Annotated in this window: 103 protein-coding genes and 1 riboswitch (1 of these 104 cut by a window edge); of the genes, 59 read left to right on the top strand and 44 right to left on the bottom strand. The window is 60.7% G+C overall.

The window, feature by feature from the left end:
- The first annotated feature begins 173 nt into the window (after nt 1–173).
- From MWU53_RS00005 to oppF, 5 genes are all read left to right on the top strand, one after another.
- Nucleotides 174–743: an ABC transporter substrate-binding protein gene (locus MWU53_RS00005; protein WP_348647014.1), complete on the top strand. Its 570-nt coding sequence runs from the start codon at nt 174–176 to the stop codon at nt 741–743.
- A gap of 185 nt (nt 744–928) precedes the next feature.
- Entirely contained in the window at nt 929–1,852 is a 924-nt protein-coding gene (gene oppB, locus MWU53_RS00010; protein ID WP_247088987.1) for an oligopeptide ABC transporter permease OppB, read from the top strand.
- A gap of 10 nt (nt 1,853–1,862) precedes the next feature.
- A complete protein-coding gene (locus MWU53_RS00015; RefSeq protein WP_247088989.1) occupies nt 1,863–2,804 on the top strand; it encodes an ABC transporter permease subunit in 942 nt (313 codons plus the stop codon).
- Between the two features lie 14 nt (nt 2,805–2,818).
- Nucleotides 2,819–3,793 (top strand): oligopeptide/dipeptide ABC transporter ATP-binding protein, encoded by a 975-nt coding sequence (locus MWU53_RS00020; RefSeq protein WP_247088991.1) that lies wholly within the window; start codon nt 2,819–2,821, stop codon nt 3,791–3,793.
- Entirely contained in the window at nt 3,790–4,776 is a 987-nt protein-coding gene (gene oppF, locus MWU53_RS00025) for a murein tripeptide/oligopeptide ABC transporter ATP binding protein OppF (protein ID WP_247089000.1), read from the top strand. The genes MWU53_RS00020 and oppF overlap by 4 nt, the downstream gene beginning before the upstream one ends.
- Before the next feature lie 28 nt (nt 4,777–4,804).
- Here oppF and MWU53_RS00030 read toward each other — a convergent pair whose 3' ends face one another.
- Nucleotides 4,805–4,996, bottom strand: a complete 192-nt coding sequence (locus tag MWU53_RS00030) for a heavy-metal-associated domain-containing protein (protein WP_247089002.1) — start codon at nt 4,994–4,996, stop codon at nt 4,805–4,807.
- Between the two features lie 133 nt (nt 4,997–5,129).
- Here MWU53_RS00030 and MWU53_RS00035 point away from each other — a divergent pair, with 133 nt between their 5' ends.
- From MWU53_RS00035 to MWU53_RS00050, 4 genes are all read left to right on the top strand, one after another.
- Nucleotides 5,130–7,592, top strand: a complete 2,463-nt coding sequence (locus tag MWU53_RS00035; protein ID WP_247089005.1) for a heavy metal translocating P-type ATPase — start codon at nt 5,130–5,132, stop codon at nt 7,590–7,592.
- Nucleotides 7,589–7,990 (top strand): Cu(I)-responsive transcriptional regulator, encoded by a 402-nt coding sequence (gene cueR / locus MWU53_RS00040; protein ID WP_247089007.1) that lies wholly within the window; start codon nt 7,589–7,591, stop codon nt 7,988–7,990. The genes MWU53_RS00035 and cueR overlap by 4 nt, the downstream gene beginning before the upstream one ends.
- A 90-nt stretch (nt 7,991–8,080) precedes the next feature.
- Nucleotides 8,081–10,762 carry a bifunctional acetate--CoA ligase family protein/GNAT family N-acetyltransferase gene (locus tag MWU53_RS00045; protein WP_247089010.1) on the top strand — a complete coding sequence of 894 codons (2,682 nt, stop codon included), beginning with the start codon at nt 8,081–8,083 and terminating at the stop codon, nt 10,760–10,762.
- Between the two features lie 24 nt (nt 10,763–10,786).
- The gene (locus tag MWU53_RS00050) at nt 10,787–11,710 is read left to right on the top strand and encodes a histone deacetylase family protein (protein WP_247089012.1); all 924 of its coding nucleotides are present in this window, start codon (nt 10,787–10,789) and stop codon (nt 11,708–11,710) included.
- A gap of 81 nt (nt 11,711–11,791) precedes the next feature.
- Here MWU53_RS00050 and MWU53_RS00055 read toward each other — a convergent pair whose 3' ends face one another.
- From MWU53_RS00055 to xdhA, 11 genes are all read right to left on the bottom strand, one after another.
- Complete coding sequence (locus tag MWU53_RS00055) at nt 11,792–12,865, bottom strand: FAD-binding oxidoreductase (RefSeq protein WP_247089014.1); 1,074 nt, start codon at nt 12,863–12,865, stop codon at nt 11,792–11,794.
- Nucleotides 12,858–13,793: an aldo/keto reductase gene (locus MWU53_RS00060; RefSeq protein WP_247089016.1), complete on the bottom strand. Its 936-nt coding sequence runs from the start codon at nt 13,791–13,793 to the stop codon at nt 12,858–12,860. Before MWU53_RS00060 ends, MWU53_RS00055 begins: the two co-directional genes overlap by 8 nt.
- A gap of 100 nt (nt 13,794–13,893) precedes the next feature.
- Entirely contained in the window at nt 13,894–14,412 is a 519-nt protein-coding gene (locus tag MWU53_RS00065) for an EF-hand domain-containing protein (protein WP_247089018.1), read from the bottom strand.
- A gap of 125 nt (nt 14,413–14,537) precedes the next feature.
- Entirely contained in the window at nt 14,538–15,623 is a 1,086-nt protein-coding gene (locus MWU53_RS00070) for a BMP family ABC transporter substrate-binding protein (protein ID WP_247089021.1), read from the bottom strand.
- Nucleotide 15,624: 1 nt separating this feature from the next.
- The gene (locus MWU53_RS00075) at nt 15,625–16,404 is read right to left on the bottom strand and encodes an ion transporter (protein WP_247089023.1); all 780 of its coding nucleotides are present in this window, start codon (nt 16,402–16,404) and stop codon (nt 15,625–15,627) included.
- Nucleotides 16,405–16,419: 15 nt separating this feature from the next.
- Nucleotides 16,420–17,343, bottom strand: coding sequence for an ABC transporter permease (locus MWU53_RS00080; protein WP_247089025.1), 924 nt, complete (start codon nt 17,341–17,343; stop codon nt 16,420–16,422).
- Nucleotides 17,343–18,443, bottom strand: coding sequence for an ABC transporter permease (locus MWU53_RS00085; RefSeq protein ID WP_247089027.1), 1,101 nt, complete (start codon nt 18,441–18,443; stop codon nt 17,343–17,345). Before MWU53_RS00085 ends, MWU53_RS00080 begins: the two co-directional genes overlap by 1 nt.
- Nucleotides 18,440–19,960, bottom strand: a complete 1,521-nt coding sequence (locus tag MWU53_RS00090) for an ABC transporter ATP-binding protein (protein WP_247089031.1) — start codon at nt 19,958–19,960, stop codon at nt 18,440–18,442. The genes MWU53_RS00085 and MWU53_RS00090 overlap by 4 nt, the downstream gene beginning before the upstream one ends.
- An 8-nt stretch (nt 19,961–19,968) precedes the next feature.
- Nucleotides 19,969–20,925, bottom strand: coding sequence for a xanthine dehydrogenase accessory protein XdhC (xdhC, locus tag MWU53_RS00095; protein ID WP_247089033.1), 957 nt, complete (start codon nt 20,923–20,925; stop codon nt 19,969–19,971).
- Complete coding sequence (gene xdhB / locus MWU53_RS00100) at nt 20,915–23,191, bottom strand: xanthine dehydrogenase molybdopterin binding subunit (protein WP_247089035.1); 2,277 nt, start codon at nt 23,189–23,191, stop codon at nt 20,915–20,917. Before xdhB ends, xdhC begins: the two co-directional genes overlap by 11 nt.
- On the bottom strand, nt 23,188–24,549 hold the full coding sequence (gene xdhA, locus MWU53_RS00105) for a xanthine dehydrogenase small subunit (RefSeq protein WP_247089037.1): 1,362 nt from the start codon (nt 24,547–24,549) through the stop codon (nt 23,188–23,190). Before xdhA ends, xdhB begins: the two co-directional genes overlap by 4 nt.
- Nucleotides 24,550–24,746: 197 nt before the next feature.
- On the opposite strand from xdhA, the gene dnaE reads away from it, so the two are divergent.
- Nucleotides 24,747–28,262, top strand: a complete 3,516-nt coding sequence (dnaE, locus tag MWU53_RS00110; protein ID WP_247089039.1) for a DNA polymerase III subunit alpha — start codon at nt 24,747–24,749, stop codon at nt 28,260–28,262.
- A 96-nt stretch (nt 28,263–28,358) separates the two neighbouring features.
- Here dnaE and MWU53_RS00115 read toward each other — a convergent pair whose 3' ends face one another.
- Nucleotides 28,359–28,553, bottom strand: coding sequence for a SlyX family protein (locus MWU53_RS00115; RefSeq protein ID WP_247090482.1), 195 nt, complete (start codon nt 28,551–28,553; stop codon nt 28,359–28,361).
- Between the two features lie 158 nt (nt 28,554–28,711).
- Between MWU53_RS00115 and hisS the strand changes: the two genes are divergently transcribed.
- Genes hisS through hisG form a run of 3 tightly spaced genes read left to right on the top strand, consistent with a single transcriptional unit; the run spans nt 28,712 to nt 31,984 of the window.
- Nucleotides 28,712–30,199 carry a histidine--tRNA ligase gene (gene hisS, locus MWU53_RS00120; protein ID WP_247089041.1) on the top strand — a complete coding sequence of 496 codons (1,488 nt, stop codon included), beginning with the start codon at nt 28,712–28,714 and terminating at the stop codon, nt 30,197–30,199.
- A complete protein-coding gene (locus MWU53_RS00125) occupies nt 30,192–31,289 on the top strand; it encodes an ATP phosphoribosyltransferase regulatory subunit (protein ID WP_247089043.1) in 1,098 nt (365 codons plus the stop codon). Before hisS ends, MWU53_RS00125 begins: the two co-directional genes overlap by 8 nt.
- Entirely contained in the window at nt 31,286–31,984 is a 699-nt protein-coding gene (hisG, locus tag MWU53_RS00130) for an ATP phosphoribosyltransferase (protein ID WP_247089046.1), read from the top strand. The genes MWU53_RS00125 and hisG overlap by 4 nt, the downstream gene beginning before the upstream one ends.
- On the opposite strand, the gene MWU53_RS00135 is transcribed toward hisG, so the two are convergent.
- From MWU53_RS00135 to trpS, 3 genes are all read right to left on the bottom strand, one after another.
- Complete coding sequence (locus MWU53_RS00135) at nt 31,981–32,634, bottom strand: TIGR02453 family protein (RefSeq protein WP_247089049.1); 654 nt, start codon at nt 32,632–32,634, stop codon at nt 31,981–31,983. The two genes, hisG and MWU53_RS00135, sit on opposite strands and share 4 nt — an antisense overlap.
- A complete protein-coding gene (locus MWU53_RS00140) occupies nt 32,631–33,275 on the bottom strand; it encodes a CDGSH iron-sulfur domain-containing protein (protein ID WP_247089051.1) in 645 nt (214 codons plus the stop codon). The genes MWU53_RS00135 and MWU53_RS00140 overlap by 4 nt, the downstream gene beginning before the upstream one ends.
- 141 nt (nt 33,276–33,416) lie before the next feature.
- Nucleotides 33,417–34,442, bottom strand: coding sequence for a tryptophan--tRNA ligase (trpS, locus tag MWU53_RS00145; RefSeq protein ID WP_247089053.1), 1,026 nt, complete (start codon nt 34,440–34,442; stop codon nt 33,417–33,419).
- A 98-nt stretch (nt 34,443–34,540) separates the two neighbouring features.
- On the opposite strand from trpS, the gene MWU53_RS00150 reads away from it, so the two are divergent.
- Nucleotides 34,541–35,227, top strand: coding sequence for a rhomboid family intramembrane serine protease (locus MWU53_RS00150; RefSeq protein ID WP_247089055.1), 687 nt, complete (start codon nt 34,541–34,543; stop codon nt 35,225–35,227).
- A gap of 62 nt (nt 35,228–35,289) precedes the next feature.
- Here the strand turns inward: MWU53_RS00150 and murJ are convergent, their stop codons facing one another.
- Genes murJ through MWU53_RS00165 form a run of 3 tightly spaced genes read right to left on the bottom strand, consistent with a single transcriptional unit; the run spans nt 35,290 to nt 40,770 of the window.
- Nucleotides 35,290–36,828, bottom strand: coding sequence for a murein biosynthesis integral membrane protein MurJ (murJ, locus tag MWU53_RS00155; RefSeq protein ID WP_247089058.1), 1,539 nt, complete (start codon nt 36,826–36,828; stop codon nt 35,290–35,292).
- Nucleotides 36,828–39,572, bottom strand: coding sequence for a [protein-PII] uridylyltransferase (locus MWU53_RS00160; RefSeq protein WP_247090484.1), 2,745 nt, complete (start codon nt 39,570–39,572; stop codon nt 36,828–36,830). Before MWU53_RS00160 ends, murJ begins: the two co-directional genes overlap by 1 nt.
- A 25-nt stretch (nt 39,573–39,597) precedes the next feature.
- A complete protein-coding gene (locus MWU53_RS00165; protein WP_247089059.1) occupies nt 39,598–40,770 on the bottom strand; it encodes a penicillin-binding protein activator in 1,173 nt (390 codons plus the stop codon).
- Between the two features lie 88 nt (nt 40,771–40,858).
- Between MWU53_RS00165 and rsmI the strand changes: the two genes are divergently transcribed.
- From rsmI to MWU53_RS00185, 4 genes are all read left to right on the top strand, one after another.
- A complete protein-coding gene (gene rsmI / locus MWU53_RS00170; RefSeq protein ID WP_348647015.1) occupies nt 40,859–41,707 on the top strand; it encodes a 16S rRNA (cytidine(1402)-2'-O)-methyltransferase in 849 nt (282 codons plus the stop codon).
- Nucleotides 41,704–42,057 (top strand): YraN family protein, encoded by a 354-nt coding sequence (locus MWU53_RS00175; protein ID WP_247089064.1) that lies wholly within the window; start codon nt 41,704–41,706, stop codon nt 42,055–42,057. Before rsmI ends, MWU53_RS00175 begins: the two co-directional genes overlap by 4 nt.
- A gap of 76 nt (nt 42,058–42,133) precedes the next feature.
- The gene (gshB, locus tag MWU53_RS00180; RefSeq protein ID WP_247089066.1) at nt 42,134–43,075 is read left to right on the top strand and encodes a glutathione synthase; all 942 of its coding nucleotides are present in this window, start codon (nt 42,134–42,136) and stop codon (nt 43,073–43,075) included.
- On the top strand, nt 43,072–43,986 hold the full coding sequence (locus MWU53_RS00185; RefSeq protein ID WP_247089068.1) for an alpha/beta hydrolase: 915 nt from the start codon (nt 43,072–43,074) through the stop codon (nt 43,984–43,986). Before gshB ends, MWU53_RS00185 begins: the two co-directional genes overlap by 4 nt.
- On the opposite strand, the gene MWU53_RS00190 is transcribed toward MWU53_RS00185, so the two are convergent.
- The 4 genes from MWU53_RS00190 to cobU form a co-directional block, all read right to left on the bottom strand.
- Nucleotides 43,974–45,485 (bottom strand): YifB family Mg chelatase-like AAA ATPase, encoded by a 1,512-nt coding sequence (locus MWU53_RS00190; protein WP_247089070.1) that lies wholly within the window; start codon nt 45,483–45,485, stop codon nt 43,974–43,976. The genes MWU53_RS00185 and MWU53_RS00190 overlap by 13 nt on opposite strands.
- A 63-nt stretch (nt 45,486–45,548) precedes the next feature.
- On the bottom strand, nt 45,549–46,442 hold the full coding sequence (locus MWU53_RS00195) for a glutathione S-transferase (RefSeq protein WP_247089072.1): 894 nt from the start codon (nt 46,440–46,442) through the stop codon (nt 45,549–45,551).
- Between the two features lie 57 nt (nt 46,443–46,499).
- A complete protein-coding gene (locus tag MWU53_RS00200) occupies nt 46,500–47,084 on the bottom strand; it encodes a histidine phosphatase family protein (protein WP_247089074.1) in 585 nt (194 codons plus the stop codon).
- Entirely contained in the window at nt 47,081–47,623 is a 543-nt protein-coding gene (cobU, locus tag MWU53_RS00205; RefSeq protein ID WP_247089076.1) for a bifunctional adenosylcobinamide kinase/adenosylcobinamide-phosphate guanylyltransferase, read from the bottom strand. Before cobU ends, MWU53_RS00200 begins: the two co-directional genes overlap by 4 nt.
- A gap of 82 nt (nt 47,624–47,705) precedes the next feature.
- Between cobU and MWU53_RS00210 the strand changes: the two genes are divergently transcribed.
- The 5 genes from MWU53_RS00210 to MWU53_RS00230 all read left to right on the top strand — a co-directional run bounded on the left by MWU53_RS00210 (nt 47,706) and on the right by MWU53_RS00230 (nt 52,514).
- Nucleotides 47,706–48,491: a ChaN family lipoprotein gene (locus tag MWU53_RS00210; protein ID WP_247089078.1), complete on the top strand. Its 786-nt coding sequence runs from the start codon at nt 47,706–47,708 to the stop codon at nt 48,489–48,491.
- Nucleotides 48,492–48,557: 66 nt separating this feature from the next.
- Nucleotides 48,558–49,757, top strand: coding sequence for a bifunctional phosphopantothenoylcysteine decarboxylase/phosphopantothenate--cysteine ligase CoaBC (gene coaBC / locus MWU53_RS00215; protein WP_247089080.1), 1,200 nt, complete (start codon nt 48,558–48,560; stop codon nt 49,755–49,757).
- 49 nt (nt 49,758–49,806) lie between these two features.
- The gene (gene dut, locus MWU53_RS00220) at nt 49,807–50,271 is read left to right on the top strand and encodes a dUTP diphosphatase (protein WP_247089088.1); all 465 of its coding nucleotides are present in this window, start codon (nt 49,807–49,809) and stop codon (nt 50,269–50,271) included.
- 1 nt (nt 50,272) lies between these two features.
- Entirely contained in the window at nt 50,273–51,304 is a 1,032-nt protein-coding gene (gene moeB, locus MWU53_RS00225; protein ID WP_247089090.1) for a molybdopterin-synthase adenylyltransferase MoeB, read from the top strand.
- 286 nt (nt 51,305–51,590) lie between these two features.
- Nucleotides 51,591–52,514, top strand: a complete 924-nt coding sequence (locus tag MWU53_RS00230; protein WP_247089092.1) for a hypothetical protein — start codon at nt 51,591–51,593, stop codon at nt 52,512–52,514.
- Nucleotides 52,515–52,716: 202 nt separating this feature from the next.
- On the opposite strand, the gene MWU53_RS00235 is transcribed toward MWU53_RS00230, so the two are convergent.
- Nucleotides 52,717–52,965, bottom strand: coding sequence for a ParB N-terminal domain-containing protein (locus MWU53_RS00235; protein ID WP_247089094.1), 249 nt, complete (start codon nt 52,963–52,965; stop codon nt 52,717–52,719).
- A 165-nt stretch (nt 52,966–53,130) separates the two neighbouring features.
- Between MWU53_RS00235 and MWU53_RS00240 the strand changes: the two genes are divergently transcribed.
- Nucleotides 53,131–55,149, top strand: coding sequence for a M3 family metallopeptidase (locus MWU53_RS00240; protein WP_247089096.1), 2,019 nt, complete (start codon nt 53,131–53,133; stop codon nt 55,147–55,149).
- On the opposite strand, the gene MWU53_RS00245 is transcribed toward MWU53_RS00240, so the two are convergent.
- Both MWU53_RS00245 and MWU53_RS00250 read right to left on the bottom strand, forming a co-directional pair.
- On the bottom strand, nt 55,146–56,057 hold the full coding sequence (locus MWU53_RS00245) for a cation diffusion facilitator family transporter (protein WP_247089099.1): 912 nt from the start codon (nt 56,055–56,057) through the stop codon (nt 55,146–55,148). The genes MWU53_RS00240 and MWU53_RS00245 overlap by 4 nt on opposite strands.
- A gap of 45 nt (nt 56,058–56,102) precedes the next feature.
- Nucleotides 56,103–56,573, bottom strand: coding sequence for an SH3 domain-containing protein (locus MWU53_RS00250; RefSeq protein ID WP_247090486.1), 471 nt, complete (start codon nt 56,571–56,573; stop codon nt 56,103–56,105).
- 185 nt (nt 56,574–56,758) lie between these two features.
- On the opposite strand from MWU53_RS00250, the gene MWU53_RS00255 reads away from it, so the two are divergent.
- The 5 genes from MWU53_RS00255 (at nt 56,759) to MWU53_RS00275 (ending at nt 62,046) form a co-directional block, all read left to right on the top strand.
- The gene (locus MWU53_RS00255; protein ID WP_247089104.1) at nt 56,759–57,745 is read left to right on the top strand and encodes a D-glycerate dehydrogenase; all 987 of its coding nucleotides are present in this window, start codon (nt 56,759–56,761) and stop codon (nt 57,743–57,745) included.
- Nucleotides 57,746–57,751: 6 nt separating this feature from the next.
- On the top strand, nt 57,752–58,285 hold the full coding sequence (locus MWU53_RS00260; protein WP_247089115.1) for a hypothetical protein: 534 nt from the start codon (nt 57,752–57,754) through the stop codon (nt 58,283–58,285).
- Nucleotide 58,286: 1 nt separating this feature from the next.
- Nucleotides 58,287–58,943, top strand: coding sequence for a hypothetical protein (locus MWU53_RS00265; protein WP_247089117.1), 657 nt, complete (start codon nt 58,287–58,289; stop codon nt 58,941–58,943).
- 109 nt (nt 58,944–59,052) lie between these two features.
- Nucleotides 59,053–61,557: an FAD-dependent oxidoreductase gene (locus MWU53_RS00270; protein WP_247089119.1), complete on the top strand. Its 2,505-nt coding sequence runs from the start codon at nt 59,053–59,055 to the stop codon at nt 61,555–61,557.
- A gap of 123 nt (nt 61,558–61,680) precedes the next feature.
- Nucleotides 61,681–62,046: a GFA family protein gene (locus MWU53_RS00275; RefSeq protein WP_247089121.1), complete on the top strand. Its 366-nt coding sequence runs from the start codon at nt 61,681–61,683 to the stop codon at nt 62,044–62,046.
- Nucleotides 62,047–62,049: 3 nt separating this feature from the next.
- Here MWU53_RS00275 and MWU53_RS00280 read toward each other — a convergent pair whose 3' ends face one another.
- The gene (locus tag MWU53_RS00280; RefSeq protein ID WP_247089123.1) at nt 62,050–62,646 is read right to left on the bottom strand and encodes a DUF937 domain-containing protein; all 597 of its coding nucleotides are present in this window, start codon (nt 62,644–62,646) and stop codon (nt 62,050–62,052) included.
- Between the two features lie 409 nt (nt 62,647–63,055).
- Here MWU53_RS00280 and MWU53_RS00285 point away from each other — a divergent pair, with 409 nt between their 5' ends.
- Genes MWU53_RS00285 through MWU53_RS00300 form a run of 4 tightly spaced genes read left to right on the top strand, consistent with a single transcriptional unit; the run spans nt 63,056 to nt 66,811 of the window.
- Nucleotides 63,056–63,460: an SxtJ family membrane protein gene (locus tag MWU53_RS00285; RefSeq protein ID WP_247089125.1), complete on the top strand. Its 405-nt coding sequence runs from the start codon at nt 63,056–63,058 to the stop codon at nt 63,458–63,460.
- A 29-nt stretch (nt 63,461–63,489) separates the two neighbouring features.
- Nucleotides 63,490–63,639, top strand: a complete 150-nt coding sequence (locus MWU53_RS00290) for a DUF5989 family protein (RefSeq protein ID WP_240686454.1) — start codon at nt 63,490–63,492, stop codon at nt 63,637–63,639.
- Between the two features lie 6 nt (nt 63,640–63,645).
- Nucleotides 63,646–65,481, top strand: coding sequence for a carbamoyltransferase (locus MWU53_RS00295; RefSeq protein ID WP_247089127.1), 1,836 nt, complete (start codon nt 63,646–63,648; stop codon nt 65,479–65,481).
- A 34-nt stretch (nt 65,482–65,515) separates the two neighbouring features.
- A complete protein-coding gene (locus tag MWU53_RS00300) occupies nt 65,516–66,811 on the top strand; it encodes a GDSL-type esterase/lipase family protein (RefSeq protein WP_247089129.1) in 1,296 nt (431 codons plus the stop codon).
- A 4-nt stretch (nt 66,812–66,815) separates the two neighbouring features.
- Here the strand turns inward: MWU53_RS00300 and trxC are convergent, their stop codons facing one another.
- Nucleotides 66,816–67,256, bottom strand: a complete 441-nt coding sequence (gene trxC, locus MWU53_RS00305) for a thioredoxin TrxC (protein ID WP_247089131.1) — start codon at nt 67,254–67,256, stop codon at nt 66,816–66,818.
- Nucleotides 67,257–67,316: 60 nt separating this feature from the next.
- On the bottom strand, nt 67,317–67,742 hold the full coding sequence (locus MWU53_RS00310) for an Lrp/AsnC family transcriptional regulator (protein ID WP_247089133.1): 426 nt from the start codon (nt 67,740–67,742) through the stop codon (nt 67,317–67,319).
- A 128-nt stretch (nt 67,743–67,870) separates the two neighbouring features.
- Between MWU53_RS00310 and MWU53_RS00315 the strand changes: the two genes are divergently transcribed.
- Genes MWU53_RS00315 through MWU53_RS00325 form a run of 3 tightly spaced genes read left to right on the top strand, consistent with a single transcriptional unit; the run spans nt 67,871 to nt 70,811 of the window.
- A complete protein-coding gene (locus tag MWU53_RS00315; protein WP_247089135.1) occupies nt 67,871–68,827 on the top strand; it encodes an arginine deiminase-related protein in 957 nt (318 codons plus the stop codon).
- On the top strand, nt 68,824–69,753 hold the full coding sequence (gene rocF, locus MWU53_RS00320; RefSeq protein ID WP_247089137.1) for an arginase: 930 nt from the start codon (nt 68,824–68,826) through the stop codon (nt 69,751–69,753). The genes MWU53_RS00315 and rocF overlap by 4 nt, the downstream gene beginning before the upstream one ends.
- A gap of 8 nt (nt 69,754–69,761) precedes the next feature.
- Nucleotides 69,762–70,811: an ornithine cyclodeaminase gene (locus tag MWU53_RS00325; protein WP_247089139.1), complete on the top strand. Its 1,050-nt coding sequence runs from the start codon at nt 69,762–69,764 to the stop codon at nt 70,809–70,811.
- Nucleotides 70,812–70,869: 58 nt separating this feature from the next.
- On the opposite strand, the gene gcvH is transcribed toward MWU53_RS00325, so the two are convergent.
- Nucleotides 70,870–71,229 carry a glycine cleavage system protein GcvH gene (gene gcvH / locus MWU53_RS00330; protein ID WP_247089141.1) on the bottom strand — a complete coding sequence of 120 codons (360 nt, stop codon included), beginning with the start codon at nt 71,227–71,229 and terminating at the stop codon, nt 70,870–70,872.
- Nucleotides 71,230–71,325: 96 nt separating this feature from the next.
- Between gcvH and MWU53_RS00335 the strand changes: the two genes are divergently transcribed.
- Nucleotides 71,326–71,946, top strand: coding sequence for a gamma-glutamylcyclotransferase family protein (locus MWU53_RS00335; protein ID WP_247089143.1), 621 nt, complete (start codon nt 71,326–71,328; stop codon nt 71,944–71,946).
- Here the strand turns inward: MWU53_RS00335 and MWU53_RS00340 are convergent.
- Together MWU53_RS00340 and gltX are read right to left on the bottom strand one after the other, a co-directional pair.
- Entirely contained in the window at nt 71,875–73,275 is a 1,401-nt protein-coding gene (locus MWU53_RS00340; RefSeq protein WP_247089145.1) for an MATE family efflux transporter, read from the bottom strand. The two genes, MWU53_RS00335 and MWU53_RS00340, sit on opposite strands and share 72 nt — an antisense overlap.
- 155 nt (nt 73,276–73,430) lie before the next feature.
- Nucleotides 73,431–74,756, bottom strand: coding sequence for a glutamate--tRNA ligase (gene gltX, locus MWU53_RS00345; RefSeq protein ID WP_247089147.1), 1,326 nt, complete (start codon nt 74,754–74,756; stop codon nt 73,431–73,433).
- A 60-nt stretch (nt 74,757–74,816) separates the two neighbouring features.
- Here gltX and MWU53_RS00350 point away from each other — a divergent pair, with 60 nt between their 5' ends.
- Entirely contained in the window at nt 74,817–75,212 is a 396-nt protein-coding gene (locus MWU53_RS00350) for a metallopeptidase family protein (protein ID WP_247089149.1), read from the top strand.
- A 5-nt stretch (nt 75,213–75,217) separates the two neighbouring features.
- On the opposite strand, the gene MWU53_RS00355 is transcribed toward MWU53_RS00350, so the two are convergent.
- On the bottom strand, nt 75,218–75,646 hold the full coding sequence (locus tag MWU53_RS00355; protein ID WP_247089151.1) for a DUF1801 domain-containing protein: 429 nt from the start codon (nt 75,644–75,646) through the stop codon (nt 75,218–75,220).
- A 94-nt stretch (nt 75,647–75,740) separates the two neighbouring features.
- On the opposite strand from MWU53_RS00355, the gene MWU53_RS00360 reads away from it, so the two are divergent.
- A complete protein-coding gene (locus MWU53_RS00360; protein ID WP_247089153.1) occupies nt 75,741–76,673 on the top strand; it encodes an MBL fold metallo-hydrolase in 933 nt (310 codons plus the stop codon).
- A gap of 19 nt (nt 76,674–76,692) precedes the next feature.
- Here the strand turns inward: MWU53_RS00360 and MWU53_RS00365 are convergent, their stop codons facing one another.
- Entirely contained in the window at nt 76,693–78,354 is a 1,662-nt protein-coding gene (locus MWU53_RS00365; RefSeq protein ID WP_247089155.1) for an NAD+ synthase, read from the bottom strand.
- 183 nt (nt 78,355–78,537) lie between these two features.
- Here MWU53_RS00365 and MWU53_RS00370 point away from each other — a divergent pair, with 183 nt between their 5' ends.
- The 8 genes from MWU53_RS00370 (at nt 78,538) to MWU53_RS00405 (ending at nt 88,676) form a co-directional block, all read left to right on the top strand.
- Entirely contained in the window at nt 78,538–80,052 is a 1,515-nt protein-coding gene (locus MWU53_RS00370; RefSeq protein ID WP_247089157.1) for a 2-isopropylmalate synthase, read from the top strand.
- A gap of 260 nt (nt 80,053–80,312) precedes the next feature.
- Nucleotides 80,313–81,851, top strand: coding sequence for a 2-isopropylmalate synthase (locus MWU53_RS00375; RefSeq protein ID WP_247089159.1), 1,539 nt, complete (start codon nt 80,313–80,315; stop codon nt 81,849–81,851).
- 247 nt (nt 81,852–82,098) lie between these two features.
- Nucleotides 82,099–83,136 carry a rod shape-determining protein gene (locus MWU53_RS00380; protein ID WP_247090488.1) on the top strand — a complete coding sequence of 346 codons (1,038 nt, stop codon included), beginning with the start codon at nt 82,099–82,101 and terminating at the stop codon, nt 83,134–83,136.
- A gap of 51 nt (nt 83,137–83,187) precedes the next feature.
- A complete protein-coding gene (gene mreC / locus MWU53_RS00385; protein WP_247089168.1) occupies nt 83,188–84,114 on the top strand; it encodes a rod shape-determining protein MreC in 927 nt (308 codons plus the stop codon).
- Entirely contained in the window at nt 84,111–84,650 is a 540-nt protein-coding gene (locus MWU53_RS00390) for a rod shape-determining protein MreD (protein WP_247089170.1), read from the top strand. Before mreC ends, MWU53_RS00390 begins: the two co-directional genes overlap by 4 nt.
- Nucleotides 84,647–86,602, top strand: a complete 1,956-nt coding sequence (gene mrdA, locus MWU53_RS00395) for a penicillin-binding protein 2 (protein WP_247089172.1) — start codon at nt 84,647–84,649, stop codon at nt 86,600–86,602. Before MWU53_RS00390 ends, mrdA begins: the two co-directional genes overlap by 4 nt.
- A complete protein-coding gene (gene rodA, locus MWU53_RS00400; RefSeq protein ID WP_247089174.1) occupies nt 86,599–87,744 on the top strand; it encodes a rod shape-determining protein RodA in 1,146 nt (381 codons plus the stop codon). Before mrdA ends, rodA begins: the two co-directional genes overlap by 4 nt.
- Nucleotides 87,744–88,676, top strand: coding sequence for a glyoxylate/hydroxypyruvate reductase A (locus MWU53_RS00405; RefSeq protein ID WP_247089176.1), 933 nt, complete (start codon nt 87,744–87,746; stop codon nt 88,674–88,676). The genes rodA and MWU53_RS00405 overlap by 1 nt, the downstream gene beginning before the upstream one ends.
- Nucleotides 88,677–88,749: 73 nt before the next feature.
- On the opposite strand, the gene dtd is transcribed toward MWU53_RS00405, so the two are convergent.
- The 8 genes from dtd to MWU53_RS00445 all read right to left on the bottom strand — a co-directional run bounded on the left by dtd (nt 88,750) and on the right by MWU53_RS00445 (nt 96,629).
- Nucleotides 88,750–89,187: a D-aminoacyl-tRNA deacylase gene (dtd, locus tag MWU53_RS00410; RefSeq protein ID WP_247089186.1), complete on the bottom strand. Its 438-nt coding sequence runs from the start codon at nt 89,185–89,187 to the stop codon at nt 88,750–88,752.
- Complete coding sequence (locus MWU53_RS00415; protein WP_247089188.1) at nt 89,184–89,864, bottom strand: nitroreductase; 681 nt, start codon at nt 89,862–89,864, stop codon at nt 89,184–89,186. Before MWU53_RS00415 ends, dtd begins: the two co-directional genes overlap by 4 nt.
- A 9-nt stretch (nt 89,865–89,873) precedes the next feature.
- Nucleotides 89,874–90,989, bottom strand: coding sequence for a TFIIB-type zinc finger domain-containing protein (locus MWU53_RS00420; RefSeq protein ID WP_247089190.1), 1,116 nt, complete (start codon nt 90,987–90,989; stop codon nt 89,874–89,876).
- 69 nt (nt 90,990–91,058) lie between these two features.
- Complete coding sequence (locus MWU53_RS00425) at nt 91,059–92,174, bottom strand: SPFH domain-containing protein (RefSeq protein ID WP_247089192.1); 1,116 nt, start codon at nt 92,172–92,174, stop codon at nt 91,059–91,061.
- Between the two features lie 28 nt (nt 92,175–92,202).
- Nucleotides 92,203–93,123, bottom strand: coding sequence for a DUF2927 domain-containing protein (locus tag MWU53_RS00430; protein ID WP_247089194.1), 921 nt, complete (start codon nt 93,121–93,123; stop codon nt 92,203–92,205).
- Nucleotides 93,124–93,196: 73 nt separating this feature from the next.
- The gene (locus tag MWU53_RS00435; protein WP_247089196.1) at nt 93,197–94,390 is read right to left on the bottom strand and encodes a toxic anion resistance protein; all 1,194 of its coding nucleotides are present in this window, start codon (nt 94,388–94,390) and stop codon (nt 93,197–93,199) included.
- 17 nt (nt 94,391–94,407) lie between these two features.
- Entirely contained in the window at nt 94,408–95,292 is an 885-nt protein-coding gene (locus MWU53_RS00440) for a 5-bromo-4-chloroindolyl phosphate hydrolysis family protein (RefSeq protein ID WP_247089198.1), read from the bottom strand.
- A gap of 278 nt (nt 95,293–95,570) precedes the next feature.
- Nucleotides 95,571–96,629: an alkane 1-monooxygenase gene (locus MWU53_RS00445; protein ID WP_247089200.1), complete on the bottom strand. Its 1,059-nt coding sequence runs from the start codon at nt 96,627–96,629 to the stop codon at nt 95,571–95,573.
- Between the two features lie 143 nt (nt 96,630–96,772).
- On the opposite strand from MWU53_RS00445, the gene MWU53_RS00450 reads away from it, so the two are divergent.
- The 5 genes from MWU53_RS00450 (at nt 96,773) to MWU53_RS00470 (ending at nt 102,045) form a co-directional block, all read left to right on the top strand.
- Nucleotides 96,773–98,458: an NAD(P)H-dependent oxidoreductase subunit E gene (locus MWU53_RS00450; protein WP_247089202.1), complete on the top strand. Its 1,686-nt coding sequence runs from the start codon at nt 96,773–96,775 to the stop codon at nt 98,456–98,458.
- Nucleotides 98,459–98,568: 110 nt separating this feature from the next.
- Nucleotides 98,569–99,207, top strand: coding sequence for a lysoplasmalogenase (locus MWU53_RS00455; protein ID WP_247089204.1), 639 nt, complete (start codon nt 98,569–98,571; stop codon nt 99,205–99,207).
- A gap of 80 nt (nt 99,208–99,287) precedes the next feature.
- A complete protein-coding gene (ftsY, locus tag MWU53_RS00460; protein WP_247089206.1) occupies nt 99,288–100,523 on the top strand; it encodes a signal recognition particle-docking protein FtsY in 1,236 nt (411 codons plus the stop codon).
- Between the two features lie 6 nt (nt 100,524–100,529).
- Nucleotides 100,530–101,432, top strand: a complete 903-nt coding sequence (locus MWU53_RS00465) for an EamA family transporter (protein WP_247089208.1) — start codon at nt 100,530–100,532, stop codon at nt 101,430–101,432.
- A 10-nt stretch (nt 101,433–101,442) separates the two neighbouring features.
- Nucleotides 101,443–102,045: an inner membrane-spanning protein YciB gene (locus MWU53_RS00470; RefSeq protein ID WP_247089210.1), complete on the top strand. Its 603-nt coding sequence runs from the start codon at nt 101,443–101,445 to the stop codon at nt 102,043–102,045.
- A 97-nt stretch (nt 102,046–102,142) separates the two neighbouring features.
- On the opposite strand, the gene MWU53_RS00475 is transcribed toward MWU53_RS00470, so the two are convergent.
- Nucleotides 102,143–102,844: a glutathione S-transferase N-terminal domain-containing protein gene (locus MWU53_RS00475; RefSeq protein ID WP_247089212.1), complete on the bottom strand. Its 702-nt coding sequence runs from the start codon at nt 102,842–102,844 to the stop codon at nt 102,143–102,145.
- A gap of 122 nt (nt 102,845–102,966) precedes the next feature.
- Nucleotides 102,967–103,045: riboswitch (SAM riboswitch) on the top strand.
- Between the two features lie 65 nt (nt 103,046–103,110).
- Here MWU53_RS00475 and MWU53_RS00480 point away from each other — a divergent pair.
- The 3 genes from MWU53_RS00480 to MWU53_RS00490 all read left to right on the top strand — a co-directional run bounded on the left by MWU53_RS00480 (nt 103,111) and on the right by MWU53_RS00490 (nt 107,014).
- Nucleotides 103,111–104,289 carry an aminotransferase class I/II-fold pyridoxal phosphate-dependent enzyme gene (locus tag MWU53_RS00480; protein WP_247089214.1) on the top strand — a complete coding sequence of 393 codons (1,179 nt, stop codon included), beginning with the start codon at nt 103,111–103,113 and terminating at the stop codon, nt 104,287–104,289.
- A gap of 85 nt (nt 104,290–104,374) precedes the next feature.
- Nucleotides 104,375–105,481 carry a GTP cyclohydrolase FolE2 gene (gene folE2, locus MWU53_RS00485; protein WP_247089216.1) on the top strand — a complete coding sequence of 369 codons (1,107 nt, stop codon included), beginning with the start codon at nt 104,375–104,377 and terminating at the stop codon, nt 105,479–105,481.
- Between the two features lie 84 nt (nt 105,482–105,565).
- Complete coding sequence (locus MWU53_RS00490; RefSeq protein ID WP_247089218.1) at nt 105,566–107,014, top strand: TrkH family potassium uptake protein; 1,449 nt, start codon at nt 105,566–105,568, stop codon at nt 107,012–107,014.
- Between the two features lie 73 nt (nt 107,015–107,087).
- On the opposite strand, the gene MWU53_RS00495 is transcribed toward MWU53_RS00490, so the two are convergent.
- Complete coding sequence (locus MWU53_RS00495; RefSeq protein ID WP_247089220.1) at nt 107,088–108,920, bottom strand: trypsin-like peptidase domain-containing protein; 1,833 nt, start codon at nt 108,918–108,920, stop codon at nt 107,088–107,090.
- Between the two features lie 214 nt (nt 108,921–109,134).
- Here MWU53_RS00495 and MWU53_RS00500 point away from each other — a divergent pair, with 214 nt between their 5' ends.
- The 4 genes from MWU53_RS00500 to ppdK all read left to right on the top strand — a co-directional run.
- Nucleotides 109,135–110,079 carry a glycine--tRNA ligase subunit alpha gene (locus tag MWU53_RS00500; protein ID WP_247089222.1) on the top strand — a complete coding sequence of 315 codons (945 nt, stop codon included), beginning with the start codon at nt 109,135–109,137 and terminating at the stop codon, nt 110,077–110,079.
- Between the two features lie 26 nt (nt 110,080–110,105).
- Nucleotides 110,106–110,543 carry a DUF6446 family protein gene (locus MWU53_RS00505; protein ID WP_247089224.1) on the top strand — a complete coding sequence of 146 codons (438 nt, stop codon included), beginning with the start codon at nt 110,106–110,108 and terminating at the stop codon, nt 110,541–110,543.
- A gap of 5 nt (nt 110,544–110,548) precedes the next feature.
- Complete coding sequence (gene glyS, locus MWU53_RS00510) at nt 110,549–112,768, top strand: glycine--tRNA ligase subunit beta (RefSeq protein WP_247089226.1); 2,220 nt, start codon at nt 110,549–110,551, stop codon at nt 112,766–112,768.
- A gap of 159 nt (nt 112,769–112,927) precedes the next feature.
- Nucleotides 112,928–114,394, top strand: the 5' portion of a protein-coding gene (gene ppdK / locus MWU53_RS00515; protein WP_247090490.1) for a pyruvate, phosphate dikinase. It continues 1,074 nt past the right edge of the window; 1,467 of the gene's 2,541 nt are visible here — the first part of the coding sequence; it begins with the start codon at nt 112,928–112,930; the stop codon falls past the right edge of the window.

A 114,394-nucleotide genomic window follows, 5' to 3' on the forward strand; every position in this document is an offset into this window, starting at 1 on the left:
CGCGCGGCATCCCTTGGCCGCAAAGCACCTCAACCTGCCGTAACTTCGTGACAATCTCTTCAGGCTTGTGTCGTTTGATTCCCATATCTGATCCTCCGTTTCCTAACTATAGGGGCGGACCACTTCAGTGGGGGAGGATCACCTTCACCCCGGGCGCAACCGCCGGCTTCGAAGTGCCTGCTGTTGACTATGCGGGTTGGAGCCAAGACGAGCGCAACGCCAAAGCTGTCGAGCTGATGGCAGAGGCTGGCTATGGCAAAGATAGCCCGCTGGATATCACGCTGATCTACAACACCTCGGAAGCCCACAAGAAAGTGGCCTTGGCGGTTAGCCAGATGTGGAAGCAGAACCTGGGCGTGAACGTCACCCTGGAAAACCAGGAATGGAAAACCTTCCTGAACACCCGCGGCGAGCAGAACTATGAAATCGCGCGTGCTGGCTGGTGTGGTGACTATAACGAAGCGTCGACCTTCCTGGATCTGGTCCAGTCGGGTTCGGGCTATAACGATGCCAAGTATGCCAACGACATGGTCGATGGCTTGCTGGCAGACGCCAAAACGATGGACAACCCTCAGCCGAACTACACCAAGGTTGAAGAAATCATTGCCGCCGACATGCCGATCATCCCGATCTACCACTATGCTGGTAGCTTCATGATCAAGCCCGAGCTGATCGGCAGCTGGCCCGTCGAAAACGTAGAGCAGAACTGGTACTCGAAAGACCTGTATAAGGTCGCCAAGTAAGCCGGATCTGATCTGAAATAGGGGCACCGCGCATCGCGTGCGGTGCCCCACCCGCATCTGCGTTTCTGATCCAGATCAACGAAGACCGTTAACCAAGCTGTCATAGGCGCCTGATCCGGCTTTACGTAGGGTCCGCCATTTCGTGTATCGTGGATCCGACAACGCCGCATCTCCTAGGGGTAAAGATGCTTAACTTTATCATACGCAGGGTCGCCGTCGCGATCCCCACTCTTATCATTCTTCTGGTCGCCTCGTTCTGGCTGATGCAGACCGCGCCCGGCGGGCCGTTCACGTCTGAACGTCCCTTGCCTGCGCAGGTCCTCGCCAATATCGAGGCGAAATATGGGCTGGATCAGCCTGTCTATAAACAGCTTTGGGACTATGTCGTGGGCATCGTGACCCAGTTCGATTTTGGCCCGAGCTATAAATACAAAGACCGTTCGGTGAATGACATCATCGCGCAGGGCTTCCCGGTTACACTGACCTACGGGATCATCTCGTTCCTGGTGGCGATCATCGTGGGCGGTGCTCTGGGCGTCTCGGCCGCGATCCGTCAGAACAGCTGGCTGGACTACTTCGCGGTGGGCGTGACCATCGGCGCGCAGGTGCTGCCGAACTTCGTCATGGCGCCGATCCTGATCCTTGTCTTCACGCTATGGCTTGGCTGGCTGCCCGGCGGCGGCTGGAACGGAGGACAATGGCAGCACATCATCATGCCTGTCATCGCGCTGTCGACCAGCTATATGGCGTCGATTGCCCGCCTGACGCGGTCCTCGATGCTGGAAGTGCTGCGGTCGAACTTCATCCGCACTGCCCGCGCCAAGGGCCTGCCCGACAACGTCATCATCTGGCGTCACGCGCTGAAGCCGTCGCTTCTGCCGGTGATTTCTTACCTCGGACCGGCCTTTGTCGGCATGGTCACCGGGTCGTTCATCATCGACTTTGTCTTTGGCACCGGGGGGATTGGCTATTTCTATGTGAACGCGGCCTTTAACCGCGACTATTCGGTCATGATGGGCCTGACGATCCTGCTGGGATCCATGACGATCCTGTTCAATATGGTGGTTGATATCCTCTATGCGTGGATCGACCCGAAGATCCGGTTGTGAGGGTGAGACGATGAACGACAGACTTGTTCAACCCTTCCAGCAACCCAAAACCCGCGAGATCGCCGAGCGGATTGCGGAAGACGTCAAGGGCCGCTCGCTTTGGGCCGATGCGCGCCGCCGTTTCGTCGCCAACCGTGCCGCGATGGTGTCGGTTGTCGTACTGACGCTGGTGGTGCTGTTCTCTCTATTTGGACAGTTCCTTAGCGAGTATGATATCGAAACTCCAGACTGGGATGTTCTTGGTAATGTGGCGGCCGCTGGCAAACCGTCAATCGCAAACGGGCACTACTTTGGCTATGATGAGTATGCGCGCGACCTCTATAACCGCGTCATCCAAGGCTCGCGCATCTCGCTGGCCGTGGGCGTGATTGGCGCGCTGGTCGCGGTGATCGTCGGCACAATTTACGGCGCGACAGCTGGCTTTATCGGCGGACGTGTGGACTCGATCATGATGCGCCTCGTCGATATCTTCATGTCGATCCCTTATATGTTCGTCCTGATCCTGCTGCTGGTCGTCGCCGGACGCTCGATCACCATGATTTTCGTCGGCATCGGCCTGACCGCATGGCTGGACATGAGCCGCATCGTGCGCGGCCAAACCCTGTCCATCAAGAACCGCGAGTTCGTGGAGGCGGCCATCGCCATCGGCGTACCCACATGGCGCATCATCATCCGCCACATCGTGCCCAACCTTCTGGGCGTGGTGGTGGTCTATGCGACGCTTCTGGTGCCGCAGATGATCCTGACGGAAAGCTTCATATCGTTCCTTGGCCTTGGCGTTCAGGAACCTTTCACCAGCTGGGGTGCACTTTTGTCGGAAGGCACCAAGACCATGAATTATGGGATGCTCTGGCAGCTTGCTTTCCCGCTGTTCTTCTTCGTGGTCACCATCTTCTGTTTCTTTTTCATCGGTGACGGTCTGCGCGATGCGCTGGACCCGAAAGACCGTTAAGGGGGGCGTGAGTTATGGCACTACTTGAAGTCCGTGACCTAAGCGTCAAATTCGACACACAGGATGGCACCGTGACCGCTGTGGATAAGATCAGCTTTGATCTGGAAGCCGGCGAAACCCTTGGCGTGGTGGGCGAAAGTGGATCGGGCAAAAGCCAGACCGTCTTTGCGATCATGGGGCTGTTGGCCCAAAACGGGAAGGCGTCAGGCTCGGTAAAGCTTGAGGGGCAAGAGATCCTCAACATGCCAGTTGCCAAGCTGAACAAGATCCGCGCGGAACGTATTGCGATGATCTTTCAGGATCCGATGACCTGTCTGAACCCGTTCCTGCGGGTGTCGGATCAGATGGCCGAGGTGTTGACCCATCACAAGGGGATGAGCAAATCAGCGGCCGTCAAACAGGCGGTCGAGATGCTGGATGCTGTGCGTATTCCTGAAGCGAAGAAGCGCATCACCATGTACCCGCACGAGTTTTCGGGCGGGATGCGACAGCGCGTGATGATTGCGATGTCGCTGCTGTGCAAGCCCGATATTCTGGTCGCGGACGAGCCCACGACGGCGCTGGATGTGACCGTTCAGGCGCAGATCATGAAGCTGCTTGAAGACCTGCAGAAGGACTTCAACATGTCGATCATTCTGATCACCCATGACCTTGGCGTGATTGCCGGATCGTGCCGCGAAACGCTGGTCATGTATGGCGGGCAGCAGATGGAATATGGCACCACAAAAGGCCTGTTCGAGATGCCAACCCACCCCTACACGATGGGTCTTCTGAAAGCCGTGCCACGTCTGGATATCGAAAGCGATACGCTGGCGACCATTCCCGGCAGCCCGCCCAACATGATGAATATGCCGAAGGGCTGCCCGTTCTCGCCGCGTTGTGATTTCGCGGATGACCGCTGCGCTGTCGAGCGCCCGACGTTGGATGGCGTCACGGGTCGTGCGGTGCGCCGTCGGGCGTGTCTGAAATCTCTGGAGGAGCTGACATGAACGTGCAATCACCTCTTCTTTCCGTGCGTGACCTGAAGGTCTGGTTCGACATCAAGCGGCAGGGCGCGATGCCTTGGACGCCGTCGGACACCTTGAAGGCTGTGGACGGGGTCGACTTTGACCTGATGCCGGGCGAGACGCTGGGCATCGTGGGTGAAAGCGGCTGTGGCAAGTCCACACTGGCCCGCGCCATCATGCGTATGGTTCCTGCCGAGGCTGGCACTGTGTTGTGGTTGGGCAATGACCTGTTGCAGCTCAATAAGCATGACATGCGTGAGCACCGCAAAGAGATGCAGATGATCTTTCAGGATCCGCTGGCATCCCTGAACCCGCGCATGACCATCGGCCAGATCGTTGCCGAACCGCTGAAAACCCACCATCCGGGCCTGTCGGCAGGCGAAGTCAAAGACCGCGTGCGCGAGGTGCTCGACCGCGTCGGCATTCTGCCCAACATGATCAACCGCTACCCGCACGAGTTCTCGGGCGGGCAGTGCCAGCGGATCGGGATCGCGCGTGCGCTGATCGTGAAGCCGCAGCTGATCATCTGTGACGAACCTGTGTCGGCGCTGGACGTGTCCATTCAGGCGCAGGTGATCAACCTTCTGATGGAAATTCAGGAAGAGATGGGCCTGAGCCTGATCTTCATCGCGCATGACCTAAGTGTGGTGAAACACATCTCGACCCGCGTGATGGTGTTGTATCTGGGCAATGTGGTTGAGATCAGCGAGGCTGCGCAACTCTACCGTTCGCCCGGTCACCCGTACACGGAAGCGCTGATTTCCGCGGTACCGATCCCGGACCCAAGCGCTGAAGCCTCGAAAGAGGTGATGATCCTGGATGCCGATCTGCCATCGCCGCTGAACCCGCCCTCAGGCTGTGTGTTCCGCACTCGCTGCCCAATTGCCGGGCCGGAATGCGCGGAAACCAAGCCGCCCCTGACGGATCGCGGCAATGGCCAGCAAGTGGCCTGTCACAAACGCTAATGGAAGCCCCGGCCAAGCGCCGGGGTTTTTATTTTGCGCTGGCGGGGAAGCCGATCTCGTCCAGTGCGCCGATGACGGCGGCGGGCTCCAGCCCCTCGACCTTCACTTCGCGGGCGTCCATGTCGAAGCTCAGCGTGACCTCGCCAAGACCTTCCAGCGCTTCAGTGATCGAGGCTTTGCAATGGCCGCAGCTCATATCGGGGACGTGGAAAGTGGTCATGGTGGCTCCTGTCGTGTTCTGTATTCTGAATACAGCGCCTATTTCGGTGGTCAACATGGCAAATTCATTGCGGACCACTTGATCTTCCAGTCACTGGAACCTCTATCTATACTCCGTCATATCGGAGAATCTCATGGCTGCCCTGAAAACACTCACACTCGAGCTGGAAAACCTGTCCTGCGCCTCCTGCGTCGGGCGGGCCGAGCGGGCGTTGGACGCGGTCGAGGGCGTGGACGCAGCCCCCGTGAACCTTGCCACCGAAACCGCGCGTGTGTCTTTCACAGCCCCCGCCACGACCGAAGGCCTTGCCGCTGCCCTTGACCGTGCGGGCTATCCGGCGCGGCGGGACACGGTGGTTCTGGATGTCCAGTCGATGTCCTGCGCGGCCTGTGTGGGCCGGGTCGAGCGGATGCTGAAAGCCACCCCGGGCGTGTTGGACGCGCGCGTGAACCTTGCCTCGGAACGCGCTTTTGTCACTTTCCTTACCGGATCTGTAACGCCCGAGGCATTGTCGGCGAAGATCACCAAGGCAGGGTTCTCAACGACCCCGCGCACCGACAGCAGCACCACTGGGCCGCGCGACAAAGCGGACGAGGCGCGCGTGCTGAAACACAAAGCTTTGCTCGCCGCCGCCCTGACCCTGCCTGTCTTCGTGATCGAGATGGGCGGGCACCTGTACCCGCCGTTCCATCATTGGGTCATGCACACGATCGGGCAGGGGGTGTCGCATTGGCTGCAACTGATCCTGACCACGCTGGTCCTGTTCGGCCCCGGCCGTCTGTTCTTCGCCAAGGGCATTCCCGCCCTTCTTCGAGGTGCGCCCGAAATGAACGCGCTGGTCGCGCTGGGCGCCTCGGCGGCTTACCTTTATTCGCTGGTGTCGGTCCTAACCCCCGGCATTTTGCCCCCGGGCACCGTGAACGTTTATTTCGAGGCCGCCGCCGTTATCGTCACCCTGATCCTTGTCGGTCGCTGGATGGAGGCCCGCGCCAAGGGCCGCACCGGCGAGGCGATCCGCGCGTTGGTCGAACTGGCCCCCGACAAGGCCACGGTCGAGGTCGAGGGCCGCCAGATCACCCGCCCCGTCGCGCAGGTCATCACCGGCGAGGTCATCGTGATCCGTCCCGGCGAACGCGTGCCACTGGACGCCGAGGTGACCGAGGGCGAAAGCCTTGTCGATGAAAGCATGATCACCGGCGAGCCCGTGCCGGTCTCGAAAACCAAAGGCAGCCCGATCACCGGAGGCACCGTGAACGGCACCGGCGCCCTGAAGGCCCGCGTGACCGCCGTCGGCCCCGACACGATGCTGTCCCAGATCGTGCGCATGGTCGAAGATGCCCAAGGCGCGCGGCTGCCCATTCAGGCGCTGGTCGACAAGATCACCGCTGTCTTCGTGCCGGTGGTGATGGCCGTTGCCGCCCTGACCGTGTTGGTCTGGCTGCTGATCGGTCCTGACCCCGCCTTGGGTCTGGCCTTGGTCGCGGGTGTGTCCGTCCTGATCATCGCCTGCCCTTGCGCGATGGGCTTGGCCACGCCGACCTCGATCATGGTGGGGACAGGTCGCGCCGCGCAGCTTGGCGTGCTCTTCCGGCGCGGTGATGCGTTGCAAGCTCTGCAATCGGTGGATGTGGTCGCCTTCGACAAAACCGGCACGCTGACCGAAGGGCGGCCTGCGCTGACCGCTTACGATGTCGCGGACGGACAGGATGCCGCCACGCTTCTCGCCCTGATCGCAGGGGCTGAGGCGCAAAGCGAACACCCCTTGGCGCAAGCTATTCTCTCCGGCGCGGTAGATCGTGGTGTCACGCCAGCAAAGGTCAGCAACGTTCAAACCGAAACCGGCTTTGGCCTGTCGGCTGAGGCCGAGGGCAAGCGCCTGCTGATCGGATCGCAACAATATATGGCACGCGAGGGCGTTCCTCTGACGGATCTTGTCGACCGGGCCGACCCCATGCGCGCGGACGGTCAGACTGTGTTCTTCGCAGCATATGATGGGAAGCTTGCCGCCCTGATCGGCGTGGCGGACCCGGTGAAACCCGATACCCCCAAGGCGCTGGATGCGTTGCGGGTTTTGGGCAAAGAGTTGGTGATGATCACTGGCGACGACCCGGCCACCGCTGCTGCCATCGCTGACCGGCTACAGATCGACCGCGTGGTTGCGGGTGTAATCCCCGGTGAGAAGCTGCAAACCATCGCGACAATGCAAGCCGAGGGGCAGACAGTCGCCTTTGTCGGCGACGGCATCAACGACGCGCCCGCGTTGGCCCAGGCGGATGTGGGTATCGCAATCGGCACCGGCACGGATGTCGCGATCGAAGCCGCCGACGTGGTCCTGTCCTCGGGCGCGCTGTCGGGCGTGGTGAACGCGTTGCAGGTCAGCCGCCGCACGATGACCAACATCCGCCAGAACCTGTTCTGGGCGTTTGGGTATAATGTGGCGTTGGTGCCTGTCGCAGCTGGTGTGCTATATCCCGTTTGGGGCATTCTACTGTCGCCAATGCTAGGGGCAGGGGCGATGGCTGCATCCTCGGTTCTGGTTCTGTCCAACGCCCTGCGGCTGCGGTTCATCAAGCCCGCGCTGAAGGAGGTCGCATGAATATCTCGGACGCTGCCACCCAGACGGGTCTGCCCGCCAAAACCATCCGCTACTATGAAGAAGTCGGACTGGTCACACCCACCCGCAATACCAATGGCTACCGCGTTTTTGGTGAAGCCGAGCTGCATAAACTAACCTTCCTCGCCCGCGCGCGCGCGTTGGGTTTCTCGATCGAGGATTGCCGCACGCTGTTGGCCCTTTACGAGGATCAATCCCGCGCCAGTTCCGACGTCAAACGCATTGCCCGAACACATCTGGACGAGATCGAGGCGAAGATCGCGGACCTGATTGCCATGCGTGATACGCTGTCGCATCTGGTGCAAGCCTGCGCAGGCGATGACCGCCCCGATTGCCCGATCCTGAAAGGCATCGAAACCACATCTGTGTCAAAAGCTTGAGGCACATCAAAGACGAACAGCTTGTCGTGGCGTTTATCCATGGGCGAAGCTGTGTGGAGTATCTTCGCGCATTCGCAAAGGATTCGTCTGATGGACAAAAGCCCTCTGACCCCGCTGTTTGATCCCGCCTCGGTCGCCGTGTTTGGGGCCAGTCCCAGCGGCAACTCGGTTGGCGCAATGGCGTGGCGCAATCTGGTGGCGGGCGGGTTCGCGGGCGCCCTTTATCCGATCAATCCCAAACACAAAGCGATCGATGACGCGACCTGCTATCGCAAGGTGACGGACCTGCCGGACGAGGTCGATCTGGCCGTGATCGCCACCCCCGCGCGTACGGTGCCGGGGATCATGCGCGACTGCGCCGAGGCCGGCGTGAAATCCGCCATCATCCTGTCGGCGGGCTTTGGCGAAGGCGATGGGCGCGGCAAGGATCTGGAAGCGCAGGTCGTGGCCGCCGCGCGGAAAGCTGACATCCGCTTCATGGGGCCAAATTGCGTCGGTCTGGTGCGTCCGTGGCTGGGGTTGGATGCCAGTTTCCTGCGCTCGGATCCGCCAAAAGGGCGGCTGGCATTCGTGTCGCAATCCGGCGCGTTGGTCTCGGCGATTGCTGACTGGGCTGGGCCACATCACTCTGGCTTTTCCGCCATGGTCAGTCTTGGGAATTCGACCAATATCGATTTCGGCGACGTGCTGGATTTTCTGGCAATGGACCCTCGGACGGACGCCATCTTGTTGTATATCGAGGGCATCAAGGACGCACAGAACTTCATGTCTGCCCTGCGCCGGGCATCGCGTCTGAAACCGGTGATCGTGCTGAAATCTGGCCGCCACGCGACAAGCTCGCAAGCGGCGCATACGCACACGGGCGCATTGATCGGCTCGGATGATGTATTCGACGCGGCATTGGAGCGTGCGGGTGCCGTGCGGGTTGGTACTCTGGGCCAGCTTTTCGCTGCGGCCGAGATTCTGGCCAATACGCGCAAAGTAGGTGGCAATCGTCTGTGCATCATTACCAATGGCGGTGGGGCAGGCGTTTTGGCCGCCGACCGTGCAGGCGATCTGGACATCGCGCTGCCTCCGCTGTCCGACGCCACCAAAGCCACGCTGGACAAAGTCCTGCCCGAATTCTGGAGCCACGCCAACCCCGTCGATATTCTGGGCGATGCGAATGCTGCGACCTATGCGGCAGCCGTGAAAGCCGCTCTGGCGGATCCGGACAATGACGGCATTCTGGTGATGCTGACCCCGCAAGCGATGACCGACGCCGCTGCCACCGCGCAAGCCGTGGTGGACGCTCTGCCGCGGCGGCGCAAGAAACCGGTGCTGGCTTGCTGGCTGGGTGAACCGTCAGTCGCGGAAGGCCGAGATATTCTGTCCAAAGCGGGCGTGCCGGACTTCCAGACTCCTGAACGCGCGGTCGAGGGTTTCAGCTATCTGGTCCAATACCGGCGCAACCGCAAACTGGCGCTAGAGGTCCCCCGCGCCCGCGCATTTGAGAAAGGGTTGGATCTGGACGGCGCGCGCTTGATTATCGCGCAGGCCCTGTCGGATGGCCGCAAGATGTTGTCGGACACGGAAAGCAAGGCGCTACTGAAGGCCTTCAATATTCCGGTGAACATGACGATCGAGGCGACGACGCCATCGCAGGCCTTAGTTGCTGCGGAAACCGTGGGCTATCCGGTCGCGATGAAAATCGCCTCGCCCGATATCACGCATAAGACCAATGTGGGCGGCGTGCGGGTGAATGTGGCGCATGCGACCTCGGTCTCGCGGGTGTTTCACGAGCTGGTCAAATCCGCCAAAGCCGCGCGGCCCGATGCGCAGATCACCGGCGTCACGGTCGAGCCAATGGCGAACCTGAAAGACCCGCGCGAGCTGGTCATCGGCGCCAGCCGTGATCCGGTCTTCGGCCCAACAATTCTGTTCGGCGCAGGGGGCACGATGGTCGAGGTGATGAAAGACAGCGCCGTGGCGTTGCCGCCTCTGAATGCGGTCTTGTCCGAACGTTTGATCAACAAAACGCGTGTGTCGAAAGCCCTTGATGGGTTCCGCGATGCGGCCCCCGTGGATCGCGATGCGCTGATCGACGTGTTGAAGCGCGTCTCGATTATCGTGAGTTATCTGCCTGAGGTGATTGAGCTGGACATCAACCCTCTGTTTGTCAGCCCGGACGGCGTGTTGGCGGTGGACGCGCGGATCTCGGTCCAACGGGCCCCAGCAAAGGACGGCCCCTATGACCACATGGCGATCCATCCTTACCCCCGCCATCTGGCGCGCGAGGCATATCTGTCGGACGGGACACTTCTGGTGATCCGCCCGATCCGACCCGAGGATGCCGAGTATCTGCAGTCCTTCATGCGCGATCTGTCACCCGAAGCTAAAAAGATGCGTTTCATGGGCTCGGTGAACGAACTCAGCCCCGAAATGCTCGCCCAGTTTTCGGCCATCGACTATCGCCGCGAAATGGCGCTGTGCGCGATGGCCGAGATTGACGGGCAGGACGTGCTGGTGGGCGTCGCGCGCTATGTGATCAACCCGGATCAGAAGAGCTGCGAGTTTGCCATCGTCGTATCGGACCGCATTCAGCATCAGGGGCTTGGAACGCGCCTGATGAAGGGGCTGTTCAGTGCCGCACAGGATCATGGATTGGATGTGATTGAAGGGACGGTTCTGAAGAAGAACGACCCGATGTTGCGCCTGATGAAAGAGCTGGGCTTCACCCAGCGGCCAGACCCCGATGACCGCGACGTGGTCATTGTCGAACGCTGGCTTTGAGAAGGGATCGAGGGAGGAAACCGAATGCTATCTATCATTTCGCACGCCGAGTGTCGTGACCACGACGCCGGGCCATTGCACCCGGAAAGCAAGGCGCGGCTGGATGCGATCAACAACCAGTTGATCATGTCGGGCATGGACTATGTGGTTCGTCATCATGATGCGCCGCTGGTCACCCGCGAGCAGCTAGAGCGCGTGCATGACAGTGCCTATCTGGACCGCGTCTATGCGTTGGCACCGGGACAGGGGATGGAAAGCGTCGAGGTGGACGGGGACACAGTGATGAGCCCCGGCACGTTGAAGGCGGCAGAACGGTCCGCCGGATCCGGCTGCATGGGCGTCGATCTGGTCATGTCGAAAGAGGCCAACCCGATCTTCTGCATGGTCCGCCCGCCCGGTCACCACGCGGAAAGCGACAAGGCGATGGGGTTTTGCCTGTTCAACAACATTGCGGTGGCAGCGGCCCATGCGCTTGATGCCTATGGCCTGTCGCGCGTGGCGATCATCGACTTCGACGTGCACCACGGCAATGGCACGGAAGAGATCTTCAAGGCGGAACCGCGCGTGCTGTTCTGCTCGAGCTTTCAGCACCCGTTCTATCCCTTCACCGGGCACGAGAAAGAGACCGATAATTTGGTCGACATCCCACTTTCGGCGGGGGCAGGCAGTGCCGAGTTCCGCGAAGCCGTGTCCGGCCACTGGATCCCGCACCTGCGTGACTTCAAGCCGGAATTTGTCTTTATCTCGGCAGGCTTTGACGCCCACGTGGCCGACGACATGTCCAGTGTTCAGTTGACGGACGCGGATTACGAATGGGTCACGCGAGAGCTGAAGGCCGTCGCGGATGAATTCGCAGAAGGCCGGATCGTGTCAATGCTGGAAGGCGGGTACGAGCCGGACGTGCTGGCGCGATCGGTCGTGAAACATCTGGATGTATTGCTGGGGTAAGGGGCGTTGCCCCTCGAGCCTGCGGCTCTCACCCCAGGATATTTGTGGCAAGAAAATGCGAAAGGGTGAAGACCGGGACGGTCAGGTGAACCGGTCCGGGACGATCTTCGCCACGGTGGTTGCCTCAATCTCGGGCGCGCGACCAGCGACAAGATCGGCCAGCAGCTTCGATGCGGCGGGCGAAGTTTGGAACCCGTATCCCCCTTGCCCGGCGCACCAGATGAAGCTGCGGTCCTCGGGTGCGGGGCCTAGCACCAGATTGCGGTCGGGTGCGAAGCTGCGCAGCCCGGCCCAGTTTGAGATCATCCGAGTGACGGGTTTTGTGACCATTGCCTCGTAGCGCGCGAGCCCTTCGGCCAGTACCATGTCATCCGCCCAAGCGTCTTGCGGCTCCATCGGGTCTTCTTCCTCTGGGGAGACGATGAGCGCACCTGCGTCCGGCTTCGCATACCAGCTTTCGCCCGCCCCCATCACCATTGGCCACTTCGACACATCCGTGCCCTCGGGCGCGGCAATTCGTGCCATGGACCGGCGATAGGGTTGAATGCCGATGGGCTGGATCCCGGCCATGGCCGCCACCTGATCGACCCACGGACCAGCTGCATTGACCAGTGTTTTGCACTGTACCGTCATCTTAGGAGTCGTGACCTCCCACCCGTGGGACAGGCGCGTGATGTCGGTGACTTTCGCGCGTGTGTGCACCTGACCATTCACGCGTATGTCGCGGGCGAAGTTTTGCAGCAGAAGGTCCGTGTCGATGTCCCATCCGTCGGCATGATAGCCCGCACCGATCATTGCGTCAGGATTGAGGATGGGAAACAGATCTAGCGCCTCGTCCGTGGAAAGGGGATCCATCTTCATTGTCACAAGATCATGGGCAAGCTCTTGGTCCTGTCCTTGGCCGCCAACAATCATCAGCCCCCGCGGGGACAGCACGCCACCATTTGCGGTTTCGTGATATTCGCGCGATGCGAGGTTCAGGGCGATCACGGAGGGAGCGCCATAGGTTGCCTCGTACATCGCTGCTGACCGGCCAGAGGCGTGATAGGCCAGCGCGTCTTCGGCCTCGAGCGCGCAGACGGTGCCGAGTTGTGCCAGCCGTGCGCCAGCCGAAATCCCGGCGATACCACCGCCGATAACAACGAAATCATACATTTTCTTCAATCCTGTCTGTCGCGGGCGCGGGCGTTGGTGTCAGCGCGGTCAAGCGGTCACGCAGCTCGGCGGTCATGTCGAAGGACAGTGCGTCCAGAGACGGCTGCAATTGCTCCAGCGACCGTGCTGACAGAATGGGGGCAGGGCGGGCCGGATGGCTGGCAACCCACGCCACCGCCAGCGTGGCCGGGTGCATGTTCACGTCCTGCGAAATCTCGGGCAAGGCTTCTGCCGCCCTGTGCATCCAGCCAAGACCATAGCGCGCGGCATAGCGGTGATCTTCGGACAAGCGGCCCGTGCCACCCTTTGCGTATTTCCCGGTCAAAAGCCCCCCACCCAGCGGCGAGTATGTCGCGGCGAGGATACCTTCGGAGGCACACATGGGCAGAAGCTCGACCTCGGCCTGACGTTTCACAAGGCTGTACATCGGCTGGATAACGTCGATCCGGGTGCCCAGCCCGTGTGCGATCGACTGCGCTTTCATCACCTGCCACGCGGCAAAGTTGGACAGCGCCAGATAGCGGGTTTGTCCGGCCGATTGCAGTTCGGCCAGCAGTTCGATCTGCGCGTTAATTGCGAGATTGGGGTTGAAGCGGTGCAGATAGAGAACATCCACCGCATCCAGACCCATCCGAGCCCGTGAGGTATCGAATTGCGCCCGCAGTGCCGCGACAGTGTCTGGCGCGTCGTAGCCGATCTTGGTGGCGATGATCAGACGGTCGCGAAGGGGCGCGACAAGCCGCCCGAGGATCGTCTCGGAGGCCCCGCCTGTATAGAGGTTCGCAGTGTCGAAATGAGTGACGCCCGCGTCGATACACGCGTCAAACATCGCGCGCGCGGCGACATCATCTGCGTTCTCGCCAAATTGCATGGTGCCGAAGGCGAAGCGGGGGGCGGGGGTGCCATCAAGGGAAATCAGGTCGGTCATGGCGCGACACTGCCATGGGGTTTTGCAAAGGAAAAGGCCCCGCGTGATGCGGGGCCTGATCTTTCGGTAGCACTCTTTTTCAGAGTGTGAAGGGACGCGTTCACTGCCGTCCGAAATCCTCGGCCGAGATCACGCCGTCGCCGTTGCGATCCTGCTTTGGGAACCACAGATCGACGCCTGCGATGAACTCTTCGCGGGTGACTTTCCCGTCACCATCAAGATCCGCGTTTTCGCGGGTCATCGACATGGCAGCGCTGTGTTCGCCCATGCCCAGACCTTGACCTTGGCCTTGTCCTTTACCCTTGCCTTGGCCCTGACCATTGCCTTGACCTTTGCCCTGACCGCCGCCTTGGCCTTGGCCGATCCCGTGTTCTTTCATGTCAGCTTCGCGGGCTTCGTCGAACAGAACATAGTCTTCGGCGCTCAGCACACCGTCATCGTCGGCGTCGAAGGTGGTGAAGATATCGCCACGGCGTTCCCGGGCTTCCTCGATCGAGACCGAGCCGTTTTCGTCCAGATCCCACATTTCGATGAAGTGAGCGCCGGGCTGGTTTTGCGCCAGTGCAGGCAGTGCAATTACAAGTGCCGCAGTGGCCAGAAAAGGTGTTGTCTTGCGCATTGTTACGCTCCGTTTGTTGTCCCAATATTCGTATTACGGAATATGTGACGGTTTCCGTCGCGCTTTTTGCATAAAAAAATGCCCCACCTTTCGGCAGGGCATCTTGATGCTTTGTATCGGGTCGATTAGTTCGACGGGATCTCGGCTTCGATGCCTTCGACATAGAAGCCCATGCCGGCCAGACCATCGTCGCCATAGTCGGAAGCGGTCTCGCCTTCTGCCAACCACGGGGTGCCGTCCTGCTTGTTCAGCGGGCCAGTGAAGGCGTGGTATTCGCCCGAGGCCAGAGCGTCGCGCAGGGCTTCGGCTTCGGCTTTCACGTCAGCCGGTACGGCGTCCGAGATATCGCCGATGCCAACCATGCCAGCACCAATGCCGTCCCAAGTCGAGACGCTTTCCCAGGTTCCGTCCATCACGGCCTTGGTACGGGCGACATAGTAGGGCCCCCAGTTGTCGATGATCGACGATACGCGCGGATGCGGGGCGTATTCGCCCATGTCCGAAGCCTGACCGAAGGTGATGACGTTGCCAGCTTCCTTGGCGGCTGCTTGCGGCGCGGTCGAGTCGGTGTGCTGCAAGATCACGTCAGCGCCTTGCTCGATCAGAGCTTTGGCTGCGTCGGCTTCCTTGGCTGGATCAAACCAGGTGTAGGCCCAGATGATTTTGAACTGAACGTCCGGGTTTACCTTCTTGGCGTGGATGTATGCCGAGTTGATGCCGCGGATAACTTCCGGGATCGGGAAGGACGCGATGTAACCGATGATGTTCGACTGGGTCATCTTGCCTGCAATGTGCCCCTGAACGGCGCGACCTTCATAGAAACGGGCCGAATAGACCGACACGTTGTCCGACTGCTTATAGCCGGTCGCGTGTTCGAATTTCACGTTCGGGAACTTCTCGGCCACGGCCAGGGTGGCGTCCATGAAGCCAAACGAGGTGGTGAAGATCAGGTCTGCACCCGACAAGGCCATCTGCGTGATCGGGCCTTCGGCGTTCGATTCCGAAACGCTTTCGACATAGACGGTTTCGACCTTGTCGCCGAACGCGGCTTCAACGGCTTTACGGCCCTGATCATGTTCGTAGGTCCAGCCACCGTCGCCCACCGGGCCGACATAGATGAAGCCGACTTTGGTCTTGTCCTCGGCCATGGCCGCGCCGGCCAGACCGGTGGCCAGAGCCGCCGTTGCCAGAAGTGATTTCAATACACGCATGTTAATCTCCCTTGGTGTCTTGAGCAGAATTATTGGTTTCATCAGCGGCGTCTTCGCGGGCTTCGCGCAGGCGACGCTGGATGTTGGTTTCGCTTTCCAGAAGCGCTGTTGTCACGATGGCAGAGGGCACGGCAATCACGCCCAATCCGATAAACAGAACGAAGGTTGTGAAGATCCGTCCTCCGGCTGTGATCGGGAACATATCGCCGTATCCCACGGTTGTGAAACTGGCGACTGCCCACCACAGGCTGTTGGGAATGGACGAGAAGACTTCCGGCTGTGCGTCATGTTCAAAGATATAAATTCCGACCGCCGAAACATAAAGCATAAGTGCGGCGATGATGCCAAAGATCATAAGCTCGCCCCGGACCTGACGGAAGGCGACCACAAGGCGCTCCATCGCATGGGAACCGCGAAACAGTTTCAAAAGCCGGACGAGGCGTAGAAGACGGAAGGCGCGCACCACCTGCCATTGCGGGGTCAGCAGGGCAATCGCCGGGGCGAAGGCCAGAAAATCGACCAGCCCCCAAAAGCTGAACGCATAGCGCAGCGGGCGCCGAGAGGTGAACAGCCGCAAGACATATTCAGCCCCGAAGACCACCAAAAGCAGCACCTCGAACTTGAACAAAAGCCCGCGCAGATGCTCGGGCAGTTCCGGCATGGTTTCCAGCGCAATCGCGATTGCCGACAGCAGGATCAGTACATCCATCACGCGCGCGACGTTCACACCGCCAAGCGGCTTGTGTCCGTCCAGAATGTCGTGAATGTCGGCTTTGTTCATCAGGGATCCTGTGGGTTAGTGGGTTGCGTGGAATTCACGCCCCAGAGATCCGGGCGCCCCGTGATTGCCGCGCAGCGAAATCACGACCAGCACAAGGATGGTGATCAGATAGGGGCTCATGGCCAGGATCTCGACCGGGATCGGGACACCGGCGGCCTGAAGGTTCAGCTGCAGGACCGAGATCCCGCCGAAGAGGTATGCACCCAGAAGCACACGCCACGGACGCCAGCTGGCGAAGACCACGATGGCCAGCGCGATCCAGCCCGCGCCTGCGGTCATGCCCTCAACCCACTGGGGCACGCGGACAAGGCTGATATAGGCCCCACCCATCCCCGCACAGGCACCGCCAAAGGCAATCGCCATCAATCGCACGCGGATAACTTTGTAGCCAAGCGCGTGGGCGGCGTTGTGGTTTTCACCGACGCCACGCAGGATCAGGCCCGCCCGGGTGCGTGTCAGTACGTACCATGTCAGTGCGACGATGATCAGGCTGACATAGACCATTGGATCGTGGCGGAACATGATCGGGCCCAGCACGGGAATGTCGGACAGTAGCGGGATTTCCCACTTGGCCATCGTGGGGGCTTTGATGCCCTCGTAAGGCTTGCCGATCAGGGCGGACAGCCCGAGCCCGAACAGGGTCAGGCCCAGACCCGTCGCCACTTGGTTTGATTTCAGATACAGCACGAGCACGCCGAACAGCATCGACAGCGCGGCGCCCGCGACAGCCGCGGCGACAAAGCCGATCGACGGCGCGCCGGTGGTCACACCAATCGCAAAGCCAACCACCGCGCCGGTGATCATCATGCCTTCTACGCCCAGATTCAGCACGCCCGATTTCTCGACCACGGCTTCGCCGATTGCTGCCAGAAGGATGGGGGTGGCCGCCACCATGAGCGAGGCCAGAAGCAGAAGCGGGTTGATTTGTCCAAGATCCATCATTTCGCTCCTTCTTGCGCAGCTACCGGCGTTTTCCACCGCACGCGGTAATGAGACAGCATGTCCATCGCCAGTAGGAAGAACATCAGCATCCCTTGGAACATCTGGATTGCGGCACCCGGCAGACCCAGCATCAATTGTGCCAGTTCTCCGCCAATATAGGTCAGGGCCATCAAGAGCCCCGCCAGCAGAATTCCGATCGGGTGCAGGCGACCAAGGAAGGCCACGATGATCGCGGTGAAGCCATAGCCCGCGTTAAAGTCGATCGAGACCTGACCCGAGGGGCCCGAGACCTCGAACAATCCCGCAAGCCCCGCCAGCGCGCCCGAGGTGCCAAGGCAGAACAGGATCAGCCGCGTTGGGTTCACACCCGCAAATTTCGCGGCGCGCGGTGCCTCGCCCGTTAGGCGGACCTGAAAGCCCAGCATGTGACGGGTCAGCAGGATATAGGCCAGAATGACGGCGATGAAGGCCGCGGCCACGCCCCAATGCATGCCCGTACCTGCGATGAGGTCGGTGTTATGGGCGGCCGGGAAGTCGCGGAAGTTACGCGAACCGGGGAAGCCCATGCCGTCGGGATTTTTCAAAAGCCCCTGACTGACCGAGGCCAGAATGTTCTCGGCGACATAGACCAGCATCAGGCTGACCAGAATTTCGTTGGTCCCAAATTTCACCTTCAAGACGCCGGGGATCATCGCCCATGCCCAGCCCCCAATCGCACCCGCCAGCACCATCGCCGGGAAGATCAGCATGCTTTCAGAGGGATAAAAGGCCAGACCGACAGCGGCACCACAAACGGCACCCATGATGTACTGCCCCTCGGCCCCGATGTTCCAGATCCCCGCACGAAAGCCCAAGGACAGGCCGATGGCGATCAGGATCAGAGGACCGGCTTTCACCATCAACTGAGGGCGCGAATAGGGTCCGAATGTCTCGTGAAACAGCGGGTCCCAAAAGATCGTGCGAATAGCCTCAAGCGGATCTTTTCCCAGCATCCAGAACAGGATACCGCCCGCGATCATGGTGGCGATCACGGCCAGAACCGGCGTGAGAGCACCCCAGAACTTGGACGGCTGGGGTCGTTTTTCCAAACGGATCATGCGGCCACCTCGTCACTTTCTGCGCCACCCATCATCAGGCCAATCTCTTCAACACTCAGCCCTTGCGTTGACACCGGACGGGCCAAGCGGCCTTCGTTCAGCGCCGTGAAGCGGTCCGAAATTTCCATCAACTCGTCCAAATCCTGAGAGATCACGATGACTGCCGCGCCCTTGTGGGCCAGATCCAGTAGCGATTGCCGGATAGACGCGGCTGCTGCGGCATCCACGCCCCATGTGGGCTGGTTCACCACCAAGACGTCGGGGTTTTGTAACACCTCGCGGCCAATGACGAATTTCTGCAGATTGCCGCCCGACAGCGATCCGGCGGCGTTGTCCGGGCCGGGGGTGCGCACGTCGAACGCCTCGATGATGCGGCGGGCGAATTTCTCGGTCTTGTTCCAGCGCAGGAACCCGCGATCTACCAGCTTTTCGCGTACTGATCCGGTCAGCAGGGCGTTTTCTGTCAGGCTCATCTCGGGGGCTGCCGAGTGGCCCAGACGTTCTTCTGGCGCGGTGAGCAATCCACGGGCGCGCCGAGCACTGGGGGACAGTATGTTGATCTCATCCCCGGCCAAGGTGATCGAGCCTTCGCGCGCCCGCGCCTCGCCCGATATGACCGCCAACAATTCGTCCTGCCCGTTGCCCGCAACGCCACCGATGCCCAAGACTTCGCCCTTGCGTACTTCAAGCGAGACGTTCCGCAGATCGGTCCCAAATTCACTGGGCGATGGCATCGAGACGCCTGATAGCGATAATGCCACCTCGCCGGGCTCGGCCGGATCGCGCGACGGCACATGCAGCGTGTCGCCGACCATCAGTTCGGCCAGCTCCCGCGCGGATTTCTCACGCGGGTCGCAAGTGTCGACCACAACGCCAAGTCGCAGGATCGTCGCGTGTTCACACAGCGCACGAATTTCTTCCAGCTTGTGCGAGATATACAGGATCGAGGTCCCCTCGGAGGTCAGTTTCCGAAGGGTTTTGAACAGGATCTCAACCTCTTGCGGGGTCAGAACGCTGGTCGGTTCGTCCATGATCAAAAGCTTCGGGTTCTGAAGCAGGCAGCGAATGATCTCGACCCGTTGGCGTTCGCCTGCGGACAGGTCGCCAACGATCCGGTCAGGGTCCAAGGGCAGGCCGTACGCTTGGCTGACTTCGCGAATGCGGCCGGCCAGTTCGCGGGTGTTGGGCGGGTTGTCCATGCCAAGTGCGATGTTTTCGGCCACTGACAGCGCGTCAAACAGGCTGAAATGCTGGAACACCATCGCAACACCGGCAGCGCGGGCTGCAGCGGGGTTCACGGGAGTGAAATCTGTACCGTTCAGGGTCATCTGACCCGCGTCTGGTTTCACCAGCCCGTAGATCATCTTTACCAGCGTGGATTTCCCTGCGCCGTTCTCTCCCAAAAGGGCGTGTACTTCGCCGGGTAGCAGCGAAAACGAAACCTGATCATTGGCCACAACGCCGGGATAGGCTTTCGTCAGCCCCTCCAGTGTCATCAGCGCATCACCTTGACGCATGTCCCCTGTCACTTGGTTAACACTCCCCTGTCGAGATTATTGTTATATGCGACGCTCTTAAGTAGCGCGGTCCCAACCCCCAGAGCAATGGCCTGCGGGTGTTTTCCCAGGCTGGGATCACCAATTGGGCAGTTGATTTGATCAATTTCTGAGCAGCCATGCCCCAAAGCGGTCAGTCGTGTTCTGAAACGCGCCCATTTAGTGGCCGAGCCGATCAGTCCGGCGCTGGCAAACCTATGCGAAAGAATCGCGTGACAGATCTCAAGGTCCATCACGTGGCTGAAGGTCAGCACAAGGTGATGGGCGTCAGCAGGCGCCAGCGCAACGGCTTTGGCCGGATCGGGCGCGGGCAGGCAAGTGACGCCGTCGGGCACTTGGTCCGGAAAGCGCGTCAGGTCCACATCGACCCACGTGATCGCCAGATCCGGGAGCGGCGCGAGAGTTTGGACCAGCGCACGTCCCACATGGCCTGCGCCATAAATCCAGATCGGGGTCTGCGGGCGAGCGACAGGTTCGATCATCCAGCCTTGCGTGAGCGTGGGTTCGGGGGTCACGCCCTGATTGCGGGCCTTTGCAATGATGCGGCTAGCGGCGAGAGGCGCATCCACTTCCCCCGTGGCTGAACGCGCGTGAATGGGGGCGCCTGACAGATGTTCAACATCCTCGGCGCGGTAGATCTCGGTCAGAAGCGTTACGGCGCCACCGCAGCATTGTCCCAATGCCGGGCCAAGAGGCAGGCGGACCATGCGAGTCGTCTGTCCCTGCTGAAGCTGCGTGCGTCCGTCACACGCGGCGCGATATTCCAGTTCTCCGCCGCCGATTGTGCCGGATTGCCCGTCCGCCCAAACCAGCATCGCCGCCCCAACCTCGCGTGGGGTTGAACCGGCGGTATCAGCCACCACCACGCGGGCCACAGGGCCATGCGCTTGAATGGTGCGGTCCAGTTCGGGCAGATCAATCGCCATCGCGGACCCTTTCCACGGCGGACAGAACCTCTTCCGCTGTTGCGGGCGCGTTCATGTCGTGGAACCCGTCGCCGCAGGCCGCGACGGCATCCGCCAGCGCCAGCCACGCGGAAATCCCCAGCATAAAGGGCGGCTCGCCCACAGCCTTGGACCGGAAAATCGTGTCTTCATGGTTGGGCTGGTCCCATAGGTCGACGTTGAACACGCGCGGCCGGTCGGAACAGGCCGGGATCTTGTAGGTCGACGGCGCATGGGTGCGCAGAACGCCTTTGTCGTCCCAGACCAGTTCTTCGGTCGTCAGCCAGCCGACGCCCTGCACGTAGCCGCCCTCGACCTGCCCGATGTCCAACGCGGGGTTCAGGCTGGTGCCCGCGTCGTGCAGAACATCGGCCCGCAACACGCGGTTTTCGCCGGTCAGCGTGTCGATCACGACCTCGGTCAGGGCCACGCCATGCGCGAAATAGAAGAAAGGCCGCCCTTGTCCCTTAACCCGATCCCACGTGATCTCGGGTGTTTTATAGAACCCGGTGGCCGACAGGCTGACCCGTGCCTCATAGGACATCTGCGCAGCCTCTTGGAACGAGACGCTCTGCGCCGGGCCATGCACTTGCCCAACCGCAAAGGTGATCTCGGCAGGCGTGCATTGCCAGATCTGCGCCAGATGCTCGGCCATGCGCGTGCGGATCGTCAGGCAGGCCTTTTGCACTGCCATACCGTTCAAATCCGACCCGGAGGATGCTGCCGTGGCCGAGGTATTGGGCACTTTCGCTGTGTCCGTCGCGGTGATTTTCACCAGCTCCATCGGCACGCCAAAGCTGCGCGCGGCCACTTGGGCCACCTTCTGGAACAGGCCTTGCCCCATCTCGGTCCCGCCGTGGTTCATCTGGATCGAGCCGTCCTGATATACATGCACCAGCGCACCCGCTTGGTTCAGGTGGGTCAGCGTAAAGCTGATCCCGAACTTCACCGGCGAGAAGGCCAAGCCTTTCTTCAGCAACGGGTTTTCTGCGTTGAAGGCCGCAATGTCTTTGCGCCTCTGAGCATACTCCGCACGTTCCAACAGCGCATCCGTCATGGCGGGGATATGGAAGCCTTGGATCTCTTGCCCGTAATGGGTGGTCTGTCCGTCGCGGTAATAATTCACCCGCCGCACGTCCATCGGGTCCAGCCCGCGGGCGCGGGCGATGTGGTCCATGATCCGCTCGATCCCGAACACGCCCTGCGGCCCGCCAAACCCCCGAAACGCGGTGGCAGAGGCCGTGTGGGTTTTCAGCCGGTGGCTTTCAATCCGCACATCCGGCAGGAAATAGGCATTGTCTGCGTGCAACATGGCGCGATCCGCGACGGGTAGCGACAGATCCTGTGCCCAGCCGCAGCGTGCCAGCTGGGTGACGTCCAGCGCGATCAGCCGTCCGGCATCATCCACGCCTGCACGGTAGGTGATGCGGAAGTCGTGCCGCTTGCCGGTGATGACCATGTCGTCGTCCCGGTCATAGCGCATCTTGCAGGGCCGCCCGGTTTGGCGCGCGGCAATCGCACAGGCCACGGCGAGTGCGTTGCCTTGGCTCTCCTTGCCACCAAATCCCCCCCCCATCCGGCGTGTCTCGACCCGCACGGCGTGCATGGGAACGCCGATCGCGTGCGCCACCTTGTGCTGGATTTCCGTGGGGTGTTGGGTCGAGCTGTGGACCAGCATGTCGCCGTCATCCTGCGGGATCGCCAGCGCGGCTTGGCCTTCCAGATAGAAGTGCTCTTGTCCGCCCATCTCAAAGCTACCTTCGATGATGTGGGGGGCGGAGTTCATCACCGTGGTCGCGTCGCCGCGGGACCATACAACGGGACCTTTTTCGAACCGGCTGTCGGCGGCCAGCGCGTCGTCAATTGTCAGGATGGCCGGGCGCGGGGCGATGGTGATCTGCCCCAACCGCGCCGCCTTGCGTGCGGCCAGATGGCTGGTGGCGACGACCAGAAAGATCGGTTGGCCGTGATAGAACACCTCGCCTTGCGCCAGCAATGGTTCGTCATGGATGGACGGAGAAACGTCATTCTCAAACGACAGATCCGCGGCGGTCAGAACCGCGACGACGCCGTCGGCTTCGCGCACTTTCGTCAGGTCTGCATGGGTGATGACCCCGCGCGCCACGGCGCTTAGCCCGAATGCCAGATGCAGGCAGTTCGCAGGCATCGGGATATCATCCACATAGCGCGCGGCGCCTGTCACATGCAGGGCGGCGGCGTCATGGGGCAGGGGGGCTCCGGCGCTCATGACGTCACCTCCAGCACCGATGTCTTGGCACCTGTTCCCTCATGGTAACAGCGGATCAGCATGTTCTGGCACGTGCGCAACCGATAATCGGCAGAGGCGCGCATGTCGGTCATGGGCGTATAGTCCTTGGCAAAAGACTGCGCGGCGACCTCAACGGTCGCCAGTTCCCACGGTTGCCCGATCAGAGCGTCTTCAACATGGCGCGCGCGCTTCGGCGTGCCGGCCATGCCACCAAAGGCGATCCGTGCCGAGATGACTTTGCCATCCTCAACCGCAATGTTGAATGCGCCTAGCACGGCTGAAATGTCCTGATCGAACCGTTTCGACAGCTTGTAGACCCGCAGATGGTCCGGCCCGCGCGGGACCGAGATCGCCTCGACAAACTCGCCCGGTTGGCGGTCTTGTTTGCCGTAGTCGATGAAGAAGTCTTCCAGCGCGACCTGCCGCCGGACGGCGCCACGCCGTAGATGTAGCACCGCGTCCAGAGCAATCAGCGGCGGTGGCCCGTCCCCGATGGGCGAGCCGTTGGCAATGTTGCCGCCAATCGTCGCCACATTCCTAACTTGAGTTGACGCGAACCGGCGCAACATTTCAGCGAGATGCGGATGGTGGTCGAGCATCAGATGACGCAACGCCTCGATGCTGACGCCCGCGCCGATATGGATATGGGTGTCGGTGATGTCGACCTGCTTCAGGTCCGCGACGCCATTCAGGAAGATCGCTGGACGAATGTCGCGTAAGGCTTTGGTCGACCAAAGGCCCACATCGGTGGCCCCGGCCACCAGCGTGGCGTGGGGATGCTCCATCAGAGCCAGCGCCAAGGTGTCCGCCGTCTTGGGGCGCATCGGGGTGTCGTCGGTGTCAGGCAGGGCAGGAGCCGCAGCGAACCCTTCAGGCACGGGTGCCTCGGCGGCACGTTCAGCCGCGCGCACAATGGGCGCGTAGCCCGTGCAACGGCACAGGTTCCCGGCCAGCACATCATCATGCGCCCGGTCCCCGTTCAGATGCGCCGTGGCCAAGGACACGGCGATTCCCGGTGTGCAGAACCCGCATTGCGACCCGTGTTCTTCAACCAATGCCTCTTGCACGGGATGCAGGGCATCGCCGTCCGCCAAGGCCTCGACCGTGGTCAGGGATTTTCCGTCCAACTGCCCCAGAAACAGGATGCAGGCATTTACCGCTCGCGTCCCATCGGTATCGCGCAGCATAACCGTACAGGCCCCGCAATCGCCTTCGTTGCAGCCTTCTTTCGTACCTGTCAGACCACGCGTGTCGCGTAGCCAATTCAGCGTGGATTGCGTGGGGTCAACATCGCGCAGGGTCACGCTCTCTCCGTTCAGAAGAAAGGTGATGTTCATTTTTAAGTCCTGCCGCCTTACCCTGTTGGTGGCCCCGGTATTCGCGTCCTCGATGCGGCGTAGAAAACGCGCGGGTGTATGTTTTTATGCCTACAGGAAAGCCGGGAAAGAGTGATCGGTCAAGCCCCGTGGTAAAATCTTGTCGACGGGTGCCTGGTGCCCTTTCGTATGATCGGGCGCTGGTTTAACCTGCCCGGATGAGCAGCCAACCCCGATTCATCCACCTTCGCACCCACACCCAGTATTCACTTCTGGAAGGGGCGGTTCCGGTCAAGAAATTGCCCGGTCTGTGCGCGGCCCATGATATGCCCGCCGTCGCCATGACGGACACCAATAACATGTTTGCCGCATTGGAGTTTTCGGTGACGGCTGCAGGTGAAGGCGTGCAGCCGATCATCGGCTGTCAGGTGGATGTCTGCTTTGATCCAGCCGCGCCGGGTGAGGCGCCGAAAGCCCCCGCTGCAGTGGTTCTTTTGGCCCAGACGGAAGAGGGCTATGAGGGTCTGATGCGTCTGAACACGTGCCTCTACGTGGACAAGAGCGGCGCGCTGCCACAGGTCACGTTGGAGGATCTGGAGGCCAATGCAGCAGGCGTGATTTGCCTGACAGGCGGGGCGGAAGGTCCGGTCGGGAAGCTTCTTCAGAACGGCCAGCGTGACAAGGCCGAATCTCTGATTCGCCGCTTGCACAGCACCTATGGGGACCGCCTGTATATCGAGCTTCAGCGCCATCCGGGCGAGGGTGGGCAGCCCACAGAACCCGAGCGTTTGACGGAACGTGGCTTTGTCGAAATGGCCTATGCGATGGGCATTCCGCTGGTCGCGACCAATGACGTCTATTTCCCGGCCCAGAAGCTTTATGAGGCCCATGATGCGCTGATCTGCATCAAAGAAGGCGCCTATGTCGACCAGCAGGACGGCCGCCGTCGCCTGACCCCTCAGCACTATTTCAAGTCGCCCGAAGAAATGATCACGCTGTTTGCCGATCTGCCCGAGGCGATCGAGAACACAGTGGAAATCGCCAAGCGCTGCGCCTTCATGGCCTATCGTCGCGACCCGATCTTGCCGAAATTCGCCGATGACGAGGTCGTTGAACTGCGTCGTCAGGCAAACGAGGGCCTGCAAGCACGTCTGGCCGTGATTCCCCATGCGGTCAGCGTCGAAGAGTACCAGAAACGTCTTGATTTTGAGCTCGATATCATCGAGGGCATGGGCTTCCCCGGCTACTTTCTGATCGTTGCGGACTTTATCAAGTGGGGTAAGGATCAGGGCATCCCGGTTGGGCCGGGCCGTGGCTCGGGTGCGGGCAGTCTGGTGGCCTATGCGCTGACCATCACCGACCTTGATCCCCTGCGCTATTCACTGCTGTTCGAACGCTTCCTGAATCCCGAACGTGTCTCGATGCCGGACTTCGACATCGACTTCTGCATGGATCGGCGCGAGGAAGTCATTCGCTACGTTCAGGAAAAGTACGGCCGCGATAAGGTAGGGCAGATCATCACCTTCGGTGCGCTTCTGTCGAAAGCCGCCGTGCGTGACGTGGGCCGGGTGCTGCAGATGCCCTATGGGCAGGTGGATCGCCTGTCGAAGATGATCCCGGTCGAGGGCGTGAAGCCCGTTTCAATCGAGAAAGCCTTGGCCGATGAACCACGTCTGCGCGAAGAAGCCCGCGCGGAAGAGGTCGTGGACCGCCTTCTGACCTATGGCCAACAGATCGAAGGTCTGCTGCGGAACGCCTCGACTCACGCGGCGGGCGTTGTGATTGGCGACCGGCCACTGGACGCGCTTGTGCCGCTTTACCAAGATCCGCGTTCCGACATGCCCGCAACCCAGTTCAACATGAAATGGGTGGAACAGGCCGGGCTGGTGAAGTTCGACTTTCTGGGTCTGAAAACCTTGACCGTCATTCAGAACGCCGTGGACCTGATCCGGGGGCAGGGGCGTGATCTGCATGTTGGGCCGGGGGGCAACACGCTTTATGATCCGCCCGAGGGCGCGACCAACGAAATCAACGCTATCCCGCTGGATGACGAAGCCACCTATAAACTCTACGCCGCTGCGAAAACGGTCGCTGTGTTCCAGGTGGAAAGTACGGGCATGATGGACGCGCTGCGGCGCATGAAACCCACCTGTATCGAGGATATCGTGGCGCTGGTGGCGCTGTACCGTCCCGGCCCGATGGAGAACATCCCGACCTATTGCGAGGTCAAAAACGGCCTGAAAGAGATCGAGTCCGTTCACCCCTTGATCGACCATATTCTTGAGGAAACTCAGGGTATTATCGTTTATCAGGAACAGGTTATGCAGATCGCTCAGGTCATGGCGGGCTATTCGCTTGGCGGCGCGGATTTGCTGCGCCGTGCGATGGGTAAGAAAATCAAAGAGGCGATGGACGCCGAACGTCCGAAGTTCGAAAAGGGTGCTGCGGAAAATGGTGTGCCCGCCAAGAAAGCCTCGGAAGTCTTCGACCTTCTGGAAAAATTCGCCAACTACGGCTTCAACAAATCCCACGCAGCCGCCTATGCCGTGGTCAGCTATCAAACCGCATGGCTGAAAGCGAACCACCCGGTCGAGTTCATGGCCGGCGTGATGAACTGCGATATCCACCTGACCGACAAGCTGTCTGTCTACGCCAATGAAATCCGTCGTGGCATGGATATCGAGATCGTGCCCCCCTGCGTGAACCGCTCGCTGGAAACGTTCAGCGTGAAGGACGGCAAGGTGGTCTACGGTCTGGGCGCGCTGAAAAACGTCGGTGTCGAGGCGATGAAGCTGGTGGTCGAGGGGCGCAAAGTGGACGGCGTCGACAAGCCCTTCGCCACGCTGTTTGACGTTGCCCGCCGCGTTGATCTGAAGCGCGTCGGCAAACGCCCAATGGAGATGCTGGCCCGTGCGGGTGCCTTCGATCAGCTGGATAAGAACCGCCGCCGTATCTTCGACAGCCTCGACGGGCTGGTCAGCTACTCGGCGGCGATCCACGAACAACGCGCCTCGAACCAAGTGTCTCTCTTCGGCGAGGCAGGCGACGATCTGCCCGAACCGCGCCTGTCGCCCTCGGGGGACTGGTTGCCCAGCGAACGTCTGGCTGAAGAGCAGAAAGCGATTGGGTTTTACCTATCCGGCCACCCGTTGGACGACTATATGGCCGCGTTGAAACGCAAGCAGGTTCTGTCCCTACAAGAGCTTGAAAAGAAAGCCGAACGCGGTGCATCGATTGCCAAGCTCGCCGGTACTGTCGCGGGCCGTCAGGAACGCAAATCCGCGCGCGGCAACCGATTTGCATTTGCCCAGCTTACTGATCCGACGGGGCAGTACGAGGTCACGATCTTCTCGGACGTCTTAGAGAAATGCCGCGACCATCTGGAAACCGGTTCGAATGTGGTGGTGACGGTCGAAGCCACGATGGAGGCCGATCAGCTAAAGCTTCTGGCCCGCTCGATATCGCCCATCGACAATGTTGTGTCGGACGTTGGGGGCATGGCGCTGAAGCTTTACCTAGAAAACGCCTCGGCGCTGGCGCAGGTGGCATCCGTACTGCAGGATGCGGCGGCGAAGGCGCGCAATGCCCGCCCCGGCGAAGTGTCTGTCTGCCTGATGGATCCCAGCCTGCCCGGCGAGGTCGAGATGACCCTTGGCCAATCCTTCCCGCTGAACCCACAGGTCAAAGGCGCGCTGAAATCGTTAAATGATGTGATTGATGTCGAGGAGGTCTAGGGGCTTTGCCCCTCGGCCTACGGCCTCACCCCAGGATATTTATGGCAAGAAAATGAGCGGAGCTCTTGTTGTCTTGCGTCCAATGCGGGCGTGGAATCAATAGTGCGGCGGACGTTCGTCCCCAAGGATGACACCGCCGGTGCCAGCACTTTCGCGCTGGGCTTCACGCTCCATCAGCATCTTCACGCGATGGGTGATTTTCGACAGGTCGGTGTCCTGACGGGCGACGACCTCGTTCAATTCCTCGACCTGACGGGTCAGGTGGGCGATGGTTTCTTCCAATTGGGTGATGCGATCATTGGTCATGGCCGCGTGATAGCGTGCCTTGCCGCGTGCGCCCAGCGAAATCCACACGTGGCGGTAAATTGAGAAGAAACACAGGCTTTCCTTGCCCCCACGGCCCCCATCCGCTAGACCGCCCGCGACACCAATGTGAACCGGGACCAGACATGGCCAAGCAGAAAAAACAGCCCCGCCCCAAGGCAATCACGCCCAAGGGATTTCGCGACTATTTCGGAGCGGAAGTGGACGAGCGTAAACATATGCTCGACCAGATTGCGGCGGTGTATCATCGCTATGGCTTTGACGCGCTGGAAAGCTCGGCTGTGGAAACGGTCGAGGCGCTGGGTAAGTTCCTGCCTGACGTGGATCGCCCGAACGAAGGCGTCTTCGCGTGGCAAGAGTTCGACGAGAAGGACAATGGCGACTGGATGGCCCTGCGCTATGACCTGACCGCGCCCTTGGCCCGCGTCTATGCGCAGCACCGCAACGATCTGCCGACGCCCTATCGTCGCTATGCGATGGGCCCCGTTTGGCGCAACGAAAAGCCCGGTCCGGGTCGGTTCCGTCAGTTTTATCAATGTGATGCAGACACCGTGGGCACCGCTTCGATGGCGGCAGATGCCGAGATCTGCGCCATGCTGGCCGATACGCTGGAAACCGTTGGTATTCCGCGCGGCGACTATCTGGTGCGGGTGAACAACCGCAAGGTCATGAACGGCGTGCTGGAAGTCATGGGCGTGGGCGAAGGCCCGGAACGTGAGGCGGTTCTGCGCACCATCGATAAGTTCGACAAGGTCGGCGAAGCCGGCGTGCGCGAGCTGTTGGGCAAGGGGCGTCTGGATGCCTCGGGTGCGTATATTGATGGCGTGGGTCTGTCGGATGAACAGGCCGAGCCGGTGCTGGCCTTTCTGACCTCTAAGGGTGCCACTGCCGACGAAACGCTGACCAACTTGCGCGCTGCCGTGGGCGAAAGCGCCATTGGTGCGGAAGGCATTGCCGAGCTGGAGCAGATTGCAGACCTTCTGGCCGCTCAGGGTTATGGTCCCGACCGGATCGAGATTGATCCGTCCGTCGTGCGTGGTCTGGGCTACTACACCGGCCCCGTCTTCGAGGCCGAACTGACCTTCGAAATCCAAGACGAAAAAGGCCGTCCGCGTCAATTCGGCTCGGTCGCTGGTGGTGGTCGCTATGACGATCTGGTCAAGCGCTTTACCGGGCAGGCCGTCCCAGCCACGGGCATTTCGATCGGTGTTGACCGTCTGCTGGCCGCGCTCCGCGCCAAGGGCCGGATGGGTGGCAAGGCCGTTGGCCCAGTCGTCGTCACCGTCATGGATAAATCGCGACTAGCGGATTACCAGTCGATGGTCACTGAACTGCGCCAAGCGGGCATTCGGGCCGAGGTCTATCTGGGCAACCCCAAGAACTTCGGCAACCAGTTGAAATACGCGGACAAACGCAACTCGCCCGTCGCGGTGATTGCAGGCTCGGACGAGTTTGACGCGGGCAAGGTTCAGATCAAGGATCTGGTGCTTGGCGCCAAGATCGCCGAAAGCGCCACGCTTGAGGAATGGAAAGAACGCCCCAGCCAGTTTGAATGCGACCGCGCTGACATGGTCGCCAAAGTCCGCGAAATCATCGAGGCGTCTGATGACTGACAAGGCACAGATCCGGTCTGAGGCCGCCCGCCTGATGGCGTTTTTTGAAGCCAAAGGTGCAGTTGCCGTTGAAGCCGACATCCTGCAACCCGCAGGCACGTTTCTGGACCTCTATGGCGAAGACATCCGGGGCCGCGCCTTCGTGACCCATGACCCGATCCGGGGAGAGGCGATGCTGCGCCCCGACTTCACTGTGCCGGTCGTGCAAATGCACATGTCCGATGGTGCTGAACCCGCCCGATACACCTATATGGGCGAGGTCTTCCGCGCGCAGGAAGAATCCACCCATCGTGCCTCGGAATACTTCCAAGTCGGCTATGAGGTCTTCGACCGCGACGCCCCCATCGAAGCAGATGCCGAGGTCTTTGCCCTGATCCAAGACGCACTTTCGCCCCTGTCGCTGCGCGCGGCCACTGGCGATATGGGCCTGCTTCTGGCGGCTGTGCGCGGGTTGAAAACCACGGACCGCCGTAGGGCCGCTTTGCTGCGGCACGTCTGGCGCCCCCGCCGTTTCCGCGCGCTGCTAGACCGGTTCGCCGGACGCGCACCGCTGCCGGAAGGGCGCGCGGCACTGCTGGCCAAGGACGATCCCATGCAGGATGCAGGCCCCCAGATCGGCCTGCGCTCGGCGGTGGAAATCTCTGACCGAATCGAGGCCCTGCGCGAAGACGCCGCTGCTGCTCCGATCTCGACGCAGGAAGTCGAGCTGTTGGACGACTTGCTGGCCCTACGTGAAACCACTGTGAACGTGCTGGAGCATCTGCGTGACATCGCGGTCGATATGCCCGCCATCGCGGATGCTGTGGACCGTCTGGAAGCGCGGGCCGAGGCTTTGGCCAAGCGTGGCGTGGACGTGGACAATCTGGATTTCGAAGGCAGCTATGGCCGCACGTCGATGGAATATTATGACGGGTTCGTCTTTGGATTCTATGCCGAAACCCGCCCCGATCTGCCTCCGGTAGCCACAGGCGGGCGCTATGACGCGCTGACCAGTGTACTGGGCCGCGCCAAGGGGCATGAGATCCCCGCAGTTGGCGGCGTCATCCGCCCCGAGATCGTGTTGGAACTGACCGCAGGGGGTGCAAAATGACCCTGAAGATTGGTGTGCCCTCGAAGGGCCGTCTGATGGAAAAGACCTTTGACTGGTTCGGCGCCCGTGGCGTGGAACTGGCCCGCACCGGGTCGGACCGCGAATATGCGGCCGCGGTCAACGGGATCGACGGAATCGAGCTGGTCTTGCTGTCCGCAGGTGAAATCCCGCGCGAGCTTGCTGCGGGTCGCATTCATCTGGGCGTAACCGGATCGGACCTTGTGCGTGAAAAGCTTGGTAGCTGGCAGGACAAGGTGTCAGAGCTCGCCCTGATGGGCTTTGGCCATGCGGATCTAATCATCGCGGTCCCGAAATGCTGGGTCGATGTGAACACGTTGGACGATCTGGACGCCGCCGCTGCCGCCTTTCGCGCGCAGCACGGCTTCCGCTTGCGCATCGCCACCAAATTCCACCGCCTGATCCGCGACCACCTGCGCGATCACGGCGTGGCAGACTATCAGCTGGTGGATAGCCAAGGCGCGACCGAAGGCACCGTCAAGAACGAAACCGCCGAGGCCGTCGCTGACATCACCTCGACCGGCGAGACGTTGCGGGCGAACCACCTGAAGATCCTTGCGGGCAAGCCTGTGCACAAATCGCAAGCCACCCTGTTCAAGTCGCGCAATGCGGACTGGAACGAGTCGACCCGCGCGACCCTAGCTACGCTGTCCGAGAAGCTGGGCATTCAGTCCTAAGTCGACGGATCCAGCGCAAGGGTCATCCAGTTGCGCAATGGCTCCATGGCGCGAAGTTCATCCGCGATCATGCTTGGCCCGTCCGGTCCCATGACCTCTCTCTGCTGGACGTGATCGTTCCACCAGACGATCCCTTTGTGCCGCAGTAAATCGCCATGCGGATGGTCCGCGTTCCACGCCATCGGGACGCGTTTCAGCTCGGGGTCTGAAATCCGCAATCCGTCTGACGTCGCTTGCGCGTGCAGCACTTGCAGGATCTCACCCTGCGGCCCGGCCACAGCCTCGCGCCAGTGATCCAAAACATCGCGGTCGAAAGCAAAGATCCCGAAGCCCACCACAAGGTGTTCGGTCTGTAACCCCACCATCCAACTGGCCCCGGCCTGCGCGTCGGCAAAACCGATATGGATATGCGTGTTGTAGGGCGTCTTGTCCTTGGAAAACCGCAGGTCGCGATGCATCCGAAAAATGCGCGCGGTCACGTCGGTCGCATAACTCGCGGCAAGCTTCTGGGCCATCGCGTCCGCAAACTGTGCGGCAGCGTCTTTTATGTGCGCCTCGTATCGCGGCTTGTTCTCTTGAAACCAGACGCGGTTGTTGTTCTGGGATAGGTCGCGAAGAAACGACAGGGTTTCGTCGCTGAACCAGGTCATGGCGCCGGTTCGACCGGATCCTTGAACCCGGCCGCCTTGTGGCTGCCATCACAGAAAGGCTTGTTTTTTGAATGCCCGCATCGACATAGGAATGCCTTGCCAACAGTGCCAATCCGCCGCCCGGTGCCCGAACACAATTCGACATTTCCGTCGATCACCAGCGGCCCGTCGGCGCGGCGCGAGACATCCGCAGGTCCGCCAACCTCTTCGGTCTCGGGTGGCGTTTTTGGCGCAGGCTCGCCCGTTGCCTCGAACCCGCCTTCCACATGGCTGTAGTCGCAATAGGGCTTGTTTTTTGACAATCCACACCGGCATAGCGCCACGCGGGTTTCACGCCCGCCATCCTCGATGCAAACATCGCCCGCCAGAACCAGTGGTCCGTTCTCCAACACAGCCAGTCGATTGATTCTCGGCGGGCGCTCTTCGACGCCGGCACTACGCCGAAATGCCAAAGCCCCGGAAGGGCAGGTGCGGATCATCGCCGCCACTTCCTCGGCACTGGCATTGTCGGGCTGCACCCACGGACGTTTCGAGGGATCAAACACCTCGGGCAGTTGAAGGAAGCAATTGCGCGCGTGGATGCAACGCTTCAGATCGAATGTGACTGTGATGTCTTCACCGGTGTACTCTTTACGTGTCATAGCAGGCTCCCTTGCTGGCATCTGCCAGCCTAGCCCAGCCCCACGAAATCACAAAATCACGAAAAAAGGCGCCGGTTTCCCAGCGCCTCGCATTTTCTTGCCATAAATATCCCGGGGTCCGGGGCTGGCCCCGGTCCGACCTTACCGCTTGCGCGAGCGCAGGAAGCCTGCAATGTCATAGGCTTGATCCAGAATGGGCTGAGCAATCGCCTCGGCCTTGTCAGCACCTTCACCCAGAATACGGTCGATCTCGGCCTTGTCACCCATCAGGCGCGACATCTCTTCCGAGATCGGTGCCAGCTTCTCGACCGCCAGATCCGCCAGTGCGGGCTTGAAACGGCCCCAGCCTGCGCCCGCGTATTCCGTGATTACCTGTTCGTTTGTCAGACCTGACAGACCCGCATAAATGTCCACAAGGTTCTTGGCCTCGGGGCGATCCTTTAGACCATCCAGCGTTTCGGGCAGAGGCTCTGGATCGGTCTTTGCCTTCTTGAACTTCTTGGCGATCTTGTCGGCATCATCCGTCATGTTGATGCGTTCCATGTCGCTTTCGCCTGATTTCGACATCTTCTTGGTGCCGTCGCGCAGGTTCATCACGCGGGTCGCCGGACCTTCGATGATCGGCTCGGGCTGTGGGAAGAAGCCTTCCGCCTTGAAGTCGTGGTTAAACTTCGCCGCAATATCGCGCGTCAGCTCGACATGCTGCTTCTGATCCTCGCCCACGGGCACGTGGGTCGCATGATACAGCAGAATGTCAGCCGCCATCAGCGACGGGTAAGCATAAAGCCCAAGCGAGCTTTGCTCGGCGTTTTTGCCCGCCTTGTCCTTGAACTGAGTCATCCGGTTCATCCAACCCACGCGCGCCACGCAGTTGAACAGCCATGCCAGCTCGGCATGCGCCGGAACCTGACTTTGGTTGAACAGGATCGACTGGCTGGGATCAATGCCCGCAGCCAGGAACCCGGCGGCCACTTCACGGGTGGCGTCCGTCAGCTCTTTCGGGTCTTGCCAGACGGTGATGGCATGCAGGTCGACGACGCAGTAAATGGTCTCGAAATCCTGTGCCTGCATGTCCACGAAACGCTTGATGGCGCCAAGGTAGTTGCCCAGCGTCAGCCCGCCCGAGGGTTTGATCCCCGAAAATACGCGCGGCGTGTGATTGGTCATGTGTTTGCTCCGTCTGGAATTCTGTGCCCATGTCGATTACCTAGCTGGGCAGACAGCGTCAAGGAAAGCCCGGTCAAACGCGGGCAAAGGAGCAGCCCGTGACCCATCCGCATGATCAAAGCCCCGTCAATCCTCTGCCCCCGGTGGTGATTGCGCTGGCCGTATTCCTTGTCGGGATCGAACTTGTGTTCGTTGCGGGGAACTCGGGCCTGGTTGGCGGGCCCGAGGCCGCTGGCTGGCGCATTTCCATGATCGAGGCTTGGGGCTTCCGCGAGCCGCTTTTTGCATGGATGGTCGAAAACGGGCGCTATCCCTTGAAGGACGTGGCACGCTTCTTCACCTATCCGTTCCTGCATCTCAGCTTCACCCATCTGCTCTTCGTGCTCGTCTTTCTTTTGGCGCTTGGCAAGATGGTGGGCGAGGTTTTTTCAGCGTTCGCCTTTCTGGTGGTCTATTTCGGCTCTGCCATCGTGGGGGCGCTGGCTTATTGGCTGGTGTGGGACACGAACGTTGCATTGTTCGGCGGCTATCCGGCAGTTTATGGCCTGATCGGCGCCTACACGTTCATCCTCTGGGCCGAACTGGGCGCGACCGGTGGCAATCAGCTGTCCGCCTTCCGGATCATCGCGTTTCTGTTGGGCATTCAGCTGATCTTTAGCCTGCTGTTCGGAGCTGGTCTGAACTGGGTCAGCGAAGTGTCCGGTTTTGTCGCGGGATTTGGCCTGAGTTTTCTGGTCAGCCCCGGAGGCTGGTCGCGTGTGGTGCAGCGCTTGCGGCAGCGGTGAGGCCGGACCGGGGCCAGCCCCGGACCCCGGGATATTTAAGACAAGAAAATGCGATACGCGCGTTAGCCTCGGCGGAAGGCGGACTTGATTTCCGACATGTGGAACGCGCCGAGCATTTGTCCGGCCAGCCCGTAGATTGCGATCCCACCCAGAACAAGCACGGCAAGCGCCGCGATTTTGACGCCCGAGATGGCGAAGAGCGGGGCCATGATGAAGGCCATCGCCACAAGGGCGGCACCCATGACGGCGCTGGCAGCTACGATGCGCCACAGGCGAGACCAGAAGCGGGCGTCAAAGCGGGTTTCCTCGCCCATGCCTGTCGCGCCGATCCATGTCAGGCTGGTGATTGTCCAGCCTGCCAATGTTGTGCCGATGGCCGCCGCGATAAAGCCCAGATGGTAGCTGAGCCCGATGGCTATGCCCGCGTTCACCACCATGCCGACAAGGGCGAAATGGAAGGGGGCGCGGGTGTTTTCTCGGGCGAAGTACACGGAGGAGAGCACCTTTTGCAGCACGAAGGCAGGCAGGCCCGCGCCATAGATCGCCGTGGCAAGTGCGGTCCATTTGGTGTCGTCCAGCGTGAAGGCGCCGCGCTGGAATAGGACCTCGATCAGCGGGATCGGGATCACCATCAGGGCGACCGCGGCGGGGACAGTCAGGGCCAGCGACATCTCGCCCGCGCGGCTGAGTGCATCGCGGCTGGCGGCCATATCTCCGGCGCGTAGGTTGCGCGAGAGTTCCGGCAGCAGCACGATGCCGATGGCGATGCCGACCACGCCCAAGGGCAGTTGGTACAGGCGATCAGCATAGTAGAGCCACGCCACCGCGCCCTCGAAGAAGCTGGCGACCTGACGGCCCACCAGAAGGTTGATCTGGGTGACGCCGCCCGCGAGGGCCGCAGGGGCGGCGATGATGGCGAGCCGTTTCAACTCGGGCGTCATCTGTGGCATGCGCGGGATCAGGCGGTATCCGGCGCGGCTGGCGGCAATCCAGACCAGCACGACTTGCGCAATCCCGGCGATGGGCACGGTCCATGTCATGGCCAAGCCGATGTCGCCGCCCATCAGGTCAGCGATCATCATCGCCGCGATGAAGATCACGTTCAGAAGCACCGGGGCGGCGGCAGCGGCCATGAACCGCCCGGTGGCGTTCAGGACGCCCGACAGAAGGGCGGCCAGCGAGATGAACAAGATATAGGGGAAGGCGATCCGTCCATAGGTGACGGCAAGGTCAAAGCGACTGTCCTCGGTAAAGCCCGAGGCCATGGCGTAGACCAGCGCGGGCATGAAGATCTGCGCGATGATGGAAAAGATGATCAGGATAAAAGCCAGCCCTGCGAAGGCATCGCGGGCGAACTCTAACGCGCCATCCCCAGCTTCATGTTTCTTGGCGAACATTGGCACGAAGGCCACGTTCAGCGTGCCTTCGGCAAAGAAGCGACGGAACATGTTGGGCAGGGAAAAGGCGATCAGGAACGCCTCGGCCACGGCAGAGGATCCAAGGAACGCGCCGATCATAATGTCGCGCACGAACCCAAGGATGCGGCTGGCCATGGTCCAGCCCCCGACGGTCATGAAGCCTCTGGCCAGTCGTGACGCCATTATGCCGTCGCCCTTTCCACGCCCTTTTCGATCGCCGTGCGCAGCTTGCTTGCCAGAAGATCTTGCTTGTGTTCGGCATAGTATTTCAGGCCAAACATATCTTTGACATAGAAGCTGTCGACCACCTGCTCTCCATAAGTCGCGATCACGGCGGAGGCGATATAGACATTCGCGTCGGCCAGCGTGCGTGTCAGGTCATAGAGCAGACCGGGACGGTCGCGGGTGTCGACTTCGATAATCGTGTAGATCTCGGACCCTTCGTTGTCGAAGGTGATCGTAGTGGGGACCTTGAAGGCGCGTTCGCGTTTCTTGATCTTGTCGCGGCCCGCGATGGCATCGCGTGCGACGACTTCGCCCTTCAGGATCTTGTGGGTCATCTGGGTCAGGCGCTTTTGCTTGGCCACGTCGAACGGGTTGCCATCGGCATCCTGCACCCAGAAACACGCCGTCGCATAGCCGTCTTTCGACGTATAGGTGCGCGCGTCCACGATGTTGGCCCCAACCGAGGTCAGCGCCCCCGCAAGGCGCGAGAAGATGCCGGGGTGGTCGGCCAACACAAAATAGACGCGGGTGACGTCACGATCCTGATCCGGTTCCAGCTCGATCCGGACCTCGTTGTCCTGAATGTCGTGCAGAAGCCGGGCGAAAACCGCGTGCGCCGAAACATGAAGCCCCTGCCAATAGGCATCATAGTGCCGCGCGGTCTCGGTCTTTAGATCCTTGGGCTTCCAGTCGGCCAGCTCTTTGCGCAGGGCGCGCTTGCTTTCATCCCCGCGGCTTTCGCGGTTCAGTGCCTCGGTCCCGTCCTCCAGAACCCGTCGTGTCTGGTTGTAGAGCGTGCGGATCAGCGTGGCTTTCCAGTTGTTCCACGTATCCGGCCCAACGCCGCGAATATCACAGACGGTAAGTACGGTCAGCAGGTCCAGCCGCCGGACCGAGCGGACAGCTTTGGCGAAATCTTGCACCGTGCGCGGGTCAGAGATGTCGCGTTTCTGTGCCATGTCGGACATCAGAAGGTGATAGCGCACCAGCCATTCGACCGTTTCGCATTCCCGCTGAGTCATTCTCAGTCGTGGGGCCACTTTGCGCGCGATCTTAGCGCCCAGAACCGAGTGATCCTGTGGTCGACCCTTGCCAATGTCATGCAGCAGCATCGCCACCATCAGGGTCTTGCGATTGACGCCCTTGTCGATGATTTCCGAGCTGATCGGCAGCTCGTCTTCCAGCTCGTGCCGCTCGATCTGCGCGAAGTTCGAGATCACCTGAATCGTATGCTCGTCCACAGTGTACGAGTGGTACATGTTGAACTGCATCATCGCCACGATGGGTTCGAATTCAGGGATGAAAGCGGACAAGACGCCCAGTTCATTCATCCGGCGCAGCGCGCGTTCAGGGTTGCCGTGCTTCAGAAGCAGATCAAGGAAGATGCGGATCGCTTCCTTGTCCTCGCGCACCTCATCATCAATCAGATGCAGATTGTGCGAGATTAGACGCATGGCATGTGGGTGGATCAACATGCCGGTGCGCAGGCCTTCTTCGAAGATGCGCAGCAGGTTCAGCTTGTCGGATAGAAACGCGACTTCATCCGCGACGTCCAAACGCCCTTGTTGCACCACGAAACCGTGTTTCAATTTACGGCGACGTTTCAAAAGCCGCATCAGGCGCGGCTCTTTCTTCAGGTGTTGTGCCTCAAGCGCGGTCAACACGATCCGCGTCAGGTCGCCCACCTGTGTGGCGTGGCGGAAGTAAACTTGCATGAAGTGCTCGACGGCACGGCGGCCTTCGGTGTCTTCAAAGCCCAGTCGGTCTGCAACCTCGACCTGAAGGTCAAAGGTCAGCTGGTCGGACGGACGGTTGGTCAGAAGATGCAACTGGCAGCGCACGGCCCACAGAAAGCTTTCGGCGGCGCGGAAGGACGCGAATTCCTCTTCGGTAAAAACGCCTTTCGAGACCAGCTCGGACGGGTGCGCCACGCGGTGCTGATACTTGGCCACCCAAAAGAGCGTCTGCAGGTCGCGCAGCCCGCCCTTACCCTCTTTCACGTTGGGTTCGACAACATAACGCTGACCCTGTTTGGTGTGACGTGTGTCACGCTCGGCCAACTTGGCTTCGATGAACTCGGCCAAGGTGCCGTTGAACAGGTCTTTCCACAGGCGATCATCCAGCTCGTGGGCCAGCTCGGCGTCACCACAGACGGGGCGTTGTTCCAGAAGGGCGGTGCGGATTGTGTAGTCCTCGCGACCCAAACGCAGGCAGTCGTCGATCGTACGCGACGCGTGGCCCACTTTCAGGCGCAGATCCCACAGCATGTACAGCATGCTTTCAATGACGCTCTCGGCCCAGGGGGTGATCTTGTAGGGCGTCAGAAACAGCAGATCCACGTCTGATTGCGGCGCCATTTCGCCGCGCCCATAGCCGCCAACTGCGATCACCGCGATCCGCTCGGCCGTGGTGGGAAGGGGCAGCGGGTGCAGGCGCTTGGTCGCGACCCGATGCACGCAGCGCACCACGCAATCGGTCAGAAAACTATAAGCGGCGGTGGCGGGATGGGCGTCGAGCGGGGCCTTCGATAAGGCCTCGGCGATGCGTGTGCGGCCCGATTTGATGGCGGCACGCAGCTCGGTAACCGTCAGCTTGCGAATGGCCGAGGCGTCCTTGGCGTCCTCGAACGCAAGGTCGAGCCGCTGCCAAAGAGCCTGTTCATCAAGGATGTCGTCGGCGGGGCAGATCAGCCGCCCCGCCATTTGATCCGGCTCGGGCCGGTCGCGCTTAGAATCCGGCACCGGTAAAGCTTCTGGGTGCTGGATCGATGATCACCACCGATCCGTTCTGAATCTGAGCGATGGCCAGACCGCGCTCGTTCGTGCCGTCGCCGCGCAGGCGGAAGATGCCGTTTACGCCGACAAAGCCCTGCGGCTGGGTCAGTGCGGTGGTGGTCAGAGCGTTGGCCTTGCCAGCCTTAACCAGCGCGCCGATGGCGGCGATGCCATCATAAGCCAGCCCTGCGATTGGGTGGGGCGTCGCGCCATATTTGGCGTGATAGCGGCCCGAGAACCGGCTGCTAAGCGCCGGATCCGGAATGGCGAACCAGCCACCTTGTAGACCGGGCAGAGACATCGCGTTTGCGGGGATGTCCCAACGCTGTAGACCTATATATTGGATGCTCGCTGGATCGACGCCGTTTTCAGGCAGCAGACCTGCAAGGAAGGGCAGTGCCCCGGACGTGCCCGAGGTCAGGAAGATCGACTGCGCCCCGGTGCTGCGCACCTGCGCGCTGATTTCGGGTAGGGCGTTTACGATGCCGTTCTGCGACAGTTCGAACGAAGATGTGCCCGCCAGCGTTGCGCCTGAATTCTGGATTGCGGTTTGAATGGCCGCGCTGCCTTGGACTTCGGCCTGATCTTGGCCGTTCACAACCAAGATTTTACCCTTGCCCTGACGTGTGGCATAACGCGTCAGCCGGTTGGCGGTGTTCTGGAACGTGTTGCCCAGAATGAAGACGTTGCCGCCCGCAATGTTGGGATTGTTGGAAAAGCTCAGTACGTTCACGTTGCGACGGGCAACAGCAACACCTGCCGCATTGGCGCTTTGGGCGAAGACCGGGCCAAGAATGACCTTTGCGCCGTCATTCACCGCCTTCGTCGCCATCGAGGCCGCCTGATTCGCATCACCAGCCGTGCTATAGACACGCAGGTCGATCGTGACCCCTGACAGTTCGGACATGGCCAGACGGGCTGCGTTTTCCAGCGATTGTGCAAGGCTTGCGTCATTGGCCGAGTCTGATCCCGACGGTACCAGAAGGGCAACAGGTACGGGCTTCGAAGTGTTGATGTTCTGCCCAATTTGCGACCCGGTTGGGGTACAGGCAACGAGGGCGGAAAGCGACGCAACAACGGTAAGAGCACCCAGCGCCTTGCGGGTGCGTGCGAAAACGGCAAACATACAATATCCTTTCCCGGGCAAGGCAAAACGCCCCCCGACAGACGGCTACATAATAACTCTCAGAACAGGCAGGTCCAGTGTGAAACCCGTGAATACTCCCCTTGATCCCGGACTATATCTGGTGGCCACGCCCATCGGGAATGCGCGCGATATCACGCTGCGTGCACTGGATGTACTTGCTTCGGCTGATGTGATTGCAGCCGAGGATACCCGGACCACACGTAAGTTGCTGGAAATCCATGGGATTGCACTGGGTGATCGCATGCTGATTGCCTATCATGACCACTCGGGACAGGCGGGTCGCGATGGAATCATGAAGCTGATCGGGCAGGGCAAATCCGTGGCCTATGCCAGCGAAGCAGGCAGCCCATTGGTGGCGGATCCCGGCTTTGCCCTTGCGCGAGATGTCGCGCAGGAGGGCGGGTTCGTAACCGCGCTTCCGGGGGCGACCGCGGCCATTGCTGCGCTCAGCCTGTCTGGACTGCCGTCTGATCGGTTCTGCTTTGCAGGATTTGCCCCCTCGGCCAAGGGCGCGCGTCAGAAATGGTTGGCCGAGCTTCTCTCTATTCCTGCCACACTGATCATCTATGAAAGCCCCAAACGCATTAACCGGCTGTTAGCCGAATTGTGTTTGACTGAAGCCAAATCCCGCTCGGCCGCCATATGCCGCGAATTGACCAAGAAGTTTGAAGAAATCCGGCGTGGCACTGTGCAAGAACTTTGCGATCAGATCGCAGATATGACGCTGAAGGGTGAAATCGCCCTTGTGCTTGGGCAGACTGAAGCAGGCGAAGAAGAAGTTGATCTTGAACAGATGCTGGGGAACGCCTTGCAAGATATGAGCATGAAAGATGCCGTCGCAATGGTGACGCAAGCCACCGGGCTGCCACGGCGCAAGGTCTATCAAGCCGCATTGGCCATGGAACGCGGCGCATGAGCGGGATGGTCTCATACCTGTCCGGCATCGCCGCCGAAGATTGTGTGGCACGCACATACGAAGAAGCTGGACGGCAGGTGGCGTTTCGCCGGTGGCGCGGCAAACGCGGCGAGATCGATCTGATCGTACGCGACCGGGGTGAAGTCATCTTTGTTGAAGTCAAGAAATCGCGCGATTTCCAGCGCGCCGCCGAAGCGCTGTCCAAGGCTCAGATTAAGCGCCTTTATCTGACGGCGGCTGAATTCCTGTGCAGTGAACCCAAAGGGGATCTGACGCCAAGCCGCTTCGATGTGGCCTTGGTGAACGGGGCAGGCGAAGTCCAAATCGTTGAAAATGCGCTGGGCTACTGAATTGGGGCGTTGACCCCATTGCGCCACGGGCAGCTCTGCCCCATTTATGGGGGGTTGAATTCAGACGGAGCCACCCATGTCGCTTAAAGTTGCCATCCAAATGGACCCGATCGACCATGTCGATATCAATGCCGACAGTTCTTTTCGCATCGCGGAAGAGGCACAGGCACGTGGGCACAGCCTGTTTTACTACACTCCTGATCAGCTGTCTTATCGCGAAGGGCGCGTGATCGCGCGCGGCTGGCCGCTGACCGTTCGTCGCGAACAGGGCAATCACTTCACGCTGGGCGAGCGTCAGGACATGGATCTGGCAGACATGGATGTGGTCTGGCTGCGGCAAGATCCGCCCTTTGACATGGGTTACATCACCACCACACATATCCTGGACATGATCCACCCGGATACTCTGGTCGTGAATGATCCTTTCTGGGTACGTAACTACCCCGAGAAGCTGCTGGTGCTTCAGTTCCCCGACCTGACGCCCCCGACCATGATCGCCCGCGATTTCGAGACGCTGAAGTCGTTCAAACACACCCATGGGGACATCATCCTGAAGCCGCTTTACGGCAATGGCGGTGCGGGCGTGTTCCGTCTGGACGAAAACGACCGCAACCTTGCCTCGCTGCACGAGCTGTTTGCTGGCATCAATCGCGAGCCGCTGATCGCGCAAAAATTCCTGCCCGATGTCTCGAATGGCGACAAACGTGTGATCCTTGTGGATGGGGAACCCGTTGGCGCGATCAACCGCGTGCCTGCCGCGGGCGAGACCCGCTCGAACATGCATGTGGGCGGACGCCCCGAGAAGATCGGCCTGACCGAGCGTGATCTTGAAATCTGTGCCGCGATCGGCCCGCTTCTGCGCGAGAAAGGTCAGATCTTTGTCGGCATTGATGTGATCGGCGACTATCTGACCGAGATCAACGTGACCTCGCCCACCGGTATTCAAGAGCTGGAGCGTTTTGACGGTACAAACGTGGCCGAGAAGATCTGGCAGGCCATCGAAGCCCGCCGCGCATGAGCTGGCTGCGCCGCCCCTTAAACCTGTGGCTGCGCCTGACCGAGCGTCCGGCGTTGACCCGCGCTACGCCCCATACGGTGCATCGTGTGCGCAGAAGGTTCGAGAGGGTGACGCGTCTGACGCTGCCTCCTCCACGCGGTCTTCGTTACGATTGGCATGACCACATGACGCGCCCGGTGATGGAGATTGATCCGGGGGTGGCCGGCGATGCTCCAATCTTGTTGTATTTCCACGGTGGTGGCTATTTCTTCGGCTCGCCCAGCACCGTGCGCAACATGGTCGGCCGCATCGCGCACGCGTCGGGCGTGCGCGCGCTTTTGCCCGTCTATCGTCTTGCCCCGGAGCATCCCTTTCCTGCCGCGCCTGAAGATGCACTTACCGCCTATCGAGACGTGATTGCCGCTCATCCCGATCGCCCGATTATTCTGGGCGGGGACAGCGCTGGTGGAGGTCTGGCGCTGGTGTTGCTGTCGCAGATTGTGGCGCATGATCTTCCCAAACCTGCGCTAACCATCGCGCTGTCGCCCCTGACGGACATGTCCGCAAGCGGAGCATCAATCCGTGAAAACGATGCCACCGAGGTGGTGTTGCCAGCTGAACGTATGGGCGAGTTGGCGACCTATTATCTTGACGGCGCTGATCCCCTCCACCCGCTCGCCAGCCCGCTGTTTGCCAAGTTTACAGGGGCAACGCCGGTCCTGATTACCGCCAGCCGGTCCGAGATTTTTCTGGATGACGCCCGCCGGATGGTGAAGGTGCTTGAAGATCACGGTGTATCCGTCGATCTGCATGAGGCTGATGGGTTGCCGCATGTGTGGCAGATGTTTGCGGGGCAGTTGCCCGAGGCCAATCATTCAGTACGTCGCATCGCGGCGGCCATCGAAAAAGCCCTTGCAGATCACGCGGTCTGACCGACCAGCCGATACCCCAGTGCCTCGGCCACGTGGCTTCGGCCCACATATTCTGCCCCGTCCAGATCAGCAATCGTCCGCGCCACGCGCAATACGCGATGATACCCGCGTGCAGACAAGCCAAAGCGGTCCGCCGCCTTGTTCAAAATCTCGCGCCCATCGTGATCTGGCGTGGCGACTTGTGTCAGAAGGTCGCCTTCGATGTCGCAATTCGTCGTGACGTCGGGCTGACCCGCATAGCGTTCAGTCTGGCGCGCGCGCGCCTCGGCCACGCGGGCGGCGATGGTTGCGGACGGCTCACCAGTTGCAGGCAGGTCAAGGTCCTGAAAACTGACCGGAGGCACCTCGAGCCGCAGGTCGAACCGATCCAGTAATGGCCCCGAGATCTTGCTCATGTAGTCCGCCCCGCAATTGGGGGCGCGGTTGCAGGCGCGCGCCGCGTCGGTCAGGTATCCGCATTTACAGGGGTTGGCGGCGGCGACCAGCAGGAAGCGGCTGGGATAGCGCAGATGGGCGTTTGCGCGCGCCACGGTTACGTCGCCGGTTTCCAAGGGTTGGCGCAGGGTCTCCAATGTCTGGCGATTGAACTCGGGGAATTCGTCCATGAACAACACGCCGTTATGGGCCAAGCTGATCTCGCCGGGTTTTGCGCCGCGTCCCCCGCCGACAATCGCTGCCATCGACGCCGTGTGGTGTGGCGCGCGAAAGGGTCGCGTTTGTGAAATGCCGCCTGCGTCCAACAGCCCGGACACGGAATGGATCATCGACGTTTCAAGCGCCTCGCGCGCCGACAGGGGGGGCAGGATGCCGGGTAGGCGCGCGGCCAGCATCGATTTTCCTGATCCGGGCGGACCGACCATCAGCAGGTGGTGACGCCCGGCGGCGGCGATTTCCAGCGCGCGTTTGGCCCGTTCTTGCCCTTTCACCTCGGCCAAGTCTTTGGAAGTGGTCTCGGTTGTGACCTGTCCGGCGGTGGCCGGCACGATGGGCGACTGCCCCGTGAAATGTTGCAGTACACCCGCAAGGCTGTCCGCCGCCAGAACTTTGGTTGCGTCGATCCATGCGGCCTCTGCCCCACAGGCTTTCGGGCAGATCAGGTCCAGTTCGTGTTCGGCTGCGGCCAAAGCTGCGGGTAACGCACCCAGAACCGGGATTAGCGATCCATCCAGCGACAGCTCTCCTATGGCCATTGTGCCCGCCAAATCCTCGCGACTGATCAACCCCGCTTCGGCCAGCAGGGCCAGTGCGATGGGCAGATCGAAATGCGAGCCTTCCTTGGGCATGTCGGCGGGGGACATGTTGATGGTGATCTTGCGCGGAGGTAGAGCGACCGACATCGACGCCAGCGCCGCGCGCACCCGTTCACGCGCTTCGGATACGGCCTTGTCCGGCAATCCCACGATGGCAAAGCCCGGCAAACCGGGCGAGAGGGCGCATTCGACCTCGACAATCTTGGCGTCGATCCCTTCGAACGCCACCGTGCTGATGCGTGCGACCATTGTTTCCCTGCGATCCAACCTGCCCCGTTTCAGGCAGGCTAGACCGGCATGGTTAGCAAAAGGTTAATCGCGCCCGGTTCCTAGCTGTGCCGAGACCATCGCCATGAAGGCGGGCCATGCCTCGGGATCGTTCACGGTTTTGTCGCGGCAACCCGGATTGCAGAAGCCCCAGACCTGTCCGTTCAGCTTCAGATAATCGGTGACCGGATCGCCGGAATAGGGGCAGGCGTCGTTGATCGACGGGCCACTACAGGCGACGGCCACCAAGGGGGCGGGGCCGGGCCAGTCCGACAGGGGCAACCCGTCGATATAGGGCACCGGATCATAGGATTTCAAAAGCCCCATAGCACGCCAGCGGCGAAAGGCCGGATCTGCCAGATGCGCGGCCACATAGGCCTGCGCGTCGGCGCTGACCGGCAAGCTAAACCCGGCAATCCGCGCGGCCACGGGGGCATAGAACACATCTGCCAGCGAGTAATCACCGAACAGCCAAGGGCTGTTGTCACGACCAAATTTCGCACGTGCAATCGACCAGAGTTCTTCGATGCGGGTCAGATCGGCCAAAACCGACTCGGACGGTTCAAATCCCTCGACAACGCCCAAAAGTTGCATCGGGCAATCGCCGCGCAACGCGCCAAAGCCAGAGTGCATCTCGGCCACCAGCCACCGCGCCAGCGCACGGGCGGCCGGGTCTTCGGGCCAAAGACCAGCATCGGGGTGACGCTCGGCCAAGGTTTCGGCCATCGCCAGAGTATCGCCTACCGGAACGCCGTCCGGCGTCTTCATGACTGGCACGAACCGCGCTGGCGCCAGTTCGGCCAAATCTTCTTTCAACGTGCCGCTATAGAGGCCAGCCAAATGGGTGCGGAAGGGGATGTTGAACGCTTCGAACATCAGCCATCCGCGTAGGGACCAGCTGGAAAACGTCTGGTCGCCGATATAAAGATCATAACTCATAGGCTTAGATTAGCGAGACGTGGCCTGCGCGCAATTTCCCATTTGTGACGTAGCTGTTCACGGCAGGTGATTGATCGCCTCAACTGACCATGCCGCTCCGTCCCAATGCAGTCGCGTGACTGACAGGTTGTCGATCTTATGGCCAAGCGCGTCATAGGCCGTCATGCGGCCCGCCTGTGCAATCTGGGTCAGGATCACACCGAAATGGGCCACTGCGATGACGTGCCGGTGGCCTGCGCCATTCAGCACATCCACCACGCCGGACACGCGCGCAGCCAGTTGGTTCCAGCTTTCGCCCCCCGGGGCCACGTGATCCCCCGGCGTTTCCCAAAAGGCGCGTGACAGGTCCGGATCGCGGGCCGAGACCTCTTGCCAGCCCAACCCGTCCCAGTCACCAAAGTGAAACTCGCGCAGGTCGCGGTGATGTGGCAGGCGTGTCCGCCCATCCCCGATCGCGTCCGCTGTAGCCGAGGCACGGATCAGATCGCTTGAGATCACTGCCGCGCTATCCGGCAGATGATCCGACAATCGTGCCAAGGCGGCCTTGTCTGACAGATCCGCTGGCAGATCCCGCCAACCCACCATGTTCTTGGCATGGGTCGGGCCGTGACGCACCCACCACCATGTGACAGGCGTGGTCATGGCGCACCTTCGGGCAGAGTACCCTTCAACGCCAAGGGGAGACCGGCCATTACCGTGACCACCAGATCTGCCCGCTGGGCGATGCGCTGGTTCAGCTCTCCTTGCGCCTGCCGGAACCTCCGTGCCAGTGCGTTTTCCGGGACGATCCCTGCGCCGACCTCGTTCGAGACGACAACCACCGGGGCCGCGCAGTCGATCATGGCTTCGAACAGAGTGGTTTCCGCCGCGCCCAGATCGGTTTCTGCAAACAGCTGGTTTGACAGCCACATGGTCGCGCAATCGAACAGAACGACTTCGTTCGCGTGCGCGCAGTCAAGGGCCACGGACCCCTCCAAGGGCGCCTCAATCGTGCGCCAACCGTCACCCCGTCGCGCTTGGTGGCGGGCGATCTTGTCGTCCATCTCGGCGTCAAAGGACTGCGCCGTGGCGATGTAAAGCATCGGGCGACCGGTGGCAGCAACCAGCCGTTCGGCATATTCCGACTTGCCGGATGCCGCGCCGCCCAGCACGAGGGTTAAGGGGGGAAGTGTCATGCTCATCCATCTGACGTGGCATTGCGACACATGGCGCGTCAAGGCGAAAGCGCTTGAGCGCTGCGTGCCCGCCCCCTAGCCTGATCTTATGAAACAGTTGTTGTTTGCCCTGATCTTGTCTGCTGCGCCCGCCTTAGCCCAGCAGGCCGCGCTGACTGCGGACGACCTGTCGCGCCTGAAGGCGGCGGATGTCGTCCTTCTGGGCGAAGTGCATGACAACCCTACCCATCACGAGATGCAGGCGCAGATCGTGCAGGACGTGGCCCCGGCTGCGCTTGTGATCGAGATGTTGGGGCAAGCGGACGCCACCACCTTGGCCGCCAATCCCGCCGCGTTCGCAGAGCGCTGGGCACAGACCGGATGGCCTGACTTCCAGATGTATCTACCGATTTTTCAAGCGCATGAGGGCCCGATCATTGGGGCCGCCGTCCCCCGCGATGTAGCGCGCGCAACGTATGCGGATGGGGTCACGGCGCATTTTCAAGGGGATGCGGCGGCCTATGGCTTGACGGATGCGTTGCCCGAGGATCAACGGTCCCAGAGGACCGAGTTGCAGTTTCAGGCCCATTGCGAAGCCATGCCGCGCGAGATGATGGGCGGTATGATCGAGGTGCAACGTCTGCGCGATGCCACGCTAGCCGCAGGGGTGGTTCAGGCCGTCGCCGACACGGATGGTCTGGTGGTGGTCATCACTGGAAACGGCCACGCGCGCAAAGATTGGGGCGCGCCTGCCTATCTGGCGCGGGTTGCGCCGGATCTGGACGTGATCTCGGTCGGGCAGGGCGAGGATGGCGTGCCGCCCGAAGGCGGGTTTGACATTGTTCTAGACGCGCCAGCGCCGGACCGCCCGGATCCATGTGAACAGTTCAAATAGAAGCTGCCCATTGAAAGGCAGGCTGCGGTCCCGTAACTGTTTGATTGTACTTCAAAGGGGATCCCCATGCTGGCTGGCAAACACATCCTTCTGATCATCGGCGGCGGCATCGCGGCCTTTAAATCCTTGGACCTGATCCGGCGCCTGCGTGAACGCGGGGCCGAGGTCACGCCCGTGATCACCAAAGCCGGGCAAGAATTCGTGACGCCTCTGTCCGCGTCCGGACTTGCGGCGAACAAGGTTTACACCGATCTGTTTGACCTGACCGACGAGGCCGAGATGGGCCATATCGAATTGTCGCGCGCTGCCGATCTGGTGGTGGTCGCACCTGCCACGGCCGACCTGTTAGGCAAGATGGCGGGGGGGCTGGCGAACGATCTCGCCTCGACCCTGCTGATGGCGACGGACAAGCGTGTGCTGGTCGCGCCCGCAATGAACGTGCGCATGTGGGAGCACCCGGCCTGTCAGCGCAATGTTGAAACTTTGAAAGGCGACGGCGTGTTGTTCGTCGGCCCGAATGATGGCGCGATGGCCTGTGGCGAGTTCGGTCCGGGTCGCATGTCCGAACCGCTCGAGATTGTGTCTGCCGTTGAAGCTGCGCTGATGGACGGCCCTTTGAAGGGCAAGCATGTGCTTGTGACCTCGGGCCCGACGCATGAGCCGATTGATCCGGTGCGCTACATCGCCAACCGATCATCGGGCGCGCAGGGCACCGCGCTGGGCCGCGCCTTGGCCGCGCTTGGTGCGGATGTGACCTTTGTCACCGGCCCCGCCGACGTGCCCCCGCCCGAGGGCGTGAAGGTGGTAAAGGTGCAATCTGCGCAAGAGATGTTGAAGGCCGTGAAAGCTGCGCTTCCTGCTGATGCTGCGGTCTTCGCCGCTGCTGTGGCCGACTGGCGTGTCGCCTCGGCGTCGAATAGCAAGATCAAGAAAGATGCCAAGGGCAGCTTGCCGGTCCTGAAGTTTGCCGAGAATCCGGACATTCTGGCCAAGGTGTCCAAGATGAAGAAAGGGCGTCCGTCGTTGGTCGTAGGATTTGCTGCGGAAACCGATGACGTCATGGCAAATGCCACCGCGAAACGTGAGCGGAAGGGCTGTGACTGGATCGTCGCCAATGATGTCAGCCCGGAAACCGGGATCATGGGTGGAAGCGAGAATGCGGTGACGTTGATCTCTGAGGGCGGCGTCGATGTTTGGCCGCGTATGGGCAAGGACGACGTTGCCCGCCAGCTTGCCGTACGGATTGCGGATGCGTTGGCGGATTAGATGTCATGCCTCCGGCGGGGATATTTGAAGCAAGAAAATGAGAGGGCCGATGCCACAGATCAATGTCGTTCGTGAAGAGGGGGCAGATGCCTCTGTAGCGCTGCCCTCCTATGAGACCGCCGGGGCGGCTGGCGCCGATCTGCGTGCCAATCTGCCCGATGCGGATCGTGCCGAAGGGTGGGTTCTTGCCCCGATGGAGCGCCGCATCGTGCCTACCGGGCTGCGCGTCGAGATCCCCGAGGGATACGAGATGCAAATCCGGCCTCGGTCTGGTTTGGCGGCAAAGCATGGCGTGACGCTGGCCAATGCGCCGGGCACGATCGACAGCGATTATCGCGGGCCGCTTGGGGTGATCTTGATCAATCTTGGGGCAGATCCCTTCACCATCGGCCATGGCGAGCGCATCGCGCAGGCGGTGATCGCCCCCGTGGTACAGGCGGACTATGTCCAGGTGGATGCGCTGGGTGACACGTCGCGTGGGGCTGGTGGATTCGGGTCGACAGGGCGGGGTTAAGATGTCTTGGGTCCTTCTGACATTGGCTCTGATCTGGTTGGGCGGCGCTTATTTGCGGTTTACCAAAGCGCAACGCTGGTATCTGACGGGGCTTGTGGCCGCGGTTGTTTTGCTGAGCTTCGCGGTGCTGCCCAGTGGCAACCCCATCGCCGCCGGTCTGGGGGGCAACTTCACCATCTGGGCGGTGTTCTTTGCGATGATCGGGCTGGCCGCGCTTTACGGGCGCGGGCTTGCGTGGTTGAAATCCCGCGTGCCCGATGCGCCGACGGCAGACACAGATGATGGCCCCTTCACGGATACTGAACTGGACCGCTATGCCCGCCACATTGTGTTGCGCGAAATCGGTGGGCCGGGGCAGGTGGCGCTGAAAGAGGCCCGCGTGCTGGTCATCGGCGCTGGGGGGCTGGGTTCGCCCGTGCTGCTGTATCTGGCGGCGGCCGGGGTTGGCACCATCGGCGTGATTGATGACGACGTGGTCGATAACTCGAACCTGCAGCGGCAAGTGATCCACCGTGATGCTGACATCGGCATCCCCAAAGTCTTCTCGGCCGAGGCCGCGATGAAGGCGCAAAATCCCGCCATCGAGGTCCGTCCGTATAATCGCCGTTTGACCGAGGATGTCACGGACGAGCTGCTGGCCGAGTATGACCTGGTCGTTGAGGGCTCGGACAACTTCGAAACGCGATATCTGGTGAACCGCGTAGCCGCCAAGCTGGGCAAACCCGTCATCGGCGGTGCGCTCAGTCAGTGGGAGGGGCAGGTGTCCACCTTCGACCCTGCAAACGGCGCGCCTTGCTATCAATGCATCTTCCCCGAGGCCCCGGCCCCCGGTTTGGCGCCGTCCTGTTCAGAAGCCGGCGTTGTCGGCCCGCTGCCTGCCATCATCGGTGGCATCATGGCAACGGAAGCCGTGAAAGAGATCACCGGCGCGGGCGAGGGCCTGCGCGGCCGGATGCTGATCTATGACGCGATGTATGCGGAAACGCGGGTGATCAAGACCAAGCGGCGCGAGGGGTGTGAGACCTGTGGGTGAGGCGGCGGTGGCGTCTCTGTGAGGAGAAAGGCCCGGTTACAATGTCTGCAATGAGCCCATATCGGAAGTGCTCCGGAACTTACCTTCGCATGTGCAATAACGAAACCCACCGACGCCATCAGTTGCATCGCAGCAAAAAAGCGGCCGTTCGTTATCGGCGCAGCGAAACTTAGAGAGCCTATAACCTTGTTGCGGGACAAACGCGCTGACTACTCTTTCGAAATTTCTTGTCCACGAAGTGGATGCGGGCCACTGTGCTACGATAGACCAATTGGTAGGATAGAGAATGACATCGTTTGTATGGCAGATTGTTGGAATGGTCCTGCTGTTTGGGACCGTCTGGCTTGGAAACTTTCTCTGGCGCCATCGCCTTGGTCACAGACCGTCCAGAGTTGAGGCGCTGGCGGCATTTGTTTTGCTGGGAACGCTGGCTGGAGGGTTTTGGGGTGCATTTGCCTGGTGGCAGAATCTTCCTTACGCTTTTTCTTGGCCCTTGCCCGGACTGGCAGCCCGAATGTTGGCCGCGGCCGGTTGGTCTTTTGCGCTGGCCTCGGCTCTCGCACTCTGGCGGCCGTATCCGACGCATCTTCGCTTGGTGCTCTTGATGCTATGGGTCTATTTGGCGCCTCTGACGGCTGCCATTCTTACCCAACATTTGGACCGCTTCGATTTCACGCGAGAGGTCACCGTAGCTTTCTTCATTATTGTTGTACTTTTGTTGGTGACGAGCTCTTTCTCGCTGCTCGCCCTGCCACGACAAGATCTAGGCACCGAAGAGCCCCCCAATTCTCTTTCTTCCTGGGCCTTGGGGCTGATCGGAGCTGTGGCCGGATTATGGGCTGTGACTTTGTTTTTGAAACCCGACGGTCCCTGGCCATTGATTTGGCCCTGGCCAGGCGACGCACTGACCACGCGTTTGATTGCCTCGATGTTCCTGACCATAGCGGTTGGCGCGATAGCCGCACGACCCGACCAACAACTGGGACGTACGGTCTTTTGGACAACGATCACATATGGTGTGGGCGTTGTGATCGCCGGAGTCGCGCATGTGATGACTGCCGAGCCGTCACCGATGGGATACTCGGACGTGACTTGGCCGAAATCCTACATGACGGTGTGGGGCGTATTGGGTGCCATTGCAGCCGTTGCACTGGTTGGCTCTTGGCGTTCTGGTGTCGGAAATCCTAGACAGCGGTCCAGAGATGTCTGATCGGATTGCTAACATCAGAATTGGGATCTCAACGGCCCTTTTACCCCTTCGGTCAGGATTTCTCGCGTTGAATGGCCGCTATTGGAAACTGTGCTGCACCGCCACGATACGTTCAGCGATTTAGTTGAAGCGAGGAGGCGAACATTGCTGCATCAGCATCAGGCGGCTTCGTCCCGCACATCCTCCATCAGCATCAACCAAATTAGTGCAGTCGTGCGTGCACCTTGTAGCCCTCGATCGTTTCCTCACCCAGCAGCTTCATGGCCTCAAGACGGTGTAACCCTTCGATCAAGACATAGCCTTTGCTATCCTCGCGAACGCGGATCGGCGTAAGCTGTCCGTTCTCCAGAATATCCTCGGCCAATGTCATGGCTTTCTCTGCCTCTAGCGTTTTCACGCGCTTGGCCGGCACACGAACGGAAGCGATGGGGAGCGGTTCTTTTTTAAGCATGTCCCAAGCCTGCACGCTGTCACGCGAATTAGCCAGCGCTTTCGAACAAAGGCTCAGCCCCGCATTACCAAGACCGGCAAAATTCTCTTCCACCTGAGCCAAAACACCGGCCCCCTCTGGCAATCCGCCCCGCATCCCCCTAGCTTCCCCTCAAAGGAGATCCCCATGACCAACCCGCTTCTGTCCGCTTGGGACACGCCCTTTGAGCTGCCGCCGTTTGACCTGATCTCAGACGCCGATTTCGAACCGGCTTTCCACGCCGCGTTGGACGACACCCGCGCTGCGATTGCAGCGATCACGGACACCCCGGACGCGCCCACATTCGCCAACACGATCGAGGCGTTGGAGCTTGCAGACGCGCCGCTCGACCGGGTGTTGGGTGTTTTCTACAACGTGGCGGGGGCCGACAGCAGCCCTGCGCGCGAGGAATTGCAGCGCACGTTCTCGCCCTTGCTTGCGGCGTTCTCGTCCGAGGTGACGATGAATGCGGATCTGTTCCAGCGGATCGAAACGCTGTGGCAATCGCGCGATACGCTGGGATTGACCGATGAACAGGCGCGCGTGCTGATGCTGACCCGTCGCCGGTTCGTGCGCTCTGGCGCGCTTTTGGAGGGTGCGGATCGGGATCGGTTGAAAGAAGTGTTGGAACGTCTTGCTTCATTGGGGACCGAGTTCACCCAGAACCTTCTGGCGGACGAACGCAGTTGGTTCATGCCTCTGGCCGAAGGCGACTTGGACGGTTTGCCTGAATTTGTAACCGATGCCGCCCGCGCCGCCGGGGCGGAAAAGGGCGTGGACGGGCCTGCTGTGACGCTCTCGCGCTCGGTCATCACGCCGTTTTTGCAGCATTCGACCCGCCGCGATCTGCGTCAGAAAGCGTACGAGGCCTATACCGCACGTGGCGCAAATGGCGGCGACACAGACAATCGCGCGATTGCCACGGAAACGCTGGCGTTGCGCGAGGAGCGCGCGCACCTGTTGGGCTATGACAGCTTCGCGGCGTTCAAGCTTGAGACCGAGATGGCCGGCACGCCTGACCGGGTGCGCGATCTGCTGATGCAGGTCTGGGAACCCGCCCGTGCGGCGGCCAACAAAGACGCCGCCCGCATGACCCAGATGCTGCACGCGGACGGCCATAATGGCGATCTGGAGCCGTGGGATTGGCATTTCTATGCCGAGCGTCGGCGTGAGGCCGAGCATGATCTGGATGAGGCCGAGATCAAGCCGTTCCTGCAACTCGACCGCATGATCGAGGCGTCGTTTAACACCGCAAACCGTCTGTTCGGGCTGGAATTCGCGCCCTTGGATGTGACGCTCTATCACCCTGACGCCCGCGCGTGGGAGGTCACACGCGATGGCCAGCATGTCGCGGTCTTCGTGGGCGACTATTTTGCCCGTGGGTCCAAGCGGTCCGGCGCGTGGTGTTCGGCGATGCGCAGCCAGCAGAAGCTGGCCGGGGACATCCGCCCCATCGTGGTGAATGTCTGCAACTTCGCCAAACCGGAAGACGGCCAGCCCGGCTTGCTGTCTTGGGATGACGCCCGCACGCTGTTCCACGAGTTCGGCCACGCTCTGCATCAGATGCTGTCCGATGTGACCTATTCGTCGATTTCCGGCACCTCGGTCGCGCGGGACTTCGTCGAGCTGCCCAGCCAGCTTTACGAACACTGGCTGGAAGTGCCCGAAGTGCTGGGCAAGTTCGCCACCCACGCCAAGACCGGCGCGGCGATGCCGAAGGCGCTTCTGGACAAGCTGTTGGCGGCCTCGACCCATGACACCGGGTTCCAGACGGTCGAGTTCCTGTCTTCGGCCATTGTCGATCTGGATTTCCATGACGGCAAAGCCCCGGCTGATCCGATGGCGGCGCAGGCGGCAACGCTGGACCGTATCGGCATGCCCGCGGCGATCCGCATGCGCCATGCCACGCCGCATTTCGCGCATGTGTTTGCGGGCGACGGGTATTCGTCGGGCTATTACAGCTACATGTGGTCCGAGGTGATGGACGCCGACGCCTTTGACGCCTTCACCGAAACCGGCGATGCGTTCGACCCGGCTATGGCCGAAAAGCTGGAAGAGCATATCCTGTCGAAAGGTGGATCGGTGGATGCGGCGGACCTATACACCGCGTTCCGGGGCCGACTGCCCGGCGTTGAACCGCTGCTGAAAGGGCGCGGATTGGCCTAAGCTTTTTGGGGGTCGTCTGGATGCGTTTCGACCCCCACCGGATCCTTGTGGATCAGTACATCGGTGTTCGGATAGGCCCGCAGAATGGCGCGGCGCAGGCTGGCGCCGATCGCATGCGCCTCGTCCAGCGTTTGCGTGCCATCTAGTTCGATATGCAGGTTGATAAAGGTGATCGAGCCCGCCCGGCGGGTCTTCAGATCGTGAAAGCCGTGGATGCCAGGATGGTCGCGGGCAATGGCCTCGACCCCTTCGATCACGGCTGGATCTGCGGCGCGGTCCATCAGCGCGTCCCATGCGGTCTTGAAGATGCGGAGTGCACCCACGGCCAGCATGATCGCGGCGCCGATGGCGACGACACTGTCGATCTGCTCCATCCCGAACCAGGCAGCAGCCCACAGCGACAGGATCGCGCCGATATTGGGGATGAGGTCGCCCAGATAGTGCAGACTGTCGGCCTTCACCACGGCAGACCCGGTGCGCGTGGCCACGTGGCGCTGCCACAAAACCAGCGCAAGCGTCAGAACGATGGACACGGCCATGACGAAGATGCCGCTTTCATGGGACATGATCGGGGCGGGCTCGCCCGACAACAGCCGTGCGACGGCGGCCCACGCAATGACCCCGGCCGAGACCAGAATGAATAGGCTTTGACCTAAGGCGGCCAGATCCTCGGCCGAGGAATGACCGAAGGCGTGATCCTCATCCGCGGGGCGCGAGGCATACCAAATCGCGGCAAGCGCCCCTAACGACACCATCAGATCCATTGCGCTGTCGGCCAGCGAAGCAGCCACGGACAAGGCCTGCGTTTCGCCAAGCGCCCAAAGTTTCAATGCTACAAGCGTCACCGCGACTAACGCAGAGGCGGCACCCGCGGACAGGTTCAATTTGGTGTCGTCAGGTTTGTTCATATGTCTGGGCTAGCTCAGGCGGGCGAGGCGTGCAAGTTGCGACCGTTACTTGATCTCTTCATCCGGGCCAACGCCCCAGATGGTGTCCTTGGTGGTCCAGCCGCGAATGCCGTCGGCTTTCAGGCGGCACCAGTCTGGTCCACAGCTTTCGATTCGCGCGATCACACCAGCTTCGAGATAGGCGTTGATTTGACTTTCCGGATCCGCGCGGCTGTAGAGCGGCATCAGGTCTTGATCGACAATCGCGGTGCGCGCGCCGGACAGAAGCGAGTAATGGACCCATCCGCCGACGCCGTCACGATCCTGAACTTGCCGCCAATGCTCGTATTCGCCGGTAACGCGCAGCGGCATGCCGCGCTGTTTGAAGACCCAGTCGATCCGGTGGCGCAGAGACGGACCTCGCCGCACGTTGCCTTCAGACCCTTTCAGGGACACGAAACGGGGAATCGGCAGGTTGGTGACCGAACCGCGCTCGCCCCCGGTTTCGGTTTGCGCAAATCCTGCTTGCACGGCCATGCACATAGCCAAAACAGGAACCGCAAAACGGATGCCAAATCGAAAACTCACACTGATCTCCTGCTGCCCAACACCGCCCGCGCAATTTTATTTCGTCTGCGATCCGGAGAGAGCTTGTACCTTGCCTCGTTCCTTGTCACTTTGTCAGGGACACGCGCAAAAGAAAAGCCGAAGGGAGGGCTCGCATGAGTGCTGAACGTCTAAGTGTTGTCGTGACGCGACGGTTGCCCGAGGTTGTCGAGACCCGGATGATGGAACTGTTTGATGTCGAGCTTCGGGACGATGACAAACCGATGAGCCAGGCCGAGCTTGCCGACGCGATGAAGCGTTGCGATGTGCTGGTGCCGACCATCAACGACCGGATCGACGCCAACATGCTGGCCGGCGCGGGCGAACGCCTGCGATTGATCGCCAACTATGGCGCAGGTGTGGACCACATTGATGTGGGATCGGCCCGTCAGCGCGGCATTCTGGTGTCCAACACGCCGGGCGTGTCTGCCGATGATACAGCGGACATGGCCATCGCACTGATTCTCGCTGTCACCCGCCGTTTCCCAGAGGGCATCCGCACTATGGCCTCGGGTGAATGGGAGGGCTGGTCGCCCACCGCCATGCTGGGCCGCCGCATTCAGGGCCGCCGCGTTGGTATTCTGGGTATGGGCCGCATCGGTCAGGCCGTTGCCGCCCGTGCACGCGCCTTTGGCATGCAGGTGCACTATCACAATCGAAAGCGGCTTCATTCGCAGATCGAAGAGCAATTCGAGGCGACCTATTGGGAAAGCCTTGATCAGATGGTTGCGCGGATGGACATCCTGTCGATCAACTGCCCGCACACGCCGTCGACCTTCCACCTGATGAACGCGCGCCGCCTGAAGCTGATGAAGCCGGATGCGGTGATCGTGAACACCTCGCGCGGGGAAGTGATCGACGAAAACGCGCTGACCCGGATGCTTCGGTCGGGCGAGATCGCGGGCGCAGGTCTGGACGTTTACGAGCATGGAAACGAGATCAACCCCCGTCTGCGCGACTTGCCCAACGTGGTGGCTCTGCCGCATATGGGCTCGGCCACGGTCGAAGGGCGCGTCGAGATGGGCGAGAAGGTACTGATCAACATCAAGACCTTTGCCGATGGTCACCGCCCGCCAGATCAGGTCGTACCGGGAATGTTGTAATCCGCAATGCGCCGCCTGTTGGCCCTTCCCGTGATGGTCGGCTTCGCCTGTGTGCTGGCCGGGGTCTATGGTATTGTGCACAACCAGATCAGCTTCACGATCGGGCCGGACTATTTCTATGCGCTGAAGTTCCCTCAGTTCCGCATTCCTGAGCTTTTGCAAAGCCGGGTGGGGGCTGCCTATGTCGGCTGGCAGGCCAGCTGGTGGATGGGTTTGGTGATCGGCATTCCGATTGCGGTTATGTCCTTGGGCATTCCGTCGCCCACACAGGCGCGCCGCGTCTTTTTGCGCGCGGCGGTGCTGGTGGTTGCCATCACGCTTGCGCTGGGGGTGGTGAGCCTCGCCTTTGAGCCTCCGATGGACCACATCCCGGTGCCAGCGTCCGCCAAAGATCCTATTGGATACGGGCGTGCGGCAATGCTGCATGACACTTCGTATTTGGCGGGACTGATCGGTTTGGTCGTTGGGCTGATCTATGTCGGGGCGCAGGTGCGCGCCGCGCGTCGGAAAGCTTTGAAGGCGCCCTCAGAGGGGCAATAGCATGTTGAAATACGTCGCTCTTGTCGCATTGGTCAGTTTGGCCGCCTGTTCACGTCCGCTGTCCGAGAACGAAGTCCAGATGTCACAAACCCTGTTCGGAGACACTCTGGACACCAGTAAAGTCCGCGTGCGGACCGGGATCGGCCTCTTGCCCCTGCCAAGGCCCAAGCCGATTCCCGAAGACGCACCAAAGGCCGCGCCCCGCGACATCCCGAAAACTGTCTGCGATCGTGTGCCCCAGCCGGACCGGGAATGGGAGTTTCCGCCCGGATTCGCGTTGTGGAATCAGATCTATCTGAAACGCGCGCTGTATCGCGACGATATGTTCGCGGGCTGGCCCAAAAGCCTGCCCATGCCCCACGCGCTTATAATGGCGCACGAACTGGTGCATGTCTGGCAATGGCAAAACCGCGATCGTACGGGCTATACCCCCACCAAATCAGGCGCCGAAAGCTTTCAGCCGGGCGACCCATATTACTGGCCGGGACGCGAAGCAGGTGCCTTTCTGTCCTACAACTTCGAAGCACAGGCGGCCTTGGTCGAAGACTATATGTGCATGACGCTGTTCGTCCCCGATCATCCCCGCCGCAAGGAAATCGAGGCACTGATCACGCCCGTGATCCCCGTGGACCAGTTGTCTGACGCGTTGGGGCGTTGAATCCGCCACGTATGTCGTTTTCATTCTGTGTAAGGTCGGGCAGGTTCGGACCTGACCGCTGCCTTTCGGCATCTATGATGCAACAGATTTTTCCCAAGGGAGTCGCCCCATGAAAACCAATGTAAAAGCGCTTGTCGTCGGCGGTGGTGCCGTCGGTACGTCGATCGCCTATCACCTGGCCAAAGCTGGCTGGGATGATGTGATGCTGATCGAGCGTGACGAGCTGACCTCGGGCTCGACCTGGCACGCTGCCGGTCTGCTGCCGCTGTTCAACATGTCCTATGCGACGACCCACATCCACGACTACTCGGTCAAGTTCTACAAAGAACTGGAAGCCGAAACCGGCCTGAACGCGGGCTTCGCCGTTGTGGGCAACCTGCGCATGGCGCAGACCGACGAGCGTATGGATGAATACCAGCTGTATGCCTCGACCGCGGATACCGTTGGCATCAACTATGAATTCCTGACCCCGGATCAGATCAAAGAGCGTTGGCCGCTGATCGAGACGTCGGACCTGAAGGGCGCGCTGTACCACACCGAAGACGGGTATATTAACCCAGCAGACGTGACGCAGGCGATGGCCAAAGGTGCCCGTCAGCGTGGCGTAGAGATCGTCCGCAAGATGCAGGCGGACGACTTCCACTGGACCGGCACCCACTGGGAAGTCACCTGCACCAAGATGGTGGAAAAAGGCGGCAACCTGATCGAGAGCGACGAGAAGGTGGTGATCACCGCCGAGCACGTCGTGACCGCATCGGGCAACCACGCACAGCGCACCGCCAAGCTGCTGGGCATTAAGATGCCTGCCATCCCGGTTGAGCACACCTTCATCGTCATGGACAAAGATCCCGAGCTGGTGAAATGGCGTGAAGCTGGCAACCCCGAGCACCCCGTTGTGCGCGACGCAGACAACGAATCCTATGCCCGTGAAGAACGCGGCGGCTGGATCCTTGGCATCTATGAGCGCGGCGCACCCGCCCGCTTTGAGCATGGCGTACCGGACAGCTTCCGCGCCGACCTGTTCCCGCTGGATCTGGACCGCATCGCAGATCAGTACATGGCGATGGCCGAGCGCGTGCCGTCCTGTGCTGAATCGGGTCTGAAAGACGACTTCAACGGCCCGATCTGCTACACCCCCGACGGCAACCCGCTGGTGGGCCCGGCCCCCGGCCTGCGCAACATGTGGCTGGCGGAAGGGTTTAGCTTCGGGATCACCGCTGCTGGCGGCACCGGCTATTACCTCGCCCAGATGATGGTCGATGGTGAGGCCGAGATCGACATGGCCTCGCTTGACCCCAAGCGTTACTCATCGAACTGGATGACCACCGAGTTTGCAGCCCGCAAGAACGAAGAATGCTACGAGCACGTCTACATCCTGCACCACCCCGATGAAGAGCGCCCGGCATGTCGCCCGCTGCGCACCTCGCCCGCCTATGACCGCCAAAAAGAAAAAGGCGCGCAGTTTGGCTGGGTGAACGGTTGGGAACGCCCGAACTACTATGGTCCGATCGATGCGCCGTCGAATTTCGATGAAGAAGCACGCTCGTTCCGTCGCGGTGGCTGGTGGCAGTACGCCGTGGACGAGGCCAAAGCTGTGCGTGAAGGCGTTGGCCTGATCGACGCAACCGCCTTCACCAAGCACGTCGTCAAAGGCCCCGGTGCGACCCAGTTCCTTGACTGGTTCACCTGTAACAAACTGCCGCGCGTTGGCCGGATCAACCTGACCTATGCCCTGACCTCGGCAGGCACCACCCGCACCGAATATACCATCGTGCGCAATGGCGAGAACAACTACTACCTCGTCTCGGCCGGTGCATGGACCGAGTACGACGCCGACTTCCTGCGCAAGGCGGCCGAGGACAAGATGGACGAGTTCGGCTATATCGAGATCCAGGACGTGACCACCCAGTGGGGCGTCTTCGCCATCGCTGGCCCGAAATCGCGTGACGTTCTGAAAGAGATCATCGTCGACGCAGATCCGGAAAACGCGCTGACCAACAAAGCGTTCCCGTGGCTGTCGGCCAAGCAGATCGAGCTGGGCATGTGCCCGGTCAACGCGATCCGTGTGGCCTATACCGGCGAACTGGGTTGGGAACTTCACCACCCGATCGAGATGCAGAACTATCTGTGGGATCTGCTGACTAAAGCTGGCGAAAAGCACGGCATGAAGCTGGTCGGTGCCCGTGCGCAAAACTGGCTGCGTCAGGAGAAATCCTATCGCGCCTTCGGCACCGAGCTGGGCCGCGACGCGACCCCGGCCGAGGCCGACCTGCCGCGCTTTATCGATCTGGAAAAAGACTTCCACGGCAAAGACGCCATGGTGGCAACCGGCGTGCGTGCGAAGTGCTGCACCCTTCTGATCGATGGTCCGGATGATGCGGATCCGTGGGGCCGCGAGGCGCTGTTCCTCGATGGCAAGAAAGTGGGTCGTCTGACCTCGGGCGGCTATTCGGTCGCGTTCGAGAAGTCGATCGGCATGGGCTATCTGCCGCCAGAACTGGCGGTGCCGGGCCAGAAGCTGAAGGTCAAGATCATGGGTGGTCTTTATGACGCCGAAGTCACGGTCGACAGCCCCTATGACCCGAAAAACGAAACGATCCGCGTCAACGGCTGATCGGTTCAGAAATAGATTGAAGCGGCCCCCAAGCGGGGCCGTTTTTGTTTGCGCCGTTGACGTAATGTTCTCTTTTTGTTCTTGTGTGCTCAAGTATCCAAATGACACGCAAAGGAGACAGCTATGGCAGAGAAGATCAACGGGTCGTGCCATTGTGGGGCCGTGACGTTCGAGGTAAGTGCGCCGAAGTTTGCCGTCTCGTGTAACTGTTCCATGTGCCGCCGCTATGGCGCGCTTTGGGCGCATTGCCCACCCAATGATGGGGCGATCCTGACGGGGCAGGAGCACACGAAAACCTACAGCTGGGGTGATCACATGATCGACTTCCACGCCTGTCAGACTTGTGGCTGCATCACCCATTGGGGGCCGGGGGAAAACGCCGATCAGGAACGGTTCGCGGTGAACCTGCGCATGGCGCCGCTTGAGGTCATGAACGCGTTGACTGTCCGCCACTTTGACGGGGCGGACAGTTTCGAGTTTCTGGACTAAGCCTTATTTGGTCAGCTTTTCCATGATGTCGTCCACGATCGACCCATCCCCATCGGCATCCAGCAGTGAGGTCAGCGCGGACAGGTCGGGGCCGCTTTGCTGGCTGCCACCCAGAAGGCCGCCGACAAGCCCCATCAGCCCGCCGCCCGAGCCCTGTGATTGCGCCGCTTGCAGTGCATCGATCGACGCATCCGGCATCTGTTTTTGCAGACCACCTTGGGCCATCGCGCCCAATGCGGGCAGGAAGGCCATGATTTGTTCCATGCCAATTCCGGTGCGTTCAGCTGCTTGTTCGGCCAGAGCGTTGGTGCCGTTGTCACCCAGCAGGCCGTTCAGGAAATTCGCGCCTTGCGCTGCGCCTTCGGGGCTGGCCGCTTGGGCGGCGTCGTCAAACATTCCGGCCTGTGCTTCGCCTTTCAGCGCGCCCAGAATGCTGTCCAGCCCACCGCTTTCGGCTTGCTGTTTGGCGGCCTTGCCGATCACCGGGGCCAATAGGTTGGTCAGGTCCCCGGCCTGGGCCTGGTCCAGACCGACCTGTTCTGCCAGAGCCGACAGGCCCTGACCATTCTGTGCTTGTTGCAGTAATTGCAAAAGGGACATGGTGTTCTCCTTGTCTAAGTTGCAGACAGAATGACGTGCAGGCGACGCTGACTTAAGGGGAAAGCTGGGCGTTTCGTACCCACGCGGCGTTTTGGCTGGATCGAAATCGGAACAAGATGATTGTTCCAGACACAGTCTGCTGCCACCGGGATGAGTGTCTCAATCCCGTTCTCGCGATGCACCAACCCGCCGTTGCAGCGCTCATCAACTCCACCAAGAAAGCTGTTTTGCGCATCGATTCCGCCCCTGCTTCAAGGGCGTTCTTGGGTGGGATTGCAGCGTGGCAAAGATGGGTGGCAACAATACTCGGACACAGCCCGCGACATCTGCGCCATGCGCACCTTCGGCAGGGATTTTGCGATTTTCTAGAAATGGGTTACGCTCGTCCCAGTTTGCGAGGCAATTTTTTATGTCTGAACATATTTCGAAAACTGACGTGACCATGGGGTCCGATAGAAGCTTTGGCTTGGTCTTTGGCAGCGTTGCTGCGCTGATCACCTTGTATCTGTTGATCCGCGGCGGGGCGTATTGGTCAATCACGGCCGCGCTGGCGGCGGGCTTCTGTGTGCTGGCGCTTGTCCGTCCGGGGTTTCTGAATCCACTGAACAAGCTGTGGTTCAAATTCGGCCTGCTGTTGCACGGGGTCATCTCGCCCGTAGTGATGTTTTTGGTCTTCGTGATCGCCTTCGTGCCAATCGCGCTAATCTTCCGGGCGAAGGGCAACGATCCTTTGGACCGAAAGCTTGATCCCGATGCACAGTCATATTGGAGGCCGCGGGAGGTCAAACCGGAAAGTATGTCCCGGCAATTTTAGTAACGATTTCTTAATGGGTGGAGTAAAACATGTCATTTCTTGGAGAGCTTTGGTCCTTCCTGCGGGTCAGAAAGAAGTTCTGGCTGGCACCTGTCTTTTTGATCCTCGTGATTTTCGGGGGATTGATTGTCCTCAGCCAAGGGTCGGCTATTGCACCATTTCTGTATCCACTGTTCTAATGTGATATGACCTATATTCTTGGTATCTCGGGGCTATATCACGACAGTGCAGCGGCCCTGATCCGTGACGGCGACATCCTGGCAGCGGCGCAGGAAGAACGATTTACGCGGCAAAAACATGACGCGCGCTTCCCCGAGCGCGCGATCCGCTATGTTCTGGACGAGGCAGGCATAACCCTGTCCGACGTTGATCACGTGGCCTTCTATGACAAGCCGTTTCTAAAGTTTGAACGACTGCTTGAAACCTATGTGGCGACCGCGCCGCGGGGCTTTTCTTCGTTCCGGGTGGCGATGCCGATCTGGCTGAAGGAAAAGCTGTTTCTGCGCCGGTTTCTGGTGAAAGAGCTGCAGAAGATGTCGCCCAAGTTCGACATGTCGCAGCTGTTGTTTTCCGAGCACCACATCAGCCATGCCGCAAGCGCCTATTACCCGTCCCCGTTTGACGAGGCCGTGGTGCTGACCATTGACGGTGTGGGCGAATGGGCGACGACCACCTTGGGCATCGGACGCGGAAGCGATCTGGAGATCCTGAAGGAAATCCACTTCCCGCATTCGCTGGGCCTGCTCTATTCCGCCTTCACGCATTACACCGGGTTCAAGGTGAACTCGGGCGAATACAAGGTGATGGGCTTGGCGCCCTATGGTGTGCCCAAATACAAGGACCTGATCCTCGAGAAAATGGTCGATGTGAAAGAAGACGGGTCCTTCAAGCTGGACCAGCGCTATTTCAACTACACGGCCGGTCTGACCATGACCAACAACGCCTTTGCCAAGGTATTCGGCGAACGCCACCGTGCGCCGGAAAGTGATCAGTTGACGCAGTTCCACATGGATATCGCGGCCTCGATCCAGGCGGTGACGGAAGAGATCGTTCTGCGCATGACCCGCGCGGCGGCCAAGGAATACGGGATCGAGAACCTGTGCATGGCGGGCGGTGTCGCGCTGAACTGCGTGGCCAACGGCAAGATCCTTCGCGATGGCGCGTTCAAACAGCTGTGGGTGCAACCTGCCGCCGGGGACGCTGGCGGTGCGGTCGGTACCGCGTTGGCAGCGTGGCATCAGGAACTTGGTAATCCCAGCCTGTCGCATGACGGGGACCGGATGAAAGGGGCCTATCTTGGGCCATCCTATGACACCGAACAGATCTGTGCGGACCTGGACAAACTGGGTGCGGTCTATACCACCATGACCGAGGATCAGATGATCGCAGAAACCGCTGCCGCCATCGCCAATGGCAAGGCCGTCGGGTGGTTCCAAGGCCGCATGGAGTTCGGGCCGCGTGCGCTTGGGGGCCGGTCAATTCTTGGCGATCCCCGCTCGCCCGAGATGCAGAAAACCTTGAATCTGAAGGTGAAATACCGCGAAAGCTTTCGCCCCTTTGCCCCGTCCGTCCTGCGCGAGGATGTTGCGGACTGGTTCCAACTGGATGACGACAGCCCCTATATGCTGATCGTCGCGGATGTGGCCGAGGCGCGCAAGAAACCGATGAGCGCCGAGGACGAGGCGCTGTTTGGCATCGACAAGCTGAACGTTCCCCGGTCGGAAATCCCGGCGGTGACCCATGTGGACTATTCGGCGCGGATCCAGACGGTGCATGCGGACACCAACCCGCTCTATCACCGGCTGATTACGCAGTTCAAACGGATGACGGGCTGCCCGGTCGTTGTGAACACCTCGTTCAATGTGCGAGGCGAGCCGATTGTCTGCACACCCGAAGACGCGTTTCGCTGCTTCATGGGGACCGAGATGGATGTGCTGTCCATCGGCAATGTGATCCTGCGCAAGCCCGATCAGGATCCCGCGCTGAAAGAGGACTATACGTCGAAATACGAGCTTGATTGATGAAGCGTACGCGTTGCGGAAAAGGTGTTTTGGTATGATTTCGCGGATTGGATCGATCCTGTGTCTTATCGTTGCCGGATATTTTCTGGCCACGGCAGGCTATGCGTTGCTTCATGCCTCGGACTATGCGGTCGGCACGGCGCGGGTGATGCGCTATGTGATTGTGCCGGGCGTGATCGGAGTGATCTTCCTGCTGGTGGCGCTGCGGGCGAAAAGCGACCGGAAGCTGTTGGTCGGGATCTATGCGTTTTCCGCGCTGATCGGGCTGTTCGCGTTTGAGGCGCTGTTGACGTGGCGCTCTATTCAGGGCGCCGTTGGGTTGTCGGGGTTCATACAGGATGATGACGCCTCGTATGACCGCTATAAGCGCACCATCCCGCCATCCTATACGTTGAAGGCGCTGAACCGGGATCTGGGCGTGACCTCGATGGCCGAGATGCTGACGGGCGCCGTGCCGGGGGAAGAGGTTCTGTTGTGCGCGCGCAATGGACAGCCGGTGACATATGTGGCGGATCGCTATGGCTTTCGGAATCCTGATGCGGTGCATGATGCTCCGGTCAATCTGCTTCTTTTGGGGGATTCTTTCACCGAAGGTATCTGCTTGCCCGAGGGCGAGGATATCGCCAGCCAGATCCGCGTCAAAGAGCCCGCGGTGGCGAACACAGGTTCGCGCGGGGCCGGACCGCTTTTTGAACTGGCTGTGTTACGGCGGTGGGGACCAAAACTGCGTCCAGCGCAATCCGTCATCTTTTTCTTCGAAGGCAATGACTGGCAAAATCTGGACGGCGAACTGAGCCTCGGCTTTCTGACCGATGCGCTGGACCCAGCGAAACCCGTGGGGCCGGTAGAGAGCGCTGCAAACAGCACAGAGGCGGTCGAGCGCGTGTTGTCCGGTTGGTGGAGCGAACAGCGCCAGTCGCTAGAAGGCTACCTAAGCCGCAGGTCGTGGCAGCGGAATTTTCTGGCGCTTCAGCAGTCTGCACTGGTGATGGGGATTCACTATCCCAAGGCGACAGCGGATAAGCCCGAATATCTTCAAATCCTACGTGCTGCGAAAGCGACCGTGGACCAGTGGGACGGCGCGCTGACGCTTGTCTACGTCCCTCAGGTGGACCGGTTCGTCGGGCTTCTGCCCAGTGCCACCGTCTATGATGAGCTGCGCAATCGCGTGCGCGACGCGGCGGGGCAGGCCGGACTGGATTTTGTCGACATGGTGCCGGTCATTGCCGCACAGTCTCCGCCCAGATCGGTCTATGCCGCTGATGGCCATTTCAACGCTTTGGGTGCGCGCCTTGCCGCTGACGCGGTGCTGGCGCAAATGGGGAGGTGAGGCGTCAGAGCCGCGCCTTCGACCGCACGAATTGCTCGATCGCGGGGGCGGGAACGGCGCCAGCCTGACGGGCGACTTCTTTGCCGCCTTGAAACAGGATCAGTGCCGGAATGCCGCGAATGCCGAACTTGCGCGAGACATTCGGGTGGTCCTCGGTGTTGATTTTGGCAAAACGGGCGTGTGGTGCAATCGAACGGGCGGCCTGCTCAAACGCCGGGGCCATCATCCGGCAAGGCCCGCACCACGGCGCCCAGAAATCCACCAATAGCGGCGTGTCGTCATTGCGCTGGGCTTTGGCCAGCGTTGCAGGATCCAGTTGACGAACCTTGCCGTCATTCAGCTTGGCCCCGCAGGTGCCGCATTTCGGCCCCGCCGACAGTTTGTCTTTCGGTACGCGGTTTACCGCGCTGCATTCAAGGCAGGTCATTTTCAGGGCGGTGGACATCTCGGGCTCCATTAATATTCCGTAAGTTGCATATGTGTTCTGCGTGCAGGCAGATCAAGATCAAACCGTGCTGAGAAGAATGCTGGTTTCGCTGTTGGTGATGCCCTCGACCACGCGGACCTCGCGCAGGACGCGGTCGAAATCGGTCAGGCTGTCAGCGGTCAGTTGCGCCACCAGATCCCACTTGCCATTGGTCGAGTGGAGCGACCGCAGCTGCGGCAACCCGCGCAAACGTTTGATCACGGCGGTGGTCGAACGCCCCGAGACCTCGATCATCATGATCGCATGTACCCCGTCCGGCCCGTGATCCTGTCGCGCACGAATGGTGAAGCCCAGCACCGCGCCGCTGTCCTGAAGCCGGTCCAGCCGAGACTGCACCGTGGCGCGCGAGACACCAAGGATCGTGGCGAGTTTCGAGATCGGCGCCCGCCCGTCTTCGCGCAGGATGGAAATCAGTTCTCGGTCTAGGTCGTCGAAGGTATGCATGACAAAATGATATATATAGCTTAGCAAATTGTCAAAAATGGAACCCACAGTTTTGCAATAATGAAATACTTTGTGAAATAGTGTGGTTGTTAATCTGTTCATAGTCTCCAACATGAACAAGACCGACCATGCCTCAGACATCGCTTCAGGCCCCAAGTGCCGTCATCATGATCCGCCCACACCATTTCCAGCCCAACGCGGAAACGGCGCAGGATAACGGGTTTCAAACCGCACCCGTCGAAGGCACAGCGCAAGAGCTTGCCAAGCGCGCCTATGACGAGGTGACGGGTATGGTGGACGCCCTGCGTGGTGAGGGGATCGAGGTGAACCTGTTCGAAGACCCGCGCGATGATCGCCCCGATGCGGTCTTTCCCAACAACTGGTTCTCGACCCATCCCGGCGGTCATGTGGCCGTTTATCCCATGTACTCGAAAAACCGTCGGATCGAACGCCGCCAAGACGTGCTTGAGATGCTCAAGACGCGCTATCGCGTGCAGGACATCATCGACTATTCCGGGCTTGAGCAGGACGGCCTGTTTCTGGAAGGCACAGGCGCGATGGTGCTGGATCACGTGGAACGCGTCGCCTATGCTGCGCGCTCGAAACGCACCAGCGAGGTGCTGCTCGAGCGCTTCTGCACCCATTTCAACTATGAACCGATGGTGTTTGATGCCCATGATGCGGAGGGGCTGCCGATCTATCACACCAACGTGCTGATGTGCATCGGGACGGATGTTGCGCTGATCGGGCTGGATACCATTCTGGACGCGCACCGACGCGAAGAGCTGTGCGAACGTCTGGCGCGTGGTGGACGCGACGTGATCGCTTTGTCGCAAAAACAGATTGCCGAGTTCGCCGGGAACGCCATCGAATTGCAGGGTAAAGAGGGCCGCGTTCTGGCCATGTCCGCGCGCGCGTTGGCTGCGCTTGAGCCAGAGCAGAAGTGGCGTATCGAAGCGCATCTGAAGATCCTGCCGCTGGACATCCCAACCCTTGAAATGGCCGGGGGATCGGTGCGCTGCACCATCGCCGGCATCCACCTTAGCCCCCGCCCCGTAGCAAAGCCCGAAGGAGCCGCCGCATGACGAACATTCACCTACTGGGCGTCCCGATGGAAGAAGGCGCAGGCCGTCGTGGCTGCATCATGGGCCCCGCCGCCTATCGCACCGCGGGTCTGGCCGAGGAATTGGCTGCGTTGGGCCATAATGTGACCGATCTTGGCGACGCCGCGCGCGAAGATGTGGACGCGGTCGAGACCGAACACACACACCTGAAATTCCTGCCCGAAGTGGCCGGGTGGACGCGTAGCCTGCACGCAAGATCCCACGCGCTTGCCAAGCAAGATGCGCTGCCGATCTACATGGGTGGCGACCACGCGCTGGCGTTGGGAACCGTGACGGGGCACGTGGCAGCGGCCGCCGAGATGGGCCGACCGCAATACGTACTATGGCTGGACGCGCATTCTGATTTCAACACGCCAGCCAGCTCGCCCAGCGGGAATATTCATGGGATGCCGATGGCGTTTGCCTGCGGGTTGGACGGGTTCCCGGATCTATTGGGCAAGCCTTTGCCCGCGAAACTGGATCCCGAGAAACTGTGCATGATCGGCCTACGCTCGGTCGACCGCGAGGAACGTGACCTTCTGCAAAGCTCGGGCGTGCAGGCCCATGACATGCGCGCGATTGATGAACATGGCGTGGCGCCGATCCTGCGCCCGTTTCTGGACGAGGTCGCGCAGGCAAACGGGCTGCTTCACGTGAGCCTCGATGTGGACTTTATCGAGCCCGACATCGCCCCTGCCGTCGGCACCACCGTCCCCGGCGGCGCCACCTTCCGTGAGGCGCATCTGATCATGGAAATGTTGCATGACAGCGGCCTTGTCACCTCGCTCGATCTGGTCGAGCTGAACCCTTTCCTTGACGAACGTGGCCGCACCGCACGTCTGATGGTCGACCTGACCGCCAGCCTGTTTGGCCGCCGCGTGCTTGACCGTTTCACCACCAGCTATTGAGGCCCAGAATGCCCCCTCTTCCTTCCGAACTTGCCTATGTCCCCTTCGTCTCGGTCGAGCACATGATGAGCTTGGTCCATCACATCGGGATCGAAACTGTCCTGCGCGATCTGGCGGACGAGATTGAAGCCGATTTCAAACGGTGGGAGCTGTTTGACAAAACGCCCCGCGTCGCCAGCCACTCGGACGTTGGCGTGATCGAGCTGATGCCGACCTCGGATGGCGAGATGTATGGGTTCAAATACGTGAACGGCCACCCGAAGAACACCAAAGAAGGGCTGCAGACGGTGACGGCCTTTGGGCTGCTGGCGGATGTAAACACCGGCTACCCCAAGTTGCTGTCCGAAATGACGGTGCTGACCGCATTACGCACCGCCGCGACCAGCGCGATGGTGGCGAAACATCTGGCGCCCAAAGGCGCGACCACCATGGCGATGATCGGCAACGGCGCGCAGTCGGAATTCCAGTGTTTGGCCTTCAAGGCGATCTGCGGGATCGACAGCGTGCGGCTTTACGACATCGACCCGGCTGCGACCGCGAAGGCCGCGCGCAACCTGACGGGGCATGGGCTGAATGTCGTATCCTGCAAGACCGGCGAGGAAAGCATGGAAGGCGCGCAGATCATCACGACCTGCACTGCCGACAAGCAATATGCAACGATCCTGACCGACAACATGATTGGCGAGGGCGTGCATATCAACGCGATCGGCGGTGACTGCCCCGGCAAGACGGAACTGCACCGCGACATTCTGCTGCGCTCGGACATCTTCGTGGAGTACCCGGAACAGACCTGGATCGAGGGCGAGATCCAGCAGCTGGACCACGGCCACCCGATCACCGAGATGTGGCAGGTCATCACCGGTCAGGCAAAGGGGCGGACATCGGATAAACAGATTACGCTGTTTGACAGCGTGGGCTTTGCGATCGAGGACTTCTCGGCGCTCCGCTATATCTCGAAAGCGATCGAGGGTACGGCGTTCTTCACCCGGCTGGATATGTTGGCAGACCCGGATGATCCGCGCGACCTGTTCGGGATGTTGGAACGCTCGAAAGGCTAAAACAGAAAAGGGCGCGTACCGGTCTGGTCCGCGCCCCTTTTTGTTCTGTGTTTCACGATTAGGCGACGAAACTCTTATACGCGGCTTCGTCCATATAGTCGTCCAGCGGGCCGGTGTCGGACGCTTTGATCTTGAACAGCCACGCGTCGCCTTCTGGGTCGTCATTGACCTTGCCCGGCTCGTCCACCATGGCCTCGTTCACTTCGGTGATCTCGCCGTCCAGCGGGCTCAGGATGTCGGACGCGGCTTTCACGCTTTCGATCACCACAACCTCGTCATCTTTCGAGACCGTGTCGCCAACTTCCGGCAGTTCCAGAAAAACAACGTCGCCCAGCTGCTCGGCCGCGTGGGTGGTGATGCCCACGACGTAAACGCCATCTTCTTCGCGCAGCCACTCGTGCTCTTCGGTGTAGTACATTCCGTTTCTCCTGAAGGTTTTCACCTGACCGTATCGCCGCCCGCGCGCGTCGGCAAGAGCTTGTATCCAACCGCATGCGGGTGCAGTCTGCGCTGCATGACAACCCGAGTGAATGATCCGCATTTCTTTGGCTATGGTTCCTTGGTGAACCGCCAGACCCACAGCTATGACAACCCGCGTGCTGCGCGGGTGACGGGGTGGCATCGGGCGTGGCGGCGGTCTCCGCATCGGGCGCTGTGTTACCTGACGGCGGTGCCGGACAGTTCGGATTATATCGAGGGGCTGATCGCGTCGGTCCCCGGCGCGGATTGGGCAGCTTTGGATGAACGCGAGCGCGCCTATGCGCGGGTGTCTTTGGGGTCTGAGATACGCCATGACGGAGGGGATCTGGACGTGGCGATCTATGCGATCGCGCCCGGCGAGCACCACGCGCCAACGGACGACAACCCGGTTCTGCTCAGCTATCTCGACGTGGTGGTGCAGGGCTATTTCCGCGAGTTCGGGATGGATGGGGTCACCCATTTCTTCGATACGACCGAGGGCTGGAATGCGCCCATTTTGAACGACCGCACCGCCCCAATCTATCCGCGTGCACAGGTTCTGAGCGCGGAAGAAACTGCGCTGGTTGACGAGGGGCTGTCCCGGCTATCGGCGGTTGTGAAAGAGCGAGATGAGACGGGTTTGTCGCTGGTACGGATGCGCGGTGCCGGGGCATAGACCGGCCTCGGCCTTGTTCAGCACGCGGACGGACAGGATCATCGCAACGCCGGCAAAGATCAGGCCGCCCGCTGCTTGGCCGATCAGTACGCCAGGTGCGCCCCAATAGGCGGCCCCAAGGATGACCAACGGAATGGTGCCCAGCGTTTGGCGACCCCAGTTGACCCACGTGGAATAGAACGGGTGGCCCAGATTGTTGAAGCTGGCATTGGTGACGAAGATCACGCCGTTGAAATACCACGCCAGCGCCAGAGGGCCACAGAACAGGAAGACCAGCTCGCGGCTGAGGCCCTCTGCGTTGAACAGATCCGCGATGGCGCCGCGCGCCAGATATAGGATGCCGGTGACCACGAGCACCACGACCAGCACGAACAACAGCCCGTCGCGGATCGACCCGCGCACCCGGTCCATTTTACCTGCCCCGAAGTTCTGCCCGACGATAGGCCCGATGGCGCCGGACAGGGCAAAGATGGTGCCGAAGGCCACCGGAGTCAGACGTCCGATGATGGCCATGCCCGCGACGGCGTCTTCTCCGAATTCAGCCATCGAACGTGTGACATAGGCCTGTCCGACGGGGGTGGCGAACTGGGTCAGGATGGCGGGCAGGGCGATGGTGGCGATGGCGGGGAAATCCACGCTGAACTCGGCCCGCGTGGGGCGGTCCAGCCCGCCATAGTATTTGAAGATCGGATAGATCGACATAACCGCCACGGTCAGCCGTGCTGCGACCGAGGCCAATGCCGCGCCCGTCAGATCCATATTGAACCCGAAGATCAGAATAGGGTCGAGGATCGCGTTTACCACGCCTGCGCCGATGGTGGCCATCATGGCGCGACGGGCATCCCCGTGTGCACGCAGGATCGCGCCGCCGACCATACCGGCGATCAGGATTGGAAGACTGGGAAGGATGATCCGCAGGTAAGATGTTGCAAGGTCCAGCGTGTCCCCCGACGCACCCAGAAGCGCGACAAGGTTGGGTGTGAAATACCAGACAACAGCGGCGAAGATGGCACCGATGATCATGCCGTAAAAGAGGGCCGTGGCGGCCCTGCGACGGGCTGTTTGTGGCTCGCCTTCTCCCAGTGCGCGGGCAACGAGTGCACCTGCTGCGATGGACATGCCGATCCCGAAGGACGAGGTGAAGAAGAGCAGCGCGCCTGCATAGCCGACCGCCGCGGCCAGCTCGTCCCGACCCAGCATCGAGATAAAGATCATGTCGACCAGATCGACCAGAAAGATCGCCATCAGCCCGACCGAGGATGTCAGCGACATCACCGTGATGTGCCTAAGCAGACTGCCTTCAAGGAATTTCGCCTGTGCCTCGGCCATGATCGTCACCTTACCTGTTCGCTGTCGATCAGCATGACCTAGAAAGATGGGCAGCGCCAGTGGGTGGTGTGCACAGGGTCTGTGCGGGGATACGGATGAAATGAAAAGGCCGCGCAAAACTGCACGGCCTTCTCAAAATCAATGCTGCTGGGGGCTTACCCCTTCGCGCGCACCACCTGCAACAGAGGCATCAGCGACGACATGTCCGGCCCGCGTTCCATGCCGGTGACGGCTTTGCGCAGGGGCATGAACAGGCCTTTGCCTTTGCGGCCGGTCGCCTCTTTTACGGCAGAGGTCCAGTTGGACCAGCTGTCGCCGTCATAGGGCGCGTCGGGCAAAAGCATCATGGCTGCCGCGATGAACTCGTGATCCTCTTCGTCGATCAGGGGCTCGGCGCCGTCGCGGCACAGGACCCACCAGCCTTCCAGATCGGCAAGCGTGGTGATGTTTTCGCGTGCGACGGACCAGAAGGCGTCGGCCATGTCGGCGGGCACGCCGATTGCGTCCAGCTTGTCGGCCACTGCGTCAACGGGCAGGGCCGCAAGATAACGGGCGGTCAGCGGGAACAGGTCTTGGACGTCGAACTTGGTGGGCGCCGCGCCGAAGGTCGACAGGTCGAAGCCCTCGATGATCTCGTCCAGCGAGCTGCGCAGCTCGACCGGTTGCGAGGATCCCAGACGCGCCAGAAGGCTCAGCAGTGCCATCGGCTGCACGCCCTGTTCGCGCAGGTCGCGAATGGCCAGCGTGCCAAGACGCTTGGACAGAGCCTCGCCCTGCGGGCCGGTCAGAAGCGAGTGGTGGGCAAAGCTGGGGACAGCGCCGCCCAATGCTTCGATAATCTGAATTTGCGTGCCGGTGTTGGTCACGTGATCCGATCCGCGCACCACGTTGGTGATGCCGAAGTCGATGTCGTCACAGACCGAGGCAAGCGTATAGAGGAACTGCCCGTCACCGCGGATCAGCACCGGGTCCGACACAGATGCCGCGTCGATCGAGATGTCGCCCAGAATGCCGTCGGTCCAGTTGATCCGCTCGTGATCCAGCTTGAACCGCCAGTGACCCTGACCGCGCTCTTCACGCAGCTTGGCCTTCTCTTCGTCAGACAGGGCCAGCGCCGAGCGGTCATAGACCGGCGGCTTGCCCATGTTCAGTTGCTTCTTGCGCTTCAGATCCAGCTCGGTCGGGGTCTCGAAACATTCATAGAAGCGGCCCATGTCGCGCAGTTCCTGCGCGGCGGCCTCGTAACGGTCCAGACGATCCGACTGTTTTTCAACGCGGTCCCAGGTCAGGCCCAGCCATTCCAGATCTTCCATGATCGCGTCGGCATATTCCTGTTTCGAGCGTTCAGGATCCGTGTCATCCAAACGCAGGATGAACTGGCCACCCGATTTGGCAGCGATCAGATAGTTGAACAGCGCGGTGCGCAGGTTGCCCACGTGGATATAGCCGGTGGGCGAGGGGGCGAAACGGGTGGTGGTCATGGGTTGATCTCCTTGGCGGTCCCTCTTTCATATTGGCCCGGATTTGTCCATAATATTCCCATGGAAACGTCTGCCCCAACATTGGCGCAGATCGAGCAACTGGCGCTAGATGCGCGTGCCCATCTGCCCGACCCCTTTGCCGAGCCCGCCTTGGATGTCGGTATCCACGTGGCCGAGATGCCGGATGCCAGCATATTGACGGACAATGACATCGGCGATCCCTATACGTTGACGGGGCTGTATGTCGGCGTCCCCATGACCGGGAAATCCGTCAGCGATCAGCCGCTTGCGATGGATGCGATCTGGCTGTTTCGGCGCGCGATTTTGAACGAGCTGGCAATCCGCCACAATGTCACTTTGGCCGAGCTGGTGAACCATATCGTCGTGCACGAGTTCGCGCATCATTTCGGCTGGTCGGATGAAGACATCGCCATGATTGACCAGTGGTGGGACTAGCGCGCTTAGGTCGGCTGGACGGGCCATTTCTGGTTTAGGTCTGCCAATCCCGCACGGATCAGCTCGGCCAGCACGTCCAGATCAATATCCGCCAGCTTGTTCACATACAGACATGATTTGCCCATTTTGTGCTTTCCTAGTCGTGCAAGAATGTCCCCGAAATCCGTGTAGCCCGGCATGATATAGATCGAATGGCGCGCCTTGCGGGGTGAAAACCCGGTGGCCAGAAAGTCGCCTTCACGTCCGCTGTCATAGACATAGTGATACTGCCCATAGCCGATGATCGACGGCCCCCACATGACAGGTTGAAACCCTGTGACCTCGCGAAACACCCGATCAAGCACCTGCGCGTCTTCCCGTTTCGAGATCGGGTCGACGGTCGCAATGAACTTCTGCACGGTCTGATCCGTTGGGGTTGTTTTGTTTTGCGTCATAGTGGGTCTCACAATTTTGTGACGGTGCATCTGTGGTGGGCAAATTCGAGTATACTCACCCCACGCATTTCAACATAATTTAAGGGAGGCTTCGATGTCCGAATTCCCAATTCCCAAGCTGTCACGCCGTCATTTCATGGCGCTGGGCGCGGCGGCCCCGGCCCTTGGGCTGGCCTCGCAGGCGCGCGCAATGGCACCACAACTGGGGGCGCAAACCATTGATGCGCGTCGTTTTAAGCTGGGGTCGTTCGAGGTGACAACTTTGCTGGCAGGTGCGCGCACGGTGCCCGACCCGCAGACCATTTTCGGTATGAATGTCAGCGCAGACGAGTTCGCCACCGCCAGTGCGGGCGCCAATATCCCAACGGATGCGGCGCAGTTTTTCTTCACGCCCACCTTGGTGAATACGGGCGTGGATCTGGTGCTGTTTGATACCGGACTGAATGCCGAGGGGATCTCGGCTGCCGTGACGGCTGCGGGCTATTCGCCCGAAGATGTTGATGTCGTTGTCATCACCCATATGCACGGCGACCACATCGGCGGGTTGATGGGCGATGCAGGTGCCACTTTCCCGAACGCGCGCTATGTCACCGGGGCGGTCGAGTTTGATCACTGGGCCGCAGCGGGCAATGATGGGTTCAACGCCAAAGTGGCCCCGCTGGCCGAGCAGACAACGATGCTGGCCCCCGGCGATGCGGTCCTGTCAGGGATCGAGGCGGTCGAGGCCTTTGGCCACACGCCCGGTCACATGGCCTATCGTCTGGACAGCGGTGGGAAGTCGCTGCTGATCGCGGCAGATTTCGCCAACCACTATGTCTGGTCGCTGGGCTATCCCGATTGGGAGGTGAAGTTTGACCGCGACAAATCAGCAGCTGCCGCCACGCGTAGGTCGCTTCTGGGGATGTTGGCCGCCGAGAAGATGCCCTTCATCGGCTATCACATGCCGTTCCCCGCATTGGGTTATGTCGAGGCCCGCGATGCAGGGTTCCAATACGTGCCGCACAGCTATCAGCTGTTGATGGGATAACGCACGCTGGCGGGGTAGCTTACGAGCCATCCCGCCAGCGGTTCACGATCGGATAGCGGCGATCCAACCAGAAGCTGCGCTTGGTCAGGCGGGTGCCCGGCGCGGACTGGAAGCGTTTGTATTCGCTGATGTAAATCAGGTGCTCGACCTTCTTGACGGTTGCCTTGTCAAAGCCTTCTGCCACCAGCTCGGCCACCGATTTCTCGTCGTCAATAATCCCCTCAAGGATCGCATCCAGCACGTCATAGGGCGGCAGGCTGTCTTCGTCCTTTTGGTCCGGTCGCAGCTCGGCCGAGGGCGGCTTGTCGATGATCGACACCGGGATGACCTTGCCTTCTGGGCCTTTCATCCAATCGCGGTGATTGGCGTTGCGCCAGCGGCATTGTTCGAACACGCGCGTCTTATAGAGGTCCTTGATCGGGTTATAGCCGCCCGACATGTCGCCATAGATCGTGGCATAACCCACCGCGACCTCGGACTTGTTGCCGGTGGTCAGAAGCATCGCGCCGGTCTTGTTGGACAGCGCCATCAACAGCAGTCCGCGCAGGCGGGACTGGATGTTTTCTTCCGTCACGTCGGGCTGGGTGCCTTCGAAGAACGGGGCGAGCGTGTTGGTGATCGCGTCACGGCCTTCCTTGATTGGCACGAAGTCGTAGGTGCAGCCAAGACGCTGGGCGATATCCTTGGCGTCGTCCAATGATCCCTGCGATGTGTATTCCGATGGCAGCATCACGCAGCGCACGTTTTCCGGCCCCAGCGCGTCGGCGGCGATGGTGGCGACAATCGCACTGTCGATCCCGCCGGACAGGCCCAGCAGCACCTTTTTGAACCCGGTCTTGCCCATATAGTCGCGCAGGCTTTCGACCATCGCGCGGTAGTCTTGTTCCCATTCATCGCCATGTGTGGCGATAAGACCGGGCGTGATGCGCCAGCCGTCGTTTGTGCGGGTCAGGTCGATATGCTGAATGTCCTCGTCGAAGGCGCTCATTTTCAGGGCCATCTCGCCGCCGGGGTTCAGCGCGAAGGTGCCGCCGTCGAACACCTGATCATCCTGCCCGCCGACCATGTTCAGATAGACCAGCGGCAGGCCGGTCTCGACCACGCGGCCCACCATGTGGTTCAGGCGCACGTCGAACTTGTTGCGATAATAGGGCGAACCGTTGGGGATCAGCAGAAACTCGGCGCCACTTTCAGCGAGCGTTTCGCAGACGTCTTCGGCATGCCAAGCGTCTTCGCAGATCGGAGTGCCTATACGGATCGGACCCATTGAATATGGTCCTTGCGGGTCAGCCGATGTGAAGTGACGTTCTTCGTCAAACACGGTTTCGTTGGGCAGACGTTGCTTCAGGATCCGCGTGGCGATCTTCCCGCCGTTCAGGATGTAATAGGCGTTATACAGGTCCTTGCCGTCGTGATACGGCGCGCCGATGCCCATTGCGGGGCCGTCCGCGCAGTCTTTGGCCAGCGCCTCGACCGCGTCCATCGCATCGCGGAAGAACTGCGGACGCATCACCAGATCCTGTGTCTGATACCCGGTCACAAATGCCTCGGGCAGGGCCAGCATGTCGCTGCCAGCCTCTTTCGCCACATTCCACGCATCACGCGCCTTGTTGGCGTTGCCAGAAATTGCGCCCACGGTTGGGTTCAGTTGTGCCAGTGTCAGGCGGAAATTGTCACTCATCGCGCTTGTCCTTCTTCCCGGCAATGCGGGGGGATGGTTCGGCACAGATGTAGCAGGTTTGCCCGCAGGATAAAGAGGCTGAACGGGAAAAGCGTTGTCTCGGCTTTTTGGACGGCATAGTCTTAGCGCGAACAGGCTTCGGCCGTCCAATAACAAGTCAAAGAAATTGAACGAGGTTTCGAGATGCAACGCACCCAAATCGGATTTCGCGGATTGCTGGCCTTCGCGCTTGTGTTGCCAGCCGTGGCCGTGGCGCAGGTCGAAACCAAGCAATATGAAGACGGATCCGTCTACGAAGGGACGTTCAAGGGCGGATTGCAGCACGGAATGGGCACTCTGACCCTGCCGTCGGGCTATGAGTATACCGGCGAGTTCATGGAGGGCGAGATCGTCGGGCAGGGCGTCGCGCGCTTCCCCAACGGATCGCTCTATGAAGGCAGCTTCGCGAAGGGGAAGCCGGAAGGCTTTGGCAAGATCACCTTTGCAGACGGCGCCAGCTTCGAAGGGGACTGGGTCGACGGAAAGATCAACGGCTCGGGCATGGCGCTGTATGCCAACGGCCTTCAGTATGAAGGCGGTTTCCGCAATGCGATGCATCACGGGCAGGGGCGGCTGCAAAGTCCGTCAGGTTATGTCTATGAAGGCGACTGGGTTTCTGGCGTGAAAGAGGGCCGGGGCCGGTCGACCTATGCTGATGGCTCGGTCTACGAAGGCGGTATGCGTGGCGGAGAACGCGACGGTGCAGGTAAACTGACCCAGCCCGATGGCATGATGTACGAGGGCAACTGGACGCAAGGCCAGATGGACGGCGACGGTGTGCTGACGCAGGCCAATGGAGATGTGTATTCGGGCCAGTTTCAGGCGGGGTCTCGTCAGGGTGCCGGGACAGTCGATTACGCCAATGGCGACCGCTATGAAGGCAGCTTTGACGCCGATCAGCGACACGGTCAGGGCGTTTTTGTGGGTGCGGATGGCTATCGTTATGAAGGGGACTGGGTCGCTGGTGTGATCGAAGGGGATGGGAACGTGACCTATCCCGATGGCTCGATCTACAAGGGTCAATTCCGCGCGGGTCTTCCCGATGGCGTGGGCGTGATCACCTATCCGGATGGCAGCAGCTTTGAAGGCGACTGGAAGGGCGGCGTAATCGAAGGCAAGGGCATTGCCCTGCTGGCGGATGGTGCGCGTTATGAGGGAACGTTCAAGGAAGCGTTGTTCGATGGGGAAGGCACTTTGGCCACTGTAGATGGTGCCGGCTATGCCGGTGGATGGCAGGCGGGCAAATTCCACGGACAAGGTGTGTCGAAACTGGCGGATGGCGCGACCTATGAAGGCGGGTTCGTGGACGGCGAACGTGAAGGGCGCGGCACCTACAAGACGGCTGACGGGTTCAGCTATGCCGGCGATTGGGCCTCGGGCCTGTTTGATGGGCAGGGCATTGCGATCTATCCCGGCGGCGACCGTTATGAAGGTGGCTTCAAGGGTGGAAAACGTCATGGACAGGGCGTGGTCTATCGCGCTGACGGAAGCCAGGAAGAAGGCATCTGGGAGAATGGCATGATGGCGGGAGCAATCGAATCTGCCCCGGCACCCGCATTGGACAGCGGCGCCGCTGCGGCTGCGGCCGAAGCGGCGGGCGCGGCCTCGACCGCGGGGACGAATATAGCACCGGCTGTGGATCAGACTGGTAGCGAATAACATCCGCAAGGATGGCCCCCAACGGGTGGTTTCCCGAAAAAAGGACTTTAACTTGACGGAAACGGACGTATATTTGCGCGCATGAACACGCAGACCCATATCGCTTTCCGCCCCGCACTGGGCCTTCTGCTACTGCTTAGCCGCCTCTGAGCGTGCCGTTTTGGCGCGACCGCTCAGGGGACACGCCGACCGCGCCACGAACCGGCCCTATCCAAGTGGGCCACAAAGGCTAAGAACTTATATCTAAAGAGACCAAGACAATGACCAATCCCTCGGATCACGTGTTGATTTTCGACACCACTTTGCGTGACGGTGAACAAAGCCCCGGCGCGACCATGACCCATGACGAAAAGCTCGAGATCGCCGAGATGCTGGACGAGATGGGTGTGGACATTATCGAGGCGGGCTTCCCGATTGCGTCCGAAGGCGACTTTGCTGCCGTGTCCGAGATTGCCGAGCGTTCCAAGAATTCGGTGATCTGTGGCTTGAGCCGCGCAAACTTCAAAGACATTGATCGCTGTGCCGAAGCCGTGCGCAAAGCGGCCAAGCCACGCATTCACACCTTCATTGGTACCTCGCCCCTGCACCGCGCCATTCCGAACCTGACTCAGGACGAGATGGCCGACCTGATCCACGAGACCGTCAGCCATGCGCGCAACTTGGTGGATGATGTGCAGTGGTCTCCGATGGACGCGACGCGGACGGAGCATGACTATCTGTGCCGCGTGATCGAGATCGCAATCAAGGCAGGTGCCACGACGATCAACATTCCCGACACGGTGGGCTATACCGCGCCGCGTGAAAGCGCCGACCTGATCCGCATGCTGATCGAACGTGTGCCGGGCGCGGACGAGATCATCTTCGCCACCCACTGTCACAACGATCTGGGCATGGCGACCGCCAACGCCTTGGCCGCTGTCGAGGCTGGCGCGCGTCAGATCGAATGCACCATCAACGGCTTGGGCGAACGCGCTGGCAACACCGCTCTGGAAGAGGTCGTGATGGCTCTGAAAGTGCGCAATGACATCATGCCGTACCAGACCGGTATCGACACGACGAAAATCATGAACATCTCGCGCCGCGTGGCGCAGGTGTCGGGCTTTGCGGTGCAGTACAACAAAGCCATCGTCGGCAAGAACGCTTTTGCCCATGAAAGCGGCATTCACCAGGACGGCATGCTGAAGAACCCGGAAAACTTCGAGATCATGCGCCCCGAAGACATCGGTCTGGCCGGGACGTCCTTGCCCTTAGGCAAGCACTCGGGCCGGGCTGCGTTGAAGGCCAAATTGAACGATCTGGGCTTTGACGTGGGGGACAACCAGTTGAAGGACGTCTTTGTGCGTTTCAAGGAATTGGCCGATACCAAGAAAGAGGTGTTCGACGAGGATATCGTCGCCCTGATGACCGACGGCACCGACGACGCCAATGACCAGCTGCAGGTGAAATCCCTGCGCGTGATTGCCGGCGGCGAGGAAAAGAATACTGCCGACCTGACCATGACCGTGAACGGTGTCGAGCATAAGGTCAGTTCGGAAGGTGACGGGCCGGTTGATGCAGCGTTCAACTGCGTGAAGATGATCTTCCCGCATGAGGCACGCTTGCAGCTGTATCAAGTACATGCCGTGACCGAAGGCACCGACGCGCAGGCGACGGTCTCGGTGCGGATGGAAGAGAACGGCAAGATCGTGACCGGCCAGTCCTCGCACACCGATACGATCCTGGCTTCGGTCCGGGCTTACGTGAATGCGTTGAATAACCTGATCACGCGTCGCGAAAAGACCAAGCCCGAGGGCGTCTGATCTGAAACAAGGTGCGGGCAAAGCAATTTGCCCGCATTTTTGCGATTAGTTCGAAAAGTGAAAGCCGATTGCCAGAATTTATGGGTAATCTTTCACCAATTGTTCGAAATTTCCCCTCCTTGGCGATAAGCCGCTCGCCCGTTTGTATTAGGGCTTTCACCGCAGGGCTTAGAGGCTTATATATCCACCGGTCTGCACCCTTAAGGAGTCGCGGGCGCAAAGGGATATGAACGGGATAGGCATCCAAATGGCAGGGTTTTCGAGATTGTTTTCGTCGGACATGGCGATTGACCTTGGGACCGCGAATACGCTGGTCTACGTAAAGGGCAAGGGCGTCATTCTGAACGAACCCTCGGTGGTCGCCTATCACGTCAAAGACGGCGTGAAGAAAGTTCTGGCCGTGGGCGAGGACGCCAAGCTGATGCTGGGCCGGACCCCCGGCTCGATCGAGGCGATCCGCCCGATGCGCGAAGGTGTCATTGCTGACTTCGACAGCGCGGAAGAGATGATCAAGCACTTCATCCGCAAAGTGCACCGCCGCACGACCTTCTCGAAACCGAAAATCATCGTTTGTGTGCCGCACGGCGCAACCCCGGTTGAAAAGCGTGCCATTCGTCAGTCGGTTCTGTCGGCTGGCGCACGTCGCGCTGGTTTGGTGGCTGAACCCATCGCCGCCGCCATCGGGGCAGGTATGCCGATCACCGATCCGACCGGGAACATGGTCGTAGACATCGGTGGCGGGACGACCGAAGTGGCGGTTCTGTCGTTGGGCGACATTGTTTATGCGCGCTCGGTGCGCGTGGGTGGGGATCGGATGGATGATGCGATCATCAGCTATCTGCGCCGTCAGCAGAATATACTGGTGGGGGAAGCCACCGCAGAACGCATCAAAACCACCATCGGCACCGCACGGATGCCCGATGACGGTCGTGGCACCTCGCTTATGATCCGCGGTCGTGACCTATTGAACGGTGTTCCAAAAGAAACCGAGATCAACCAAGCGCAGGTTGCCGAAGCCTTGGCCGAACCGGTGCAGCAGATCTGCGAAGCCGTGATGACCGCGCTGGAAGCCACGCCGCCCGATCTGGCCGCTGACATTGTGGATCGCGGCGTTATGTTGACCGGTGGCGGCGCGCTGCTGGGCGAGCTGGATCTTGCCCTGCGCGAGCAAACAGGCTTGTCGATTTCTGTTGCGGATGAAAGCCTGAACTGCGTGGCGCTGGGCACCGGCAAGGCGCTGGAGTTTGAAAAGCAGCTTCGCCACGTCATCGACTACGACAGCTGATCGGGTTTGCCCCGCCGGTGGGGCGCGCCCGTCGGGTAACCGGAGGCCAGATTGGCACGCAAACCGAACCAGACCGAGGAATACGGCCGTCCGCTGCGCAGGCTTTTTGTCGGGCTGCTTATGCTATGCCTGTTTCTGATTTTTCTGGTTTGGCGGATTGATAGCCCCCGGGTTGAACGCTTTCGCGCCAACCTGATCGACACGGTGGTGCCCAGTTTTGACTGGGCCTTGGTGCCGGTGACCAAGCTGGTTGGCATGGTCGAGGACTTCCAGTCCTATCAGCGGATTTACGAACAGAACCAAGAACTGCGCCGCGAGCTACAGCAGATGAAGGCGTGGAAGGAAGCGGCTCTTCAGCTGGAACAGGAAAATGCCCAGCTTTTGAACCTGAACAACGTGCGGCTGGATGCGCAGCTCAGCTATGTGACCGGCGTTGTGCTGGCCGACAGCGGTTCACCCTTCCGTCAGTCGGTACTTCTGAACATTGGCACCCGCGACGGGCTGGTGGATGGTTGGGCGGCGACTGATGGTCTGGGGCTGGCAGGGCGGATCGCAGGTGTTGGGAAAAGCACCAGCCGTGTGATTCTGCTGACGGATAGCAACAGCCGCATTCCGATCACCGTCCAGCCCTCGGGGCAGGATGCGCTTCTGGTGGGCGACAACTCGGCTGTCCCGCCGATCGAGTTTTTGGAAAGCCCCGAAAAGGTCCGACCGGGTGACCGAGTGGTGTCGTCCGGCGATGGGGGCGTGTTCCCCGCCGGGCTTCTGGTGGGGCATGTGGCGCTGGGTACCGACCGGCGGCTACGCGTTCGGTTGGCGGCAGATTACGAGCGGCTTCAGTTCCTGCGTGTCCTGCGCAGTCATCCCGGCGAAATGGTCGAGGGAGAAGGCAGCCTGATCGTCGCTACACCGGCTGTACCGCCCGCTCCTGACGTTGCCGAGGATTCCGCAAGCGCACAGGAAGGGGCGGGTGAATGACCGATCGCGTCACGCTTCTTCGCTGGGCCTTCTGGGGGCTGTTGATCGTGATCTCGGCGGGTCTTCTGTTTGTGAAACTTCTGCCTCTGGACCTGAGCGCGGGGCGCTTTCCCGGACCCGACATCTTCATTGCCGTCGTGGCTGCATGGATGCTGCGCCGCCCGGATTATGTGCCCATCCTTCTGGTCGCCGCTCTGATTTTCCTGACAGATCTTTTGTACCAAGACATTCCTGCCATTGGCGCCCTGATGGCGGTTATCGGGCTTGAGGTACTCCGGCGGCGCGAGCCCGGATTGCGCGAGCAGTCCTTCGTGGTTGAATGGGGCGTCGTCGCCGCCATTTTGCTTGCGATGCTGTTTGCTGAACGGATCTTTCTTACCGTCTTCTTCGTTGACCAAATCCCCTTTGGCCGCGCCTTGTTGCAGTTTGTAAGCACCGTTGCGATCTATCCAGCGGTGGTCTTTGTTTCGGTCTTTGTACTGGGCGTTGAGAAGCTTCAACCCGGTGATGATCCGGTACGGAGTCAGGCAGCATGAAGCGCTCCCCCATAGATACCGAGGCCAGCGCCCGCAAGATTACCCGCCGGGGATTGTTCCTAGGTGGGCTTCAGGTCTCGTTCGCGGCGATGCTGGTGGGGCGGATGCGCTATATGCAGGTCGAACAGGCCGACGAATACCGCAACCTCGCTGAAGAGAACCGTGTGAAGTTCTCGCTGCTGCCACCCGCGCGGGGACTGATCTATGACCGCAATGGCGTGCTGATCGCGGGCAACGAACAGAACTATCGCATTGTCATCGTGCGCGAGGATGCGGACGACCCCGAAGCGGTGCTGAACCGTCTGCGTAAGATCGTATGGATCGACGATGCGGACGTGAAACGCACCTTGGACGAAATGCGTCGCCGCAGCCCCTTCGTGCCGGTGACGGTTGCTGACCGCGTCGCATGGGAAGACGTGGCCGAGGTCGCCGTGAACGCGCCCGCGCTGCCCGGCATTACCGCTGAAGTGGGCCTGTCGCGCAGCTATCCGCGTGCCGATGATTTCGCCCATGTGATCGGCTATGTGGGTCCCGTGTCGGATTATGATCTCTCCAAGCTGGAAGACCCCGATCCGCTTCTGCAAATCCCACGCTTCCAGATCGGCAAAAGCGGTGTGGAGGCGAAGATGGAGCTGGATCTGCGCGGATCCGCTGGCACGCGCGAGGTCGAGGTGAATGCGGTGGGTCGCGAAATGCGCGAGCTGGGCCGCGAGGAAGGCCGCGCGGGGGACAATATTCAGCTGACTGTGGATGCGGACCTGCAGGCCTATGTGCAGGCGCGCCTTGCGGGTGAAAGTGCTGCGGCGGTGGTGATGGACACTCAGACGGGGGATGTGTTGGCCATCGGCTCGGCACCGACGTTTGATCCGAATAAATTCGTACGCGGGATTTCCAGCAAGGATTACGGCACGCTTCTGAACGATAAGTACCGTCCGCTGGCTGCGAAACCTGCTCAGGGCACCTATCCGCCCGGATCGACCTTCAAGATGGTCACGGCCTTGGCCGCATTGGAAGATGGCGTGATCGACACGAATGAATCCATCAAGTGCTACGGTTATGTCGAAGTGCACAAACGTCGGTTTCACTGCTGGAAACGCGGGGGGCACGGGCCTGTCGATCTGGTGAAAAGCCTGCGTGAAAGCTGTGATATCTACTATTACGACATCGCCCAACGCGTGGGGATCGAGAAGATTGCCGAGATGGCCCGCAAACTGGGGCTGGGCGAGCGTCATGATCTGCCATTGTCTGCGATTGCGCAGGGCCTGATCCCCACCAAGGCGTGGAAGCGCGAGGCGCGAGGTGCGGACTGGGTGATCGGTGACAGTCTGAACGCAGGCATCGGCCAGGGCTTCGTTCTGGCGTCACCCTTGCAGCTGACGGTGATGACCGCGCGACTGGCGACGGGGCAGGCGATCCATCCGCGGTTGGTGCGTTCGGTCAACGGGGTTGAGACCCCCGTCCGCAATGATGGCCCGCTCGAGATCAGCACCAGCAATCTGAACGCCATTCGTGAAGGCATGTACGAAGTCGTGAACGCACGGCGCGGTACCGCCGGGCGGTCAAAGGTCGTGGGTGACGACCTGCGCATGGCAGGCAAAACCGGCACCAGTCAGGTGCGCAACATCACCGCCGCCGAACGGGCGCGCGGGGTGTTTCGAAACGAGGACTTGCCGTGGGAGCGGCGCGACCACGCGCTGTTCGTGTGCTATGCACCCCACGACAACCCGCGCTATGCGGTGACGATCGTGGTCGAACACGGCGGGGGCGGCTCTACCGCTGCGGCCCCGATTGCCCGAGATGTGATGTTGCAAGCGTTCTACAAGGGTAAGCCCCCGCTCGAGGCTTATCCGGAGAACCAGCGCGGTACGATCCAAACCCGCCAGCGTGACATCGAAGAAATGCTGGACATGCCACATGACGAGCGCGTGAAGGCCGCCGAGGGCCGGGCATGAGCTATCTTGAATACAACGTCAAAGTCGTCCCGTCGGGGCTGCGAAAGGTGCTCTATCTGAACTGGTCGCTTGTACTTTTGTTGATCGCGGTGGCGAGCGTCGGCTTCCTGATGCTGTTTTCCGTTGCGGGCGGCAAGATGGACCCGTGGGCCATGGCGCAGATGAAGCGCTTTGCGTTGGGTATGTTCCTGATGTTTGTCATCGCCATGGTACCCATCTGGTTCTGGCGCAACATGGCCGGGGTGGGCTATCTGCTGTCGCTTGTTCTGCTGGTGCTGGTCGAGGTCATGGGCTCGGTCGGCATGGGCGCGCAGCGCTGGATCGACCTTGGCTTTATGCGCCTGCAACCGTCCGAGCTGATGAAAATCACCTTGGTGATGATGCTAGCGGCCTATTATGACTGGCTTGATATCAAGAAAGTCTCGCGCCCGCTCTGGGTGCTGATCCCGGTCATCCTGATCATGCTGCCGACCTTTCTGGTGCTGCGTCAGCCGGACCTCGGCACCTCGATCCTGCTGGTGACGGGCGGCGGCGTGATCATGTTTTTAGCGGGCGTCAGCCTGTGGTATTTCGGGGCGGTCATTGCCTCGGGCGTAGGTCTGGTGGCGTCGGTCTTCATGTCACGCGGGACGGAATGGCAGCTTCTGAAAGACTACCAATATCGCCGCATCGACACGTTCCTTGATCCATCCTCGGACCCTTTGGGGGCGGGCTATCACATCACCCAATCCAAGATCGCGCTAGGGTCCGGCGGCTGGACTGGCCGGGGCTTCATGCAAGGCACACAGTCGCGCCTGAACTTCCTGCCGGAAAAACACACGGACTTCATCTTCACCACGCTGGCCGAAGAATTCGGCTTTCTGGGGGGCGCATCCCTGCTGACGCTCTACGTGCTGATCCTGATCTTCTGCGCTGCCTCGGCCTTCCAGAACAAGGACCGTTTCAGCTCGCTTCTGATCCTTGGCATTTCTGTCACCTTCTTCTTGTTCTTTGCCGTGAACATGTCCATGGTGATGGGCCTTGCCCCAGTGGTTGGGGTGCCGTTGCCGATGGTCAGCTATGGCGGATCTGCCATGTTGATTTTGCTGGTTGGTTTCGGTTTGGTCCAAAGCGCGCATGTGCACAGAGCGAGACAAAAGTGATGCCCATCAACGTCCTGTATGCCGGCAATCCCAAACGCTGGGATGTCTATCATCGCGAAATCAGCAAAGCGCTTGATGAAATTCAGATCGAGGCAACGCTGTCCTGTGATTTGCCGGCCGATCAGGTGGACTACATCGTCTATGACCCAAACAGCGCACTTCAGGATTTCACCCCCTTCACCCGCGCCAAGGCGGTGCTGGGCCTGTGGGCTGGGGTTGAACGGATCGTCTATAACCCCACGCTGACCCAACCCTATGCGCGTATGGTGGATCAGGGGCTAAGCGAGGGCATGACTGAATGGGTGGTCGGCCACGTGCTGCGTCACCATTTGGAAATGGATCAGGACATTCACAACACCACCCCGGCTTGGGGGCGTCTGGCCCCACCGCTGGCCCGCAATCGTCGCGTCGGCATTCTGGGACTGGGAGAGCTGGGTCGGGTGGCTGCCAAAGCCCTCACCGCTCTTAATTTCCCGGTGTCAGGTTGGAGCCGCGGAACCAAATCGATTGACGGCGTCACCTGCCTTCATGGCGATGATGGGTTAGAGCAGGTGTTGCGCAATTCAGACATTCTGGTCCTTCTGCTGCCCGCCACCAAAGCGACCGAGAACGTCCTGAACGCCGAACGAATTGCCATGCTGCCCGAAGGTGCAGTGATCATAAATCCGGGCCGTGGCCCGCTGATTGACGATACCGCACTTCTGGACGCGCTGGATCGTGGGCATATCGGCCATGCGACACTGGATGTGTTCCGCGTCGAACCCTTGCCGGATGACGACCCCTACTGGGCCCACCCGAAAGTGACCGTCACACCGCATATCGCCTCAGACACACGCCCCGACACGGCCGCTAAGGTCATCGCCGAAAACATCCGTCGTGGCGAGGCGAAAGAACCCTTCCTGCATCTGGTCGACAAGAAAGCGGGTTACTAAGCCCTCATTTTCTTGCTGAAAATATCCTGGGGTGAATGTGCGCAGCACAGAGGGGCAAAGCCCCTGTTTGACCTCAGAACTCCATCCAGATCGTGACCGGCCCGTCATTCACCAGCGACACTTTCATGTCCGCGCCAAAGCGCCCCTGTGCGACTTCAATCCCGTGTCCTCGCAGCTGGTCTGCGAAATACTCATACAACCGCTCGCCCTCGTCAGGATGCGCCGCCGTCGAGAACCCCGGTCGGTTCCCGCGCGAGGTATCGGCGGCCAGTGTGAACTGGCTGACCACGAGTGCCGCGCCGCCTGTGTCCAAAACGGACCGGTTCATCTTGCCCGCATCATCCTTGAAAATCCGCAGCTTCGAGATCTTGGCCGCTAACGTGTCGGCATTCGCCTCGGCATCGCCCTCCATCGCGCAGACCAGAACCAGAAGGCCGGGGCCGATTTCGCCGACGATTTCGCCGTCAACGCGGACGGCAGCCTCGCTGACGCGCTGGATCAAAGCTCTCATTCACTGTCCTTTCCATGCCAATGCACCCATTCGTCCAAGTCCGCCCGCTCGGTGCGGAAGCGGTTGGCGGGGTGGTCTACATCGCTGCGCCCGAAGGCAATGCCGCACAGGATCACGCGATCTTCGGGCAGATTAAACCAGTCGCGCAGGAAGGGCGCGAAGGCGGCGACGGCGGCTTGTGGAATTGTTGCGACACCTTGGGCGGTGGCAGCCAGACAGAACCCGGTCACAAAGCCCCCGCAATCCAGATAGGCATAGGGGCCAAGTTCAGCCGGAGCCGAGATCAGGGCGATATGCGGTGCCCCGAAAAAGCGGAAATTCTCAAGCATCTGCTGACCGGATGCCGCCCTGTCGCCCGGTGTTACGCCCACGCTTTTGTAAAGCTGCAAGCCGCAGGTCTTACGGCGGCGTTGATGCAGGCCGGTATAGGCGCTGGGCCAGTCTACATCTGGCGTCTGCGCGCTGTTCATCGCGTGCTCATAGAAAGCGTCGCGCAGGCGGTCGGTCTCTAGTGCGGTTGTGACCTCGACCTGCCACGGCTGGGCGTTGCACCAGCTTGGCACCTTCTGTGCCGATCGTAAGATCTGTTCGATCACCGGTGCGGGGATCGGATCCGGGCGAAACGCGCGGCAGGAATGGCGGGCACTGAGAAGCGCGTCGAACGTATCGGGATCCATGGGCACCTTCTATTGGCTTTGGGCCGACAGATAGCCGATCACACCGGCCACAATCAGCCCTAAAATCACCGCAAAGGTGATTTTCCAGACTGAATACGGCCGCTCGCCCTGCACACGTCCGTTTTGCCCGTTCACCACAAACCGATAGGTCTTGCCGCGATACTTGTAGGCGGCCAGCCAGACCGGCAGCAGGATGTGCTTGAAGGTCAGATCGGACATGTCCGTGTCCATCGAGGAGACACGCTGACGGTCCCCTCCGATGTCGAACTTCACATCGCGCAGGATGATGCGGTTCATATAGTCGCGCGCTTCGGTAAAGCCCTCGTCCAGCTCGACCGTGTAGCCCTCGGCGCGGAAGCCCGCCAGAAACTCGGGGCGATAGGGCTCAAGACGCGACAGATCCCATGGCTCCAACGCGTCGGTGTATTTCTTTGGCAGGCCTTTGGACGCCAGCACCAGAACGTCATCAAAGAATCGCGCGACCCGGCCTGATACCGATGTCCAGCGCACATGGCGGGTGGTTTTCTGTTCGCGTTTGCCGTTCACCATGACTGTCCGGGTGCGCTCATGCTCGATCCCGCGTTGCCCCGTGTATTGCGTCTTGGTGTCCGCATCGAAGGTCCAATAGGGAACATAGATGCCGGTCAACTTGCGCCCCTTACGCGCGTAGTCCTGCAAACCGTTTGGCGCGAACCACAGGCGTCCCAGCCAGTCGGTCATGGCCTTGCGCGCCTCGCGTTCCTCGATCACGAAAGGGGCTAGGCCTTTGGGCTTGATATGCCGATGCGTGCCGGTATCCGTGACGACCGGGGTGGCGCAGAACGGGCATTCTGCAGCATGTGTGGCCGTGTCAAACTCGAACTGAGCGGCACAGTTGGGGCAGCTCATCACCCGCGTTTCTTCCATCTCGTGATCCGGAAGATCAGCGGACAGGGCACGTTTCAGATCCAGCTCGCGAATGACGGGCTGTGCGGGTTGGCGATCTTCGATCGGCGCCTTGAAACCGCAATGGTCACAAGTCAGCTGGTTGTGCTCGGGGTCAAACCGCAGATCCGCCCCGCATTGATCGCAGGGAAAGCGATGTTCTTCGATCGGCGATTTGGTGTCTTCGCGCGGATAGGCCATCCGTGTGGGAACCTCGTCAGAGATAGGGATAAAGTGGGCGGGCGACCCGTCTTGGTCGCCCGAAGTAGATCATGCGCCGGGCGGGGGCGGTGGCAGGATGGTGAAAAGCTGGGCCAGCTCGGCCAAGTCCTCGGCACGCATCCAGCCGTCTTGGCCCGGGGTCCAGACGTGGCTATCGCGGGTCAGGCTGCCTGCGGCTGCCATGCGTCCGATGGCCGCTTTCGAGAACGGGCCTTTGGTTTCGCCGTTTTCCGCCACATGCCAGACGTGTTCCACCGGCGGGGGCGGAGGCGGCGTTTGCGCGCGCGCAGCGGGTGCGGCAGGGGCAGCGCCCCATGGTCCGGACTGCATTTGACCTGCCATCCCCATGCCCATTGCAGCGCCCATGCCTGCACCCATCGACGATGCCATGGCCGAGTTCTCAGACCCCATCGCCTCGGCCGCATTGAACTTCATGTAATTGTCCAGATTGCCTGCAATCCCCATCGAGGTGCGCTTGTCCATCACCGCCTCGACCGCCGGGGGAAGCGAGATGTTCTCGATATAGAATTCGGGGATCGACAACCCGTATTCGGCGACAATGCCGGTGATCTCGGCGGCGACGATTTTGCCCAGATCGGCGGTGTTGGCGGCCATGTCCAGAACGGGGATACCTGCGCCCGCGATCACGCGACTGAAGGCCTGCACGATGATGTTGCGGATCTGGAAGCTGATCTCGTCCATCGTGAACTCACCATCGGTGCCGACGATCTCGACCAAGAATTTGGCAGGATCCGTCACGCGAACCGAGTAGGTGCCATAGGCGCGAATGCGGGTCGGGCCGAATTCCGGATCGCGCAACATGATCGGGTTCTTGGTGCCCCATTTCAGATCGTTGAAGCGGGTCGTGTTGACGTAGTAGATTTCGGACTTGAAGGGCGATTTAAAACCGTGATCCCAGTGGTTCAGCGTCGTCAGGATCGGCATGTTATTGGTCTCGAGCATATAAAGACCGGGCGTAAACACATCAGCCAGCTGGCCCTCATGCACGAACACAGCGGCCTGACCTTCGCGCACGGTCAGCTTCGCGCCGTACTTGATCTCGTGATCTTCGCGTTCAAAACGCCAGACCATCGTGTCGCGTGTGTCATCCACCCAATGAATGACGTCGATGAATTCTCCGGTCAGAAAATCAAGAATACCCATGATCAAATCCTCCTAGGGGGCAATGGGGTCAAGCAGAGCCGCCCATAAGTTCGGCTGCAATTTTGGTAAAGATCGGGCGCGCCTCGTCGGCGGTCATGCCGGGTTGCAGGCGCTTGTCATAGAGCATCTGCAACAAAAGCTCGTCATGCGAGGTCAGAAGCCCGAACTCGTCGGAATCGTTGAAGATCGAGGGGCGGGCCTCGGGGCTGTCATTGGGCAGGCCAAGGCCTTGCGCCAATTCCTCGTGGATGCAGGCCGCGCGCATCAGGTCGGGCAGCTCGGCGCGGATTACGGCGACGGCACGCTCGATCCTGTTGTTGTCGTCACTGTCGGAAACGAAGATTGCGCAATGGGTGTCACGGTTCAGATTGACGATCTGGGACTGGTCGGCGGCACTGATCCCTGGCATGGCCCGACGTAGGGAAGGGGCGAAGGCGCGGCGTTCGTCTTCATTCAGGATGAAAACGGTGAAATTAACTCCCAGAGGCAGGTTGTCCGGCGCGGCGCTGATCGGATGGCCGGTCAAGCGGGCCAGTCGTGCGATATAGGGCGCAAAGACCTGCCGGTCGACCGCGCGCTGATCCTCGGGCACTGCGTCCCCGAAGTTCAGCCCGAAACGCACGGGCTTGGTCCAGCGCGTCAGATTGACCTCGTGTTCCTCTGAGATTCGACGATCACCCACTTTCGTGTATTCGCTGTTGAGGGCGATACGCTCGAAGTTTCGCGCCAACATCGCGTCGGTGAAGGGCGTGTCCGGGCCGCCCCCGTCACGGCGCAATTGGTCGTGTACCAGGCGGCTGGCCTGAATTTTGGAATAGTAGTTGCGCAGATATGCACTGCTGTCCTTCGCGGGGCTGACGATCAGTTGCGGCAAGGTTTCGACAGGCTTGGGCGGCGCGGTGGCCGTCTGCTGCAAGGTACAGCCCATCACAGCAGTCAGAGCCGTCATCGCGATGACGGCCCTTGATATCTTGTGAAACGCAGTTCTGCTCACCTGAATGCCTTTCGGGTTTTCGCCCTTCTTAGCTGTCCGACACGCTTTCGGCCAGATTGTGACCCGATGCGGTGCCGCGTGCCTTGGCGGATGCCAGAGTTTCCTTCAGCTCGGCCTCCATCTTGACCAGCTCTTCTTCGGCAGCGGCGCGCTTTGCTTTGCCTTCGTCGGCGATGGCAAGGCTTTCTTCGATCGTTGCGATCAGGGTGGCGTTAGCAGATTTCACCGCTTCGATGTCGAAGACGCCGCGCTCCATTTCCTGACGGACCATGCGGTTGGCCTCTTGCAGGTTTTCGGCGTTGGCGGTCAGCAGTTCGTTGGTCAGGTCGGTCGCGTCCTTCACGGCGGCAGCGGCTTCGGCTGAACGCTGGATGGTCACGGCCTGCGCCAGCTGGGTTTCCCACAGCGGCACGGTGTTCACCAAGGTCGAGTTGATCTTGGTCACCAGCGATTTATCGTTTTCCTGAACAAGACGGATCGAGGGAAGCGACTGCATCGTCACCTGACGGGTCAGTTTCAGGTCATGCACGCGGCGTTCCAGATCATCCCGCGCGGCGCGCAGGTCACGAAGCTCTTGCGCCTTGATCACACCTTGCTCTTCAGGGGCGGCGTCAACTTCGGCCACTTTGGCAGGGATCACGGTGTCATCCAATTCGCCCAGTTTCGCCTCGCCTGCTGCGATATACAGCGCCAGATCGTCATAGAAATCGAGCGTCTTCTCATAGAGCTTGTCGAGCGACTTGATGTCTTTCAGCAGCACATGTTCGTGGTTCAGAAGGTTGTCGGTGATCTTGTCGATCTGGCCTTGCACATCCTCGTAGCGCGCCATGAATTTGGCGGCAGGGGCCATGCGGCCCAGCAGTTTTTCCCACCAGCTACGATTGCGACGCATGTCGAGTTCGCTGATCGAGAAGCCACGGATCGTGGTCACGATGTTGCGCAGGCTATCGCCCGCAGGGCCAACATCCTTGTTGCGCACGCCTTGCAGCATGTCTTGGCTGATCACCTGCAACTCCGACTGCGCGGCCGAGCCGAATTCGATGATCGACTGGGTGTTGGTCATGTCGATCTCGTCCATGCGCTTCTGGATTTCGGCGCTGGTGGGCTTGTCGGCCTCAGCCAAGGGCACCAGAGCGGTCGACGGCTCGGGCAGGATCACGGCGGTGGCTTCTTCAATTTCTTTCAGCGCGGCTTGCGCCTGTTCGCGGGTGGTCTGGGTCATCACATTATCCTCGTCACTTAATCTTCGGTACGCACACCTTCGCGTGCCAGTCGTTCGCGCAGAACCTCGATTTCGACATCAAGATCGCTGCGATCATCCTTCAAGAACTGTTTGGTCTTCGCTGCGAAATTCGCTTCGAGATCATCCAGCAGAGTTTCGTAATCGGCCAACGCGCCACCATGCGGGTCGCGCAGGTGGATGTCGACAAACTTGGTTGTCGCGTCACGCGCACCCAGCAGATAGACGCCCAGATATTTCCGGGCCGAGGTCAGATCGCGGGGGTCGTCCTCGACCGTGCGGAACATGTCGCGGGCGGTGGCGATGAACTGATCCAGACGCGCTTCGACCCGGCGGTCGCGGATGCGGGACACGGCGTCACGCATGGCGTTCAGGTGCTTCTCGGCTTCGCCCACGGCGCGGGCCACGCGGTCGGTTTGAAACTCGTCCACGCCCTCGGCGCCTTTGTTGCGCAAGGGATCGGGGCCAAAGGCCGCCAAATGCAGGCCAGCGCCGAGCGCGCCAAAGATCACCGCATTCAGGACTGAGCCACCCGCAAAGCCGACCAGCGCCAGACCGGCCCCCATCAGAGCCGCGCCAAACAGCTTGCGCGGGATCGCGGGGCGGCGGGCGATTTTGCGCGCGTCATAGGCCTGATGAGCCGTCACGCCATCGCGGGTCAGCCATGCTGATGCGATCAGGATGCCGAAGGCCAAAAGGGTCAGGGCCATTACTGTCGGCGGTTGAAAAAACGCGCGGATCGCAAGGGGCAAGGGGGCAAGAAACAGGAAGTTCACACGCCCGGCACTGCGGGCCGGTTCTTGCCCGTCAAACGGGCGACGGGTGGGCGGCGGTGTCTTGGGTTGCCCGCCGGGGCTGAATTCGCCCCCATATCGTTGTGCCATTACGCGCCCCCCATAATCGAGACATAAAGGATTAGCGCGAGCAGCATGAAGAACGCAGTTTTCTGCAATCCATTTTCCGACACGTTCGGGCCCCTTCCAGAAATGGCGTTTTTACAGCCAACAAGGCCGTGACGCGATTGCGCGCCGCGCGGCCTTTTAGAACAACACGTTCCATGAGTTTTGTATCAGTAAGAAGAATAAGCCCGGTGGAGTGATAAACAAGGGGGAATGCTTCTGAAGGCTCCCCCTTGGCGGGAAATGACGCAGCACCTAGTGGGCTATCCAATTTGGGCCTGAGTTGCCTGATCGCGCCAGCGTCTTAGGGTGCGCCCCATGACCCGTCCCCATAGGCGCGGAGCCAGCGCAATCGTCGCCATGACCGGCAACGAATAGGGCAGCATCGGCGCTTCGTGTGATGAGGGCAGACGCAGGGCCGGATAGGGACGCATTGGATGGGCGTGATGGTCTGAATGACGCGGCGCATTCAGCATCATATGCGTGGTGAACCAATGCGGGGCGTTCCAGCTGTGCTGTGGGCCGACCGGCTCGACCCGACCATCTTCGCGGGTGTCGCGCATCAACCCGTAATGCTGCACGTAATCGGACAAAAGCAGCTGCGTTTGGGCATAGGCACAGACCAGTAGATAGCCCACTAGACCGCCAAATCCGCCGATCACGGCGGCAAGGATGATCATCAGGGCGGCCCCAGACACGTATACCACATAGGGATTGCGCAAGGCGCTGCGCCCAGCACGCTCCAAGTCGTGCTTCTCCATCTCGTACCCAGCGACGAATGACCCTTTCCACGCCCGCGGCGCGAAGGCGTAAAAGCTCTCGCCTTCTTGCGCGGTATTCGGATCGTCGGGTGTGGCAACAAAGCGGTGGTGGACCTTGGGATGGGCCGAGGCATGGTGCCCGAACAGAAGCGAGATATAGACCCAGACACCCAACCATTTCAGGCGTTTGTCAGCACGGTGGATCAGCTCGTGCGCATTCGCGTTCGAGACCTGCCCGAAATACAGCCCCGCACCCCAAAAGAGGCCAAACAGCTCCCACCCGCTCAGGCTGGTTTGGCCCGAGAACGCGACAACGACCAACACAAGCGCAACGAAATGCGACGCGGCAATGGCTATGGACAGGCGGTCGGCATCTCTGGCAATGCTGTCCTCGTCCAATGCCGGTGCGACGCGCGAAATCGCTTGGTCCAGCCCAAAGGCGATGGCTGTCATGTAAAGCACTAGAATAACGCAAATAAGGCCGCCGAAGAAGCTTGCGGCGGTGATCAGCAGCGCTGGAATGCCCGCCGCGAAGGCGAAGAACCGTAGGGGGTGTGACACCAGTAACCTCTAACGATGAAAACTGTTCCCGCAACTAAACTGGAAAGCACGCTTCTACGCAATCCGTCATGCTGATGTCGCTTTTGAATGGCGCGGGGTATTGGGGGGCCGCTATGATATGCGGGTGCTTCAAGGGGAACATCATGGCGCTGGACGATAAAAAAGGCATCTGGAAATCGGGCAAAGGCAAAGGGCGTCGGACGCCCAAGGGCCGTCAGCTGAATATGGATGCGCTGGAGCGTGTGCAGGATCTTCTGGGCGACCGGCCACGTCGCCGCGATCTTCTGATCGAGTTTTTGCACCTGATTCAGGACGAATACGGCCACCTGTCTGCCGACCACATCCGCGCGCTGGCGCAGGAAATGGGCACCGGTCAGGCCGAGATTTACGAGGTCGCCAGCTTCTATGCCCACTTCGATGTGGTGAAAGAAGGCGAGACGCCTCCGCCTGCGCTGACTATTCGGGTTTGTGATTCCCTGTCCTGCGAACTGGCCGGCGCCGAAGCGCTGCAAAAGGCGCTTGAGGACGGGTTGGATGCCTCGGAAGTGCGCGTCGTGCGCGCACCGTGCATGGGCCGTTGCGACACCGCGCCAGTGCTGGAGCTGGGCCACAACCACATCGACCACGCCACGTTTGACAAAACGCTGGCGGCGCTGCAGGCCAATGACACCCACGCCCACATCCCCGACTATCAAGATCTGGCCGCCTATCAGGCCGAAGGCGGTTACGCCAAACTGGCCGAGCTACGCGACGGTGGGGACTGGAAAGACGTTCAGGAAACCGTTCTGAACGCCGGCCTGCGCGGCCTTGGTGGCGCGGGCTTCCCGTCGGGCACCAAATGGGGCTTCGTGCGCGCCAACGAAGGACCGCGCTATCTGGCCGTGAACGGTGACGAGGGCGAGCCGGGCACGTTCAAAGACCGCTACTATCTGGAACGCACCCCGCATCTGATGCTGGAAGGCATGCTGATCGCCGCTTGGGCGGTCGAGGCCGAGACCTGCTTTATCTACATGCGCGACGAATACCCCGCTGTGCTGGACATTTTGCGCCGCGAGATTGCAGCGCTGGAAGACGCGGGCATCGTTGCCCCCGGATATATTGATCTGCGCCGTGGTGCGGGCGCCTATATCTGCGGCGAAGAAAGCGCGATGATCGAGTCGATCGAGGGCAAACGCGGCGAACCACGTCACCGCCCGCCATTCGTGGCGCAGGTGGGTATCTTCAATCGACCGACCTTGGTGCACAACGTCGAGACTCTGCTGTGGGTCGCGCGGATCATGCGCGAAGGCCCCGAGATCCTGACCTCGGTCGAGAAGAATGGCCGCAAGGGGCTGCGCTCGTATTCCGTGTCTGGCCGTGTCGCCAATCCGGGTGTGCATCTGTTGCCCGCGGGTTCGACGATCACCGACATTATCGAGGCCGCAGGTGGCATGGCCGAGGGCCACAGCTTCAAGGCCTATCAGCCGGGTGGCCCGTCCTCGGGTCTGTTGCCCGCGTCGATGGCGGACATCCCGCTGGATTTCGATACGCTGCAGCCGCATGGCACCTTCATCGGATCGGCCGCCGTCGTGGTTCTGTCCGACAAGGACAGCGCGAAAGAGGCCGCGCTGAACATGCTGCGCTTCTTCGAGGATGAAAGCTGCGGTCAGTGTACCCCGTGTCGTGTCGGCTGCGAGAAAGCTGTGAAGCTTATGCAGGCGGACAAGTGGGATCAGGATCTGCTGGAAGAGCTGAGCCAGACAATGGTCGATGCGTCGATCTGTGGTCTGGGGCAGGCGGCGCCGAACCCGATCCGTTTGACCATGAAGCACTTCCCGGACGAGGTCTGATCTTCCAATTGCGGTAACGTCATGCTTGACCCGCGCGTCACGCGCGGGTTGGCTGGGCGCGTGTTGGCGGTGGTCAACGCGCGGTTAACCCGTTTGGACTACGCAAAGACATGGCCCAACTGCCCCTCATCCTCGGCCTGCTGATTTCGCTGGCCTATTTCCCGCTCACGTCGCGCGCGCCGACCTGGCCGCGTTCGATCATCAAGACGATCCCGCTTCTGGCCTTTTCGCTGGCCGCCTATTGGGGTGGAGGGTCCGCTTTTCTGGTGGCCGGATTGTTCCTGTCTGCGCTTGGGGATTTCGGCCTGTCGCGCGATGGGGACGGTCCGTTCTTGTACGGCCTGTCCGCCTTCGCCTTGGCGCATCTGCTGTACATCCTGCATTTTCTGGGCCTGTCTGGCACCCCTATCTACGAAGCGTTCACAACCGCGCCCATCCCCGCGCTAGTTCTGGTCGGCCTGATGGTCTCGACCGAGCTGTGGTTGGCGACCCATACGGGGCATCTGCAATGGCCTGTTCGGATCTACGTCATCATCATCGGTGTCATGGGGCTGACCGCGCTGGCATTGCCCTTTGGTTTAACGGTCATCGGCGCGGGCTTGTTCGTCATTTCGGACGTCATTCTAGCGATCAGCCTGTTTCGGATGTCCGACACCTATCACCACCGGCTGAAAGCGGGCTACGCGATCTGGGGCTTCTATATCGTCGGGCAGGCGCTGATCCTTCTGGGCGGGCTTGCTGCGCTGTAGTCAGTAAGGCTTGAAGCCCCCCTTCCATCCGACCCGATTGTGGCTTACTTGGAAAGGAAAGGCACTATGAGGGCGCTCGCATGGCATTCTTCTCGAAACTGAAGGACCGGTTGTTCAAATCGTCGTCGAAGCTTGAAGAAGGGCTTGAGGCGATTGTCGAGGACGGCGGCGAAGAAGAGTTGGTTGAGACCGCCGAGGCCGAGGTCACGGCAGAGGCGCCAGCCGTAGAACCAGACCTTGCGCCCGTTGACGTTCCCGATCCAGCCGAAGACACAGCTCCCGAGCCCGAGCCCGAGCCCGAGCCCGAGCCCGAGCCCGAGCCCGAGCCTGTTGCCGTTGTTGAAGAGCCCGCTGAGCTCTCTCTGGAACCGGAACCGGAAGCTCAACCCGTTGAGGTACTTGTAGAATCCGCATCTGAAGAGGCCGCCAAACCCGGACTGTTGGGCCGTATGTTCGGACGTCGTGAGGCGCAAAAGGTTGTACGTCGCACCGTTGACGACGACATGCTGGAAAGCCTCGAAGACCTGATGATTACCTCGGATATGGGCGTCGACACAGCGATGCGCGTGACGGCGAATATCTCGGAGCGTCATTTCGGTAAGAAACTGTCGGTGGATGAAATTAAGGCCGTGCTGGCAGATGAGGTCACCCGGATCATGGAACCCGTCGCGGTTCCTCTGCCGATCTATCCCAAACGTCCACAGGTCGTGCTGATCGTGGGCGTGAATGGTGCCGGCAAGACCACCACCATAGGCAAGCTGGCCAGCCAGTTCACCGCAGCCGGCAAAAAGGTCGTGATTGCCGCAGGGGATACGTTCCGTGCTGCCGCCGTCGAACAGCTTCAGGTATGGGGCGACCGCGCGGGCGTGCCGGTTTTGACCGCGCCCGAAGGCTCCGACCCCGCGTCGCTGGCCTTTGACGCGATGACACAGGCCGAGGCCGACGGTGCTGACCTTCTGATGATCGATACGGCGGGACGTTTGCAGAACCGCTCGGACCTGATGGAGGAGCTGGCCAAGATCGTCCGCGTGATCAAGAAGAAAGACGAGACCGCGCCGCATAACACGCTCTTGGTTCTGGATGCCACCACCGGGCAGAACGCCCTGTCTCAGGTCGGCACGTTTCAGGAACTGGCCGATGTGTCCGGCCTTGTGATGACCAAGCTGGACGGTACCGCGAAAGGCGGCGTGCTGGTCGCGCTGGCGGATAAGTTCGCCCTGCCCATTCATGCGATTGGTGTGGGCGAGCAGATCGACGATCTGGCCCCCTTCGATCCTGAAGAGTTTGCTCGTGCCTTGATCGGCATCACGGACTGATTTGATATGAGCGCTTGGCTCACCTCGCTTGAAGGGACGCCTGCTGGGCATGACCTTGCGTTGGCGTTGGCGTTGTTCGCCGCGTTTCTGCACGCGCTGTTCGGAGCGCTTCAGAAAGGGCGGCATGATCCGTGGTTGTCACGCGGAGCCATCGACTTCAGTTATGGCGTGATCGCGGCGCCGTTCGCCCTGTTTGTGGTACCATGGCCCGAGCCGCATATGTGGCCGATCTTCGCAATCGTGTTCCTGATCCACGTGGGCTATAAGCTCGCTCAGAGTTATACCTATGTTCTCGGCTCTTACACCGTGGTCTATCCCGTGGTGCGCGGCACCGGCCCGCTGTTTACGGTCATTGGCGCCGGGTTCCTGTTTGGTGAGACCTTCACTGGGATGCAATGGGTGGGCGTTCTGACCCTTGTGGCCGGGATCTTCGCGCTGGCCGCGTACAACCTGCGCCATTGGCCCCTTGGCCGGGACAAGTTGAAACCCGCCCTCGCGATGGCCGTTCTGACCGGCGGGTTTGTCGCCGCCTACACCACCTATGACGCCTATGGCATCCGGGCGACGGCGGACCCCTTTACCTTCCTTGCGTGGTTCTTTTTTATCGACGGGTTCTTCATGCCGGCCATCGCAGCCCTTAGATGGAAGAACATGGCCGAGCGCCCCGCCCTTGCCCCCTTGATGGGGCGCGGCGTCTTGGGCGCATTCGTGGCGTATTTCAGTTTTGGTTCGATCATGCTGGCCACACGGTTGGGCGGCGTGGGCGAAGCGGCGGTACTGCGTGAAACCTCGACCGTGTTTGCAGCCCTGATCGGCTGGGTCGTGCTGGGCGAGAAGGTCGGGCCGCGCAGGTTGACGATGATGGCTTTGATCGCGGCGGGCGCCGTGCTAGTCGAAATGGGCGGATGAAGGAGTTCCCATGACCGAGAAACAGGTAAATCCCGCCCTGCGAGGCGCGCTGGAATACGGACCCATCATTCTGTTCTTCGCCGCGTATACGTTCCTGAAAGACCAGACTTTCATGGTCGCGGGCACCGAGTACTCGGGCTTTGTCGCCGTCACTGCAATGTTCATTCCGGTGCTGGTTTTGGCCACGCTCGCCTTGTGGAAGCTGACCGGGCATCTGTCGAAAATGCAGATCGTTACGCTTGTGCTGGTGATCGGATTCGGCGGGCTGTCGATCTGGTTCAATGACGAACGCTTCTTCAAAATGAAGCCCACGATGATCTACCTGCTGTTCGCAGGACTTCTGGGTTTTGGCCTGATGCGCGGCGAAAGCTATCTTGAGGCTGTGATGGACAAAGCCCTGCCGCTGGAGCGTGAAGGCTGGATGCTGCTGACCAAGCGGCTCGCGATCTTTTTCCTACTGCTCGCCGTCGCGAACGAGGCGATCTGGCGCATGATGTCCACCGATGCCTGGGTGAATTTCAAAACCTTTGGTCTACCAGCGGCGACCTTCGGGTTCTTCATGTCCCAAGCTGGGCTGTTCAAACGGTTTGGCACCGAAGAAGACGCCTCCTGATTTTTCTTGTCTCAAATATCCCGGGGTAGCATGAATTTCCGAAGGAAACTCATGCAAGGGGCAGCGCCCCTTAGGCTCACGAAGTGAGCCACCGGTTTCACCGCTTAAACAACAGCTCCTGCGCTTTGCGATCATCCTGCAAATTGCTGCGCTTTTCAGCCGCCACCGCGCGCCCGCGCTGAACGGCGGGGCGTGCGCCAACGTCCTCGAGCCACCGCGCCAAATGCGGTTTGTCGTCCAGATCCTGCTGCTGGCCCTCCCACAGTGACGCCCAGCCCCAGCAGGCCATGTCCGCGATCGAGAAGAAGTCGCCCGCCAGATAGCGGTTCTCGGCCAGACGCCGATCCATCACGCCATACAGCCGTGCGACCTCGGCCCGATAGCGATCCTTCGCATAGGGCAGATCTTGCGGCGGATCCATCGCAGGCGCGTATTTCAGGAAGTGATGGGCCTGTCCGGCCATAGGCCCCAGACCGCCCATCTGCCACATCAACCATTCCTCGACGGCCACGCGGTCCCGCTTGCTCTCGCCATAGAACTTCCCGGTTTTGCGGGCGAGGTATTGCAGGATTGCCCCGCTTTCAAACACGGAAATGGGTGCGCCATCTGGTCCGTCCGGATCGATAATGGCGGGCATCCTATTATTAGGTGCGATCTCAAGAAACTCGGGCGCGAATTGATCACCCGCGCCGATATTTATCAGCTTCACTTCGTAAGGCAGGCCCATCTCTTCCAGAGCGATCGAGATTTTCCAGCCGTTTGGCGTCGGCCAATAGTAAAGTTCAATGGGATTGGACATCGTGTTTCCTTTTAGCGTCCTACAGAACATGGCAGTCCACCCGGAAATGACAAGTATGCAGGTTTCACGATATGGCGAGCCAACCTTTTGTCGCTCTTGACGCCTTAGTTTGCAGGCGATATGGCGATGTTCGAGGCGATTTGTCCACCGGATTGCGGGCCTCGTAAAACATTCCGCTAAAGAGGTCAGGGTAAGCGGGGCATCCCGTGCTGCAATCCCCCGACGCTCACAGCGGTGGGGGTTTTTTTGTGCGAAAGGAACGCGCGATGACAAAATGGGGTAAACGGACCGAGGCCGTACACGGAGGCGTACGCCGCAGCCAGTATAACGAGCTGTCCGAGGCCATGTTCATGACGCAGGCCTTTGTCTATCCGACCGCCGAAGCCGCCGAGCAGCGCTTTATCGAAAGCGGCCCGGATGAATTCATCTATGCGCGGTATGGCAACCCCACCAACCGCATGTTCGAAGACCGCATTGCGGCGATGGAAGGCACGGAAGACGCGTTTGCCTGTGCCTCGGGCATGGCGGCGGTAAACGGTGCGTTGATGGCGCTGACGCAGGCGGGCGACCACGTCGTGTCCTCGCGCGCGCTTTTTGGGTCGTGCCTTTACGTGCTTGAAGATATTCTTGGCCGGTTCGGTGTCGAGATCACGCTGGTCGATGGCACCGACAATCAGGCGTGGGAAGACGCGATCCGTCCGGAGACCAAAGTTGTTTTCCTCGAGGCGATCTCGAACCCGACGCTTGAGGTGATTGATCTGGCCCATGTGGTGAAGCTGGCCCACGCAAACGGTGCTTTGGTTGTGGTGGACAACGCCATGCCGACACCGATCTTTTCCTATGCGACCGAAATGGGCGCTGATCTGGTCGTCTATTCCACGACCAAGCATGTGGACGGCCAAGGTCGGATGCTGGGCGGGGCGATCTGCGGCTCGCGCGAGCTGATCCGTGGCCCGATCGAGACCTATGTCAAACATACAGGCGGGGCGATTAACCCGTTTGCCGCGTGGACCCATCTGAAAGCGCTTGAGACGCTGGATCTTCGTGTACGTGCACAGGCCGAAGGGGCTTTGAAGGTTGCGGATGCGTTGCAAGGCCATCCGAAACTGTCGCGCATCAGCTATCCGACCCACCCGTCACACCCGCAATATGACATTGCGATCCAGCAGGCGCCCTCGGGCGGCACCGTTCTGGCCATCGAGGTCGACGGCGGGAAAGAGGCGTGCTTTCGCTTCCTGAACGCGCTTCAGATCTTCATCATTTCGAACAACTTTGCAGATGCGAAATCCATCGCGACCCACCCGGCCACCACGACGCACCAGCGCCTTCCGCAAGACCAGAAGGACATGCTGGGCATTTCCGATGGTCTGGTGCGCCTGTCCATCGGGCTTGAGGACGTCGATGATCTGATCGCCGATCTTCTGAACGGCTTGGACGCGGCCTGATCTGTCGCATTTCGTCCATCGTGTTTGGCGTTTATGTGTCAAATGCATATGATAGAGACGTGCGACAGCAGGATGGGGGTTCGCTATGAACCAGATGAAGCGCAAGAGCGGGGACGCGGTGGATACCGCGCAGGCACAGGATGCCCTTGAGGTTCTGCGCAACTGGGCTGCGAGTGCGGACCCGGTCGAAGTTGCTGCGCTGGACCCGGCGATTGCACGGCTTCTGCCGTCTGCGGATTTGCCGAACTATCCTGACCTCAGCCGCACCTACCCGGACGATTTCACGCCGGACGCGGATTACAAGGCGTCGATGCCCGATCTGCAGAACGGCCCGGCCAGCCTGATCCAAGGGGCGAAGCGGCATATTCAGCATGTGGGGATTTCCAATTTCCGCCTGCCGATCCGCTATCATACTCGTGATGGGTCGGATGTGACGCTGGAGACCGCGGTCACCGGGACGGTCAGTCTTGAGGCTGGCAAGAAGGGCATCAACATGTCGCGCATCATGCGCAGCTTCTATGGCCATGCGGAAAAGACCTTCAGCTTTGACGTGATCGAAGCCGCGTTGGATGACTATAAGAACGATCTGGAAAGCTTGGACGCCCGGATCGAGATGCGGTTTTCCTATCCGGCACGGGTGGAAAGCCTGCGCTCGGGTCTGTCCGGCTATCAGTATTACGACATCGCGCTAGAGCTGGTCGAACATCGCGGAAAACGCCGCAAGTTCCTGCATCTGGACTATGTCTACAGCTCGACCTGCCCCTGTTCGTTGGAATTGTCTGAGCACGCGCGCCAGATGCGCGGGCAGTTGGCCACACCGCATTCGCAGCGCTCGGTCGCGCGGATTTCGGTCGAGAAGATCCACCAGCCTACGGGCACGCTGTGGTTCGAGGATCTGATTGATCTGTGCCGTGTGGCGGTACCGACGGAAACGCAGGTCATGGTCAAACGCGAGGACGAACAGGCCTTTGCGGAACTGAACGCCGCGAACCCGATCTTCGTTGAAGACGCCGCGCGTCTGTTCTGCGAGCAATTACAGCAGGACGACCGGATCGGAGATTTCCGCATCGTTGCCAGCCATCAGGAAAGCCTGCACAGCCACGATGCCGTGTCGATCCTGATCGAAGGCGACACGTTCGAGGCTGAAAGCCTGGATCCGAAGCTGTTCTCAACCTTGTTCCACGTTGGTTAAGACGGCGGCGAATGGGTGACACTGAGCAGGCAGCGAACACTCTGATGCTTGACACTCTGCTCCTCTAGCGCCAACCCTGCGCCCATGTTGGACATGCGACCAGTCATCTATGTTATCGGGCTTCTTGTCGCCGTTCTGGGCGCCACGATGCTGATCCCGGTCGTGATCGACTTGGCGGACAACAACCCCGATTGGCAGGTGTTTTTGCAAAGCGCCGTTGTGACGATGCTGATCGGCGGATCGATGGCGCTGTCCACTGCGAATGGTGTGGGCAAGGGCCTGACGATCCAACAAACCTTCCTTCTGACCACCGGTGTCTGGGTGGCGCTGCCGATCTTTGGCGCACTCCCCTTCGCACTGGGCGAGCTAGACGCCCGCCCCGTGGACGCGTTCTTTGAGGCGATGTCCGGCTTGACCACCACCGGATCAACCGTGCTGTCCGGGCTTGATGATCTGCCCAAGGGGCTTTTGTTCTGGCGCGGGCTTCTACAGTGGTTTGGTGGCATCGGCATCATTGTTGTGGCGATGGTGTTCCTGCCCGAACTGCGCGTTGGTGGCATGCAGATTTTCCGGTCCGAGGGCTTTGACACGTTCGGCAAGATCCTCCCCCGTGCAACCGAGATTTCGTCGCGCATCTCGGTGATCTACTTCACCCTGACCGCGCTGTGCGCACTGGCCTATTTTGCGCTGGGGATGAGCTTTTTCGACGCGGTGACCCATGCGATGACCACTATCGCGACGGGGGGATACGCGAACTATGACGCCTCGTTCGGGGCGTTCGGGGCGGGTCCGGAATATGCCGCTGTGGTGTTCATGCTGCTGGCCGCGCTGCCCTTCGTGCGCTACGTGCAGATCCTTCAAGGCACCGCACGTCCGCTTTTGTATGACCCGCAGGTGCGCGGGTTCTTTATGACCTTGGTTGTGATCGTCGCCGTCATGGTGCTGTGGCGCTGGTTGGCGGATGGACAGCTCAGCGAACAGGCACTACGCAAAACGCTGTTCAACCTGACCTCGATCCTGACGGGCACAGGCTATGCCTCGCAGGATTATATGATGTGGGGCGGCTTCCCGGTCGTCATGTTCTTCTTCGTGGGCCTGATCGGCGGCTGCGCTGGATCGACGGCGTGCTCGATCAAGATCTTCCGCTATCAACTGCTTTTGTCGTCGATCAAGGCGCAGATCCAATCGATCCACTCGCCCCACGGGATCTTCACGCCACGGTTTGGCGGACGCCGCGTGGATGAAGAGGTCCTGTCCTCGGTCATGGGCTTCTTCGTGTTCTTCGTTGTCACCTTGGGCGTGACGGCTGTTGCGCTGGGGCTGACGGGGCTGGATTTCACCACGTCAATGTCCGGCGCCGCGGCGGCTTTGGCCAATATCGGCCCCGGCTTGGGGGATCAGATCGGACCTTCGGGCAACTTCGCGGGGCTGAATGACACCGCAAAGTGGATCCTGATCGCCGCCATGCTGGTCGGCCGGTTGGAGCTTCTGGCCGTGTTCGTCCTATTTACCGTGACCTTCTGGCGGGGCTAACGCACCCCACGCCACCACTAAAAAAGGCCCGAGGCGATCTGCCCGGGCCTTTCTGCATTCTATGCGCCTCGGATCAGTTCCAGCAGCTGACCAGAACCGTCATGTCGGCGGCCTTGGTGTTCAGCTCGACCGGATCGACCGAGGTGACGCTGTCCGTCGTGTTGGTCGCAACACCGTTTGCGGCAAGGAAGGCGGCTACGGTGCCCGCATCCATTGCAAAGCTTGTGTCGGTGGGCAGGGTGCGCCCTGTGGTGCCACCGGCGGGCAGCAGCATTCCCATCACGGAACCACCCGCGTCCAGAACCGGGCCGCCTGCATCGCCGGGCAGGGCGGCAAGGGTCAGGCGGGAAAGCTCAGCCTCGCCGTTCAGGCCGGTCAGCTCGGACAGGGTGCCGAAAGTCAGGCTGGGCGCGCTCAGACGACCCTCGTAGGAAAAGCCCGCCACGGCCACGTCCGATTTCAGGCGCGGCTCGGTGGTCAGGAAGGACGCGAACGAGATCGGCGCCTGCGCGGTGGCGGGTTCCAGCAGGGCCAGACCCAGCGCGTCGTCCGTTGCGACCACATTGGCGTCAAACTCGTTGTTGACCGAGATGCGGGCGCAAGACTGCACGGCCTCGGTCGTGGTCAGGATGCGCCCGGCGCCATCCACATAAAAGCCCGAGCGCGAGTATTCTGGCGTGCGGATGTCCAAGCCGGACAGCAGATCAAGGCTCTGCGTCGCGTCATCCAGCCCGGCGTCGTCGGCCAGTGCCTGCGCACCCAGCGACGCAAAGCTTGCCTTCATGTCACGCAGCGCCAGATCGCGGCGCTTTTCATCGCCCTTGGGCCAGACCAGCGTGAAACCTTTCACGGTGCCGTCCGCCAGCTTGACCTGTGTGAAGGACGAGATCTTGTCGTCAGCCCCTTCAATGGTGAACCCGTTCTTGCCACGCTCGCGCGGGCCGTCGGTCGGGACGATTTCCAGCGTTTGCAGGATGTCATACAGGCCAAACAGTGTGTTCTGATCGCCGGTCTGGCTGATCATCACCAGTTGGACATCGCTGTCGCCCTTGGTTTTGAAATGCACGAAGGGGGCTTCATAGCGGTCAAACTCGACCATGCCGGCGGGGATCGCCATGGCAATGCCCGCGTTCTGATCCTCGAACGGGGCCATGCCAAGCGCGTCCAGCACAGACTGATAGCTGTCCAGAAGTACAGCGCGCTGGCGGGTGGTCAGCACGCCGGTCGGGTCATAGCCCTTGTCCGTCTGCCACGCCGCCATCGAGCGGCGGGTGCCTGCGCCGAATGCACCATCAATGGCCGAGGTGTAGTACCCTTCCCACTGCAGCGCGACCTGCAGGGCCATGCGTGCCTCCCGGTCCAAAGCCCGCTCGCTTGCTTGGGCTTCGCGCTTGGTTTCGTCTTGAATGACGATGGCGGGTTGGGCCGGGGTGGCCGGGGCAACGGCGACTGTTTCCGTCCGCGGTTCTGGGGCAGTTTCAACCGCGGGCGCCTCGATTGGCGCGGCAGTCAGAGCACTTGCGCCCACAGGCCAGTATTGCTGGCGGAACTTGTTGGGCAGCGCGATGAAGCTGTCTTGCGGGATCAGGCCCGCGTTCTTCAGGTTGCGCAGCTGCACCTCTGCGGCGCGCTCGGTGTACGGTCCCAATACGATGGCGTACCAATTTCCACCGATGCGAAATCCGCTTACGCCTTCCAGACGACCTGCATAGGCGCGGGCGCGTGCCTCGGCCTCGCTCAGCGTTGGTTGGGCCTCCACCTGGATCCACCGCACTGCCTGGCCGCTTGTGGCTTGCTGTGCCGCAGCCGGTACCGCCGTTAGCAGCGCAACGGCGCTGGTGGTGGACACCGAGGTCACGATGGGAAGAAGGCCGGTGGCCAAGGCAAAGGCAAATTTATTGGTCATGGATCCTCGTCGCCCTAAAGGCAAATTAGGCTGAATTTCGCGCAAGTAACACATCGGCACCCGCGAAGGTCAATATCGCCGCGCCGCCTTTCGGAAATTTATGGCGTGCTAGGGCAGGAAAACCCAACCCTTGTGCCCGTTTCCCGCGTTGACCCTGTCGGGGCCAACGCCTATTGAGTGGCAGACTTTGTACAAACCAGTTCAGGGCAGCGCCATGGCCACGACCAAGACCAAACCGCAATGCTTTCAGGAAATCATCCTGCGGCTTCAGAACTACTGGGCTGAAAAGGGCTGCGCGGTAATGCAGCCCTACGACATGGAGGTCGGCGCGGGGACGTTTCACCCGGCCACCACGTTGCGCTCGCTTGGCTCGCAGCCTTGGGCCGCAGCTTACGTGCAGCCGTCGCGCCGCCCGACCGATGGCCGCTATGGTGAAAACCCGAACCGCTTGCAGCATTATTATCAGTACCAAGTGCTGATCAAACCCAGCCCGCCCAACCTGCAAGAGCTGTATCTTGGATCGCTCGAAGCGATCGGCATCGATATGGAGCTGCACGACATCCGCTTTGTGGAAGACGACTGGGAAAGCCCCACCTTGGGCGCCTGGGGTCTGGGTTGGGAGGTCTGGTGTGATGGTATGGAAGTCAGCCAGTTCACCTATTTTCAGCAGGTCGGCGGACATGACTGCAAACCTGTCTCGGGCGAGCTGACCTATGGTCTGGAACGTCTGGCGATGTATGTGCTGGGCGTCGATCACGTGATGGACATGCCGTTCAACGCGCCGGATGCGCCGATTGCGCTGACTTATGGCGATGTATTCAAGCAGACCGAAGAAGAATACGCCCGCTGGAACTTTGACGTGGCCAACACGGATGTCCTGCTGCGCCATTTCGAGGAATCCGAGGCCGAGTGCCGCATGATCCTCGATCAGGCCTATGACGACCCCAAGACCGGCAAGCGCATCATCATGGCGCACCCGGCCTATGACCAGTGCATCAAGGCCTCGCATCTGTTCAACCTACTGGATGCGCGCGGCGTGATCTCGGTCACGGAACGTCAGGCCTATATCGGGCGTGTACGCGCGCTGTCCAAGCTGTGCGCCGATGCCTTCGTGCAGACCAGCGCCGCTGGCTGGACACCGGAAGGGGACGCGGCGTGAGCGGCCGTCTGGTAGGGACATTTATCGTGGGAATTGCCCTTATTGCTGGCGTGGCGATCTATTGGTTGCAGCTGTACGCCTTTTATGACGAAGTTTCGGCCGAGGACGGCATCCGCATGACCAATCTGGTCACCGGTCAGCCTGAAATCGTGCTTTATGACAGCTTCCAAGGCATCGACGCCGACAGCTCGCCCCTGCGCTATCGTGGCTGTTTCACCACGACGATGAGCCTTGCCATGCTCACCGAGACATTCGAGCACTACGAGCATGCGACACCCCTGACCGCGCCCCGCTGGTTTGACTGCTTCGATGCAGTGGCCATTGGTGCGGCGATCGAAAGCGGCGAAGCCTTGGCCTTTTTGGGCGAACGCGACATCAAAGATGGGGTCGACCGCGTCGTCGCCATTTACCCTGATGGCCGGGGCTTTGCCTGGCATCAGTTGAACGACAAATATAGCGAGTAAGCGATATGCCTGACCTGCTGATTGAACTCTTTTCCGAAGAAATCCCGGCCCGTATGCAAACGCGCGCGGCTGAGGATCTGAAGAAGCTCGTGACGGATGGCCTGGTCGAGGCTGGCCTGACCTATGCGGGTGCTGCTGCTCTGTCGACGCCACGTCGCTTGACGCTGGCCGTGGAAGGCTTGCTGGCCCAATCGCCGGACACGCGCGAAGAGCGCAAGGGTCCGAAAGTGGGGGCACCGGACAAGGCCATCGAAGGTTTCCTGCGCGGTGCAGGTGTGACCCGCGATCAGTTGGAAGAGCGCGACACCCCCAAGGGTGCGGTCTATTTCGCCACAATCGAAAAGACGGGTCGCCCCGCGGCCGAGATCATCGCCGAGGTTCTGGAAAACGCCATCCGCAACTTCCCGTGGCCCAAGTCGATGCGCTGGGGATCAGGCAGCCTGCGTTGGGTGCGCCCGTTGCACTCGATCCTTTGCATTCTGTCGGACGATGCAGGCGCCACCGCGGTGCCGCTTGATGTGGACGGCATCGCCTCGGGCGACACCACCGAAGGCCACCGCTTCATGGCGCCGGGCCGTTTCGCTGTGACTGGCTTTGCCGATTACGAGGCCAAGCTGAAAGCCACCAAGGTGATCTTGTCGCCTGCCGAGCGCGCCGATCACATCTGGGCCGACGCGCAAAGCGCTGCCTTTGCGCAGGGGCTTGAGATCGTGGAAGACAAAGGCCTGCTGGCCGAGGTCGCCGGTCTGGTCGAATGGCCCGTTGTGCTGATGGGTGACATCGCCGAGGACTTTATCCACCTGCCGCCCGAGGTGCTGCAAACCTCGATGAAAGAGCACCAAAAGTTCTTTTCCGTGAAGAATCCGAAAACGGATCGGATTGAGAAGTTCATCACCGTTGCCAACCGCGAAACCGCGGACCACGGCGCGACCATTCTGGCAGGGAACCAGAAGGTGCTGTTTGCCCGTCTGGCAGACGCCAAGTTCTTCTGGGAAAACGACATCCGCGTGGCCGAAGCTGGCGGTCAACCGTGGCTGGATAGCCTTGCCAACGTGACCTTCCACAACAAGCTGGGCACGCAGGCGGACCGGATCAACCGGATTGCTGTACTTGCACGCGCGTTGGCCCCGTATGTGGATGCTGATGCCGATCTGGTCGAAAAAGCTGCGCGTTGGGCCAAGGCCGATCTGTCGTCGGAAATGGTCTATGAGTTCCCCGAGCTTCAGGGCCTCATGGGCAAATACTATGCCGCACCCGCTGGCTATTCGTCCGAGGTCGCCTTCGCGGCGCTTGAACACTACTCGCCGCTTGGTCCGTCCGATGACGTGCCCTCGGCCCCGGTGTCGGTTGCTGTCGCACTGGCCGATAAGCTGGACACGTTGACCGGCTTCTGGGCGATTGACGAAAAACCTACCGGATCGAAAGACCCCTTCGCCTTGCGCCGCGCTGCACTGGGTGTCATCCGCCTTGTGCTGGACAACAACCTGCGGGTCGCGCTGGACAAGCTGTTTGACGCGCATTTGCTGCGCGTTGAGAACCAACTTGACCCCGCGCTTTCGGAAGAAAACGTTCAGGAGCTTTTGAACGAAATCGCAGATCACGGCGTGTTTGGTGCCGCTTTTGAAGCGGTAAAGGGGAAGCTCGGCGAACTACCTGCTACCGCGTTTCTGGCTCTTGAAAACAAAATTCCGGATGCATCCGACGATCTGCTGTCGTTCTTCCACGACCGTCTAAAGGTCTATTTGCGCGACAAGGGCATTCGCCACGACGTGATCGACGCCTGTCTTGCCATGCCCGGCAATGACGACCTGACGCTTCTGGTCAAACGGGCCGAGGCCTTGGCCACCTTCCTGTCGACCGAAGACGGCGAGAACCTGATCCAAGGCGTGAAGCGCGCGTCGAACATCTTGGCGCAAGCCGAGGAAAAAGACGGTGTCGAGTATTCCTATGGGGCGGATGTGAAATTTGCCGAGGACGACAGCGAAAAGGCTCTGTTCGCCGCGCTTGACGCTGCCGAAGCTGCGATCACGCCCGCGATGGAATCCGAGGATTTCGCTGCTGCCATGACCGCGATGGCTGCCTTGCGTGCACCGATCGACGCATTTTTCGAGGCCGTGCAGATTAATGCAGACAAACAGGTGATCCGACGCAACCGTCTGAACCTGTTGTCGCGCATTCGCATGATCTGTGGTGGCGTGGCGGATTTGTCGAAAATCGAGGGCTGACCCTCTTCCTCTTGCTCAAATACCTCGGGGTGAGGCCGCAGGCCGAGGGGCAGCGCCCCTTACCCTTTCCGCATTTGTCCGATGCCCCCCTTGTGTGACGCCGCATCCGCGTTATGGTGACGGATGAAAGGCGGTGCTGCGGTGCAGAAAAATCAAGACATGGGTTTCACGGAAATCACCCCGACGGCAGAGATTGAAACGTCTCGGCACGGCGGGCGGGCGAAGTGCCTGCAGCGGCTAATCCGGCTGGATATGCCGGTACCGCGCACGGTGGCGCTTGATTTTGACGCAGTGCATGGCGTCTCGGCGGGGGACTTGCCCGATCTGGACGCAATGTTGGCGCTGTTTGGGTCTGATCCGTTGGTGTCGGTTCGTCCGTCATCCGAGGATCCGGACTGGGGTGGGCCGGGGGCCATTCTGAACATCGGGATGAATGACAAGGTCCATGCGCATCTGATTGAGTCCCATGGGGAAACCGCAGCCAATGCGCTGTATTTGCGCTTCATTCAGTCCTATGCAGTGCATGTCGGGCGTCTGGACCCGGATGAGTTCGACGCGCTCACGACCCCGACGGCAGACACGCTGCGCGAAGCCTTGGAGCTTTATGAGGAAGAGACCGACGAGTATTTCCCGCAGGACCCAAAGGTTCAGTTGAAGGAAATCCTGCGCTCGATGGCGCGCGCTTGGGAAGGCACGACAGCGCGGCTGTTGCGTCAGGCCAAAGGTGCGCCTGCGGATGCAGGGCTTGGTCTTGTCGTGCAGCAGATGGTGCTGGGCGTCGGGCAGGGGATTTGCGGCTCGGGTGTGATCCAGTTCGTGAATGGCACCACCGGGCATCGCGAAATCCGCGGGCGCTATCTGTGCAAAAGCCAAGGGCGCGATGCGTTGGCGGGGGCAGAAGACCGCGATGTCATGTATTTGACCAAGGACCCGCGGGGCCGGTCCATTGAAGAGGTGCTGCCGCAGAATTTTGCAGACCTTGTGCGCTATGGCGATTTCTGTCGCGCCCGGCTGCGTGAAGAGATGGAGATCGAGTTCACGATCGAAAACGAAGCGCTGTTCATTTTGGATGCGGTCCGTGTGCCGCGGTCCGAACGGGCCAATGTGCGTATTGCGGTGGGACTGGCCAAGGACGAGATCATCACCCGCTCCGAGGCCGTTTTGCGCATCCCGCCCCGCGCGCTGGCCGAACTTTTGCACAGTCAGATTGACCCGAACGGCACCCGCGACCACTTTGCCAGCGGCATCGCGGCCAGCCCGGGGGCGGCGACGGGCAAGATCGTGTTCAATGCGCGCGCGGCGCAGACATTGGCGTCGCAGGGCGAAAACTGCATTCTGGTGCGCCGGGAAACCAGCCCTGAAGACATTCGCGGGATGCATGCGGCCAAGGGTATCCTGACCATTCGTGGCGGCATCACCAGCCACGCCGCTGTGATTGCGCGTGGCCTTGGTTTGCCATGTGTGGTTGGCGCCGGGGACTTGACCTTGAATAAGCGCAAGGGCGAGTTGGTCAATTCGGATGGACGTACGCTACGCGAAGGTGACGTGATCTCGATTGATGGTAGCGCAGGCGAGGCGCTGGTTGGCTCGGTCGATATGTTGCCGCCTGAACTGGGCGAGAGCTTC

The organism is Aliiroseovarius sp. S1123 (assembly GCF_023015885.1).
GTDB lineage: Bacteria > Pseudomonadota > Alphaproteobacteria > Rhodobacterales > Rhodobacteraceae > Aliiroseovarius.

Excerpts from the sequence above, each read along its gene's own strand:
- oppB (WP_247088987.1), top strand. The coding sequence starts at position 929 with ATGCTTAACTTTATCATACGCAGGGTCGCCGTCGCGATCCCCACTCTT.
- MWU53_RS00015 (WP_247088989.1), top strand. The coding sequence starts at position 1,863 with ATGAACGACAGACTTGTTCAACCCTTCCAGCAACCCAAAACCCGCGAG.
- MWU53_RS00020 (WP_247088991.1), top strand. The coding sequence starts at position 2,819 with ATGGCACTACTTGAAGTCCGTGACCTAAGCGTCAAATTCGACACACAG.
- oppF (WP_247089000.1), top strand. The coding sequence starts at position 3,790 with ATGAACGTGCAATCACCTCTTCTTTCCGTGCGTGACCTGAAGGTCTGG.
- MWU53_RS00030 (WP_247089002.1), bottom strand. The coding sequence starts at position 4,996 with ATGACCACTTTCCACGTCCCCGATATGAGCTGCGGCCATTGCAAAGCC.
- MWU53_RS00035 (WP_247089005.1), top strand. The coding sequence starts at position 5,130 with ATGGCTGCCCTGAAAACACTCACACTCGAGCTGGAAAACCTGTCCTGC.
- cueR (WP_247089007.1), top strand. The coding sequence starts at position 7,589 with ATGAATATCTCGGACGCTGCCACCCAGACGGGTCTGCCCGCCAAAACC.
- MWU53_RS00045 (WP_247089010.1), top strand. The coding sequence starts at position 8,081 with ATGGACAAAAGCCCTCTGACCCCGCTGTTTGATCCCGCCTCGGTCGCC.
- MWU53_RS00050 (WP_247089012.1), top strand. The coding sequence starts at position 10,787 with ATGCTATCTATCATTTCGCACGCCGAGTGTCGTGACCACGACGCCGGG.
- MWU53_RS00055 (WP_247089014.1), bottom strand. The coding sequence starts at position 12,865 with ATGTATGATTTCGTTGTTATCGGCGGTGGTATCGCCGGGATTTCGGCT.
- MWU53_RS00060 (WP_247089016.1), bottom strand. The coding sequence starts at position 13,793 with ATGACCGACCTGATTTCCCTTGATGGCACCCCCGCCCCCCGCTTCGCC.
- MWU53_RS00065 (WP_247089018.1), bottom strand. The coding sequence starts at position 14,412 with ATGCGCAAGACAACACCTTTTCTGGCCACTGCGGCACTTGTAATTGCA.
- MWU53_RS00070 (WP_247089021.1), bottom strand. The coding sequence starts at position 15,623 with ATGCGTGTATTGAAATCACTTCTGGCAACGGCGGCTCTGGCCACCGGT.
- MWU53_RS00075 (WP_247089023.1), bottom strand. The coding sequence starts at position 16,404 with ATGAACAAAGCCGACATTCACGACATTCTGGACGGACACAAGCCGCTT.
- MWU53_RS00080 (WP_247089025.1), bottom strand. The coding sequence starts at position 17,343 with ATGGATCTTGGACAAATCAACCCGCTTCTGCTTCTGGCCTCGCTCATG.
- MWU53_RS00085 (WP_247089027.1), bottom strand. The coding sequence starts at position 18,443 with ATGATCCGTTTGGAAAAACGACCCCAGCCGTCCAAGTTCTGGGGTGCT.
- MWU53_RS00090 (WP_247089031.1), bottom strand. The coding sequence starts at position 19,960 with ATGCGTCAAGGTGATGCGCTGATGACACTGGAGGGGCTGACGAAAGCC.
- xdhC (WP_247089033.1), bottom strand. The coding sequence starts at position 20,925 with ATGGCGATTGATCTGCCCGAACTGGACCGCACCATTCAAGCGCATGGC.
- xdhB (WP_247089035.1), bottom strand. The coding sequence starts at position 23,191 with ATGAGCGCCGGAGCCCCCCTGCCCCATGACGCCGCCGCCCTGCATGTG.
- xdhA (WP_247089037.1), bottom strand. The coding sequence starts at position 24,549 with ATGAACATCACCTTTCTTCTGAACGGAGAGAGCGTGACCCTGCGCGAT.
- dnaE (WP_247089039.1), top strand. The coding sequence starts at position 24,747 with ATGAGCAGCCAACCCCGATTCATCCACCTTCGCACCCACACCCAGTAT.
- hisS (WP_247089041.1), top strand. The coding sequence starts at position 28,712 with ATGGCCAAGCAGAAAAAACAGCCCCGCCCCAAGGCAATCACGCCCAAG.
- MWU53_RS00125 (WP_247089043.1), top strand. The coding sequence starts at position 30,192 with ATGACTGACAAGGCACAGATCCGGTCTGAGGCCGCCCGCCTGATGGCG.
- hisG (WP_247089046.1), top strand. The coding sequence starts at position 31,286 with ATGACCCTGAAGATTGGTGTGCCCTCGAAGGGCCGTCTGATGGAAAAG.
- MWU53_RS00135 (WP_247089049.1), bottom strand. The coding sequence starts at position 32,634 with ATGACCTGGTTCAGCGACGAAACCCTGTCGTTTCTTCGCGACCTATCC.
- MWU53_RS00140 (WP_247089051.1), bottom strand. The coding sequence starts at position 33,275 with ATGACACGTAAAGAGTACACCGGTGAAGACATCACAGTCACATTCGAT.
- trpS (WP_247089053.1), bottom strand. The coding sequence starts at position 34,442 with ATGACCAATCACACGCCGCGCGTATTTTCGGGGATCAAACCCTCGGGC.
- murJ (WP_247089058.1), bottom strand. The coding sequence starts at position 36,828 with ATGGCGTCACGACTGGCCAGAGGCTTCATGACCGTCGGGGGCTGGACC.
- MWU53_RS00160 (WP_247090484.1), bottom strand. The coding sequence starts at position 39,572 with ATGGCGGGGCGGCTGATCTGCCCCGCCGACGACATCCTTGATGAACAG.
- MWU53_RS00165 (WP_247089059.1), bottom strand. The coding sequence starts at position 40,770 with ATGTTTGCCGTTTTCGCACGCACCCGCAAGGCGCTGGGTGCTCTTACC.
- MWU53_RS00175 (WP_247089064.1), top strand. The coding sequence starts at position 41,704 with ATGAGCGGGATGGTCTCATACCTGTCCGGCATCGCCGCCGAAGATTGT.
- gshB (WP_247089066.1), top strand. The coding sequence starts at position 42,134 with ATGTCGCTTAAAGTTGCCATCCAAATGGACCCGATCGACCATGTCGAT.
- MWU53_RS00185 (WP_247089068.1), top strand. The coding sequence starts at position 43,072 with ATGAGCTGGCTGCGCCGCCCCTTAAACCTGTGGCTGCGCCTGACCGAG.
- MWU53_RS00190 (WP_247089070.1), bottom strand. The coding sequence starts at position 45,485 with ATGGTCGCACGCATCAGCACGGTGGCGTTCGAAGGGATCGACGCCAAG.
- MWU53_RS00195 (WP_247089072.1), bottom strand. The coding sequence starts at position 46,442 with ATGAGTTATGATCTTTATATCGGCGACCAGACGTTTTCCAGCTGGTCC.
- MWU53_RS00200 (WP_247089074.1), bottom strand. The coding sequence starts at position 47,084 with ATGACCACGCCTGTCACATGGTGGTGGGTGCGTCACGGCCCGACCCAT.
- cobU (WP_247089076.1), bottom strand. The coding sequence starts at position 47,623 with ATGAGCATGACACTTCCCCCCTTAACCCTCGTGCTGGGCGGCGCGGCA.
- MWU53_RS00210 (WP_247089078.1), top strand. The coding sequence starts at position 47,706 with ATGAAACAGTTGTTGTTTGCCCTGATCTTGTCTGCTGCGCCCGCCTTA.
- coaBC (WP_247089080.1), top strand. The coding sequence starts at position 48,558 with ATGCTGGCTGGCAAACACATCCTTCTGATCATCGGCGGCGGCATCGCG.
- dut (WP_247089088.1), top strand. The coding sequence starts at position 49,807 with ATGCCACAGATCAATGTCGTTCGTGAAGAGGGGGCAGATGCCTCTGTA.
- moeB (WP_247089090.1), top strand. The coding sequence starts at position 50,273 with ATGTCTTGGGTCCTTCTGACATTGGCTCTGATCTGGTTGGGCGGCGCT.
- MWU53_RS00230 (WP_247089092.1), top strand. The coding sequence starts at position 51,591 with ATGACATCGTTTGTATGGCAGATTGTTGGAATGGTCCTGCTGTTTGGG.
- MWU53_RS00235 (WP_247089094.1), bottom strand. The coding sequence starts at position 52,965 with ATGCTTAAAAAAGAACCGCTCCCCATCGCTTCCGTTCGTGTGCCGGCC.
- MWU53_RS00240 (WP_247089096.1), top strand. The coding sequence starts at position 53,131 with ATGACCAACCCGCTTCTGTCCGCTTGGGACACGCCCTTTGAGCTGCCG.
- MWU53_RS00245 (WP_247089099.1), bottom strand. The coding sequence starts at position 56,057 with ATGAACAAACCTGACGACACCAAATTGAACCTGTCCGCGGGTGCCGCC.
- MWU53_RS00250 (WP_247090486.1), bottom strand. The coding sequence starts at position 56,573 with ATGGCCGTGCAAGCAGGATTTGCGCAAACCGAAACCGGGGGCGAGCGC.
- MWU53_RS00255 (WP_247089104.1), top strand. The coding sequence starts at position 56,759 with ATGAGTGCTGAACGTCTAAGTGTTGTCGTGACGCGACGGTTGCCCGAG.
- MWU53_RS00260 (WP_247089115.1), top strand. The coding sequence starts at position 57,752 with ATGCGCCGCCTGTTGGCCCTTCCCGTGATGGTCGGCTTCGCCTGTGTG.
- MWU53_RS00265 (WP_247089117.1), top strand. The coding sequence starts at position 58,287 with ATGTTGAAATACGTCGCTCTTGTCGCATTGGTCAGTTTGGCCGCCTGT.
- MWU53_RS00270 (WP_247089119.1), top strand. The coding sequence starts at position 59,053 with ATGAAAACCAATGTAAAAGCGCTTGTCGTCGGCGGTGGTGCCGTCGGT.
- MWU53_RS00275 (WP_247089121.1), top strand. The coding sequence starts at position 61,681 with ATGGCAGAGAAGATCAACGGGTCGTGCCATTGTGGGGCCGTGACGTTC.
- MWU53_RS00280 (WP_247089123.1), bottom strand. The coding sequence starts at position 62,646 with ATGTCCCTTTTGCAATTACTGCAACAAGCACAGAATGGTCAGGGCCTG.
- MWU53_RS00285 (WP_247089125.1), top strand. The coding sequence starts at position 63,056 with ATGTCTGAACATATTTCGAAAACTGACGTGACCATGGGGTCCGATAGA.
- MWU53_RS00290 (WP_240686454.1), top strand. The coding sequence starts at position 63,490 with ATGTCATTTCTTGGAGAGCTTTGGTCCTTCCTGCGGGTCAGAAAGAAG.
- MWU53_RS00295 (WP_247089127.1), top strand. The coding sequence starts at position 63,646 with ATGACCTATATTCTTGGTATCTCGGGGCTATATCACGACAGTGCAGCG.
- MWU53_RS00300 (WP_247089129.1), top strand. The coding sequence starts at position 65,516 with ATGATTTCGCGGATTGGATCGATCCTGTGTCTTATCGTTGCCGGATAT.
- trxC (WP_247089131.1), bottom strand. The coding sequence starts at position 67,256 with ATGTCCACCGCCCTGAAAATGACCTGCCTTGAATGCAGCGCGGTAAAC.
- MWU53_RS00310 (WP_247089133.1), bottom strand. The coding sequence starts at position 67,742 with ATGCATACCTTCGACGACCTAGACCGAGAACTGATTTCCATCCTGCGC.
- MWU53_RS00315 (WP_247089135.1), top strand. The coding sequence starts at position 67,871 with ATGCCTCAGACATCGCTTCAGGCCCCAAGTGCCGTCATCATGATCCGC.
- rocF (WP_247089137.1), top strand. The coding sequence starts at position 68,824 with ATGACGAACATTCACCTACTGGGCGTCCCGATGGAAGAAGGCGCAGGC.
- MWU53_RS00325 (WP_247089139.1), top strand. The coding sequence starts at position 69,762 with ATGCCCCCTCTTCCTTCCGAACTTGCCTATGTCCCCTTCGTCTCGGTC.
- gcvH (WP_247089141.1), bottom strand. The coding sequence starts at position 71,229 with ATGTACTACACCGAAGAGCACGAGTGGCTGCGCGAAGAAGATGGCGTT.
- MWU53_RS00335 (WP_247089143.1), top strand. The coding sequence starts at position 71,326 with ATGACAACCCGAGTGAATGATCCGCATTTCTTTGGCTATGGTTCCTTG.
- MWU53_RS00340 (WP_247089145.1), bottom strand. The coding sequence starts at position 73,275 with ATGGCCGAGGCACAGGCGAAATTCCTTGAAGGCAGTCTGCTTAGGCAC.
- gltX (WP_247089147.1), bottom strand. The coding sequence starts at position 74,756 with ATGACCACCACCCGTTTCGCCCCCTCGCCCACCGGCTATATCCACGTG.
- MWU53_RS00350 (WP_247089149.1), top strand. The coding sequence starts at position 74,817 with ATGGAAACGTCTGCCCCAACATTGGCGCAGATCGAGCAACTGGCGCTA.
- MWU53_RS00355 (WP_247089151.1), bottom strand. The coding sequence starts at position 75,646 with ATGACGCAAAACAAAACAACCCCAACGGATCAGACCGTGCAGAAGTTC.
- MWU53_RS00360 (WP_247089153.1), top strand. The coding sequence starts at position 75,741 with ATGTCCGAATTCCCAATTCCCAAGCTGTCACGCCGTCATTTCATGGCG.
- MWU53_RS00365 (WP_247089155.1), bottom strand. The coding sequence starts at position 78,354 with ATGAGTGACAATTTCCGCCTGACACTGGCACAACTGAACCCAACCGTG.
- MWU53_RS00370 (WP_247089157.1), top strand. The coding sequence starts at position 78,538 with ATGCAACGCACCCAAATCGGATTTCGCGGATTGCTGGCCTTCGCGCTT.
- MWU53_RS00375 (WP_247089159.1), top strand. The coding sequence starts at position 80,313 with ATGACCAATCCCTCGGATCACGTGTTGATTTTCGACACCACTTTGCGT.
- MWU53_RS00380 (WP_247090488.1), top strand. The coding sequence starts at position 82,099 with ATGGCAGGGTTTTCGAGATTGTTTTCGTCGGACATGGCGATTGACCTT.
- MWU53_RS00390 (WP_247089170.1), top strand. The coding sequence starts at position 84,111 with ATGACCGATCGCGTCACGCTTCTTCGCTGGGCCTTCTGGGGGCTGTTG.
- mrdA (WP_247089172.1), top strand. The coding sequence starts at position 84,647 with ATGAAGCGCTCCCCCATAGATACCGAGGCCAGCGCCCGCAAGATTACC.
- rodA (WP_247089174.1), top strand. The coding sequence starts at position 86,599 with ATGAGCTATCTTGAATACAACGTCAAAGTCGTCCCGTCGGGGCTGCGA.
- MWU53_RS00405 (WP_247089176.1), top strand. The coding sequence starts at position 87,744 with ATGCCCATCAACGTCCTGTATGCCGGCAATCCCAAACGCTGGGATGTC.
- dtd (WP_247089186.1), bottom strand. The coding sequence starts at position 89,187 with ATGAGAGCTTTGATCCAGCGCGTCAGCGAGGCTGCCGTCCGCGTTGAC.
- MWU53_RS00415 (WP_247089188.1), bottom strand. The coding sequence starts at position 89,864 with ATGGATCCCGATACGTTCGACGCGCTTCTCAGTGCCCGCCATTCCTGC.
- MWU53_RS00420 (WP_247089190.1), bottom strand. The coding sequence starts at position 90,989 with ATGGCCTATCCGCGCGAAGACACCAAATCGCCGATCGAAGAACATCGC.
- MWU53_RS00425 (WP_247089192.1), bottom strand. The coding sequence starts at position 92,174 with ATGGGTATTCTTGATTTTCTGACCGGAGAATTCATCGACGTCATTCAT.
- MWU53_RS00430 (WP_247089194.1), bottom strand. The coding sequence starts at position 93,123 with ATGACGGCTCTGACTGCTGTGATGGGCTGTACCTTGCAGCAGACGGCC.
- MWU53_RS00435 (WP_247089196.1), bottom strand. The coding sequence starts at position 94,390 with ATGACCCAGACCACCCGCGAACAGGCGCAAGCCGCGCTGAAAGAAATT.
- MWU53_RS00440 (WP_247089198.1), bottom strand. The coding sequence starts at position 95,292 with ATGGCACAACGATATGGGGGCGAATTCAGCCCCGGCGGGCAACCCAAG.
- MWU53_RS00450 (WP_247089202.1), top strand. The coding sequence starts at position 96,773 with ATGGCGCTGGACGATAAAAAAGGCATCTGGAAATCGGGCAAAGGCAAA.
- MWU53_RS00455 (WP_247089204.1), top strand. The coding sequence starts at position 98,569 with ATGGCCCAACTGCCCCTCATCCTCGGCCTGCTGATTTCGCTGGCCTAT.
- ftsY (WP_247089206.1), top strand. The coding sequence starts at position 99,288 with ATGGCATTCTTCTCGAAACTGAAGGACCGGTTGTTCAAATCGTCGTCG.
- MWU53_RS00465 (WP_247089208.1), top strand. The coding sequence starts at position 100,530 with ATGAGCGCTTGGCTCACCTCGCTTGAAGGGACGCCTGCTGGGCATGAC.
- MWU53_RS00470 (WP_247089210.1), top strand. The coding sequence starts at position 101,443 with ATGACCGAGAAACAGGTAAATCCCGCCCTGCGAGGCGCGCTGGAATAC.
- MWU53_RS00475 (WP_247089212.1), bottom strand. The coding sequence starts at position 102,844 with ATGTCCAATCCCATTGAACTTTACTATTGGCCGACGCCAAACGGCTGG.
- MWU53_RS00480 (WP_247089214.1), top strand. The coding sequence starts at position 103,111 with ATGACAAAATGGGGTAAACGGACCGAGGCCGTACACGGAGGCGTACGC.
- folE2 (WP_247089216.1), top strand. The coding sequence starts at position 104,375 with ATGAACCAGATGAAGCGCAAGAGCGGGGACGCGGTGGATACCGCGCAG.
- MWU53_RS00490 (WP_247089218.1), top strand. The coding sequence starts at position 105,566 with ATGTTGGACATGCGACCAGTCATCTATGTTATCGGGCTTCTTGTCGCC.
- MWU53_RS00495 (WP_247089220.1), bottom strand. The coding sequence starts at position 108,920 with ATGACCAATAAATTTGCCTTTGCCTTGGCCACCGGCCTTCTTCCCATC.
- MWU53_RS00500 (WP_247089222.1), top strand. The coding sequence starts at position 109,135 with ATGGCCACGACCAAGACCAAACCGCAATGCTTTCAGGAAATCATCCTG.
- glyS (WP_247089226.1), top strand. The coding sequence starts at position 110,549 with ATGCCTGACCTGCTGATTGAACTCTTTTCCGAAGAAATCCCGGCCCGT.